Below are 115,343 nucleotides of genomic sequence, written 5' to 3'. Positions count from 1 at the left end.
TCTGCGGCGGCTCATCACGCAGATAAGAAGTGATGATGTTGCTCTCAACGTCCACCGCCTGTCGTGACATACCGGCTGCACTGCTGGTCAGTCCGGCGATCGCGTTCAACAGGAACATCACTAGCACCAATCCCGCCACCACGACAACCGCATACAGCGCGAGCTGTCGGCCGGCTGCACGGGTCATATTGTCGCCCACAGCCTGCGTAAATCCTGAGGGATCTTTGTGCTTCATAGTATGATCTGCATTCCTGATTTATACTCGATCAACGTCAAAGGGCAAGCATACCCCAGGCAGCCAAGATGAGTCGATAGTAATCGACCGGTAATTGAACCGGTTCAGAATTCACAAGAGGACGACAGACTGTGGAAGACGAAATTCAGCAAATGACTGCTATTTACGAGATGATCGTGACATATCTCGTTACTTACAGCTTTCAGATTATCGGCGCCGTCATTGTCCTGCTGATCGGCATCCTTATCGCCCGCAAGGTCAGCAACTTTGTGCTGAAGTTGTGTGAGAGAAAGAAACTGGACATCACTCTCAGCCGATTTGCAGCCAATACTGTCAAGATTCTCATCATCGTGATGGTGGCCGTGATCGCCCTGGGCCAGCTGGGCATCAGCGTGACCCCCATGGTCGCCGCCATCGGTGCCCTGGGTCTGGGCGCCGGCCTCGCCGTGCAAGGCCTGCTGTCCAACTATGGCGCCGGGCTCAATATCATTCTTGCGCGCCCCTTTGTGCTGGGCGATACCATCGAGGTGAATGGCGTTAAAGGTGTGGTCCGCGAGATCCACCTGGCCTACACCCTGCTGGCTGACGAGGACAACGTGCAGATTCTGGTACCCAACCGTCATATCGTCGGCGAAATCATCCACAACTCTCAGGCCGACAGCCTGGTGGAACTGACGGTGGGCATCGCCTATCACTGCCAGCCCGAGCAGGCGATTGAAGTCATTCGCAAAGCACTGTCCTCAGTGCCCGGCATCAGCCACGTACGCCAGCCACTGATTGGCATTCATCAGTTTGGCGACAGCAGCATCGATATTGGCATCCGCCTGTGGGCGCTGACCGAGCGCCTGTATGAGAGTCGCTACAGCACCAACTTGGCGATTCACCGGGCGCTGGCCGAGGCGGGCATTGAAATCCCCTTCCCTCAGCGCGATGTTCGCATAAGCAATAGCGTCGGCACTCCGTCCGGGAAAGATTGACCTGAAACAAAAGCTTCCCTCTTTTGTCCCCAGTTCGACGGCTGGCGGCTGGAGTTTAGGCCAGACAAGCGTACAATAGACACTGAAATACTTCTCAGGACTGATCTCGTGGCAAGGCGGCGACATCACTCCTGTTGTTAAAGGGACAAAAACCATGCGCATTCGAATAGTTTCTGCACTGACGGTGCTGCTGACAGTTGTCAGCCTGACTTTGTTTTCAGTGTCTGATGCTCTGGCCAAAGGCGGCAAAGGCAAGGGTGCTGACAAGAGCAGCAAATCCAGCCAGGTCAGAGGCAAGTCTGGCAAGAGCGACAAATCTGGCAAGAGTGACAAGTCCGGCAAGAGCGACAAGTCCGGCAAGAGCGACAAGTCCGGCAAGAGTGACAAGTCCGGCAAGAGCGACAAGTCCGGCAAGAGCGACAAGTCCGGCAAGAGTGACAAGTCCGGCAAGAGTGACAAGTCCGGCAAGAGTGACAAGTCCGGCAAGAGCGACAAGTCCGGCAAGAGCGGTAAAGGACACCCGGGTTACAATGACGAACCGGTAACTCTCATCGAAGGCAATTGTGCCGTTTACTATGCCGGCCAAACCATCATCGTTGGCAGTATCTGCGTCACATTGGAAGATGGGCAACTGCTGGTTGACTACTTCATGGAGGATGGCTGGACGCTGTCTGAGCCCCACCTCTGGGTAGGCGACACGCTGGCCAGTGCGCCTCGCACAAGAAAGGGCAATCCGATACCCGGCCAGTTCCCGTATAGCGCCGATGTATCTGGAGTGAGTCAGCATACTTTCTCCATTCCAGTCACGGAATTGCACGTCAATGCGGATGATTTCTGTTCCGACAGTGCTGCCCTGCTGGTCGCGGCTCACGGATCTGTCACCAATGGCAGTCAGAATGAGTCAGCCTGGGCAGGCGAGACTCGCTTTACCAAGCGCGGCAACTGGGCAACCTACTTTGGCGTGGCTCCCGATTGCGGCGGCGGCGACGGGGGAGACGACGGCAGTGGCGATGACGACACCACGCCACCAGACGCACTCCCGCAAGGCTGCTATGCCACTGAGGCCTATGTGGCCAGCGCGTCTGCGGGTTTTGGCCTGATCGGTGTGCCTGCCCTAGATATCAACGACGTCAATTCAGCCTATGGCACTGTTGATTTCTTCGATGGTGGCGGCGGAATGCTGTGGTCTGTTACCGCTACGAGCGGATATACTCTGCGAAACATCATGATTTATGCAGGATCTCCAGTGGCGTCAGCCGAGCCGGTCGCAACCTGGTTCAGCGGGAATGGAATAGAAGCCCAATCGGTTCTTGAAGGATTCGCCGCTTATACAGCCGGGGAATCCAACGAGCTGGTCGCAGAAGCGTTGATCTGCGAATCTGACGTCGAGTATGACGGTATCCCTGAGTAATCCTTTACCCGGATTGCCAACCAAAAAAGCCGCCTGATCAGGCGGCTTTTTTGGTTGGAGCAATTTTTTTGAATAGCGCAGCTTTACCTGACCCGCTCCAGTACCTGCACGTCCCCATCAGTGACCTGACGCATAAGATCGGGAGTCTCAAACTCTACCTGACTCACAACCTGTTGGCCCATGGCATTAAGCTGAATATGGTTGTCATCGATCCACTCATAGGGAAAGCTGATGCCGAACTCACGTACGGTCACATCACTCACACTGTAGACCAGCGTCATGGCCTGCCCTTCGAATTCAGCGCGCCAGGCACCCTGAATCAGCACCTGATTGGATAGAGGGGCCTGTGAGGCACAGGCGCCGAGCAGCAGACACAGTGCCGCAACAGTAAGGCTTGAACGGCCTGTCATCGGTTACTCTCCCTTAATGATTGTTCTTGGCGCAGAGTGTAATAAACTATGGCACTTTTCACCATGCCGCAAACGCGTTTCAATCGCATTCCGGATATATTTCAGGAATAGACTCTTATGCAGACACTGACAACAGGCACTTACCGCCACTATAAGGGCCCGCTTTATGATGTAATTGGCGTGGCTCGCCATAGCGAGACCGAAGAGCTACTGGTGGTGTATCGACCGCAATACGGCGAGCGTGGTCTGTGGGTGCGCCCCCTCAGCATGTTCACTGAGCAGGTCACGGTCGATGGCAGGCAGGTGCCGCGTTTTGCGCGGATTGACGACGGGCAATAAAACCCGCCGCCTCTCAGAGCCATTGCTGGCGCAACCCCGCTAGCCACATCACTGATGGCTCAGCCAACCTTGCGCTGAGCTTCTTTGGCAGCAATCTTTTCCTGTCGGCGCCGCCGGATGATGGACGACATGGGCTCGCCGATATGCGTCTCGCCGCGCTCGCGGGCCAACTGAATCTGCCGCTCGCGCTCGGCGTAGCGACGGATCTGTTCCTGGCTGTGACTGTCATAACAATGCGGACAACTGATGCCCGGCCGGAAATGCGTTGACTGCTTTTCTTCTTCCGTGATCGGCATCCGGCAGGCGTGGCACTGGTCATAAGATCCGCGCTCAAGCTGATGATTCACAGTCACGCGGTTATCAAACACAAAGCACTCGCCACGCCACAAGGACTGTTCCTGTGGTACTTCCTCCAGGTATTTCAGGATGCCACCTTCCAGATGGTATACCTCATCAAAACCCTGTTGCTTCAGGTAAGCGGTTGATTTTTCGCAGCGAATACCGCCTGTGCAGAACATGGCGACTTTTTTGTGCTGCCGTGGATTGAGGTTTTGCTCCACGTATTCAGGGAATTCACGAAAGGCATCGGTCTCTGGATTGATGGCGCGCTCGAATGAGCCAATGCGATATTCGTAATCGTTGCGCGTATCGATAACCACCACATCCGGATCGGAGATCAGGGTATTCCAGTCCCGGGGTTTCACATAAGTGCCAACGATATGTCGCGGATCAATATCCTCTACGCCCATGGTAACAATCTCTTTTTTGAGTTTGACCTTGGTGCGGTAAAAGGGATTGTCTTCGGTATAGGATTCTTTCACATCAACACCGGCGAGCCGCTCATCTGAGCGGATCCAATCCAGCACAGCATCGACGCCTTCGCGGGTACCGGCTATCGTGCCGTTGATGCCTTCACGCGCCAGCAACAGCGTGCCCTTCACCTGATTATCCAGCATACAACGGTGTAATGGTGCGCGCAGCGCCTGAAAATCATCCAATGTTGCAAAGCGGTACATGGCCGCTACGACTATAGAGCCTGTCATCTGTGTCCTTCTCCTGTCTGCTCACCGGAACGTAAATCCGGCGCGGAACCAAAAAATCGCGCGCATTCTATAACACTTCCAGCTCATGCTCATTGATTATGCGCAAGAATTCCTGTCCGTACTTGCTCAGTTTGCCCTGCCCCACCCCATTAATGGCCAGCAGTTGCTGCTCATTCAGGGGCCGAAGCTCCACCATATCCTGCAGGGTAGCATCGTGAAAAATCACGTAAGGCGGCACATCATGCTCTTCTGCCAGTTGCTTGCGGCATTGACGTAAAGCCTCCCACAGCCGCCGGTCTTCCGGCAGCATGGCATGTCCGCGATCGCTGCCGCGGCGTGACCGGGCAGACACTTCTTTGATGTCTTCGCGAAGCTGCACCGTTTCCTCGCCGCGCAGTACCGGCCTGGCTTTCTCGGTCAGATACAAACCACCAAAACTGGCATGATCCACCCCCAGATAACCGCGTGCCACCAACTGCCGGAACACCGACTGCCACTGGCTCTTGTCCAGCTCCCGGCCTATGCCAAAGGTGCTGACTCGCTGGTGCCCGTTTGACAGTATGCGCTCACTTTCCAGCCCGCTCAGCACCTCAATCAGATAGGCCACACCGAAGCGCTGACCGGTGCGGTACACACATGACAAGGCCTTCTGCGCCGCTTGCGTGCCATCCCAGGTGGGCGGCGGATTCAGGCAGGTATCGCAATTACCACATTGATCCGGCGCCTGCTCACCAAAATACGCCCGCAGTGCCTGACGGCGGCAACTGGTGATTTCACACAAGCCCAGCATGGCATCCAGGCGGATGCGCTCCAGGCGTTTAAACTGCTCATTGCCCTGCGAGCCATCCATCATCTGCCGCAGCTTTATTACATCCTGCAGACCATAGACCATCCAGGCCGTCGCAGGTTCCCCATCACGACCGGCGCGACCGGTTTCCTGATAATAAGATTCAAGACTGCGCGGCAGATCCAGATGCACAATAAAACGCACATCCGGCTTGTCGATGCCCATGCCAAAGGCAATGGTGGCCACCACAATGACGCCGTCTTCGCGCAGAAAGCGCTGCTGATGACGCAGGCGTTGTTCGGCACTGAGCCCCGCATGATAGGGCAAGGCATCAAAACCCTGCTGCTGCAGCCAATCGGCGGTTTCTTCCGTTTTGCGCCTCGACAGACAATAAATAATGCCGGCGTCGCCACTGTGCTCGCGACGCAGAAAGTCCAGCAATTGTTGGCGGGGACTACGTTTCTGAGTGATGCGGTACTGAATATTAGGGCGATCGAAACCGGTGACAAAGTGCTCCGCGTCATGCAATGCCAGACGTTCGACAATTTCATCACGGGTGGCGGCATCAGCCGTAGCGGTCAGGGCAATGCGCGGCACATGCGGATAGCGTTGCTGTAAAATGGACAAACTCAGGTAATCGGCCCGAAAGTCATGCCCCCACTGCGATACACAGTGCGCTTCATCAATGGCAAACAGAGCAATTGGCAGGGTATCAAACAGCTCCAGCGTCGCCGCCTGACTAAAGCGTTCTGGCGCGATATACAGCAGGTCCAGCCTGCCAGCGCGCAGCTCCGTCATCATCTGCCCGTATTCCGCCGAAGACAGTGAGGAGTTGATAAATCCGGCCCGCACGCCCAGCTCGCGCAGAGCATCCACCTGATCCTGCATCAGGGCGATCAGGGGGGAAATCACAATGCCCACGCCGGGCCGCACAATGGAAGGAATCTGGTAACACAGGGATTTACCGCCGCCGGTGGGCATCAGCACCAGCGCATTCTGGCCACTGACCACGGTATCGACAATATCCGCCTGGGCACCACGGAATTGCTCGTAGCCGAAGACCTCGCGCAACACCCTTTGCGCCTGCTGCAAATCGGGCATGCTCAACGCCCGGCCTGGAGACGCTCCCGGTAGGCCGGTAATCGGGCCCGGAGTTTAGCGGCGTTGTCCGGCCCGATGCGCAGCAATTGCTTGTGCACCGGGCTCATGTCTTCGATGTCTGTATCTGCATACAGATACATCACCGAGGGTTTGATTAGCTGGAAGGGGCCTTCCGGCTGGGGCGCATTCATGATCTGGTCAATCGCTCGCATGAGCACCTGATCAAAATCGTCCTGAAAGCCAATTTCGGCATAAGCCTCCTGAATTAATGGTTTCAGGGCACGATAGATGGGCATGGCCTGCTGTGGATCAATGCCGGTCAGCGTATCAATCAGGGTGTCGTAGCGGCGGTAGTTGGCCGGATCCATCTCGTAGAGATTATCGTCGATGTCACTGACCACAAATGATGAGGGCAACGAGCGCAGCGGATATTCGAGCTGGGGCAGCTCACCCGTCGATGCATTGTGCGCGAATACCACAAACTTGCGAATCAGATCGTCCGGCGCCAACAGACGCATCAGGCTGGCACCCAGCTCAATCTCTGCCAGCCGCGCAAACAGCGCCGCGTCACTCTGGTTCAGGGAGGGCAGCGGTTCGGCCGGAGCTGATTGAGTCTCAACCACTGCTTCAGGTTCAGGCTCTGGAGCCTGAACCTCTGTCAGCTCAATAGCGGGTGCCGGTTCGGTAATAGTTGGCGCAGGCGTAAAAGTCGGTGTGACCGGACGCGGGATGGGCGCCTCCAGCTCAACCGTGCGGGTGGCTTCCGGCGGCTCAAACGTCATCGCCAGATACACCAGGAAAACCACCCCGATCAGGGACAGTACTGCAAAAATTGCCAGAGTTTTATGCGCCATAATGCCGGTTATTCTGTCACAAGGCTGATGACAGGAGCAAGACGGTTAAAACCCAGCTCAGCCATGCTGTTAGCCAGATCTTTGCCCGCCGTGCTCGGGTTGGTCTGCTTATCAATCTGCACCACCACACCATTAACATCAACGTAATAAGTCCAGCGATTGGCAAAACCACGCTCGCCTAACACACCGTAAGCCTGGGTCATGGTTTTTTCAGGGTCAGCCAGCACCGGAAAATCCAGCTCATACTCTTTGGCAAATTCGGTGTTCTTTTCCACGGTATCAACACTGGCCATGAAATAGGCGACATCAAAACTTTTGATCTCATCGCTGCTGTCGCGAATGGCTTTACACTGGATGGTGCAGCCGCCCGTAAAGGCCGCCGGGAAGAAGGCCAGCACCACAGGCTGCTTGCCAACAAACTGCGACAGCGAATAGGTGTTGCCGTCAGAAGCCTGCAAAGTAAAATCAGGCGCCTTGTCACCCACTTCCAGCGCCAGACTCAGCGAGCTGGCAACCAGGGCCATCGCTGTCAGCAACCCACCGATCGTTTTTTTCATTAACGTTTTCATCTTCAGATCTCCTGTACCATTACCAGTCACGCAGGCTTGAACGACGCAGTTCGCGCTGCAACTCCTGCTGTGTACGCTCAATAAACTGTAGTTGATCATTCGTCTGTTCAGCATTCTCAACCGCAAACCCCGGGTTGGCCGCCAGCAACTGCTGCATGTCACGCTGCGTATCACGCAAACTGATACGCACCCGCTCCAGTTGATTACGACGCTGATTCACCGCCGAATGATAATAATCCGGGTTGCTGACCCGCTCGCGCCAGCATACGCGCTGGCTGCCGCCATTACCATCCGATACCATGCGACAGACTGTCTGCATCACGTAACGCGGCACGGCAGAATCAAATGACATGGCACTCTGGTAACTGACATGACGGGCAATTTCAGTATCAGTTGCGGCCAGCACCTGAAGTATAGACCATTGTTGCGATACATTGCCGCGCTCCTGCGCTGCTGCCAGAAGCTGACGATAGGTATCCTGCATATCATAGAGCCGACGGATCAGCGCATCTGAACCGGGTCGATCCAACAGGCTGTAGCGGGACGCCTGCAGTTGCCAGTCGGCATGTTCAAGCAGCGCATCCACATACTCAGTAGAGCCGGGTGAATGCCGACGCGATTGCAGATTAAAACGCAGATGCACAAAATCATCCACACGCGTCCATTGCTGCAAGGCAGCATGTGCATCAATCAATCCCTGGAGAATGGCGATTTGCCGATCGTCGTACAGCCCGTCGTTGATGCGGGAAATCTGCAGCGCCTGCATATACATGTCAGCCGCCTCTTCATATCGCTCGAGTGACAACAGAGTCTGCCCCAGATCTAGCTGCAGCTCTGCAAGGCCCGGATCATAAGGCCCCAATTGATTGATATGCGTCTGAAGTTGCGCACTGAGCGCATCGGCATCGCGCTGCAATTGCTGGCGCTGCTCAATCTGTTGCGGGGTGAGTGCTTGCTGCTGGTCAGAAGACCCCTCTTGCACCGAGGGCGCTTGGTGCGCTGAAGGCTCTTGGTCCGCTGATGGTTCCTCGTACGCTGAAGGCACTTCCTGACCTGTTGTCATTTGCGGAATCGCGAGTTCCTGCCCCGTGACTGGCCCTGCGCAAATCATCAGGCAGCAGACCACCCGGCGCAACGCGCCCCGGACAGCTGACCCAGGTTCAAGGTTCATCACAAAACTCTGCAAACGCGAATAATCATAGGTTCTAAGACCGCCGCGGCGACCGACTCAGTTCAACGTGCCTCAGTATACGCCATTTAGAGTCGACACCGCTGTTGGCTGGCAGTCTGTGGCAATTTATCCCATAATCGGGCACTGAATTTCTTTCGCCCACGGGGGAGCATTAATGAGCAAGGATTATTTGTCTTTCTATATCAATGGCCAATGGGTCAAACCCATCTCGGGTTCGACACTGGATGTGATCAATCCGGCCACTGAAACGGCCTTCACACAAATTTCTCTGGGCTCAGCGGCCGATGTGGATGCTGCCGCCAATGCGGCGCGCGCGGCTTTCGAAAGCTGGTCGCAGACCAGTGTTGAAGAGCGCCTGGCCATTCTTGACAAAATTCTGGCCGGCATCAAAGCACGCTCAGAGGATCTGGCTCAGGCGATTTCGCAGGAAATGGGCGCACCCATCAGTTTTGCCCGCACGGCCCAGGTGGGCACAGGGCTGGCCCACTTCGCCACCGCACGACAGATCCTGGCCAGCTATGAATTCGAAGAAGCCCGCGGCACAACGCAAATTATTAAAGAGCCCATCGGTGTGTGTGGCATGATCACACCCTGGAACTGGCCGCTCAACCAGCTAACCTGCAAGGTAGCACCGGCTTTGGCCACGGGCTGTACCATGGTGTTGAAGCCCAGTGAAGTGGCGCCCATCAGCGCCATGATTCTGGCAGAAATCATCCACGAGGCCGGCGTGCCTGCGGGCGTGTTCAACCTGGTAAACGGTGACGGGCCAAGCGTAGGTGCTGCGATTTCCGCTCATCCGGAAGTCGACATGGTGTCATTCACCGGTTCTACCCGCGCCGGTCGAGAAGTCAGCAAAGCCGCCGCCGACACCATTAAACGCGTTTGTCTGGAGCTGGGCGGCAAATCCGCCAATATCATTCTGGACAGCGCCGACCTGGCGACTGCCATCAAGGGCGGCGTGATGGGCTGTTTTGGCAACTGCGGCCAGTCCTGTAACGCGCCAACCCGTATGCTGGTGCCCCAGTCACGCATGGCAGAAGCTATCGAGATTGCCAGGGCGGTCGCCGCCAAAGCCATGCCCGGCAATCCATCTGATGAAAGCTCACGCATCGGCCCGGTCGTCAATCAGGCGCAGTTCGACAAGATTCAGGGGCTGATTCAGGCCGGTATCGACGAAGGTGCCACGCTGGTCATTGGCGGCACCGGTAAACCGGAAGGCCTGGAGACCGGCTATTTTGTTAAACCCACCGTGTTTGCCAACGTCACCAATGACATGACCATTGCCCGCGAGGAAATCTTTGGCCCGGTGCTGTCCATAATCGGCTACAAAGACGATGAAGAGGCCGTACGCATTGCCAATGACACCGTTTATGGTCTGTCAGGTTATGTGTCCGGCGAACCAGACCACGCTCGCGCCATCGCCCGACGGATGCGCACCGGCATGGTCCACATGAACGGCGCCGGTCCTGACTTTGCGGCACCTTTTGGTGGCTACAAGCAGTCCGGCAATGGCCGCGAATGGGGGGTTGAAGGCTTCCACGATTACCTGGAAATCAAGGCCGTCATGGGTTACAACGCATGAGCATCGCGCTGACTAAACCGTCTATCGACATCGGCATCATCACCCGTGATGCCAAAGCCATGCTGGCGTTTTACCGCGACACGCTGGGCCTGGAATTTGAAGGCACCATTCCCATGCCCGGCGGTGGGGACATGCACCGGCTGAAGGTTGGCGGCAGCGTATTGAAGATCGTTCAGCTCAGCCGGGCTCCGCAGGCCGATGCCGCGCCCGGCGGCATTCCTGCCGCCACAGGTTGTCGTTACTGGACACTGACCGTAGCAGATCTGGAGAAAAGTGTGCAGATTTGCAGCGAAGCCGGTTACAAAGTTGCCGTGCCGCCCAAAGTAATCCGGCCGGGCGTGGCCATTGCCATGATCGAGGACCCGGATGGTAACTGGGTGGAACTGTTGCAGAACGGATAGAAGAGCATTTTGCTGCAACAAACAAAAACCAACAAAGAAGGGAGCCTCGATCAGATGGCTCCCTTTTTTGTATTGTGTAGCTGCTTGCAAGAGGCTGGTTTTACCAGCCACTTGAATTGATCAGTGATCGTGACCACCGTCATGCACATGACCATGCTCGATTTCCTGTTCAGTGGCATCACGCACGCTGACAACTTCCACATCAAAGTGCAGAGTTTTGCCAGCCATCGGGTGATTACCATCCACAGTCACCTGATCACCATTCACTTCAGTCACGACAATGTGCTGCTGCCCCTGCGGCCCCTGTGCAGTGAAACCCATGCCAGGCTCAACCTTCTCAACACCTTTAAACATTTCCAGCGGCAATGTCTGGATCATCTCAGGATTGCTTTCACCATAGGCGTCAGCCGGCTGAATGGTGGTCTTGAACGTCGCGCCGGTCGTTTTGCCTTCCAGCTCTTTTTCAAGACCCGGAATCAGGTTATTGGCACCATGCAGATAATTTAAAGGACCACGCCCTTCCGAGGTATCCATTACTTCACCTGCGTCATTGGTCAGGGTGTAATTGATGCCCACTACTGCATTTTTGCCGATCATTAAACTCATTGCTCATTTCCTGTATTTTTAAATAACTCTGTGCACCGTAACATTTTTGACTACAAATGTCCCGTCCAGGCAAAAATCCCCAACCTAGTCACCAGAACGATTATACTGATCAGCGAAGCGATCCTGCAGTTTACGCATTCCCCCCAGCCAGCGGTCATAATCACCGGTCTTGCGCTGCATGTAGGTCAGCACCTGAGGGTGTGGCAGACACAGGAAGCGCTCTTCTGCCAGGGTTTCTATCACGGTCTGGGCCAGCGCCTCAGGCTCCAGCATGCCATCGACACCTGCAACCCCGCCGCCCCCGGTATTTTCCGTCATTTTGGTGCGCACCGCCTGAGGGCACAGCACCGACACTTTGATCCCCCGGCTGCCGTAGGTGATCGACAACCACTCAGCAAAGCCGATGGCTGCATGTTTGGTCACAGCATAGGGGGCGGATCCGACCTGGCTCAACAGGCCTGCCGCCGAAGCGGTATTCAGCAGGTAGCCCTCACCGCGCTCCAGCATATCGGGCAGCAGAGCCCGGGAGGCGTAGATATGCGCCATCACATTAATATCCCAGATGCGCTGCCAGGCTTCATTGCTGACATTTTCATCACCCGCCGTGAAAATACCGGCATTGGAGCAGAACAGGTCAATCGGACCAAATTTTTCCTTGGTGAGCGCAACCAGCTTTTGAATGTCTGATTCCTGACTGACGTCTGTCACAACACCCAGAGCTTTACTCCGGTCACTGATCTGTGCCACCAACTCGTCGATACCAGCCTGATTGATGTCAGCTACAACTACCGCCGCCGCACCTTCCTGTGCAAAACGCTCACACAACGCCCGCCCGATGCCACTGGCTCCCCCTGTGACCACAATAACCTTGTCTTTAACCTGCATTGCCTTCTCCTTGCCTGATGACTTAATTAGCTGATTATCTTATCGCAGTTAACAGCATATCGGGCGCGCCAACCGATCGGCAAGCAGAAAACCTGCCCGATCTGTGCTAATGTGCACACCATTCAGGTCATCTGAAAAAGTAGGACTCGAAGGGGAGAGCTTAGGTGAGAATTACGTCAAAACCAGTCAATACCAAATTCTATGCATTGCTGAGCACCGCGTGTGCAGCCATGATCGCAACAGCCATGAATCCGGCCTCGGCCCAGAACAGCGCGCCGGCGATCGAAGAGATCCAGGTGATCTCCTCGTCGCGCCGACCGGAGAACCTGAGTACAGTAAACGCCGCCATCGCCACACTGAACGAAGAAGAACTCCGCCTGATTTCTCACACTCACATCCAGGAATCAGCCAACCGGCTGCCCGGCGTTAACCTGCATCGCAACAACGGTCAGGAAAGCCTGACGGCCATCCGTTCACCCGTGCTCAGCGGCGGCGGTGCCTGTGGCGCATTCTTGCTGGCAGAACAGGGTATCCCGCTGCGCTCAGCAGGTTTCTGTAACGTGAACGAGTTGTTTGATTCGCATTCGGAAAACGCCGAGCGAATCGAAGTCGTGCGTGGCCCGGCCAGCGCTTTTTACGGCTCCAATGCCGTGCACGGCATGATTAACGTGGTCCTGCCACGCGCCGGCTCCGCCAACGATCTGACCGTTGAATACGGACCGCGTGGCACCTGGCGCGGTAACGCGCGGGTGAGCACCGGCGAAGAAGGCGGCTTCCGTCAGACACTGCTTTTAAATGGCATTGCTGAAGAAGGTTTCCGTGCCGATAGCTGGTACGACCAGCAAAAAGCCACCTGGCTGTATGAAACAACAACAGACAACGGCACCACCTTTGACGGCGGCATCACCATCGCCAACCTGAACCAGGAAACCGGTGGTTACGTCGTTGGCACCGACGCCTACAAGGACGAGGTGCTGCGCCGCAGCAATCCCAATCCGGAAGCCTATCGCAACAACCGCAGCATGCGTGCCTGGACACGCATCAGCTACACGCTGGACAGCGGCTGGGACGTTCTGCTGACGCCGTATTTTCGCAAGGCCGACCTGGACTTTATCCAGCACTTCCTGCCCGGAACACCGACCGAAGAAAACAAACATGACAGCGCTGGTCTGCAGTTTGCCAGCTACAAGGATCTGGACAATCAGCGCCAACTGGCGGCCGGCCTTGACCTGGAATTTACCAACGGCTCATTGGTGCAAAGCCAGGCCCAGCCCACCAGTGGTTCAGCCTTCCTGGTAGCCACCATTCCGCAGGGCAAACACTATGACTACAGCGTTGATGCTACGCAGATTGCTCCGTTTGTGCAGTACCAGCAAGCGTGGGATAACGGCCTGGATCTGACTCTGGGGCTCCGCTACGAGCGCATCAGCTACGACTATACCAACAACATGATCGATGGTCGTACCCGTGAGGACGGCACGCCCTGCGGCTTTGGCGGATGCCGCTATAACCGCCCCGGCAATCGCCAGGACACCTTCGGCAACTGGGCACCTAAACTCGGCCTGAGATATCAACTTAATGATGATCACAACGTGCAATTCCGTATTTCACGCGGATTCCGGGCACCTCAGTCCACCGAACTCTACCGTCTGCAAAACAACCAGAACGTCGCCGATCTGGATTCAGTAGAAATCGACAGTATCGAACTGGGGTTCGAGGGCGCTCAGGGTGCGCTGTCCTATGAAGCCGTTGTTTATTACATGGACAAAGACAACGAAATCATTACGGACGCCGATCGTATCAACCTGAACAATATGCACACCCGCCACAAGGGAATGGAATTGTCCGGTGCTTACGAGATAAGTGACACCCTGAGACTGAGCGGTGCTTATAATCATGCTCGCCATACCTATGAAAACGATCAGTTCTCAGGCGCGGTGAACCTGAACGGCAACGATGTATCATCGGCTCCGCGCAACTTTGGTACGCTGCAACTGCAGTGGCGTCCGAGCACATCGCTGATGACCGAGCTGCAATGGGTTGCCATGGGTGAGTACTACACCAGCCCGGACAACCTGAACCAGTATGACGGCCACAACATCCTGAACCTGCGCACGCGCTGGGATGCCTCTGAGGATCTGACGGTATCGCTCAACATCCTCAACCTGACCGATCGCAAGTACGCGGAACGAGCCGACTGGGCAACTTTTGGTGGCGATCGCTACTTCCCGGGCGAACCGCTGCGCGCGTTTCTGGCACTGAACTGGCGCTTCAATTAAGGCAGGCTGCATGAGCAAGGGCGAGGGCATTGTCAGACAGCTGGAGCAGTATTTCCGGCTGTCGCCCTCGCCCGGCGGCCTGATCACTCCCCCCGATCCTCAGGATCGTATTATTCGTCCTGACCACCTGAAGCAAGGAGAACGGCGCGCGGCCGTGCTTATCCCGGTATTTACCGATACCGACGGGCGTAATGCCAGAATCATGTTGACCCGGCGAACGGAACATCTGCGCCGCCATGCCGGGCAAATCAGTCTACCCGGAGGTTCTGTCGACCCCGGCGACCGCGACATTATTCATACTGCGCTACGGGAAGCTGAAGAAGAAACCCGCCTGACGCCCGAGTCGGTGACTATTGCCGGCACGCTGCCGGCACTGATCATGCCAACGGCCTATCATGTAACACCCGTTGTTGGAATGATCAGAGATAAGGTCAAGGTCGAACCCTGCCCGAATGAAGTGGCCGAAATATTTTTTGTCCCTGCGGATATTCTGCTGGACCCGTCCCGCTACCAGATAGGTAGCATGACATTCCAGAACAGACAGCGGAAATTTCGGGAGTTGTACTATGAACACTATCGGATTTGGGGCGCCACAGCAGCCATCCTGCACCATCTGGCCGAGCAGTTAACGACGTCTGGCGCTAAAACTCTCTAGCAGCGCATCCCGCTCATCTTTCGTGGTGCCCGCCGCTCGCTCAGAAAGCGGCGCATGACAAACCTGATTTTTACCCGACGCCTTGGCCTGGAGCAGATATTTATCGGCTCGCGCAATAGCCTGGTCGGCTGTCAGATGATCCGCAGGACCACAATAATCGATGCCAATACTCACGCTCAAGTCAACACGCTGACCGTCGGATACCAGCCTGATTGCGGCGATGCCTTCACGCAGCCGCTCACCCAGGACAACGGCCTCACGCAGGCTGGTGCCCGGCAGCACAATCACAAATTCTTCGCCCCCGAACCGGCAGGGCACATCCAATTGACGCAAGGACTTGCGAATGTACGTTCCAGCCGCTCTGAGGACCTGATTGCCGAACTCATGACCGTGTGTGTCATTTAATCGCTTGAAGTTGTCGAAATCAAGAATTGCCAGCGCAAACCCCTGTCCAACACGATGTGCCCGCTCCAGCTCCTGATTGATACTGCGGATCAAGAATCGATAATTGAAAAGTCCCGTCAGCTCATCTGTGATGACCAGTTCAGATAGCGCAGCTACCTTATCGCGCAGCTGCGACAGCTCGTCCAGCCAAAGACACTGGAGCTCTCCGACCGGGCATTGCAAAGTGTTGTCGCGCGGCACGGGCTCAGTCATTCAGGGGGCCACATCCAGTGGAGGGGTATCCACGAACAGTTCATGGAAAAAATTAGCCAGAGACTGCTCGGCACGCCGGTTGGCTGTCTGGTTATAAACAGTCCCAAAATCCGGATTATTGGCTGCCGGATTGGTAAACGCATGTTTGGTGCCTCCGTATACATGCACCTGCCAATCCACGTCCGCCCCGGACATTTCAGTCTCAAAAGCCAGCACCTGATCGGGCGGCACCATCGGGTCGTCATGTCCATGTAATACCAGCACCTTGGACTGAATAACCTGACTCGCCGCATCCCCCTGCCCGAGTAAGCCGTGGACACTGGCCACGCCTTTGACATCAGCGCCCGAGCGGGCCAGTTCAAGCACGGCCATGCCACCGAAACAATATCCCATGGCGGCCAGGTTTTTATCATCCACCTGCGACAGTTTTCGGGCTGCCGCCAGCGCGGCAGCCATGCGGCGCCTCAATAATTGCCGGTCTTCCACAAAGGGCATCATTAACGCAGAGTTACCTTCGGCATCGCCTTCCTTGCCGAATACCCCCTTACCATAAACATCCAGTGCAAAGCCTACATATCCCAACTCAGCCATGCGCTCGGCACCCGCGCAGGCATAAGCACGACGGCCGGTCCAGTCATGGGCAACCAGCACACAGGGGCGCTTTTCCGTGACGTCTTCATCATAGGCTACATAAGCTTCCAGGATCACATCACCATCCTGGTACTCAATATATTCAGTCTTCAACATCAGGATACCCCAATTGTCATTACAACTGTTCCAGAATCTTTTCGGCCGCGCTGACATCAACGCCGGCACCTTGCTCGAGTGCCAGGTACTTGATGACACCATCATCCACGATCATTGCAAAGCGTTGGCTGCGCTTACCCATACCAAAACCACTGGCATCCAGTTCCAGGCCCAATGCCGCCGTAAAGTCTCCGTTTCCATCCGCCAGCATCAATATCTCTTCAGCATTCTGGCTTTTCCCCCAGGCTGACATGACAAATGCGTCGTTAACAGCCATGCAGGCGATGGTGTCCACACCTTTAGCCTTGATTTTATCGGCATTAACAACATAACCCGGCAAATGGGTGACTGTACAACCCGGCGTAAACGCGCCCGGGACAGCGAACAGCACTACCTTTTTGCCAGCGAATATCTCTTCCGTGGTGATATTTTCCGGACCTTCGCTGCCCATGGTTTTAAGTGTGGAGGCTGGAATCTTGTCACCTGTATTGACACTCATAGTACACCTCTGTGTGGATAAATTGATGATCAGTCGCAAAGTCTCGAGTGTAGCAAATTCACTGCAGGGCGGATACTTGCACACCATCGGCGTGTTCAACAATCCAGTCAGCATGCAGACTGACCCGCTCGTAAATGATGCGTGCCCCATACCGCCCCTGACGCTCGGGACCGCCCAGTTCGCCAACGGCCACCCCAAAAAGCACTTGGACATCGTCATCCGGCAGCAACGCCGGACCACCACTATCACCCAAACCGGGAATGCCTTCAAAGGGAACGGCCAGACTGCCGCGCGGCGCCGGGTCATCAAAATCAAAGTGCAGATGTGAGTTGGCGGCTACCACTGAGTTGCGGGCGAAACGCAGCCGTCCGTCACGAAAACGGTCTTCAGAACTACCCATACCCGCTGACCCCCACCCCAGAAAAGTGAGCTGTCGTCCCGCCTCTGATCGGCCGTTGTAGATGACCAGGGGACTCACGCCGGGCGTCGCATGAGACAGCTTCAACAATGCCAGGTCAACCTCACCGGCTGATTGGGTGTCACGGGCAATGCCAGGCCAGCGGGGATGAAAAATCACCTTGACGATCTCATTCGCTGTGCCGGCGATCGCCACCGGATAAGACTGATGTGAGTCCATCGCTTCAGACAGCCCGGTTTCCAGAACACAGTGCGCGGCTGTTAAAGCCCAGCGCTCGGCGATCAGGCTGGCAACGCAGGTATGTCCGTGTTCACTGCGCAACAAGGGAAAAATTGCCGGGTAGTCAGACTCACTGGCGATAAAGCGTCCGTATCCGGTATCATGGCGTACGATTATGGCATTGGCAGGTAAGCTGATCAGAAGCAACAGGTACGCCATCTGCAGAATCACATATTTCAGCCAGGAGTTTGCCATGAATACACCTGAAAAACCTGAACGCGAATACGAACAATCGGGGCTGTACCCCGAAAACGAAAAACCCTTCCGGGTCTGGGCACTACTGGGCTGGCTGGGCGCGGTCGTTGTAACCCTGGCGGCTGCGGCGGCTTTGCTGGACATTATGTTGCTGTGAGCGTGTAGCGCTTGGCGTATCAGTGCTTGTCGCGGCCAGCCCGTCGACCGGGGCGCAGTACCGGCAGTTCGCGTTTTTTGCCCAGTCCCCCAAGTATCTTGACCAGGCGCCAGGCAATAACAATAACGGCGATCACCACAAACACCAGAATACTGATGATAAGCCACTGCTCGTGAGTCCATTCACCGGGACTCAACCAGATATCACTCACATACCCTCCCATCAGAATCAGATAAACCAGGCCGGTCATTATGAGTGAAAGCGCTCCCGATGACCAGCCAACAGCCACACTCAACATTTTTGCTCAAGTGCCGTTATACAGTACAGACACCTTTTTCTACTGTCACGGGATGCTGTTATGAGTACCAGTCAGGCACTTGCTGTCGAACAACATGACAACGATGATGATTTGCCGCGCGATGTCATCAAGCATGTCAGTTTCGCACTGGGCGAGGAAACTTACGCGATTAACGCCGCCACTGTTAACGAGGTGCTGCGTCATACGGAAATTACCCCGGTACCAGGCTCGCCAGCCTTTATTCTGGGCATCATCAACCTGCGTGGCAATGTCGTGACCGTGATTGATGCCCGTCAGGTTTTTGCCCTGCCGCCCCGGGAGCTGTCTTCGCAGTCACGCATAATAGTTGTCGAAGTGGAAGATTTTATTGTCGGAGTGTTGGTAGATCGGGTAGTGGCCGTTGTGGATCTTGAGGAGGCCGCCATTGAAACCGCACCACAGACCGGTCAGGACGCATCCGCCCGATTCATTCATAGTGTTTATAACGAGGAAGACGAGCTGCTGATACTGGTTGATTTCAGCCGGGTGGTGGAGCTGCTGCCCCGCTAACTGCCACCATAACGCATGACTGCGGCCAGTAGGGTTTCGATTTCACGAATCCTCTCATCTGTGTCATCCAGCTCCAGCAGGCGCTGCTTGTCAGAGGCCGGTACCGGCAGTAACTCGGCAAGGCGCCAGGCCAACTGGCGCTTGTCAGTCAGATCCGACTCCATTCCAAGGCCCTCCACCAGAGGATGTGCCATCAGATCCTTCAGCAACTCTGCCAGGTGTTCATGCTCTTCACCCAGTGCAATGGGTGTCTCGCCAAGATAATCGGTCGGCGCCCATTCTACCGAGGCCATCAGCAGTCTGTTTTCTCGCGGCCAGCACTCCTGAACGCGGAACTTCTTGTGACCTTCTACCGTCACGCCCAGAAGGCCATTAGGCAATTGATCCCAGTCCACGATTTTTGCATAGGTGCCGGTACGATGGACCTGTTGAGTGGTGCCGGGACTGGCTGTTTCGCCGCCCTGACTGAGCAGACAGATACCAAACCCGGTGTCAGAGCGCAGACTCTGACTGATCAGGTCCAGGTAGCGCTGCTCGAAAACCTGCAGGGGCAGTCGACCGCCCGGAAACAGAACGGAGCGCAGTGGAAACAGCGCTATCAGCTCCTGTTCAGACACAACCTAGCTCTCCTCTATATTCCCGCCGACTGAGTCACGTTGGGTCAGCGCATCCAGTAATTTCCCATGTATGCCGCCAAAACCACCGTTACTCATCAAAACAATATGGTCTCCGGTACGCGAATAACTCGCCAGATAGTTAACGATGTCATCAACCTGCTTGAATGCCAGGGCGGGAACCGGGCTTTCGGCAATTAAACGATCAACATTCAGGCCGACATCATCGGGCACCATCCAGATGCACAGATCAGCATCGTGACCAGATGCGGCCAAAGTATCCTGATGTACACCCAGTCTCATGGTTGCCGATCGCGGCTCAATGACGGCAATCAGCCGGCTGCCCGGCAGCTCATTCAAGCTGAGCCGCATACCCTCCAGTGTGCTTGCAATGGCTGTAGGATGATGCGCAAAATCATCGTAAACATGAACGCCGTGCACATCTCCCAACAATTCCATACGACGTTTCACGCTACTGAATTGCACCAACGCCTCACAGGCCGTAATGACATCGACCCCTGCATGATGCGCCGCCGCAACCGCAGCAAGCGCATTGCCTGCATTATGGCGTCCGGTTAAAGACCACTCAATGACCGCACGAGTATCGTTTTCCCGGGGGCCCTGTTTGGTGATCTGTACCGATTTACCGGCTGCATCCAGTAACTTCATCTGCCAGGTCACCTTTTCACCCACCGGCTCCGTCTTGTCTGCATCTTCGGTGTATTGCACTGGCGTCCAGCAGCCCTGATCGAGCACCTGAGCCAGTGCAGCATTGTCAGTCGGACAAATAATCAGCCCTTCCGATGGCACCGTACGCACCAGATGATGGAATTGACGCTGGATGGCCGCCAGATCGGGAAAAATATCAGCGTGATCAAACTCCAGGTTGTTCATGATCAGCGTGCGAGGGTGGTAGTGAACAAACTTGGAACGCTTGTCGAAAAAGGCGCTGTCATATTCGTCCGCCTCGACTACAAAAAAATCACTTCGCCCCAGGCGCGCCGATGTCGGGAAATTCTTCAAGACTCCGCCAATCAGGTATCCGGGCTTTAATCCTGCATATTCCAGTATCCAGGCAAGCATGGCACTTGTCGTGGTTTTGCCATGTGTTCCTGCCACAGCCAGCACCCATTTGCCGGGCAGCACATAACGGGAGAGGAACTCCGGCCCGGAGCAATAAGCCAAGCCGCGATTCAACACATACTCAACGGCCTCATTGCCGCGCGACAGGGCGTTGCCAATGACCACCAGGTCAGGGTGGGGTTGCAAATGCCCGGCAGAAAAACCCTCGTTGAGACTGATGCCCTGCTGCTCAAGTTGAGTACTCATTGGTGGATAGACATTGGCATCTGAACCACTGACCTGCATGCCAAGTTCTTTGGCCAGCACCGCCAGGCTACCCATAAACGTGCCGCAAATCCCGAGAATGTGAATACGCATATACTGTTCCTGAAACTGATATGCTTACTTTAGCACTTATGACCGCGAGCCACCGATGATTTCTCTAAGCGACTTTGCCATCACCGTCTATCGGGCATCCGACGTACAGTCGGCGTGCCTGCAATTGCAGGATGATTTTAACGCAGATATTCCCTACCTGTTTTTTCTATGCTGGTATGGAGTCTATAAAGGACAAATCAGCGATGAGTTAGCGGCTGTTAGCGAGCACCATAATCAGTCAATCAGCAGGCAGGTTGTCCAGCCCTTGCGGCAGGCGCGACGCTGGATGAAAATGCACTGGTCAGCACAGTCGCCCCTGCGGGAAAAGATCAAAGCTGCGGAGTTACAGGCGGAGCTGGCCCTGCTGGAGGACTTGCAGCAGATGGCGGCGCCGATCGCGGGCAACGGCCACCCCGGAACAGAAGCCATACGGGCGAATATTCAGCGTTATCTGCAAAGCCTGCCGGTGCTGCCGGATGAACACATCTGGCTGCCGGTTCTCAGAGGCGCGGCTGGTGTGCAGCACCCTGCCAGCGACTGACCAGTCCCGATTCGATATCAAACAGATCCAGCACCCGTCCGACGCTGTGGTTGATGATGTCATCGACAGTTTTTGGCAGCGTGTAGAGCGCCGGCATCGGCGGTGCCACAATGGCCCCCAACTGGCAGGCTTTCAGCAACAACTCACAATGCCCGGCATGCAGTGGGGTTTCCCTGGGCATAAGCACCAGCCTGCGCCGCTCTTTCAACACCACATCAGCAGCCCGGGTCAGCAGATTATCCGCATAGGAATGCACAATGGCCGACAGCGTTTTCATGGAGCATGGCGCAACAATCATACCGTCTGTTTTAAACGAACCGCTGGCTATACTGGCGGCCAGATCCTTGACTGAGTGTACTTCATCCGCCAGTGCCAGCACCTGATCCGTCTGCCACGCAGTCTCCAGGCTGATGTTAAGTCGAGCTGAAGGTGTCATCACCAGATGGGTTGCTATGTCGGGGTCATGCTGCAGGATCTGCAGCATACGAATACCATAAATCAGGCCACTGGCGCCCGACATGCCTATAATCAATCGTCTTTTCTGTCCCACTGTTTCCTGCCTCTGGTTTTGAGCGCTGTTTTCAGATCAGGCGAATGGCTCATTGCCAAGGCCAGCCGCAATTTGTAACATTATGCCTTTACCCGACCCACATTGCATCACACTCAGTTGCCCACAGGTAAAGCATGTCCAAAGCAAATCTGTTCTACGCCCAGTCAGGCGGCGTTACCGCTGTAATCAACGCCAGCGCCTGCGGTGTTATTGAAACCGCCCGGCGCCACAATGATCAGATCGGCACCGTTTATGCAGGCCTGAACGGCATCATCGGAGCACTGCGCGAGGAGCTGATCGACACCGGCAAAGAGTCTGCTGCAACAATCGCCGCCTTGCGTCATACGCCATCGGGAGCGTTTGGATCATGTCGCTATAAATTAAAAAGTCTGGAAGACAATCGCGCTGAGTATCAACGCCTGATGGACGTATTCCGGGCGCACAATATTCGCTACTTTCTGTACAACGGCGGCGGCGACTCGCAGGACACCGCCAACAAGGTGTCGATGCTGAGCCTGAAAGAAGGCTTTCCCATCACCTGTATCGGCATTCCCAAAACCGTGGATAATGACCTGCCTGTTACTGACAACTGCCCGGGCTTTGGCTCAGTTGCCAAATATGTTGCTGTATCGATACGCGAAGCCGGACTTGATGTCGCTTCTATGTGCGAAAGCTCCACCAAAGTCTTCGTAATGGAGGTAATGGGGCGCCACGCCGGCTGGATTGCCGGTGCCGCGGGCCTGGCAGCCGAACAGGAAGGTGACGCACCTCACATTATCCTGTTTCCGGAAATCGCTTTCGATAAACCCGCATTCCTGCGTCGTGTCCGAGACTGCGTGAATCGCTATGGTTTCTGTGCCATCGTGGTTTCAGAAGGAGCTCACTACGCCAATGGTCAGTTCCTGGCAGATGCTGGTGGCAAAGATGCCTTTGGTCATACTCAGCTGGGTGGCGTGGCACCTTTTCTGGCTAATATGATCAAGCAGGAACTCGGTTACAAGTATCATTGGGCGGTCGCCGACTATCTGCAGAGAGCCGCGCGTCACATCGCATCTGCCACCGACGTTGAGCAGGCCTATGCAGTTGGCAAAGCCGCTGTTGAGTTTGCGCTGGCAGGTAAAAATGCCGTCATGCCAACTATCGTCCGCAAGCCAGGCGACAGGTATGAGTGGGAAATAGGCGAGGTGGCACTGGCCGATGTCGCCAATGTAGAGAAACCCATGCCAAGGGAATTTATAACCGAGGATGGCTTTAATATCACCGAACAGGCACGTCAGTACTTCACGCCATTGATCGCCGGCGAAGACTACCCACCTTACAAAAACGGATTACCGCAATATGCCCGCTTGAAGGGTGAACTGGCTGATAAGAAATTACCAGCCTGGGACCAGAGCTGAGCCGATGAGCTGGCGCTGTCAGGGCGCCAGCCTTTCTATCAGCCAGTCACCGTCAGCCTGGCGGATATACAGGAAGCGATCATGTAATCGCCGTGAGCCACCCTGCCAGAATTCAATGCTCTGCGGCGCGACGCGATAACCACCCCAGAACTCCGGCAGGGGAATGTCCTGTCCGGCAAACTTCTCGCTGGCCGATTCATACTGCTGCTCCATCACATCGCGCGATGCCAGTACCCGGCTCTGCGGCGACGCCCAGGCTCCAAGCTGACTTTCTCGGGGGCGGCTGTTGAAATAGGCCCTTGACTCTTCAATCGAGACTTTTTCAGCCACACCCTGAATAATGACCTGACGTTCAATCGTCAGCCAGGGGAAGTGCAGACTGACGGATGAGTTGACAGCAATCTGCTGCGCTTTGCGACTTTCGTAGTTGGTAAAGAACGTAAATCCGCGTTCATCAAAACCTTTCAGCAGAACCACGCGCTGTGACGGCTGGGAAGTTGCCAGCACCATCGCTGTGGGTTCCGGCTGTTCCATTTTTATCGCCTGATCCATCCAGCGGCCGAACTGTTCGATCGGGTCGAGTGCCAGCTCCTCACGATGCAATTGACCGCGCAGATACTCTCGACGAATAGACTGTAAATCCATGATTCACTCTCTGTCTGGCGCCTCAGCGCACAAAACGTCCGTACTCCCAGACCTGCTCCCGGCGGGTGCCCGTCGGGTAGAAAAATGTGCCTGGACCATGTTTCTCATTGGCGTAGAATCGACCCTCGTAGCGCTGGCCATCGGGCCAACGGTACACACCCTGCCCCTGGTACAGGTCGTCGACAAATTCGCCTGTGTAATTCTCCGTGTTTTCTCTGAGCCACAACTCTGTGTGTTTATTGGGGTACCAGTCGTTAACCCCAAAAAAGTACGCGCCACGACCATGGCGCAGATCATCACGCCACTGTCCGATATAGAGACGCGATCGACCATCCCAATAGGTGCCACGTCCCTCACGCGACCCGGCTACCCAGTCACCTTCGTAATAAGCGCGCTCTGAGCGGCTTATCATCTGCTCCAGACGACCAAAACCGTGATAACGACCACTCTGAAAATCACCTTCATAACGATCAGTTCCCAACTCCGTCCTGATTTCCAGAATTCCAAAACCGCTTTCGCAATCACCGTAGACACATGTTCGGCTGATTTCAGTGGCACTTGTCTGCTGAGCCTGCGCCAGTGCCGATACCAGCATCAAGCACACCAGCAGACCAAGCTGCGACACCCCTTCAAAAACCTGTTGTATTCTCATTCATCTTGCTCCCGTCGCTTAAACAGACAACTCACGCAGAACGGCCAGTGGACTGGTTTTAACGACGCGTCGTGTAGCGTTAACACCTAATAAGGAGATGATCACTGTACCTGCAACAGGACCGACAAACCAGACCCAATAGTGCGGTGAGAAGTCCTGCTGAAAAACTTCGGTCTGCAGGTAGTAGAGACTCAGCTCCGCCCCAACGGTGGCGATCACACCTGCCAGCAGGCCTATAAACGCGAATTCTATCCACAGCGAATTCAAAATCAAGCGCCGCCCCGCGCCCAGGGTTCGCAGTATGGCATTCTCGCGAAAACGTTCATCCAGGGTGGCGTTCACACAGGCCAGCAAGACCAGCGCACCCGCCACCAGCACTAACGCCGCGATCAGCTCAATCGCCGAGCTGACCTGTGCAATGATATCCTGAATCTGCTGGATAATGGCATCTACCTCCAACACCACTATCGTCGGGAATTGCCGCAGCAAATCATTCAGCATGAGTTTCTGTTCACCTACCAGCAGCATGGTCGACAGATAAGTTGCGCCTAAATGATCCAGCGTTCCCGGCGAAAAGATAAAAAAGAAGTTCGGTTGCATATTGTCCCAACGGACTGTTCGCAGACTGGTCACCGTGACTGTTACCTGATCTTCGCCGGCGCGAAACACCAGCTCGTCGCCCAGCTCCACACCCAGGCGGCGCGCATAATCATCTTCTACCGACACCTGGCCGGCAACATCACCCTCGCCCCACCAGCTACCGGCAACAATCTGATTGTCCGGAGGCAACAATGAAGTCCAGGTGACCTGACGGTTGATAACCCGCTGACGGCCCTGCTCATCGCCGCCTTCGGCCGCCTCAGCATCAGCGCGATCATCTTGCCCGGCGCTGCGCTCGGTCAGGGTTTGCTGCTCATCATCCTCATCCCAGGGGTTGCGTGGCATTTCTCCATTCACGCTGAGCAAACCGGCAGTCATCATCGGATAAAACGGATTGCTTTGCAGATTGTTCTGCGACATGAAATTCTGCATGCCATCAACCTGGGATGCAGTGATGTTCATCATAAAATGATTGGGCGTATCTTCCGGCAATTGCGCCTGCCAGTCGCGAATCAGATCGGTGCGCAGCAGTGCCAGTGTTAACAGACTCATGATGGTCAGGCAGAACACCAACACCTGCAGTACGCTCTGACGCCGGCGCCGCCGCACAGCAGACATGGCCAGCATCCAGGCGCTGCCGGCCCGCATACCGGCAGCCGAACCACTGCGCAGCAGCAGCCACGACAGCGCACTCAGAACCAGCACAACACCCGCCACACCGGCTACCAGAATACCTGTAATCAAAAGATCCTGGCTGTACCAGATGATCAGCAGCAAGGCACCGCCGATGCCAAACAGATAAGGCAGTCGCGTACTGAGCGGCGCATCCACCAGATCCTTGCGCAGCACTCGCAATGGCGAGGTATGTTTCAGAGCTAATAACGGCGGCATGGCAAAGGCAAACAGACAAACCAGCGCTGTTAGCGCACCAACCCCGTAAGGCATTAGCGAAGGGGTCGGCAGCTGCACAGGAATGACCGAGGCCAGCAGGCGCAGAATCAACTCGTGCACCAGCCAGCCGAACATAGAGCCCATAGCGACCGCAATAAGCAGTAAAAGGGCCAGAATCGTAAAGTAGATGGCAGAGATCTGGTTGGAAGTGCAGCCAAGCGTTTTTAATATCGCCGCATAATCGAAGTGTCGCTCACTATAGCGTCGGGCAGTCAGAGCAATAGCAATGCCAGCCAGAATCACCGCAAACAGACTGCCCAGCATCAGGAAACTCTCGGCGCGACTGAGCGCCTCGGCCACCTCCTGACTTTCATCACGCACATCGCGCAGACGCGACTGACCGTCCGATTCATCACGCAGCCATTGTGCAAAATTATCCAGATCCACCTGGGCGCCTGCAAACAGATAGCGATAGGTGATCCGGCTACCCGGCTGTATGACATTGGTTGCTGCCACATCCTCCAGGTGCATCAGCAGGCGCGGTCCGGCACTTTCCATCATGCCACCCTGCTGTCGGTCAGGCTCCTGCACCAACACCTGGCTAACGGTAAATTCGCCATCGCCAACGTACAGAACATCACCAATTTGTAAGCCCAAAGCCGGCAACACCCGTGATTCAACCCAGACTTCTCCGCGCGCGGGCCCATCGTTGTTAACGTAAGGCACACCAAAAGGCTGGTCAGCCACCTGCAGATCGCCCCGCAATGGATAGCTGTCATTGACGGCTTTCACGGAAACCAGCAGGTTGCTCTGATCAGAGAACACCATGGATGCAAAGGACACAAACTCCGCAGTATCCAAACCACGTTCAGTTGCTTGCTGCAGCCACTCCCGCGGGGGCTGGGTCCGGCTGCTGAGTACGCGATCGGCAGCCAGCATATTGGCAGACTCCTGCAATAAAGCTCCCTGCAGCCGGTCCGTGAAAAGGGCAATACCGGTGACTGATGTGACTGCCATGATCATGGCCAACAGCAACAACTTCAGCTCTCCGCCACGCCAGTCGCGCCACAGCAAACGCAGGGCAATACGCAGCAGTGTATCCGGCTGTAAAGTTTGAGTATTGCTGACAGAGCTCTCAGCCATGACGGCTGTCCTCGGTAATATCGCCGGCAACCAGCCGCACAATCCGACCACACCGTTCTGCCAGACGATCATCGTGCGTCACCAGCACCAGCGTGGTACCAAACTCTGCGTTTAGCGAGAACAGCAGCTCGATGACCCGTGCGCCTGTTGCTGAATCCAGATTACCGGTCGGTTCATCAGCAAACAGGATGCGCGCCTGGGACGCGAAAGCCCGCGCTATCGCCACCCGCTGCTGCTCGCCGCCGGACAATTGATTCGGGTAATGATGCTGACGGGACTCAAGACCCACGCGTTGCAATAGCACGGCTGCTTTGTTGCGGGCATCCCGATCATTTTTGAGTTCAATCGGCAGCATGACGTTTTCCAGCGCAGTCAAACTGGGCAGCAACTGAAATGACTGAAAGACAAAGCCAACACTGCGACCTCGCAGCAGAGCACGCTCTTCCTCATCCATGGCACTGAGGTTGGCACCGTCAAGCATCATATCGCCACTGCTGGCAGTATCCAGACCAGCCATCAAACCCAGCAATGTGGATTTGCCCGACCCGGAGGCACCAACAATGGCAAGGGTTTCGCCGTCTTCAATCGCAATATTGATATCCTTTAGTATGACCAGCTCACCTTCACTGGTCATCACTTTCTTGGCCAGATGGCGGGCTTCAAGTATGGCTGTCATGCGAGGGCGTCTCCTGCCGTCTTTACAAATTATTCCCGATATTACGCTGGTGCGGGGCCTTGTGGTTCATAAAACCGACATTGCGCATCGTTCGTATTCACTTTAACCTTGGCGGTTTGGCACAACATTGATCGATGGAAGCATTGTACCGACTTATGTTAGGCAAATCTTTTAAAGCTGGCACCCTGATACGCGCCCTGCTGATCGGTTTTTGGGTCGTATTGATCGCACCCGGCGCCCTGGCTGATCAAAACAATACACCAGTTATTCTGGTGTTTGGCGACAGTCTGAGCGCCGCCTACCGTATGGAGGAATCCCAGGGCTGGGTGGCGTTGCTGCAGCAACGCCTGCGCGAGCGTGACTATGCTCACCATGTTGTTAACGGCAGCGTCAGCGGCGAAACCACCGGCGGTGGTCTGGCCCGACTGCCCGCCCAACTGGCCGGCAGTGAGCCTGATATTGTAATACTGGAGCTCGGCGGAAATGATGGACTGCGAGGCCTGCCGGTGGCAGCAATACGCAGTAATCTGCAAGAGATGATTGAGCTGAGCCAACAGGCCGGCGCAAGGGTGTTGCTGGTCGGCATCCAGATTCCGCCCAACTACGGGCCACGCTACACAGAGCCTTTTTATGCTCAATATCAGGAGCTGGCCGAGCAGTATGGCACTGAACTGATTCCTTTCCTGCTGGACGGCATTGCTGATCATCCGCAATGGATGCAGGATGACGGCATCCACCCAACTGCCGAAGCCCAGCCCATGATTGTCGACATCGTCTGGCCGGTGCTTGAATCAATGCTCTGAACGGGCCGGTCGTTTGTCCGAAATCAGCATCAACACCACTGCCGCCACCAGATTACAGCAGGCCATGACCAGAAATGCATTATCGTAATTGCCTGCGCGGTCATAATATGCCGCAGCCATAATCGGACCCAGAGCCGTCAGCGCAAACGTAAATGGCATGGCAGTCGCCCGCACCGAACCCAGATAGCGACGGCCGAAGAAGGTTGCCCAGATAACTTCCTGAAGCGGAACCAGTCCGCCCCAGCCAACACCCATTAACAGAAACGCTGCATAGACCAGCAGATCATTTTTTACCTGCACCGCCAGCACAATGATGATCAGTGAAAATCCAGTGATACCGGCACCAATCGCCGCCAGGGGCCTGGCGCTGTAGCGATCAATCAGAATGCCCCAAAACGGTTTGCTGATGAAAGCCGGGATAGATGTCAATGAGATCATGGATGCGGCTACCAGTCGAGAATAACCGGCATCGGTCATAAAAGGCACAGTCTGTAGCAGCATCACCGTTATCGAAATCTGAAACAGACCGAAGGCCACAACCAACGTATAAAAACGCCCGGTTCGCATGGCTTGACGTCGAGTCATGGAAGTCGCGTAATCCATGCGCGCCATGTCGCCCAGTTCAGTGGCCATTTGTTCGGCGCTGCGGCCATCCGGATTCATACCATAATCTTCCGGACTGCGCCGGATCACCAGAGCGGCAGGAAAGATCAGCAAAGCGGCAGCAATTCCCAGCACGTGCCAGGCCTCGCGCCAGCCAAACACATCCACCAGCCAGGTCGTGACCGGCGGCAGCAACACGCCACTCAGGGAAATACCCATGGCCGCCAGCGCCACAGCACGACCACGCTGCACAACAAACCACTTGCCCAGCGTAACGTTAACCACCAGATTGCCGATCATGGCTGAACCAATGGTCAGCGCCACACCGTTGATGATTATCCACTGCGACAATGACTGAACACTGCCCAGTGAAAACAGGGCAACCGACAGAACAATCATGCCTATCAGAATAAAGGGTCTACCGCCAAAGCGATCCACCCCTGCGCCAATAAAAAAGCCAGTGAAAGCTGCCACCATCTGCCCGATCGATCGGGCCGAGGTGAACTCGGCACGCGTCCAGCCAAACTCATCAATCATGGGGGTGGTGAACGGCCCAATGACATAGTTCTGCATGCCGATTGCCACGAACTGAGTGACAAAGGCGGCCAGAATAATCCAGTAGCCGTAATAAAGCGGCGGCTTATCTGGCATGTCGCGTGATTGCCAGATAACGGTCCAATACCGTGTCCATGCCCTGCTCCAGAGACTCAACGATCAATGCATGTCCAATGGACACTTCCTGAATCAGTCCGCCTTCCAACAAGCCGGCAAGGTTATGCAGGTTGAGGTCATGCCCGGCATTAACACCAATACCCGCTTCGCGGGCCGCGCGCGCTGTATCGTGATACTGTTGCAATGTATCAGCCATCCTCTGTTTTGCACCTTGAGCGTGCACCCGGGCATAATGTTCGGTATACAGCTCGATACGGTCAGCACCTGCCGCCTTCACATCACTAACCAGTGCCGGTAGCGGATCCAGAAACAGACTGCTGCGTACCTGCCAGCTTCGCAGTTGTGTGAGCACTTCGCTGAGCAGCTTGCGGTTGCCAGTGACATCCCAGCCGTGATCTGACGTCAACTGCCCGGGTTCATCAGGCACCAGCGTACACTGTGCTGGCCGCAAGTCGTCAATCAGCGCCATAAAGCCATCGGTCGGATAACCCTCGATGTTGAATTCGACACCCGGGTGACCTTTTAAAAGTTCAGCGATATCACGCGCGTCCTGCCGGGTAATGTGGCGCTCATCCGGTCGCGGATGCACCGTAATGCCCTGCACGCCCCGGCCGATGATTTTCTGCACGAAATACAGCAAATCAGGATAGTTGGTGCCACGGGAATTTCGCAGCAAAGCAATCTTGTTTACGTTTACGCTCAGCAGGGTCATGATTCATCCAGCAGAAAATCTGCAACTATTCGGTTAAAAGTATCCGGCTTTTCGGCATGCAGCCAGTGCCCGGTCTGCATGATGGTTTTAATCTGCGCCGCCGGAAACAGGCTCAACACCTCGTCTTTGTGTTGCGGCTGGATATAGTCCGACAGGTCGCCACGCACAAACAGCACAGGTCCGTCAAAAGCGGCATGCGCCTCGGGCCTGGCCCTGAGCGCCGGGTAACATTTTTTCAGAGCCGGCAGATTGATGCGCCACTCGAATCCATCACCCGCACGACGCACCAGATTGCTGAGCAGAAACTGACGGACTATCTCATCATTCACCCACTCGGCCAATTGTTTATCAGCATCCGCCCGGCTCGAAAGGATTTCCAGTTGCAGAGCACACATGCCCTCGAATATCTCGTCGTGTTCGCCTCGCTCACCACCGTACTGAACCGGTGCAATATCAGCCACCACCAGCTTGTCAACGCGCTGCGGCGCAGTGAGCGCCATCTGCATGGCAACCTTGCCACCCATGGAGTGTCCCAGGATATGCGCCTTCTCAATATGGTGCGCATCCATAAAGCGCAGCACATCACCGGACATTTGCGCATAACTCATACTGTCGGCATGCGGCGAGGCGCCATGGTTACGCAAATCCAGTGCGTAGACACTGAAGTGCTCTGCAAACTTTTTGCTGTGCCAGGTCCAGTTAGTCAAACTGCCAAACAAGCCATGCAGAATGATCAGCGGCTTGCCTTCACTTGAATATTGCCGGTAATTCAGCTCCAGGGCGTCAGTCATGACAAATTGTCTTTGATCCAGTTGAGCACCTCATCGTGATGCGTTTTGGTTTTGACTTTATCGATGATGTGACGCAATTTGCCGGCCTTGTCGATGATATAAGTCTGGCGCAGAATACCGTCGTACTCACGACCCATGAATTTCTTGGGTCCCCAGGCTCCATATTTATCAGCCACGGCATGATCCTCATCGGACAAGAGAGTGAAATTCAGCGACTCCTTGTCGATAAACTTCTGCAATCGCGTTACCGGATCCGGTGACACACCCAGCACGACTGTGTCGAGCGCGGCAAGCTCAGCCTGGCTGTCACGCAGCCCGCAAGCCTGTACCGTGCAACCCGGCGTCATGGCCTTTGGATAAAAATACAGCACAACATTATGACTATCTTTAAAATCTTTCAGGGAAACGGCTTCACCCTGCTGATTCAACAGCTTGAAGGCCGGAGCCTGTTTACCAATGCTCGGCAAAGACATAGACTTACTCCTTAAAATTTGTATGCATTATAACGCCGCCGGGGCATGACTGCATTGTGAGCTTACCCTATCGATCCATCGTTGTACTGACCGGTGCAGGCATATCCGCCGAGTCCGGTATCCAGACCTTCCGCTCAGCCGACGGATTGTGGGAAAACCACCGCATTGAAGAAGTCGCCACACCTGAAGGCTTTGCAGCCAACCCGGTACTGGTGCACAACTTCTACAACCAGCGACGCTCACAATTGTTGCAGACGCACATCCGTCCGAATGCGGCCCACACCGCACTGGCGAAACTGGAATACGCCTGCAGTCAGCTCCCGGACCATGAGTTCCTGCTGGTCACCCAGAATGTTGACAATCTTCATGAAAGAGCTGGCAGTGAACGACTGATTCACATGCATGGTGAGCTGTTAAAAGTACGGTGTATGGTATCCGGTCTGATCTTCGAACATCGTGAACCCGTGAATATCGACAGCGAATGCCGCTGCTGCCGCCAGCCTGGCAATCTGCGACCACATATAGTCTGGTTTGGTGAAATGCCTCTGGAAATGAATCTGATTGAAGCCGCGCTGCAACGCTGTGATTTATTGATCGCTGTCGGCACATCCGGCCAGGTCTACCCGGCTGCCGGGTTTTATCAGACCGCTCGTCGGCAGGGTGCACATACAATCGAAATCAACCTGGAAACGACCGGTTCCGAGTTTGACGAACATATTTACGGGCTTGCCAGTACCGTGGTACCAGACTTTGTGGAGCGTCTTCTGGCGATGTGAGGTTTTGTACCCTGGGCCAACAGTCTTACAACAAAACGTTTAAGGACTCAGGAAAATAAGGCCGACCCCGTTCGCTGACGGCCGTCGTTACAATTCTGGCCCGCACATGCTCACGGCCAGTCGCCGAATGCCGGATGCTTTGATTGAATACCAACCGTATGCGTTTCTCCAGAACTGGCTTCGCGGTGACAAAAATGCTATCGCCACTTTTCAGCGGCTGCAGATAGTCAATTTCTGCCCTGACTACAACAACAATGATTCCTTCGCGCGTCAGGGTCGCAAAATCAAGCCCACGGGTTTTCAGGTACTCGTGACGAGCATGCTCCAGGTAATTCTGATACACCGAATTGTTGACCACGCCCTGCATGTCGCACTCATAGTCGCGCACAGACATGGCACATACAAATTCATCATCAGTCGTATTCTCAGTCATTGCCATCGAGGACTCCCCCGCGCTCCAGTGAGTCTTTCAAAGCTGACAGCTGCGACGCATAGTTGCGCCAAACCTGCACCGCCTGCTGGTGAATAGGCGAGCGAACCTGATTGGCACTGGCGGACCGGACGACCCCCTTACTGGCAGCTGTATCAGGCACCGATCCCGACCAGGGCAGGTTCAGCCATTCAAAAAGCATGCTGCTCTGCACCTCAGGATCTGAAACCAATTCATCATAATGAATCTGATATATTCTGTCGGGGTAAAGTGCCACCCAGTGCGCCATGACCCTATCATAAAGCACATAGAAATGAGCTATGTCAGCCAGCCGATAGGACCACGGCGCTGCCGCCGCAAAAATATGCCTGAATGTTCCAAGTCCGGCATCCAGAGGATGCTTTTTGATGTGAATGATCCGGGCATCGGGCAGCGCCGCCAGGATAAGTCCACAGAACAGAAAATTGAAAGGATTTTTGTCGCAGGGATGTCGGCCAGAAGAATCTCTCGACGCCAGTCGCTCGCAATATGACTCGCCTATTGCGACCCAGTCAATTGCAGCTGCTTTTTCCGGCCTGAAATCGAAAGGCAACGGCGTGATTGACTCCCCCATATGCATCTGCATCAATACTTCGAAATCACGCAATTCTCCCAGCGCGGCAACGTGCCCGGAGTTCACCAGTATCCGCTCCAGCAGTGTGGTGCCTGATCTCGGCAGACCGACAATAAAGATCGGGGACTTTCCACCAGGCGGCGACGGAGATGAATCAGCCGCGACATTGCCCCCCAGGCGCATTAATCTCGCCGCGAATACATCCCAGTCATCAGCCTTGTATCGTGCACCGGAAGCTTTCAGTTCGTTTGCTCGTTGCCAACAGCTGAATGCCTCCTCAAATCGTCGCTCCGAATGATGTAGCCGACCCAGAGCCTGCAGGGCATAGATCTTATCCTGTGATGATATAGTCTGCTGGCTGCCAAGAACCGCTTCCAGCTCATCACGGTTTACACGCGTCGCATCAATATCCTGGATCAGATTCAATACCCTGCCGCTGAATTGCGGATCGCGGCGAATTTTCTCCAGACTCTGGAGTGCCTGTTCTGTCATGCCAGAGACAGACAGGGCGAGCCCCTGCATGTAGCGATAGTGCGGGTTTGTTGCATTGCTTTGCAGTAATCGCTCATACAGGCTCAACGCCTGCTCCCAGTCGTCTACCGATACAGCACATGAGGCCAGGATATCAAGCGCCCAGTCATTGCCCGCGTCCGATCTGATACCAGTTCGGACCAGCTCTGAAATCAACCGGTGGTCAGCATACGGCATCAGGCAGCGCGCATATTGTGCTACAGCAAAAAGGTTTTGGGGGGCAAGCTGCCAGGCTTGACGGGCAGCCTCACGAGCTGCTTCGGTACGTCCGGCAAGGCGACAGGCCTCGCTGTACGATAACCAGCCATGCTGAGAATCCGGATATTCGGCCACCAGCCGGCTGCCCTGCTCAAGTGCAAGCGCCAACTGACCCGCGCTCAGCGCCGCATCCAGGTCAGCCAGTTGATTGTTTAATGTACTCATTGCGGGCATTGTCCCATTTTTTCAGCTGATTCACAGTCAAAAAAAAACCAGCCCAAGAGGGCTGGTTCTTTTTTTCCGCTAGCTTCGCGGTTGGATGTGGTCGATCAGAAGCTGAAGCTTACACGACCATAGTAGTAACGACCGCGGGTCTCGTAGGTACGAGGATCAGTATTGTCGTTAAAGCCGGAGTAGGCAAATGGCGGCTGCTCATCTGTCAGGTTCTCAACGCCCAGGGTAAACCGGGTGTTGTAGGACTCCAGGTTATAGGTGGCCTGAACGCTGTGCGTCAGCTGCTTCTTGACCTGATTCTCTTCATCACCTGAGTGGAACCACTTGATCAGAGGCTCAGTCACTTCACCGATGTAACGCGCGGTGTAGTTAGCTGTCCACTGGTTGTAGTTCCAATCGGCAACAAAATTCCAGCGCCACTCGGGGAAGTTACCGTCATGGTTGTCTTCAAAACGACCAGCGTGAGGAATGATGGTGCCATCTGCCAGGCGCTTCTCGTAATCAAGCAGATGAATCACATCCAGACCCAGATCAAAACTACCCCAGTCGCTGGTATCCATTGAGTAACGAGCTGACAGGTCAATACCTGACGCATCGTTACCACCCACGTTGACGTTCAGGTTCGTGATCAATTTTACATCACCCACTGTCGCACCACTGCCGGGACCCCAGCGCTCGACCAGCTCACAGTACTGACCGCTTTGCTGACAGCTATCCAGAATCAACTGTGGCCCAAGAGTAGATACAGCACCATCAATTTCGGTTTCCCAGTAGTCAACTGTAATAGACAGATCCTGCATCCAGCCGGGCTGATAAACAAATCCAGCTGTCAGAATATCCGCCTCTTCAGGCTGCAGGGCCGTGCTGCCACCAGAAAGCGTAGGCAATTGAATCAGACCGGCATTATCGTATCCGCCACTGGGCACACCGTCAGCTACACAGAACTGTGTCGCGTTGCCAGCACAAGGGTCGCTGACTTGAGGGTAACCTGTAGACTGCCCGGCGAACAACTCCGGCACCGATGGTGCACGGAAAGCTTCGGAAACAGTTGCACGCAAGGTCAACTCATCATTGACTGTCCAGCGCATACCCAGCTTGGAATTTGTGGTGCTGCCGAAGGTATTGTAGTCCGAGTAGCGAGACGCCAGGCTTAACTCCAGGCTTTCGATACCGGTTACACCAGCGATCACCGGTATTGCAAATTCCACATAGGCTTCATCAACATTGTAACCACCAGCTGTTGCCAATGAAGAACCCGCCGTGGATACACCCAGCAACTGCAGAGAGTCAGGCTGGGAGAAACCATTAACTTTGCGATGTTCCACGCCAACAGCCATTCCCAGTTCACCCGCTGGCAGGTCCATTATGGGGCCTGACGCGTTGAACTGCACACCGGACATATCATTGCCGCCCAGCGTCATGGACACGTAGTTGCCAGAGATATACTGCAGCATTTCAGGGGTAATCTGTGTATCGGTGCCTGGTTGACCGAAAACATTCAACGGTACACAGCCATCAATGACACCGGCCGCCGTACCATCGGTACTACAGAACAGATTACCGGAGGCGTCCATGAAAGTCGGACCTACGGCTTCGGCGACACGCTCCAGTTGGAAATACCCCAGATCCAGAACGCTTGCATCATTCTCACCATAGAACGCCGATGCGTCCCAGAACCAGTTGCCGACTTCACCAGTCAGCGCCAGGGTCACCTGATGCGTGTTGGTCTCATGCACTTGATCACGACCACCAGTTTCCACCATTCGCCGACGCCAATCGGTCAGAATCATGGTGTCACCGGTAACGCTATGCTTGGGTCCCTGGGTGATGTTGTAGTAGTTCAGATCAGAGTACGGTGCCGCCGTGCCGAAAAATGCCAGAGGCGCCAAAGGCTCAGGCGCGATCAGTCGCTGTGACGCACGATGTGTGAACATCACCTCACCACTGGCCTCAACATTACGGACAGCACCAAAGTCACCCAGCTGGTAGTTGCCAAAGGCGCTGAAACCCCAACGCTCGTTTGGCGTCTGAGTGTAGTTGGCGGGAGCGTAGTTATAAGGGTCAGAAGCACCGCTGTACTGTCTCCAGGCTCCGAACTCCTGGCCGCGCGTATAACGCACGCCATCTCCACCAACTGAAGCGGGGCTTACATGGTTACCCCAGGGCACGGCAGAAGATCCGCCAGGCTCCTGTCCGGTCGGATTCCAGTAAGGATGGTACCAGATCTCTTCCTTAGAGTACTCGCGGTCACCCGCCCAGATCGGCTTCTGCTTGGTGTAGTACCCTGACACTACAAAGCTGCCACGATCGCTGGCAGTACCCAGATTAAAGTCTACTGTGCTCTGACCACCATCGCCTTCGCTGGTAATACCGTTCTGCACATTGAGCGCAGCCCCGTTATAGTCTTTGCGTGTAATGATGTTCACAACACCGGCAACGGCATCAGAACCGTAAACTGATGAGGCGCCATCTTTCAGAACTTCGACACGTTCAATCATGTTTGGCGGGATATTGTTCAAGTCCACAACCGAATTGGCACCCAGGCCAGAGGGAACCACTCGTCGCCCGTTTACCAGCACCAGAGTGCGCTGCGAGCCCAGACCACGCAGTGAGAAATTGACTGCACCGGAGCCACCGTTGTTAACACCGGTATTCACGGCAGCACCTGCAGAGTAGGGCATTCTCTGCAGAATATCACCAAGGCTTACCTGGCTTTGAGTCTCAATCATCGTTCGGTCTATGACACTGACCGGGTTGAACCCTTCCAGGTCAGCACGTCGGATACGGGAACCTGTAATAACCACTTCTTCGATGGTATCAGCTGATTCCTGCGCATAGGTATTGGCTGGCAGCACCACAGCACCACCAAAGCCCAAAACCCCGGCAATAGCCAGAGAGAGCGTTTTCTTCTTCATATTAATCCCCTAATCAGTAGTAGAAACGTCGGTTTCGACTTATAAGATTTTGTCATTACGATATGACGACCTTCGCTTTTTACATCAGCAAAGACATAAAATCAAGCAGTTATACTTGATTCTTGCATCGACTTCGCAAGTTGTACAAAAGTTTCTGGCGCCTCGGATCTACCTTCTTGTTATTTTGATTCATCAACTATCAGTCCTTTTTTGGATTGAAGGTTGAGTTAACGGAGGCAGTTTTAACTGAACAGATTCAGAAAATCAATGAAAATCCGGCGGAATGTTGCAATTCTGTGATAAGAATGTAACAAATAGTGACTTCTTTCACAAACGCGGCAGAAATTATTTGAAATCAAGAAAGTAATGCGCGATGAGAATCGCGACAGCAATATGAAGCGCATTCTTCTAATGAAAGATACTGATAAGCTGGAAGGTAATTCGGGAAGTGGTGCCGACACCAGGAGTCGAACCCGGGACCTACTGATTACAAGTCAGTTGCTCTACCACAGCTGAGCTATGTCGGCGGTACAAATGTGTCTCTGTACAGGGCGCGCATCCTATCAACGAAATAATATTTGATCAACTTTTTTTTCACCTGACAAGACAATTGATCGGTCGACTGTTATCAGCTAAGTTACCGCTTTACCTGCAGGGCTTTGGGATTTCATGACAAGGACAGAAATTCAGGCAATTCGGCAATCTTTACGCCAGCACCAGTCGCAGCTGGCCAGCCAGACCTCCCTGCTGCAAAATCTGTTCTCGGAAGATTCCCGACGCGTGCCAGCAATGACTCTGCACTGTGGTGCACTGCACGTCGACTTCAGCAAAAATCTGTTGGACCCGCCTGCCTTCAAACTGTTGCTGGCACTGGCCGAGCACTCAGGACTCGATGCGCAACGCCAGGCCATGTTTGATGGCGCCCACGTCAACAACACTGAGCACCGACCTGCCCTGCATGTGGCATTGCGGGGACACAAACCCGCCATGAGATCAGAGATAGCTGAACAGGTCTCGGTCGGCCTGGATCGCATGCAGCACTTTGTGCAGCAGGTGCATAGTGGCGAATGGCGGGGAGACACCGGTCAGCCCATCAGGCAGATCATCAATATCGGCATTGGCGGTTCAGATCTGGGTCCATCCATGGCAACGGCGGCGTTACGCGCCTTTCATCATCATGGCATCAAATGTGACTTCGTCTCCAATGTCGACCCGGCACACCTGCAAAGCCATCTTCGCAAAGCCGACGCGGGGACCACACTGTTTATAGTCGCCTCAAAGTCTTTCAGCACCCTCGAGACTCTGCAAAACGCCAGACTGGCCTGCGAGTGGTTCAAACAGCAGGGCGGTCGGGATATCAGCCGCCATTTCGTGGCGGTCAGCAGCAACTCACAGGCCGCACAAGATTTCGGCATCGCTGCCGAGAACGTCTTCCCGATGTGGGATTGGGTAGGAGGGCGTTTCTCACTCTGGTCAGCCATTGGCCTACCCATCGCGCTGGCGACCAGCATGGACGTGTTCAGACAATTGCTGGCGGGCGCCGCACACATGGACAGGCATTTTCTGTCAGCGCCGCTGGCGGGCAATATACCTGTCATTATGGCGCTGCTCAGCGTCTGGTATCGAAACTACTGGGGCTGCGGAAGCCAGGCTGTTCTGCCCTATGCTCAGGATCTGCATCTGTTCCCGGCATTTCTTCAGCAGCTGGACATGGAGAGTCTGGGCAAGTCCACGAATCGCCAAGGTGAGCCGCTGGCCGAGCACAGCGGCGCCGTGATCTGGGGTAGCGCAGGCACCAACGGTCAGCATTCATTCCATCAGCTCCTGCACCAGGGCACGGATCTGATTCCGGCTGACTTTATTGCCATAAAAAAATCTCCCGGCGAGGGCCAGTCGCTTCTTCAGCATCAGCAATTGCTGGCCAACTGCCTGGCGCAGAGCAGAGCCCTGATGCTGGGCAAATCCGAACAACAGGCTTTTGAAGAGCTGCAGAACAGCGGACACGAAGAAGCAGACGCGCGACAGTTGGCCAGACACAAACGGATACCCGGTAATCGCCCCAGCACCGTGCTGCTATTGGACGAGCTGAACCCCTTTAACCTGGGCAGCCTGATCGCGCTCTATGAGCACAAGGTCTTCACACAAGGTGTTCTGTGGAATCTGAACCCCTTTGATCAATGGGGCGTTGAGCTGGGCAAACAATTAAGCACGCCGGTATTTAATGCCTTGAATGACCACAGCATGCCAACCGACGACCTTGACCCATCAACTGCCGCATTGATTCAACTATGCCGCCAACAGGACACGCACAGTGAGTGACTCCGCCGACCTGAACAATAAAATCATCGTTGGTAGTGAGGAATGGTGCGCGCTGCCGGCCCTTGGTATTCCGGCCGTCAAAGCACGGGTTGATTCCGGCGCAAAAACTTCTTCCCTGCACGCCTTCAATATCCGTCCGTTCTCCCGAAGTGGCCAATCCTGGGTCAGTTTTGAAGTACATCCGCTGCAGAACAACCGCCGCACCATTATCCGCTGCGAGGCCGAAGTCATCGACAAGCGTGTTGTGAAAAGTTCCAGCGGCATCGGCGAAAAGCGTTTTGTAGTGCGCACAGAACTGCGCCTGCATGAACAGTCCTGGCCGGTTGAGTTAACACTCACCAATCGCGACTCTATGGGTTACCGCATGTTGCTGGGCCGTCAGGCCATGCACGGCAGGATTCTGGTCGACCCGGCCGCTGGCTTTCTGTGCGGACAGATCAAAGACAAGCAGGTCGACCAGCTTTATCAGGCCCATACCCGCGAGGCATCCGGCCTGCGCATTGGCCTGCTGGCCAGCAATCCGGAACTGCCAAGCAACCAGCGCATCCTGGAAGCCGGCGAAGAACGTGGTCATCGCATCCGTTTTTATGACATTCGCCAGTGTTATATGAAGCTGGACGCTGAACACCCGGAGATTCATTACCGTGGCGGCCGTCTTCTGAACAAACTGGACGCCGTGGTGCCTCGCATCCGACCGGACCTGACTTTTTATGGCTGCGCGCTGGTCAGACAGTTTGAAAGTCTGGGCATTTTCTCTCTGAACAGTGCCGAAGCCATTTCACACTCACGCGACAAACTTTACTCGCTGCAGCACCTGCTACAACAGGGCCTGCCTATTCCTACCACCGGCTTTGCCGACAGTCCCCTGGATACCGACGAGCTGATCGACATGGTGAATGGCGCACCGATGATCGTTAAATTGCTGGAAGGACCCCAGCGCCGCGGTGTGGTGCTGGCCGAGTCTAGGACCGCCGGTGAAAGCCTGATCAATGCCTTTAAGTCGCTACAGGCTAACTTGCTCGTTCAGGAGTACATCAAAGAGGCCGACGGCAAATCGCTGCGACTATTGGTGATTGACGGCAAGGTAGTCTGCGCGGTTGAACGCCAGGGCATCCCCGGACAGTTCCGACATCACAAACAACAAAGCCGATTACTGGCAGCACGCATCAGCGCCGACGAGAGAAAACTGGCCATCAAGGCCGCAAAAAGCATTGGCCTGAAGGTGGCCGGCGTCGATATACTGCGTTCCAGAAAAGGCCCGCTGATCCTGGAAGTGACCAGCTCGCCAGCGCTGGATGATCTGGAAGAAGTATGCGGCAAAGATCTTGCCGGAGCGATGATCAGCGCTATTGAAAAACAACTGGGATGGAAGCGCAAACTGGCAACACCGGTTAATCGTTGAGCTGACATGAGCACATTGCATTACCGAAAAGCCAAACCGGACGATATGGACTGGGCATACCAGTTATTTCGCGCCACCATGAAAGAGTATATCGACCAGACCTGGGGCTGGAATGAACTGTTTCAGCGTCACGGATTTGATGAAAACATCCGCTCATCCGGCCTGATTATTGTGAGCCTGACTGATCGCAGCGTGCAGGGTAACACTCCCCGGGACATCACGCAGCCGATCACACAAATAGGCGCTTACAGCCTGAAACAAAAAACTGACCACTTGCTGCTTGACATGTTACTCGTGGCGCCACAATGGCAGCGCCACGGATATGGCAGTCAAATACTTCAGCACATCCTGCAACAGGGTAAAAGTGACGCGCAGCCAATAAGGCTGAGCGTGCTGCGCAACAATCCTGCCTATCACTTTTATTGCCATCACGGCTTTACAGTCGAGAGCCAGGATGCTTTTCGTTATCGGATGATACTAGAACAGCGCCAATAGCTCAGCAGTCTTCTCTTGCATTAATTGTTGATCAGCGCGCGACTCGACATTCAGTCGCACCACCGGCTCAGTATTGGACATTCGCAGATTAAAACGCCACTGATCAAAGTTCATGCTGAGTCCGTCAGTGTGATCGATGGCAACCGCCTGATCAGCATAGAGTGATTCAACCTTTTCCAACAAAGCGGCGGCATCCTCTACAGTGCGGTTTATCTCACCACTGGCCGGAAAAGCCGCCATGCGTTCGGCGACCAACTCTGACAGAGGTTTGCCGGTCTTTGACATCAATTCTGTTACCAGCAACCAGGGAATCATACCGCTGTCGCAATAAGCAAAATCACGAAAATAATGGTGAGCGCTCATTTCGCCGCCATACACCGCATCTTCCTGGCGCATACGCTCTTTGATAAAGGCGTGACCGGTTTTGCACTGAATCGCGCGACCACCCATGGATTCACAGATAGCCTGTGTATTCCAGGTCAGACGCGGGTCGTGAATGATCGCTGACCCTGGCTGCTTGTGCAGAAAGCTCTGCGCCAGCAAACCGACGATGTAATACCCTTCGATAAAGTCGCCACGCTCATCAAAAAAGAAACACCGGTCAAAATCACCATCCCAGGCGATGCCCAGATCGGCGCCGTGTTCGCGAATGGCCAGCACTGTCGGGGCGCGGTTCTCCTCCAACAAAGGGTTTGGCACACCGTTCGGGAAGTGGCCGTCCGGCTCGTGATGCACACGAACCACCTCAAATGGCAGCTGCTCTGCCAGAGCATCCAGCACCACACCTGCGCCGCCATTGCCCGCATTCACAACCAGCTTTAACGGCTTTAACTCTGACACATCGATATAGGTCAGCAGGTGCTCGATATACGCAGGCCGGGTATTCTCACGGCTGACACTGCCCGGCGTAGCAACAGGTTTAAAGTCACCCGCTTCTGCCAGACGCTTGATGTCGTTCAGACCGGTATCACCACTGATGGGGCGCGACTGCTCGCGCACCAGTTTCATGCCGTTATAGTCCATAGGATTGTGACTGGCGGTCACAACAATGCCACCACCAACCTTCAGGTGCGAAGTTGCAAAGTAGATTTCCTCGGTTCCGCATTGGCCGATATCAATGACATCCACCCCGCCTTCAGTCAAACCTTTGATAAGAGCATCGCACAACGCGCGACTGCTCAGGCGAATGTCATGTCCAACCACCATGGTATCGGCCTGCAAAAATTCCGCCGTTGCACGCCCTATGCGCCAGGCGACGTCTTCATTTAACTGATCGGGCACACGGCCGCGGATATCGTAAGCTTTGAAACAGGTTATCTGCACCTTTCAATTCCTTTTTGTGTCGACTGATTTATTACCCGGCCTTGTAGTAATTCTCATAGCAATGATTAGTGGCTTGCACAAAACCTTCCACGCTGCCGCAATCGAAGCGGCGCCCCTTAAATCGATAACCCAGCACGCGGCCTTCGGCAGCCTGTGTCATCAAGGCGTCAGTAATCTGCAACTCACCGTTGCGACCCGGCGGCGTGCTGCGCAGAATGTCAAAGATATCCGGCGTCAGAATGTAACGACCAATAATCGCCAGGTTGGAAGGCGCATCGGCAGGATCCGGTTTCTCAACCATCTGATTGATGCGGAATACACCCTCAGACTCTTCTTCACCACCAATCACACCATACTTAAAGGTTTCTTCGCGCGGCACCTCTTCTATGGCCACAATACTGCACTTGTGCTGCTCGTAGAGCCTGACCATCTGCAACAGCACCGGGTCAGGTTCGGCCACACAATAGTCGTCAGCCAGGATGACGGCAAACGGCTCATCACCCACCAGCGTCTCGCCGGTCAGAATCGCATGTCCCAGACCTTTCATTTCAATCTGCCGGGTGTATGAGAAGGTGCAGACGTCGATAATGTGCCGGATATCCGCCAGAGCCTTTTCCTTGGATGTTCCGGCAATCTGGTGTTCCAGCTCATAACTGATATCAAAATGGTCCTCGATGGCACGTTTACCGCGACCGGTCACAATGGCCATGCCGGTGATACCAGCCGCCAGCGCCTCTTCAACGCCGTATTGGATTAATGGTTTATTAACCAGTGTCAGCATCTCCTTGGGCATGGCCTTGGTGGCCGGCAGAAATCGCGTGCCGTAACCGGCAGCAGGAAAAAGGCATTTTTTGATCATCAGTTACGTGCTCCTTGTTGTCTTTAGCGAAGACAGCCGCTCAGCTGCGTCCATATACATCATCAAACCGGACGATGTCATCTTCACCCAGATAGCTGCCGGTCTGTACTTCAATTAATTCGACCCACTCGTCCCGGTTATTTTGTAAGCGGTGACGGCTGCCCAGCGGTATGAATGTCGACTCATTGGACCTGAGATCGAATACCCGGTCATCACAGGTTACCGTTGCCACCCCGCTGAGCACCACCCAGTGCTCTGCCCTGTGATGGTGCATTTGCAAAGACAGCGCGGCACCGGGCCGGACGCGTATACGCTTGACCTGAAAACCCTCACCTGTCGCCAGGCTTTCATAGGAGCCCCAGGGACGGAAGACCAGGGTATGCGTGCTGGCTTCGGACCGTTGTTGAGACTCCAGCCACTGCACCACTTTCTTGACGGCCTGGGTATTATCCTTATTGGTCACCAGCACCGCGTCGGCGGTTTCAACGATGACTGCATTATCGATGCCAATTGCTGCCACCAGACGCGAACCGGCGTGAACATAGCTGTCACGAACCTCGTCCAGATAAACATCGCCGCAGACCATATTGTTTTGTGAATCCTTGCCCTGACCGGCCTGCCACAAAGCCGACCACGCGCCCAGATCGCTCCATCCTGCCGCCATTGGCACAACGGCCGCCTGCCGGGTGTGTTCCATAACAGCATAGTCAATTGAGTCTGAAGGTGACTGACTGAACGCTTCCGCATTAACCCGCACAAAGTCACCGTCATGTGCCACGGTGCTGCAGGCCTGCCGGCAAGCCTCGTCAATCTGCGGCGCATAGGTGGCCAGTTCACGCAGCCAGACATCAGCCCGCATCATGAACATGCCGCTATTCCAAAGATAATCACCAGAAGCAAGGTATTGTTCGGCTGTCTGCTGATCCGGCTTCTCAACAAACCGCGCGACCTGCAGCGCATTCCCCTCAACCAGCGCTGCCCCGGCCTGAATATAGCCGTATCCCGTTTCGGCATAGGTCGGCTCGATTCCAAAGGTCACCAGTCGACCTTGTTGAGCCTGCTGCGAAGCGATGGCGACACAGCGCTGAAACTCTGCCGTGTCTGCGATGACATGATCGGCCGGCAAAACCAGCAATACCGGAGTGCCCGTCTCAGCTGTCGATATCTCTGGGGTTTCCCTTGACCGCTCTGCTTGCAATTGCTGCATCTGCATTGCCACCAGTGCCGCCAATGTCAGCGCCGGCGCCGTGTTGCGCCCTGCAGGCTCCAACAGCAATGTCGTCTCTGGGCTGACCTGCCCGCTCAGGGATAACTGACGAATCTGTTCTGCTGCCAAAAACCGATGTTCTTCGTTGCAGATGACGATGGCGGGTGCCAACTCGGGTACCCCCTGAAGACGGGCAAATGTGCTCTGGAACAGGGTTTTACCCTCGTCAAGGCTGGCAATATCGACAAATTGTTTGGGTGTCAGATGTCGGGACAGGGGCCACAGGCGTGTGCCGCTGCCACCCGCCAATATTACGGGGATAATCATGTTGCTTCCTTTACAGTTTTGCGCGGCAAGTCTATCCCAATTGGCGGCGTTTCGTCAGGACAGGGCAAAATATTATCGATTATTTTGCCCTGTCGCGATAATATTGCACGCTTTGCAGCAGACAGGTAACCCTCGCGGCTTATGAATACAGGATTTACGCCCAAAAACGCCTATGAAAAAGACGAGCTGATTGAATGCGGATATGGGCGCATGTTCGGCCCCGGCAACGCGCGCCTGCCCGTCGGCAATATGCTGATGTTGGATCGCATCACCAATATCAACGATCACGGTGGTGAGTACGGAAAAGGTCAAATCATTGCTGAGCTCGACATCCATCCTGATCTGTGGTTTTTTGCTTGCCACTTCCCCGAAGATCCGGTGATGCCGGGCTGCCTCGGGCTGGACGCCATGTGGCAACTGGTGGGCTTTTATCTTGGCTGGCGAGGCAATCTGGGCAAAGGTCGCGCCCTGGGCGCCGGCGAAGTCAAGTTCAGTGGCGAAATTCTGCCCACCGCCAAAAAAGTCACTTATGAGATTTCCCTCAGCCGCATCATCGAGCGTAAACTGGTGATGGGCATTGCAGATGGCACCGTAGCGGTTGACGGCAAAGTCATCTACACCACCAAAAACCTGAAGGTCGGCCTGTTCACGCCTGACGCCAAATTCTGAAACAGAGCTACACAGAGGTACCTATGAGACGCGTTGTTGTCACTGGCATTGGTATTGTTTCCTGCATCGGTAACGACATTCCGACCGTGCTCGAATCATTAAAGGAAGGCCGCAGCGGCATTACCTTCAACCCGGTTTACGAAGAAATGGGGCTGCGGGCGCATATTTCCGGCCGGGTGGATATTAACTTCGAAGAACACATCGACCGCAAAGTGCTGCGATTTATGGGCGATGCGGCCGCGTATGGCTATATCGCCATGGACCAGGCCATCAAAGATGCCGGCCTGAGCGACGATGAAGTCTCCAACGAGCGCACCGGCATTATCATGGGCGCCGGCGGCTCCTCATCGGCCGATCAGGTGGAGGCTGCCGATATTCTGCGCACCAAGGGCTTGCGCAAAATCGGCCCCTATCGCGTGCCTCGCACCATGGGCAGCACAGTATCTGCCTGCCTGGCAACACCGTTCAAAATCAAGGGCGTGAATTACTCCATTTCCTCTGCCTGCGCTACCAGCGCACACTGCATCGGCAACGCGGTTGAACTGATCCAGATGGGCAAGCAAGACATGGTTTTTGCGGGGGGCGGCGAATCAGAACACTGGACGTTGACCAACCTGTTTGACGCCATGGGTGCATTGACCACCACACATAACCATGAACCGACCAAGGCATCACGACCATTTGATGTCAGCCGCGACGGCTTTGTCATCGCGGGCGGTGGCGCGGTTCTGGTCATCGAAGCTCTGGATCACGCCCTGGCCCGCGGTGCTAAAATTTACGCCGAAATTACTGGCTATGGCGCAACTTCTGACGGTTACGACATGGTTGCTCCCTCCGGCGAAGGCGCAGTGCGCTGTATGAAAATGGCTATGGCCACTGCCAACAAACCAGTCGACTATCTGAACACTCACGGCACCAGCACACCGGTGGGCGATGTCACGGAGCTGGGCGGCATCAAGCAGGTATTTACTGATTACTCGCCCATTATTAACTCCACCAAGTCACTGACAGGCCACTCATTGGGTGCAACGGGCGCACAAGAAGCGATTTACAGTTTATTGATGATGCAGCACAACTTTGTCAGCGCCTCAGCCAATATTGAGGAACTTGTGCCGGAAGCCGAAGGTCTGAACATTGCGACTAAACGCATCGACGATGTCACGCTGAACTGCGTCATGTCCAACAGCTTCGGATTCGGTGGTACCAATGCGACTCTCATTTTTGAGCGCTATCAGGCTTAATAGCGGCATGAACCGGGCGCATGCGAGGCGTGCGCCGCTGATCCTGATCGCCGCACTGCTGTGTGCGGCAGTCTCGAGCACCTTACTGCATGCCCAGAGCAGCGTATTTGGTGACACTACTCCGCGCTTTCTGGATGTTGACCAGGCCTTCAGCTTCTATACCAGCCTGGACAGCCAGAACCAGGTCTCAGTGCACTGGACCATCGCTCCCGAATACTATCTGTATGCAGACAAATTCAGCATGCGGGCCATCACGGCAGATGGCAACAGCACCGAACTGCCCCTGCAATTGCCAGAGGGCGTCGAGCACTTCGACGAATTTTTTGGCGAAGTCACGGTTTATTACCATCAATTACGCATTATCCTGCCTGTCAGTGATATAGAAACCCCCTTCACGCTGGAAATCGACTTCCAGGGCTGTGCGGAAGCCGGCCTGTGCTACCCCCCCACTACCCGACAGACGGAAATTTTTCGTTAAGCCGAAAAGATCATAGAAAAGCCATAATTGAGTAGTGAAAATCCAGCGAAAATCTGCGAAAATCTCGATCCTCTGACAAATTTCGCTGGCACAAGCGCTACGGCTGGACTCCGACTATGGCAACAATCCTGGTATTACACGGCCCCAACCTGAACCTGCTGGGAAACCGTGAGCCCGAAGTCTACGGTCATGAAACTCTGGATGACATCAATGCCAGGCTCAGCAGCACCTGCCTGGCTGCAGGCCACCACCTGCTGCACCTGCAAAGCAACGCCGAGTATGAACTGATTGAGCGCATCCACGATGCGCGCCGTGAAGGCATCAACATGATCATTTTCAATCCAGCCGCCTTTACACACACCAGCATCGCGTTGCGAGATGCATTACTGGGCACCAGCATTCCTTTTATCGAAGTACATCTGTCAAACGTCCACAAACGTGAACCCTTCCGGCATAAGTCCTATTTTTCGGATATCGCCCTGGGCACAATTACCGGACTGGGCTCACTAAGTTACGATCTGGCACTGCAGGCCGCGCTGACCAGGCTGACGGATACACATTGAATTCAAACCGATAACAGACACAGATAATAACCAACTACCGGCAAAAGAGATAAGATCATGGATATCAGAAAAGTAAAAAAACTCATCGAACTGCTCGAGTCCTCAGATGTAGCAGAGATCGAAATCAAGGAGGGTGAGGAAGCCGTTCGCATCAGCCGGGCCAGCACTGCTGTCCCGGCACCCGTGCAGTACCAGACAATGCCCGCCCCTGCACCTGCCGCCGCAGCCCCGGCTCCAGCTCCAGCGCCTGCTGCAACGGAGAGCAGTAAAGAGGCCAGCCCGAAAGTTCGCGGCAATGTGGTCAAATCACCCATGGTTGGCACCTTCTACCGTTCACCATCGCCCTCTTCACCACCCTTTGTGGAAGTTGGTAAACAGGTCAAGGCCGGTGATGTAATCTGCATCATCGAAGCCATGAAAATGATGAACCAGATTGAAGCCGATCACGCCGGCGTTATTGAAGCCATTCTGGTACAGGACGGCGAACCCGTTGAATTCGATCAGGCACTGGTCACCATCGTATAAGGGTCTAACAAGATGCTTGATAAAGTTCTCATAGCCAATCGCGGGGAGATCGCACTGCGCATCCTGCGCGCCTGCAAGGAGCTGGGCATTAAGACGGTGGCCGTGCACTCCAGCGCCGACCGCGACCTGATGCACGTGCGACTGGCTGACGAATCAGTTTGCATTGGCCCGGCCAGCGCCGCGCAGAGTTACCTGAATGTACCGGCCATTATTGCCGCCACAGAAGTGACAGACGCCGTCGCCATCCACCCCGGTTATGGTTTCCTGTCTGAAAACGCCGATTTTGCCGAGCAGGTGGAACGCAGCGGATTCACATTTATCGGACCGCGCGCCGAAACCATCCGCCTGATGGGCGACAAAGTGTCAGCCATCGAAGCCATGAAAAAAGCTGGCGTCCCCACTGTTCCCGGCTCCGACGGCCCACTGGATGATGATAACGAACGCACGCTGAGCATTGCCCGGCGTATCGGCTACCCTGTCATCATCAAGGCAGCCGCCGGCGGTGGTGGTCGCGGCATGCGCGTTGTGCACAGCGAAGCATCCCTGCTGAAAGGCATTTACGTCACCAAGTCCGAAGCCAAAGCCGCCTTCGGAAATGACACTGTTTACCTGGAAAAATTTCTGGAAAACCCGCGCCACGTTGAAATTCAGGTGTTGGGTGACGGCCAGGGCAATGCGCTTTACCTGGGTGACCGTGACTGCTCCATGCAACGTCGCCACCAGAAAGTCATTGAAGAGGCTCCTGCGCCAGGCATACCCGACGACGTGCGCCAGCAGGTAGCCGAAACCTGTATCAAAGCCTGCCAGTTGATGAAATATCGCGGCGCCGGCACCCTGGAATTCCTGTATCAGGACGAGCAGTTTTATTTCATTGAGATGAACACGCGTGTGCAGGTGGAGCACCCGGTCACCGAAATGGTCACCGGCGTCGACATCGTTAAAGAGCAGCTAAAAATTGCCAGCGGCATGCCTCTGTCCATTCGCCAGGAAGACGTCAAAATCAGCGGCCACTCGCTGGAGTGCCGGATCAATGCCGAGGATCCCAGTTCATTTATGCCCTGCCCCGGCAAGATCAATCTGTACCATGCACCTGGCGGTCACGGCATACGGGTCGACTCGCACATTTACAGCGGCTACACCGTCCCGCCTTATTATGACTCGCTGATTGGCAAGCTCATCAGTTTTGGCGCCAGCCGGGAAGAAGCCCTGGTGAGAATGCAGAACGCGCTGGATGAAATCCTGATTGATGGCATTCGTACCAATATCGCCTTGCACAAGGACATATTGCGCGACCCTAACTTCCGTAAAGGTGGCGTCAACATTCATTATCTGGAGCACATGCTGAGTGACGCTGCCAAATAAAGGCACGCACACCACGCATGTAATGAGGCCAAGATAATGCCCTGGCAGCAGATAAAAGCCAGAATCACTGACACAGAAGCCCCGCAGATGGAACAACTGTTCCAGTCTCTGGGCGCTGTGTCAGTGTCATTTCTGGACGCCGAAGATGAACCCGTTTTCCAATTAGACCCTGACAGCACACCGCTATGGCAACAGACCCTGCTGAGCGTACTGTTTGAGGCCGATGCTGATCTGGAAGATATTCTCACGACCGTCAAATCAGCCAGCCGTCTTGAAGACCGTGACCTTATTGTTGAGCAAATCGACGATCAGGACTGGGAACGGGCCTGGATGGATGAGTTCAAACCCATACGATTTGGCAGGCGACTGTGGGTCTGCCCCACCTGGTGCCAACCGCAGGATCCCGGGGCCGTCAACATCTTGCTGGATCCAGGTCTGGCCTTCGGTTCCGGCACACATCCGACCACTGCAATGTGCCTGGAATGGCTGGACGGCCTGGACCTGACGGATAAAACTGTCATTGATTACGGCTGCGGCTCCGGCATTCTGGCGATTGCCGCCGTGCTGCTGGGCGCCCGCCAGGTCATTGCCATTGATAATGATCCACAGGCGCTGATTGCCACGGCCAATAATCGCGACGCCAATGGTATTGCCGCCGGCCAGCTGACAGTTCATTTACCGGGGGAACAGCACGCACCGGCCGACATCATGGTCGCCAATATCCTTTCCGGCCCTCTGGTTGAGCTGACCCCGATATTGACCGGCCTGACCAGAACCGGCGGCCAGCTTGCACTGTCGGGCGTGTTGTCAGAACAGACCAATGGCCTGATCGAAGCTTACCGGCAAGGCTTCGATCTGCAGGAGCCCATTGTGCGTGACGAGTGGGTTTGCGTGACCGGTGTGCGCCGGGCGCCAGGAGGCTGACAGACTTATGTGGACACTGATCGAAGCAAAAACACCAGCCGACGAGCTGCCTCACCTTGATGAGCCGCTGCAATTATCAGCCGATGAAAAACCCATCAGAAGCGGGTGGCGGACAACCGGCCTGCTTATTCTGATTCTCGTGTTAGTGACCTCATTGTTCGGCCAGCTATCTTATTTTTATCAACAGCAAATATTAGCTCAGGCCACTTCCCGGGCGATCATGAGTTATGCCTGCGAACTAGTCGGCTGCGCGCTGCCGCCCTTGTCTGACCCCTCCCGGATTCAGGTAACCGAGCTTAAGCTGAATGATCACCCGGACTATCGAAACATCACTGTCCTGACGCTTTCCATGCAAAACCGGGCTGACTTTGCACAGCCGCTGCCCGACATGATTCTGCAGTTCACCAGCCCGCAAGGCGACCCCATCGCTGGCCGACAATTCAGCGCCAGACATTACGTCGCCGACCGAACACCTGACAACCTCATCCTGGGTGCAGGGGAGTTGATATCTGCCGAACTGGCCTTCGCCAGTCCCGGCGACGATGCCATAAACTACCAACTATCACTGATTGAACCGGCAGAATTGCCATGACACTGGCCGCTCTTGCTGACAACGCCCTGCACCGGCCCGCTGAAACGGCGTACAAACGCATTCAGACGGCGGGTTTCCAGCTGGGAAAACATACGCTGCAGTGTCCCATCATGCTGGCACCCATGGTGGGTGTCAGCGATCTGCCATTCCGGGAGATCTGCCTGCAGCAGGGCGCCACTCTCACCATCGCAGAAATGGTCCCGGCAGACTCCAGCGTCTGGAGCAGCGAAAAAAATCGCCTGCGCCTGAAACGCTCTGACAACTGCGGCCCTGAGATCGTGCAGATCGCCGGTTATGATCCACAAATGATGGCCGATGCCGCACGCAAAAATGCCGACATGGGCGCTGAGGTCATCGACATCAACATGGGCTGTCCGGCCAAGAAAGTACTCAAACGCGCATCCGGCTCAGCACTGATGCAGGATCCCGATCTGGTTGAACGCATCCTGTGCGCCGTGGTGGCCGCCGTGGACATCCCGGTGACCCTGAAAACCCGCACCGGCTGGAGCCGTAAAGAACGCAACGGCCCGCTGATTGCGCGCATTGCCGAAGACAGCGGTATTGCCATGCTGAGCATACACGGACGCACCCGAGAGTGCCGCTTTATGGGCGATGCAGAGTACGACACCATTGCCGCTATCAAGCAATCCGTCAGCATTCCGGTGATTGCCAACGGAGATATCAACAGCCCTGAAAAGGCGGCCTATGTGCTGCGTCACACCGGTGCTGATGGCCTGATGATTGGCCGTGCCGCGCAGGGCCAGCCCTGGATATTCAGACAGATTCATCGCTACCTGAACAACGGGGAACTGGAACATAACCCGCCAGCCATCGATATCAGCACGTTGATGCTGGATCACATTCACGCGCTGCTGGCATTTTACGGCGACTTCAAAGGCGCACTCTTTGCCCGCAAGCACATAGATTGGTACAGTAAGGCACTGCCCGGCGGCGCTGAACTCAAAGCGCATTTCATGACCACCCGGGATGCCGTGGAGCAGCGTGACATCCTGTCGGCTTATCATGAAAAATTACGCAACAATTTAATACAGTCAGACGGACCTCTATGAAAAAAGACGAGCTTGCCGAACCCTTCAGTCTGCGCCAGGCCGTCGAGCGTTCCATGGCGGTTTATCTGGGCGATATTGAAGAAGACGACGAAGGCCTGGTCACCAATCTTTATGAGCTGGTGCTCAGCGAAATTGAGCCACCGCTAATCCAGGCCGTTCTGGACCACAATGGCGGCAACCAGAGCCGCACCTCTACCATGCTGGGGCTCAATCGTGGTACTCTACGCAAAAAGATACGCCAGTATGGATTGCGGGTCTGATCCCGCCAATCCAGCATTTCCCACCCGTTTCAAACCTAGAAATTGAGCCTATGTCTACTGAGAATACAGCCGTTATCCGTCGTGCATTAATCAGCGTGTCGGACAAAACCGGTATTGCTGATTTTGCCCGTTCACTTCATCAGGCCGGTGTCGAAATTCTGTCCACCGGCGGCACTTACCGCCTGCTGACAGAGAACAATATTCCCGCCATCGAAATTTCCGATTACACCGGTTTTCCGGAAATGATGGACGGCCGCGTCAAGACATTGCACCCCCGCGTGCATGGCGGCATTCTGGCGCGTCGCGATATTGATGGCAAAGTCATGCAGGAGCACGACATACCTGCCATTGATCTGGTCGTGGTCAACCTGTATCCGTTTGAGGCGACAGTCGCGCGCCCGGATTGCGACCTGCCCATGGCCATTGAGAACATCGACATCGGCGGTCCGACCATGCTGCGCGCAGCGGCCAAAAATCACAATTGGGTGGCTGTGGTGGTTAATCCGTCAGACTACAGCACCGTGATCGAAGAGATGAAAATAAATGCCGGCGGGCTGACAGACAGCACACGCTTCGATCTGGCGGTAAAAACCTTTGAACACACCGCCGCCTACGATGCCGCCATTGCCAACTATCTGGGCAAGCGCGTCACCGGCGGCGAATTCCCGCGCACCTTCAGCAGTCAGTTCGTGCAGAAGCAGGTACTGCGTTACGGCGAAAACCCGCATCAGAATGCGGCGTTTTACGTAGAAAAGGCACCACAGGAAGCCAGTGTCAGCACTGCCGAGCAACTGCAGGGCAAAGAGCTGTCCTACAACAATATCGCCGATACCGATGCGGCACTGGAGTGCGTAAAAAGTTTTGACGACCCAGCCTGCGTGATTGTAAAACACGCCAACCCCTGCGGGGTGGCGGTTGCCGCAGACATAACTGAGGCCTACCAGCTGGCCTTCCGCACCGACCCGACTTCGGCCTTCGGCGGCATCATCGCCTTCAACCGTCCGCTGGATGCGGCAACGGCCAAAGCCATCATTGATCAGCAGTTCAGCGAAGTAATCATCGCACCATCAGTGCACAACGATGCTCTGGATATACTGTCCGCCAAACCCAATGTACGCGTGCTGGCCTGCGGTGAATGGCCGGCCGACCCAGTACCGGCCTGGGACTACAAACGCGTCAATGGCGGCCTGCTGGTGCAGGATCGCGATATCCACAAGATCAGCCGCAGCGACCTGACCGTGGTCAGTAAGCGCCAGCCCAGGGAACAGGAACTGAGTGATCTGATGTTTGCCTGGACGGTAGCACAGTTTGTGAAATCCAATGCCATCGTTTATTGCAAGAACCAGCAGACGATTGGTGTAGGCGCAGGCCAGATGAGCCGCGTTTACAGCGCCAAAATTGCCGGCATCAAAGCCGCCGATGAAGATCTGGTGGTAGAAGGTTCAGTCATGGCATCCGATGCCTTCTTCCCCTTCCGCGATGGTATTGATGCAGCCGCCAAGGCCGGCATCACCGCCGTGATCCAGCCCGGCGGTTCAATGCGCGACGAGGAAGTCATTGCTGCTGCTGACGAAGCAGGTATGGCCATGGTCTTTACCGGCATCCGCCACTTCCGACACTAAGGCAGGGAATCAGCATGAACGTATTGGTATTGGGAAGCGGCGGCCGCGAGCACGCACTGGCGTGGAAACTGGCACAATCTGAGCAGGTTAACACGGTATTTGTTGCGCCCGGCAATGCCGGCACCGCTACTGAAACCGGTGTGCAGAATGTCGACATCGACCCGCTGGATTTCCCGGCACTGGTTGAATTCGCCCGCAACAATCAGGTGGAATTGACCGTAGTGGGCCCGGAAGCGCCGCTGGTCGCCGGTGTGGTGGATTACTTCAGCGAGCAGGGACTGCGCTGTTTTGGGCCTCGCAAAGGGGCTGCACAACTGGAAGGCTCCAAGGCGTTTACCAAGGATTTTCTGGCACGACACAACATTCCTACCGCCTCCTATCAGAACTTTACTGATGCGGATCAGGCCATCGCCTACGTTAAACAACAGGGCACACCCATTGTTATCAAGGCTGACGGTCTGGCCGCCGGCAAAGGCGTCATCATTGCTCAGACGCAGGACGAGGCTGAGGCCACGATCCGCGACATGCTCTCTGGCAACCGCTTCGGCGATGCCGGCAGCCGCGTCGTCATCGAGACTTTCCTGCAGGGCGAAGAAGCCAGCTTTATTGTCATGGTCGATGGCAAAAACATTCTGCCTATGGCGACCTCGCAGGATCACAAGGCCCGCGATGATGGCGACAAAGGCCCCAACACCGGCGGCATGGGTGCCTACTCACCTGCACCGGTGGTGACTCAGGATGTGCACGATCGCATCATGCGCGAAGTGATTGAGCCTACTGTCAAAGGCATGGCCGCCGAAGGCAACCCCTACACCGGCTTCCTGTACGCCGGCCTGATGATTGCGCCCGACGGTGCGGTCAACGTGATCGAATTCAACTGCCGCTTTGGCGATCCGGAAGCCCAACCGGTCATGATGCGCCTGCAGTCTGACCTCACCGCGCTTTGCCAGGCCGCCATCGACGGCGAACTGGACCAATGCTCGGTCAACTGGGATTCTCGTGCCAGTATCGGAGTGGTACTGGCCAGTGGTGGTTATCCTGATGCTTATGCCAAAAATGTCCCGATCAGCGGACTGGATAAGGCAGTAGAAACTGACAGTGCCAAGATTTTCCATGCCGGTACAACGCTGAAAGACGGTCAGGTGGTAACCAGTGGCGGGCGCGTGCTATGTGCTGTGGCGCTGGGCGATACGGTAACTCAGGCACAAAAAGCCGCCTACGCACTGGCAGAAAAAATTCAGTGGGATAAAATCTACTACCGCCGCGACATTGGCCACCGGGCCATTGCCCGCGAGCAGGCAGAATAAACCGCCCACGCAACGAGCAGGAAAGCAGCATGAATCAGCAACATTACAGTCTGGCCGATCGTCTGGTTCTGCAACTGGACCAGGCACTGCACACGCTGGTGCCCGGCAGCAATACCGCTGACCGCCGCTCGCCGGCGCTGCTGGCTGAGGAATCGGATCTGTCCGAGGCTGAGCAAAAACTGGCCGCTGGGCTGATGCGTATTAATCATACCGGCGAAGTGTGCGCACAGGCCCTGTACCAGGGGCAGGCATTGACAGCAAAATTGCCGGATGTGCGCGAGTCCATGAATCACGCGGCGCGAGAAGAGATCGACCACCTGGCCTGGTGCGAAGACCGCCTGCACGCGCTGGATAGCCGTCCCAGTCTGCTGAATCCGGCTTTTTACGCCTTGTCCTTTGGCGTCGGCGCCACCGCCGGCATGATTGGTGACAAGTGGAGTCTTGGATTCGTGGGCGAAACCGAAAAGCAAGTCTGCGAACATCTGGAAGATCACCTGGAGCGCCTGCCCGCTGACGACCACAAAAGCCGCGCCGTGCTCAAGCAGATGGTCATCGACGAGAAAAAACATGGTGACAGCGCCATGGCGGCCGGTGGTGCCGAGCTGCCCCTGCCGGTTAAAGCCGGCATGAAACTCATGGCCGGAGTCATGAAATCACTGACGCGGCGCATCTGAGGCCGCTGCGGTGATTCACCTGCCCCGACTCTTGCGCATTGTATCCGTTGCCGCCAAATATCGCCTGGATCAGATCAGCCCGCAGACCTCGCAATCTTTCGCTCTGCGCTGGGCGATGCGTCTATGGGGGTTACCATGGACCGGCAGCCGGGTGCGCAGCCTGCCGCCACCGCAGCGCTTGAAAGCCGCTCTGGAGGAACTTGGCCCCATCTACATCAAGTTCGGCCAACTACTGTCCACGCGCCGCGACTTCCTGCCCACAGATATCAGTGATGAACTGCAAAGCCTGCAGGACAAAGTGCCCGGCTTCACCAGCCCGACCGTTCATGAGCTGATAGAACAGGCGCTGGAAAGTCCCTGGTCGGGACACTTTGCCAGCGTCGAGACACAGGCTCTGGCTTCAGCCTCCATCGCCCAGGTGCACGCCGCCACACTCCCCGATGGTGAACAGGTCGTTATCAAGGTCCTGCGCCCCGGTATCGAAAACGTTATCCGCCAGGATATCCGTGTTCTCAAGTGGCTGGCCCGGTTTATAGAAAAGTATGTGCCGCAAGGGAAACGGCTGCGTCCAAGAGAAGTGATTGCTGACTACGAACACGTCATTCTTGGAGAACTGAACCTGACTTCAGAAGGTGCCAATACCAGTCTGCTGCGTCGTAATTTCGAAGACTCTCCGCTGCTTTACGTGCCCAAAGTGTATTGGCATGTCAGTCGCGACAATATGCTGGTGACCGAACGCATTCACGGCATTCCGGTATCTGATATTGATCGCTTGAATGCGCATGGTGTAAACCTGAAAAAACTGGCCGAAACAGGCGTCGAGATATTTTTCACGCAAGTCTTCGAGCACAGCTTCTTTCATGCCGATATGCACCCGGGTAATATTTTTGTAGATCCCGCCGATCCGGAGAATCCCCGCTACATCGCCATTGATTGCGCTATCATCGGCTCTCTGAACAGCGACGATCAGCAATACCTGGCTCGCAACCTGTTAGCCATCTTCAAGCGTGATTATCGCAAAGTGGCGGAATTGCATGTGGAATGCGGCTGGGTGCCGCCAGACACCAAAGTGGTGGAATTTGAAGCGGCCATGCGCACCGTCTGCGAACCTATTTTCGAAAAACCACTGAAGGACATTTCCTTTGGTTACCTGCTGGTACAGTTGTTCCGTACCGCAGGACGCTTCGACATGGAAGTACAGCCCTCATTGGTGCTGTTGCAGAAAACCTTGTTGAATGTCGAAGGCCTGGGTCGACAACTGTACCCGGAACTGGATCTGTGGCAGACTGCGCTGCCGTTTCTGGAGCGCTGGAACCGCAAACGCATGCAGCCGTCTTATTTATGGCAGCAACTGAAGAATCATGTGCCCGATTGGGTTGAACAGTTTCCACACCTGCCTCAACTGGTGCTGGACAATCTGAATCAGCACAAACAGATTCAGGCCATTAATGACACGCTGCAGATCAATCTGAGGCAGCAGCGCCAGCGCGCCAAAATACAGCGCCGCCGCGAGCGTCACATGTTTATAGCCGTGCTGATTGTTGCAGCGGGCATGGCAACTTTGTATTTCAGACCATGAAAGAGCATACTGAAGGCGTGAACATTAACTGGCTGGATCAGGTTAAGTGGGATGACAAGGGCCTGGTGGCTGTTGTAGCCCAGGACTTTAAGAGTGGACGCATCCTGATGGTGGCGTGGGCCAATCGCCAGGCACTGTCATTGTCACAGCAGGAAGGACGTGCGATATACTGGTCGCGCTCACGGCAGAAGCTGTGGCGCAAGGGTGAGGAATCCGGCAACGTACAGTTGCTGCATCACATCCAACTGGACTGCGATGGTGATGCTGTCTGCTATCAAGTGGAACAGATTGGCGACGTGGCCTGTCACACTGGCCGCCAGAGCTGCTTCTACCGCCAGTTGACAGCCAGTGACAGCGGCCCGCAGTGGCTGATTTGTGAAGATGTCCTTAAGGACCCCGCACAGATGTACCAGACTAACGCCAAGGAATAAGTGAGCTGGCCCGATGAGCGATGTATTAACTGAATTGGCTGCCATACTGGAGCAGCGAAAGCAGGCTTCTCCGGAATCATCCTATGTAGCCTCGCTGCACAACAGGGGATTAAACAAAATCCTGGAAAAAGTTGGCGAGGAAGCGGTGGAAACCATTCTGGCCGCCCGCGATGTGCAGTCAGGTGGCGACTCGCAGACTCTGGTTAGCGAAACAGCCGATTTGTGGTTTCACAGCCTGGTCATGCTGAGTCATCTTGATATCAGTCACGAGCAGGTATTGGAAGAACTGAGAAAGCGCTTTAACATATCCGGTCTGGCCGAGAAGGCAGCCAGATCTAAACAGTAAATCGAGCTGCAGGTTCACGCTGTCAGCTCAGTCGGAGGAAGTATGGGATTCGGTGGTATCAGTATCTGGCAATTGCTCATTATTGCTCTCATCATCGTGCTGCTGTTTGGCACCAAAAAATTACGCAGCCTGGGCTCGGATCTGGGCGGCGCGCTTAAAGGCTTCAAAAGTGCTATTAAGGACGATGAAGAGGAAGACGCCAAGAAAACGCCCGAGCAGCTCGCGGCAGATCAGGAAGAATCCAGCACCACGGCCAGCGCACGCACTGAAAAGCCGCAGGATAAATAATCTTCGGGCAGCCCAGCCGGGCGGCACCACAGGATCTGAGCGATGTTTGATATTGGGTTTATGGAGCTGCTGCTTATCGGTATCGTGGCACTGTTAGTGCTGGGTCCGGATAAGCTGCCGGGAGCTATTCGTACCGGCGCCCTGTGGATTGGTCGCGCCCGGCGCAGCTTCAACAAGGTCAAATCTGAGATTGAGCAGCAGATAAACGCCGATGATATACGGCGTCAATTGCACAATGAATCCATTATGGCTGACATAGAAAAGGCCAAGAAAAACGCTAACAAACTGCTGGACGAAACCCGCAAGTCGGTTGAAGATATTCCAGCCGTGACCAGCAGTGCTGAGGAAGGTGTACCTACCGAGCCGCCGTCGAAACCAGTCGAAACTGCCAAACCGGGTGATCCTGCAAAGCCGCTCGAGCAAGCTGAGCAAACTGCGACGACCTCCAATACACATACAGGTTCTTCAGACACAAAACCCCCAACGGAATCTGACGAGACCACGAGCTTATCCGGGCAGTCGGCAGACTCAGCCTCCCCTGCCGATACGCCTGAGAAGACTGCACCGGAGAAAGAACCGGTGTACGACTTCTACAACAGCCCACCAACAGGACGGGTCAGCATGCAGGATGGCAAATTCATCCCGGTTGATGACCAAGAAGACGGTGAGAAAAAATGAGCGATACACCGTCCATTGACGAACACAAAGAACTCACGCTGATCGGACATCTGGTTGAGCTGCGCGACCGCATCCTGAAGTGTGTGATAGCGTTACTGGTAGTTTTTCTGGGGCTGATCTATTTTGCCAACGACATCTACGCCTATGTCGCTGCGCCACTGGTCTCGGTGCTACCACCGGACACCAGCATGATCGCCATCGATCCAACATCCCCCTTTTTCACTCCGTTCAAGCTGACATTCTATGCCTCACTGTTTGTGACGGCACCTTTTATCCTTTACCAGCTCTGGGCATTTATCGCTCCCGGCTTATACAAAAACGAAAAATCACTGGCGATACCCCTGTTTATCTCCAGTGTGCTGCTGTTCTACGCGGGCATGGCCTTTGCGTACTTCGTGCTGTTTGGCATCGTCTTCAGCTTTTTTGTATCCGTGGCGCCGGACGGTATCGCCGTTGCGCCGGATATCGCCAGCTACCTGAGCTTCGTCCTGAAGATATTTTTCGCCTTTGGATTCGCCTTCGAGATTCCGATTGCCGTCTTCCTGTTCATCTGGGCAGGCATCCTGGAACCGGAAGATCTGCAGGCCAAACGTCCTTATGTCATCGTTGGCTGCTTTGTTGTTGCCATGCTATTGACTCCACCGGATCCCTTCACCCAGTCTCTGCTGGCCCTTCCCATGTGGTTGTTGTTTGAGCTGGGCATCTATTTCGGCAAGCTCTTCCTGCGCAAAAAAGCCGCCGAGCAAGCCCAGGACTAACGCTGGGGACGGAGGCGGTCTACGTCCCCAGCGTCACGTCCCCAGCGTCAGCGCAGAATAAACGTCACAGGCCCGTCATTCTCCAGCAACACCTTCATGTCCGCCCCAAACTGGCCGGTTGCGGTAGCAGGATGTTCAGCCTTAAGCCAGGTGACAAGTTGATCGTAGAGAGCCTCCGCATCAGCCGGCGGCATCGCGGAAGAGAAAGAAGGACGCAGCCCTTTATCGGTCGAGCCCGCGAGGGTGAACTGCGAGACCAGCATGACCTGCCCATTGACGTCGGCTACGCTGCGGTTCATGCGACCCTCACCATCAGCAAATACCCGGTAGCGAAGCGCCTTGCCAAGCAGCTTCTGGCCAATGGCTAACGTGTCCGCTTTCTCTATGCCCAGCAACACCACCAAGCCCTGACCGATGGCACTATATTCAGCATCATCAATCTTGAGGCTGGCGTGAGTAACACGTTGAATCAAGGCAATCATAACAGGCAACCGTGTAAACACTGGGGACGGAGGCGGTCTACGTCCCCAGTGCTAAATCGTTGGCACAAGGGGTGGGGACGTAGACCGCCTCCGTCCCCAGCGTATTAGCCTCTGGGCACACCGCCGCGGCTGGCGCGCTTGCGATCGCTTTCGGTCAGATGCTTTTTGCGGATGCGGATGCTCTGCGGCGTGATTTCCACCAGCTCATCCTCATCGATGAACTCCATGGCCTGCTCCAGCGAGTGCTTGACCGGTGGCGTCAGAACGATGTTTTCGTCGGTACCAGAGGCACGCACGTTGGTCAGCTGCTTGCCCTTGATCGGGTTAACCACCAGATCGTTGTCGCGGCTGTGCAGGCCGATGATCATACCTTCGTAAACTTCTACGTTCGGATCGATGAACAGGCGACCACGCTCCTGCAGCGCCCACAGGGAGTATCCCAGTGCTTTACCAGTCACCATAGACACCAGCACGCCGTTTTTACGTTTGGCCAGATCACCGGCTTTGGCGGGGCCATAATGATCGAATACGTGATTCATCATGCCGGTACCCGATGTCATGCTCAGGAACTGCGAGCGGAAACCAATAAGACCACGAGTCGGAATGAGGAAGGTCAGCCGCACGCGGCCTTTGCCATCTGGCAGCATATCCTGCATTTCAGCGCGGCGCAGACCCAGCTCTTCGATCACCGAACCCTGGTGTTCATCATCGCAATCAACGACCAGCGTCTCGAAAGGCTCGCTCAACACGCCGTCGATCTCTTTCATGATCACTTCCGGGCGCGATACGGCCAGCTCGAAACCTTCACGGCGCATGGTTTCAATCAGTACCGACAGGTGCAATTCACCACGTCCTGACACTCTATACTTGTCCGGCGAATCACCCTGCTCAACGCGCAACGCCACGTTGTGGATCAACTCGCGATCCAGCCGCTCTTTGATATTACGCGTGGTGACAAACTTGCCCTCTCGACCTGCAAACGGCGAATCGTTTACCTGGAATGTCATGCTGATAGTCGGCTGATCTACCGTCAGCGGCGGCATGGCCTCGACATGATCCGGATCGCAAAGAGTGTCAGAGATATTCAGTTTGTCGATACCCGTGATACAGACAATCTCACCAGCCATCGCTTCCTGAACGTCCACGCGTTCCAGACCCAGGTGATTTTTCACCTGCAGAATCTTGCCTTTGCGCTGATTGCCTTCGCGATCAACAATGACAACCTGCTGGTTGGGCTTGGCAACACCACCGGTGATACGACCAATGCCGATAACGCCCACGTAGCTGTTGTAGTCCAGAGCAGAAACCTGCATTTTGAAAGGTGCTGCCACGTTAACGGGGGGCGGCGGCACGTGTTTGACTACGGTTTCAAACAACGGCGTCATGTCATCCGCCAACTCGTCGGCCTCCAGGCCGGCAATACCGTTCAGGGCCGAGGCATAAACAACCGGAAAGTCCAGCTGCTCATCAGTCGCACCCAGCTTGTCAAACAGATCAAAAACTTCGTTCAGCACCCAGTCAGGACGTGAACCGGGGCGATCCACCTTATTGATGACCACAATCGGATGCAAGCCCTGGGCAAACGCCTTCTGTGTCACAAATCGGGTCTGTGGCATGGGGCCATCGACAGCATCCACCAGCAGCAGCACACTGTCCACCATGGACATGACGCGCTCCACTTCCCCGCCAAAGTCGGCGTGTCCGGGTGTGTCGACAATATTGATGTGATAACCGTTCCAGTTAATGGCAGTGTTTTTTGCCAGGATGGTGATGCCCCGCTCTTTTTCCTGGTCGTTGGAGTCCATGACCCGCTCAACCGCACCGGAGCGCTCGCCCAGGGTGCCGGACTGCTGCAGAAGTTTGTCGACCAGCGTGGTTTTACCGTGGTCAACGTGGGCGATAATGGCGATATTACGGATTTTCTCAATCACTGGGGACACCTGTAAGACATGCATAAAATGGCGGCGAATTGTACACTAACGCGCATGTCAAGGCTATGAATCATGGTCGAAAAACGCCGACATTGTCATATCCGGCATCTTTCAGATGAGAGGCATGTAATCGGCTCATCATGCCCCGATCACAATACAGGGCATATTGTTGCTGTTGATCCAATTCCGAGAACTGAGTACCAAGGCGAAAAAACGGAATATTCAACACCTGCCGTTCAGGCAAACTCAATGGCAGCCGCTCCTGCTCATCAGGGTGACGGATATCAATTACCAGTGCTCCTTCAGGCAATTTCTGCCACTCAGGTGGCTCCACATCGCGCTGGTTGAGCACCTCTACCACCCGGTCAATCATCTGCACTTCAGCATCATCAATAGCTGCCTGCAACACCTGCGCATCCATCTCCCGCTCCTCGTGCTCGATGCGCACACGGCGCGCATGCGTGGTTGGGCGAACCGAGATGACCCCGCAGTATTCCGGCACATTGGCGGAAAACTCTTCCGTACCAATCTGCCGGGCTATATCGATAATCTGCTGCTTGTCCGTCACGATCAGCGGCCTCAGAATCAGCAGATCCGTCGCCTGATCAATAATACTGAGATTAGGCAGCGTCTGACTGGCCACCTGGGCTATGGCTTCGCCGGTCACCAGCGTGCGAACGCGCATACTGCGGGCGATACTGTCCGCCGCACGCATCATCATGCGCTTCAGCACAACTCCCATATGACCACTGTCCACCCGTTCCATGATCTCATTCACAACCGGCTCAAATGGCACGCTGATAAACTTCACGCGGTGTGAGGAGCCAAATTTCATCCACAGATACAGCGCCACCTCTTTAACTGCAATCTCATGTTCGCGCCCACCCAGATTAAAAAAGATAAAATGCGTTTGCAGCCCCCGGCGCATGCACAAATAACTGGCAACTGCCGAATCAAAACCACCAGAAATCAGTGACAGAACCGGTTCCTGTGAACCGATGGGAAACCCGCCGATACCAGGCACCTGCTCCTTAACCACATACAGCGTGTGGTGACGTACCTCAACACGCACCGTAATCTGCGGATTCACCAGATCCACGCCACTGGCCCCGGTGTTTTGCATGAGTACTGCACCAATATGGCGCTCAATATCGCCTGAACTGTATTCATGCTGCCCCTGACGCTTGCAGCGGACCGCAAAAGTGCGCCCGGCCAGCGCCTCTCGATAGTGCACCAGAACCTCGGCAGCCATACCATCCAGATCAGGCAGCGGCATTTTCTCCACCGGCCTGATTACGGAAATTCCCGGGGTATTGCGCAGTACCTCCAGCACCTGGCGCTCAAGCATTCCATCGTTTGGCGGTGTTTCCACTTCCAGAATATCCCAGTCGCCAATCACACTGACTTCGCTGTCCAGCCGCTTCAGAATCACCCTGAGATTGCGTCGCAAAGCCCGGATCAGACGATGCCTGACCGGTTTGCTTTTGATGGTGATCTCCGGAAAAAAGCGTATGACGTATAGCATTAACTACCTCAATTTGGCGGGAAGGCACTAGCTGCGAAAGGCCTTATGCACAATGTTAGTGCATTAAATACATGTAAGCGCTATTATGGTGCGAAAAGAAAGACGGATTTGATTTAACTGCTTGATATACAAGGCCGCGCACCGCGCTCCATTTTGGCACGACTCTTGCTCATCCTAGTGCACTCGGGGTTAATCCGGCGACAGCACCATTATAAGGCCGTTTACCCTGCTTGTTGAGAGCAGAATACTGCAAGCTTACTAACCCGTGTCAGGTCAGGACAAATAATTCCGGGGCCGGCACATAATTCTCGATCACACGGAGGATCAGGAATGTCTGACAAGGCTTTAACATTAATTAAAGATCACAACATCAAATGGGTCGACATGCGCTTCACCGATACCAAGGGCAAGGAGCAACACGTAACCTTCCCGGCCTCCGCGGTCGATGAGAGCTTCATGGACGGAGTGATGTTTGATGGTTCCTCAGTTGCGGGCTGGAAAGGCATCAATGAATCAGACATGATCCTGAAGCCGGACGATTCTACTGCCGTGCTGGATCCGTTCTCTGACGAACCTCAACTGAATCTGCGCTGCGACATCATCGAGCCCCGCACAATGCAGGGCTATAATCGCGACCCGCGTTCAGTTGCCCGTCGTGCAGAAGAGTACCTGAAGTCAACCGGCATTGGTGACAAGGCATTCTTTGGACCGGAGAACGAATTCTTCGTATTCGACGAAATCAAGTGGAATGTTGCAATGGACGGCTCCTTCTTCAAGATTGGCAGCGAAGAAGCCGCCTGGTCAAGCAGCAAGAGCATTGAAGGTGGCAACATGGGTCACCGTCCACGCGTTAAGGGTGGTTACTTCCCCGTCCCTCCTGTTGACTCACTGAGCGACCTGCGTGGCGCCATGTGTGACACAATGGAATCAATGGGCTTGAAAATCGAGCTGCATCACCACGAAGTGGCAAACGCTGGTCAGTGCGAAATCGGTGCTCGCTTCAACACTCTGGTTTACAAAGCAGACGAAGTTCAGATTCTCAAGTATTGCGTACTGAACACAGCTCACGCTTTTGGCAAGACTGCCACATTTATGCCCAAGCCGCTGGTAGGCGATAACGGCTCTGGCATGCATGTTCACATGTCTATCTGGAAAGATGACAAGAACACATTCGCCGGTGACGGATATGCCGGCCTTTCAGAAACTGCCCTTTACTACATTGGCGGTATCATCAAGCATGCCAAGGCACTGAACGCCTTCGGCAACGCATCTACCAACAGCTACAAGCGTCTGGTAAAAGGTTTTGAGGCGCCCACACTGCTGGCTTACTCATCCCGCAACCGTTCAGCATCAATCCGTATTCCATACGTTCTGGGCGGCAACCCCAAGGCTATTCGTATTGAGGTACGTTTCGGTGACAACACTGCTAACCCGTACCTTTACTTCGCGGCCCTGCTGATGGCTGGCCTGGACGGCATCCAGAACAAGATCCACCCTGGCGATCCGGCCAGCAAAGACCTGTACGATCTGGAGCCGGAAGAAGAAGCAGCGATACCGCGTGTCAGCTTCTCTCTGGACGAAGCACTGGATGCACTGGATCAGGACCGCGAGTTCCTGAAAGCTGGCGGCGTATTCTGCGATGACCTTATCGACGGTTACCTTGAATTGAAGCGCCAGGATTGTCAGCGACTGAATATGTCAACTCACCCCGTTGAGTTTGATATGTACTACAGCCTGTAATCTGACTGACATCCCGCCTTTGCAGGTGTGACTCAAGACGCCCGGCTGGATACCCCCGCCGGGCGTTTTTGTTGGAGACTATGAACAACGTGTTAAGCAGCCAAACACTATACAAGAGACTGATGGACAATCTGGCCACCGCTGTTCTGATATGGGACGAAACGCTGCGCCTGTGTTACATCAATCTGGCCGCAGAAAATCTGCTGGCCATCAGTGGTCGGCAATTTGATCAGGCCTTTGTGGGTGACATTCTGCTGAACGCAGAGCAGGACATCGCCGATATCCGTCAGGCCGTCAGTGAAAATCACAGCTTTACCAAACGCAAAACGCAGCTTCACCTGCTGCATGGCAAATCCCTGCAAGTGGACTACACCATTACACCACTGAATGATTTTGACGAGGCGGCAGTGTTGATGGAAGTTCAGAGCATTAATTACGCAGAGCGCATCAGCCGCGACGAGAATCTGATCTCTACGCACGAAACAACACGAGAGCTGATACGTGGTTTGGCACATGAAATCAAGAATCCGCTGGGCGGCATTCGGGGCGCAGCGCAACTGCTGGCCGCTGAGCTGCCCGACAATACAGATCTGACTGACTACACCAATGTCATTATTGAAGAAGCCGACCGCCTACACAAACTTGTCGACAGGCTGGTTGGCTCAAGACGCCCCATGGAATTCAAGGCGATGAATATCCATGAGGTACTGGAGCGTGTTCGTAATCTGGTTGAAGCTGAAGTTCGCGATCGCGACATTGCCATTGAGCGCGACTACGACCCGAGCATCCCGGAATTGCAGGGCGATGCTGAGCAACTGATTCAGGCTGTCTTGAATATTGTGCGCAATGCTGTGCAGGCGCTGGAAAGCCCGCATGTCAGACATCGCTCAGGCCTGATTAACTTGCGCACCCGCATCATGCGCAATGTGACAATTGGCACGGTATATCATCGCCTGGTGATTCGTATCGATATCACAGATAACGGCCCCGGCGTGCCACCGGAGCTGATTGATAACATTTTTTTTCCGATGATCAGTGGTCGTGCCGAAGGTACCGGCCTCGGTTTGTCCATTGCCCACTCCATTATCAATCAGCACAAAGGCATCATCGAGTGCAAAAGCGAGCCGGGCTGTACGCGCTTTGCCATTTATCTGCCAGTTCTACCAAAACAGTCTTTTCCCAATGACATTGGCCGGGGCCAATTTGGCAAATAGCCTTAACGGAGCATTATTGTCATGATTAAACACAACACAGTCTGGGTTCTGGATGACGACAAATCGATTCGCTGGGTGCTGGAGAAATCACTGACCCGCGCCGGTGTCAGCACCCAGACGTTTGATAACGGCGACGACCTGCTGCACAGGCTGGAACGTGATCGACCTGACGCTATCATCAGTGACATCCGCATGCCGGGCATCAATGGTCTAGAGCTGTTATCCACCGTACACGAACGCTTTCCCAGTCTGCCGGTCATTATCATGACGGCCCATTCCGACCTGGACAGCGCGGTTTCTTCTTACAGTCGCGGGGCATTTGAATATCTGCCCAAACCCTTTGATATCGATGAAGCGGTTGCCATGACCCAGCGTGCCCTGGAGCATGCCCGTGAGCAGGATGTTGATCTGCCAACCCCGGTGCTGGAAAACAGCAAAGAAATCATTGGCGAAGCGCCTGCCATGCAGGAAGTCTTTCGCGCCATCGGTCGCCTGTCGCAATCCAATATTACAGTGCTGATCAACGGCGAGTCGGGCACAGGTAAGGAGCTTGTCGCCCACGCTCTGCACAAGCACAGCCCGCGCCGCGACAAACAGTTTATTGCGCTTAACGTTGCCGCCATACCCAAAGACCTGATTGAATCTGAACTGTTTGGTCACGAAAAGGGCTCATTTACAGGAGCCACAACGCACCGCACCGGCCGCTTTGAGCAAGCCAACGGCGGCACCCTCTTCCTGGATGAAATAGGCGATATGCCACCGGACACGCAGACCAGATTGTTGCGGGTATTGTCTGACGGCGAGTTCTACCGGGTCGGCGGTACCACTCCAATCAAAGTGGACGTCCGCATCATTGCCGCCACACACCAGAATCTCGAAAAACTGGTTGCTCAGCACCTGTTCCGGGAAGACCTGTTTCACCGCCTGAACGTAATCCGCATCCATATCCCTCGGCTGAGAGACCGCCGCGAAGACATTCCACGTCTGGCCCGCCATTTCCTCAACCGGGCGGCGGAAGAACTGGAAGCAGAGATCAAGGTTCTGCGACCGGAGACCGAAAAATACATTACCGGCCTCAACTGGCCGGGCAACGTGCGCCAGCTGGAAAACTTCTGCCGCTGGATCACTGTCATGGCTTCCAGTCGTGAAGTCCGCATTGACGATCTGCCCCCCGAACTGCTGGAGCAGCAGGCCCAGAGCAGCAATGCGCAGGACTGGACACAATTGTTGGAAGACTGGGCCAATCAGGAGCTCAACCTGGGCCACAAAGGTATCCTGGAACAGGCTGTGCCCGACTTCGAGCGCACCATGATCCAGGTGGCACTGCGCCATACGCTGGGGCGCCGCCGTGATGCGGCAGAGCTGCTGGGCTGGGGCAGAAATACCCTGACACGCAAAATCAAAGAACTGGGCATCGACGACAACGACGAGGACGATAGCCTGGACGACTGAACTTCGTCACAACCTGCCACACAAGCACAGCGGTGGCAGGTTGAAAAATCCCCCCCACACCCCTATATTTGCCGATCAACGACTGCCCCGCAACTTTCGACAGGCAAATAACAATATGATTGAAATCAGTCACATAACCAGGAAATTTGAGCATTTCACGGCCGTGGACGACCTCAGTTTCACGGTTGCCGAAGGCGAAGTTCTGGGATTTCTGGGCCCGAACGGCGCCGGCAAATCCACCACCATGAAAATTATCACCGGTTTTCTGGCACCCACATCTGGCACCGTCACGATTGATGGTCACGATGTCGCCACCGATCCGCTGGCGGCCAAGCAACTGATCGGCTACCTGCCGGAGGGCGCACCCAGCTACCCGGACATGACCGTGTTGAAGTTTCTGGAATTTATCGCCGAAGTGCGTGGCTTTACCGGAGAAGAACGACTGCGGCGGGTGGAAAAAGTCATTAATGACGTCGACCTGGGCAGCGTCTGCGAGCAGACCATCGACACACTATCCAAAGGCTTCAAGCGCCGCGTGGGTCTGGCTCAGGCCATTCTGCACGACCCCAAGGTCTTGATCCTGGACGAACCCACCGACGGTCTGGATCCCAACCAGAAGCACCATGTGCGGCAACTGATCCGCAATCTGGCCAAAGATAAAATTGTCATTGTTTCCACCCATATACTGGAAGAAGTCAGTGCTGTCTGCACCCGCGCCATTATTATCGCCAACGGGCGCATTGTGGCTGATGGCACACCCGCCGAGCTGGAGGCGCAGGCGCCGGAGAGCAGTCACGTTGAAGTGCAGTCCGCCCCTGGCCGACTGGAGGCCTTCTTCCGCAGCGTGACCGAGCAGGAGGCCCGCGTATGACATCCTTAACTGGCAAAACCGGCATTATTTTCAAACGTGAGCTGGCCGCTTACTTCAGCACACCGCTTGCCTACGTCTTCATTGTGATATTTCTGGTGATGAACGGCATTGCCACCTTCGACCTGGGCGGCTTTTTTATCCGTGGCCAGGCCGACCTGCAGCCATTTTTCAGCTTCCACCCCTGGCTGTATCTGTTCATGATCCCGGCGCTGGCCATGGGACTGTGGGCCGATGAGCGCAAAAGCGGCACCATTGAGCTGCTGATGACACTTCCGATCAATCTGCGCGATGCAGTGCTGGGCAAGTTTCTGGCGGCCTGGATGCTCAGTGGTATCGCCCTACTGTTGACCTTCCCGGTATGGATTACCGTCAATTACCTGGGTGATCCGGATAATGGTGTGATTCTGGCCGCCTACATTGGCAGCTGGCTGATGGCCGGTGGTTTTCTGGCCATTGGTTCCTGCATGTCGGCCATGACCCGCAATGCGGTCATCGCCTTCATTCTGACCGTGGCAATCTGTTTTGCCTTTGTGGCCTCCGGCTCCGCCATCGTGCTCAACGCTTTCTCTGGCTGGGCACCGGATGTGCTGATCAACGCCATTGCCGGCCTGAGCTTCCTGACGCACTTTGATGCGATCAGCAAAGGCGTGCTGGATATCCGCGACATGCTGTTTTTTGCAGCCGTGATTGCCGCCTGGCTGACCGCCTCAGCCATCGTCATCGAAATCAAGAAAGCCAACTAGGAGCAGCCGGCCATGAAGCACAAAGCATTTTATTCGCCCGCCGGCCTGGCAGCCATTGCTGTCGGTCTATTGATTGCCATTGTCCTGATCAGCAACCTGCCGCGCCTGCGTATTGATCTGACCCAGGATAATCTTTACACCCTGGCCGATGCCACACGGGACATCGTCGCCAACCTGGATCGACCTGTCGAACTGACTTTCTTCTATTCTGAAGAAGCCGCCTCTGAAGTGCCACAGGTTCGCACCTATGGCATGCGCGTGCAGGAAATGCTGCGCGAGCTGGTGATTGCCAGCAATGGCAATCTGTCGCTGGAAATCGTCGACCCGGCACCTTTTTCTGCCGAGGAAGACCTGGCGACCGAGTTCGGCATTCAGCCCGTGCCGCTGGCGCAGGGCCGGGAATCTGTCTATTTTGGTGTCGTGGCTGCTGATCCGGCGACTGTAACAGAGGAAGATCGCGGCGTATTCGACACCATTCCGCTGATCCGCCCGGATCAGGAAGAGTTTCTCGAGTACGAGTTTGCCCGCCTGATTACCCGGGTGATCAATCCGGACCCGACTATTGTCGGTGTTATCACCACCCTGGATATCGACGGTGGCTTTAATCCCGCCACCAATCAGGCAACCCGTCCCTGGGCCTTTATGGACACTGTGCGCTATATGTATGACGTGCGCCGCCTGGATGACGACACCGCGCAGATCGACGAAGACATCGATATCCTGCTGGTCGTACACCCGCAGGAATTGCCTGAACAAACCCTGTATGCCATTGATCAGTTTGTGCTGGGCGGCGGCCGAGCTATGGTATTTGTCGATCCCAACTCGGACACCCAGACCCAGATAGCCATGAGTGGCGGTGGTTTTCGTGACACCATGGCCTCTGACATGCCTGATCTGCTTCAGGCCTGGGGCATTGATTACGACCCGACTCAGGTTGTCACCGATCGTGAATTGGCACTCTACGTGACACTACAGCAAGGCCAGCGTCCGGTGGCTCACTATGGCATGCTGGGTATCCAGCGCAGCGGATTTGCCAATGATATCGTCAGTGGCCAACTGGAAGTCATGAACATGTCATCGGTCGGCACGCTACAACCGGCCGAAGGCGCCAGCACCACCTTTGAGCCGCTGATTCAGACCACCAATCAGACCATGCTGATGGGCACCGGCTTTTTCAGTGAAATGGGCGACCCGACACTATTGATCGATGAGTTTGTGTCGGAAGAGCAGGTCCGCACCCTGGCTGCCCGCGTTTCCGGCCGGGCTCGCTCGGCCTTCCCGGACGGTTTGGCGACCGAAGTGACTACAGAGGCATCTGGTGACAATGCTCAGGACAGCAGCGATACAACTGACGCCGAGGCACAGCAAGCCAGCCCGGCCGCTGAGCACCTGAGTGAATCTCTGGGCGATATTGCGGTGATTGTGGTGGCCGATACAGACGTACTGGCTGATCGCATGTGGGCGCAATCACAACAGGTTCTGGGACAGCGCGTCATTAACGCATTCGCCAGCAACGGTGATTTTGTCATCAACGCGCTGGACAACCTGAGCGGCACCACCGCACTGGTCAACATCCGCAGCCGCGGTCGTTACGCGCGCCCCTTCACGCGTGTACTTGCTCTGCAGCGCGAAGCGGATGAGCGCCTGCGTGCCGAAGAAACACGACTGCTACAGCGACTGTCAGAAACTGAGCAGCAATTGACAGCGCTCAACCAGGAAGGTGCCACCAGCATTTCACCGGAGCAGGAAGCGGAAATTGAGCGTTTCCTGCAACTGCAACTGGAAACCCGCCGTGAGCTGCGCGATGTGCAATTCCAGTTGAATCAGGAAATCGACCGACTGGGCACCATCCTCAAAACCATCAATACCTGGTTGATTCCGGTGCTGTTGATTATTGGCGTACTGACCGCCACCCTGATGCGTTCACGACGTCGACGCGCGCTCGGCCGGGCTGCTTAAACAGCAGCCCCGGTAGCCGGGATCGGAACTCCGATCCGGGTAGATAAGCTTAGGTAAGTGGCAGAAAGATACTGACGCACGTCCCTTTGCCGGGCGTGCTGTCAATCAACATGCGGCCTCCGTGAGCCTCGGCAATCAGGTTGCACAGATAAAGGCCCAGACCAAACCCGCCGGTATTGCGTGTGCGCGAGTTGTCGACCCGGTAAAACGGCTCGCTCACATGTTTCAGGTGTTCCGCAGAAATACCCTCACCCTGATCACAGATCTGTAAAACGGCTTCGAATGCGTTAAAGCTGACATTCACCGTGACAGGCCGATTTCGTCCATGTCGGATTGCATTATTCACGATATTGGCAAACAACAGGCGTAAACGCAGTTTATCAATATGCATGGCGCGGTCTTCGTCCGGCAATCGCAGCTCCAGGCCCCCTTCGTAATCCTGATATTGCTGCGCCAGCATCTGGATATAGTCAGCAAAATCCACATCGTCGGTAATCAATGCCGAGTGTTGGGTACTGAGTCTTTCCGCCTCAATCAGATCCGAAATGAGGAGGTCAATCTCATTGATATCATCGCGCAGGGTTTCTTTCAGATCATTATCTTCCATGAACTCAAGCTGAAGCTTGGCGCGTGTAACCGGCGTGCGCAATTCATGACTGATCGCCAACAGGAGCTGACGTTTGGCTTCCAGCATCGACTGCAGGGAATCGGCCATGTGATTGATACTTTCTGTCAGCTCTCCCAACTCGTCACTGCGGGTGACTTCCACGCGGTAGCCCAGGTCTCCCTCGCAGATTTTTTCGGCACCTTGCCTCAACCGTCGCACCGGATCCATCAATCGCTGTACCAGCAGGTAGTTGGACAGCAGGATGAATATGGCAAAGCCCAGCCCGATGTAGACCACTGCGTAGTCGTAATCACTGAGTGACGGTGCCTTTCTGTTCAGAAAATATTCGTATCCGCCGCGTGCCACCCGAATCACCTGCTCACTGCCGACCGCCAGCATTTCCGCTTCTTCGGACAGGGTGCGCACAAAAACCGCAGAGGAAATATCCAGATCCGACTGGTCATCTGACTGCCAGTTGATATAGGGGCTGCGGATAATGATAGTGAGTGACAGGTCTTCGGCGAGCTGCGCCGCCCGCTCCAGGTTTGGTGGAATGCCAATAGCGTCGATGATCAGCCGCACGTTGTCCAGATAAAACACTGGCAGCGGGTTCAGACGCTCACGACGCCAGTTCTCGTCAATCTGGCGCAGGGACAGGGTAATGGTTATCAGGAAGAAAATAACAGTGCCCGAAAAGATCAAAAAGAGCCGGAAATACAACGATCCGGTGATCTTCGGCAGTCTCAGCTTCATTTTAACTGGCCGACAAACGTGTACCCACGCCCCCAGACTGTTTTGATAAAGCGGGGCGTTTTGGAGGTGTCTTTGAGCTTGTGACGCAGACGGCTGACCAGTGTATCCACAGCACGAGAAAACAATTCAGCATCGATACCGCGCAGCCTGTTCATCAATTCATCGCGGGTAAAGGTTTTATTGGGTGACTGCATGAACAGCACCAATAATTCATATTCCATGGTGGTCAGCTCGACCAGTTCGCCATCCAGGTGTACGGTGCGTCTTGAGGTGTCGACCTCCAGTCCTTCAATGGCCGGCAACTCACTACTGGGTCGGGTATCATCGCCGGCACGGCGCAGAATATTGGTAATGCGCGCCACCAGTTCACGTGGCTCAAACGGCTTGGGCAGGTAGTCGTCGGCACCGAGCTCCAGACCGACAATACGATCTGTCACCTCACCGTGAGCCGTCAGCATCATAATCGGCAGATGACCGTAGACGGCGGATTTAGCACGAATTTCCCGGCAGATTTCGAAGCCGTCTTTTTCCGGCAACATGACATCCAGAATCAACAGATCCGGCTTGGATCGCTTCAGGGCCTCAAAGCCTTTGCTCGGGGTATGTGCTACAGTAACCTGCATATCGTAGCGTTCCAGATACTGTGTGAGCAGCTGGCCAAGTTTTTCGTCATCATCAATGATCAGTATCTGTTTCATAGCGCTGAAGTTTACGAATTTGCTCCGGATAAATCAATCAGAGTGGACGAGCTGGCTTATAATAGCAGCTTTAGCTGACAAACCCGATTCTAATCATGATCAATCTGACTAACGCCCGCCTGATGCGGGGCGAACATGTGCTGCTGGAAAGTGCCAGCCTGACCATTCACAAAGGCCAGAAGGCTGGCATCATCGGGCGCAACGGGGCCGGCAAGTCCAGCCTGTTTGCCTGCCTGACTGGTCAGGTAGCGCTGGACGAAGGTGAGCTGCAGATGCCAGAAGGGCTGCGCTGCGCCTGGATGAAACAGGAGACCCTGGGTTCTGATTGCTCCGCACTGGATCATGTCATAGACGGTGACAGTCAGTTTCGGCAGATAGAGCTTGCACTGGAAAAAGCCGAGGCCGACCACGACGGCCATGAAATTGCCCGGCTGCACAATGAGCTGGACAAAATTGACGGCTACAGCGTGCGCGTCCGGGCGGAACAATTGCTGTCCGGCCTGGGTTTCAAAACAGAAGAATTCGACAATCCGGTCGGCTCTTTTTCCGGCGGCTGGCGCATTCGTCTGAACCTGGCCGCCGCACTGATGTCGCCCTCCGATCTGTTGCTGCTGGACGAACCCACCAACCACCTGGATCTGGAAGCCACCATCTGGCTGGAACAGTGGCTGAACCGCTACCCCGGCACATTGCTGTTGATTTCTCACGACCGCAGTTTTCTGGACAAGGTTATCGACCATGTGATCAGCTTTGAGCAGAAAGACCTGTTTATGTATCGCGGCAACTTCAGCGCCTATGAAATACAGCGTGCCGAACGGCTGGCACAGCAACAGGCGGCGCTGGAGAAACAACAGCGACGCAAAGCCGAGATCGAAGATTTTGTGCGACGCTTCCGCGCCAAGGCCAGCAAGGCCAGGCAGGCACAAAGCCGCCTGAAAGAGCTGGCGCGCATGCAGGATATTGCACCTGCACATATTGACTCTCCGTTCCGCTTTGAATTCTTTAAACCATCACAGACAGCCAGCGATCTGCTCAGCATTAAAAAAGCCGTGATCGGTTATGACAACAAACCGCTGGTTAAAAATATCAGCCTGAAGCTCATGGACAACTCCAGCATCGGCCTGCTGGGTTTTAACGGCATGGGCAAGTCCACGCTGCTCAAAACTCTGGCCGGACAACTGCCCTGGCTGGGCGGTGAAATTGTTGCTTCCAAACATCTGAAAGTCGGTTATTTCGCCCAGCATCAGGTGGATGTCATGGACATGCGTGCCAGCCCCATGCAGCTCATTCAGCAGGTTGATGAAAAGGTACGCGAGCAGGAAGTGCGCAATTTTCTGGGTGGTTTTGACTTTCGTGGCGACCGGGTTGTCGAGCCCATCATCAATTTTTCAGGTGGCGAAAAAGCCCGCCTGGCGCTGGCATTGATTGTCTGGCAAAAACCCAATGTGTTGTTGCTGGACGAGCCCACCAATCACCTGGATCTGGAAATGCGACACGCGTTGACAGTCGCTCTGCAGGGTTTTGAGGGCGCCATGGTGCTGGTGTCTCACGACCGGCACCTGATGGCCAACACCGTTGATGAATTTTATACCGTGCACGATGGCCGCTTTGCAGAGTTCAGCGGCGATCTGGATGATTATTCAAACTGGCTGCGTGAGGCGGATAAACAATCTGCGCCACCATCAGGAGCCTCGGCGGGCGCTGACAATAATGCAGGTTCAACACCAGAAAAACCGGCCGCTGACAAAAAAGACGCCAGACGCCAGGCAGCATTGCAGCGCGAGCAGGTCGCACCACTCAAGCGCGAAATCCGCACGCTGGAGAAGACGATCGACAAACTCAGCACTGAATTACAAACGCTGGAAAATCGCCTGGCTGACCCGGATATTTACACAGACTCACGCAAAGACGAACTGGCTGAGTTAATCCGGCAGCAGGGTTATTGCAAAGCCGAACTCAGCCAGGCCGAAGATACCTGGCTGGAGAAAAGCGCCCTGCTGGAACAGTAGCTGATCAATTATCAGCGCTGACTGGCCTGCAGCTCAATCCGGTAGCGCTGACGACGGTTATCACGCATGGTGGACACTTCCACCACGTCGCCTGCCTCGCGATTTTCCAGCACCGTCAGCAAATCATCCTCATTGCGAACCGGCACGCCATCAACCGCAGTAATCACATCGCCCAGAATGATGCCCCGGTTGGTTTCGGTCAGTCCGCGCATACCCTCGCGCTCAGGGCTGGCACCCTCAATCACGTCCAGTACGATCACACCTTCAAGACCCCAGCGCTGCCGATAATAGTCAGCGTACTGCGGCGGGAACAGGCTGATGCCCAGCGTCGGGGTCTGCACCCGCCCATACTGAATGAGCTCCGGCACAATCTTTTTCACGGTGTTCACCGGAATCGCGAATCCGATGCCCGAGCTGGCACCGCTGGGACTGTAAATCGCCGTATTCACGCCAATCAGCTGGCCAATGGAATTCAGCAAGGGGCCACCGGAGTTGCCAGGGTTAATAGCCGCATCCGTCTGAATCACATCGCGAATACGGCGCCGCGTCACACTGTTTATTTCACGCCCCAGCGCACTGACCACACCCACGGTCAAGGTGGTATCCAGACCAAAGGGATTGCCAATGGCAATGACTTTGCGACCCACTTCCAGATCGGATGAATCCCCAAGCTCCACTGGTACCAGGCGATCACGCGGAGCGTCAATCCGCAATACTGCCAAATCCTTATCTGGCTCGACCCCAATCAGTTCTGCCTCCCAGGCACTGCCATCCTGCAAGGTCACGGTGACGCGCGAGGCATTCTGAATCACGTGGAAGTTGGTGACCACATAGCCATCGTTATTCCAGATAAAACCGGAGCCACTGCCCTGGGGAATTTCCTGCGGGTTGAGTGAGAAGAAGGAGCGGCGCACCAGGCGCGAGTTGGTGATGTATACCACCGAGGGGCTGGCCTTTTTAAAGACCTCTATGTTGTTTTCTTCATCGTTGGTGCGGAACGCTGAATAATCAGCGGCGGGCTGTGCCTGCAAAGACACAGCCACCATGAATGCTGCCAGAGTAAGCAGCCATTTATGGCGTCGCTCCATTGTAAATCTCCTGCCAGTTGATCACGCGGTCGTGGCTGCGGAATTGACCAAACTCCACCTGCGCACGCGGATTTTCGTCGTAATCATTATCCTCGTGTGGCCACTTGAAGCGCAAGTACGGCAGGTTCAATGCATCCAGGTCAATTTCAATATCCACCGTACCGCCATTGCCCTCACCTGGCGCCGTCAGAGTAAAGGTAGGATCCGTCGGATTGACTGCGCTCTGCACACCCTGTACCTGTCCCTGATGGAAAGTGCTGGATAATGGGCTGTCAATGCTTGTGTCGCCGTCATCCAGATCGCCTGTGTAGGTCCCGGTCACGAACGACAACTCGGAGGCATTGATGACTGTACAGCTGTCATCAATACTGGCAACGAAACGCCCCTGATCACTATCGTAGTATTCAACCTGGAAGGTGATGGCAAGGTCTTCTGTTTCCGGGCCATAGGCATTGTTGATGATCAGTCGACCGTATCGGAAATTCTGCTCGCCAATCTGGTAAAACTCAGGTGTTGCCTGGGTTATCTCAGCATTGAGATCGCCCGCGTCCAGTGTCACACCATCAGAGTCAGTGGGCACAAACGCTATCACGATATCTTCAAACGGACCGTCGGGCTCAGGCGGCGTGGCTCTGCTGAATATCAGGTCGCCATCAATCGCCAGCTCCCCACCCGTGACATCTCCCCAAAGATTCTGGAAGGTGCCTGGTATGCTTTCATTGACAAGCCTGGATGTCAGGTTGTTGTTATCTGCGCTGGCCACTTCCTCTATCGCACGGAAATTCAGATCACCATAGCTTGCCAGCTTCGCGTACACATCCCGGTAATTGACAGTGGCCTGGCCCTGAACATTTAATGCACGAAGCTCTACCTCAACCTCGAAAGGCTCGTCCATATAGGTAAACACCGAAGGTGGCGCACAGCTCAGGTCAGAGCGAGACAACAACATAGTGCTTGTCACCTGGAAGCGTTCTGGATAGAAGCGTCCGACATTATCAACACGACCATTGATAACGTCTGTGCCCAGGTACGCGACCGGATCCTCATTGCTATCGACCAACTGCGCCTGCATGTCAATGATGCCGACCTCGTTGTAGGTGATATTGCGCATACCGGTACCATTCACGGCATAACTGTCAAAGTCATTGTAGAACAGCGTTTCATTACCCAGCTCACCAATCACACCGCCAAGATTCTCAACCTCATTCTCAATAACACTCAACTTCACTCTATAGTTATCACTCACACCATCGCTGTCATAATAGAAATTCGGCGTCCGCGGGTTATCATGCAAGTCAGCCCCGGCATCTGGCTGACCGTCCTGGTCCAGATCGTCGCCAGCCTGCCACGCCACGGCCGAGACCACGGTGTCAAAGCCTTCGCCGGCATGAACAAAGACATTGCCGTCCTCATCAGTCGCAAAGGAGTCAGCCGGATTGCCCGCCCGATCTGGGAAGTTATTGGCTGGAAAATCATCAGCCCGGTCCAGCCCCTGGTCTCCTGGGAAATCGATTGCAAAACCGAATGGGCGGACAACGAAGTCCTGACTGCTGCCGAGCATAAAGTCACCTGAATTTCCTGGTGGATTTAATGGATCGTCAGGTGTCGGGTTGCCAAAGAAACCAAAGGGAATGTCGAATCGCGCGTGCAGTTGCATCTGACCAACATCAGAGTAATTCAACACCAGCGTCGCACCCGGGGCGCCGCTCGGCTGCGTAACAAAATCAAGCTCAACCTCTGTATAGCTGGATGCGCCTGCCGCCGAGTTGTCATTGACCAGCGCCACCGCTTCACCGTTGACAGTGAATGTTTCCCCACCAAAGCAATCGCCAGGATTCTTGCATTCAGCAGCCAACTGTATTGGCAGTGTTTGTCCGGCATCAAACAGGGGAACACACTGGTACGGGTCGTTATCAGAGCTTCGCACTGCCTGGAGCGTTAACAGTTGCGCCAGCGGTGCGACGTTGGATGGCTTACCTGCAATTTGGGTGGGTATGGTCGCGTTGCTCAATGTCTCATTGTAGAAATAAAGACCGGTCTCGGCGATTTCAAGTGTCGGATCCTCTAGCTCGGAGGCATTGCTCACGGCACCCAGCACATTGATGTTAACTGGCTGAACGGCCCCGGCGGGTACGGTGTAGTTAAGCAACAATGTGACTGACTCTTCGCCCGGCGCAAACGTATAACTCGCCTGACCGTTATCGGACTGGGCAGCCACACTGGTCAATGATCCCGCACCGTTCAATACGCGCGACCAGACACCCTTGGCAGGCGAAGTACTCAAATTAATCGTGTCGCCTTCCGCGGAGATCGGATCATGCGCTGCATCATGAGCGGTGAAAGTGACAGGTGTGCCAACACAGGTCAGCCCGAAGCCGCTGTGAGAAATCGCGTAATGTTCCAGCGATCCTGAACCAGTATATCCGCACTGATCCGTGGCGGTTTCTATGACAACACGATCAACATAGAAGTAGCGGTTAAGCTCGAATCCATTGCTGATGCGGAAGCGTATCTCTGCCGTACTCTCCAGTGTTTGTGCTGGCACAGCATTGCCCAGAATGGTTGTCAGATTATAGGTAGACGACAGCAGGGAAGAATTCTGTTGATTGCTGGTCATGTTGTCCATGGTCACAACCGTGACCCAGTTATCTGCTGACGATCCTCTGGCTTCGACAACAACGGTATCTGAAGCGGCCAGCGCAGTATGCGCATAGCGGTAGGTCAGGGTGACGTCCTCAGAGTTGGGCACTGAATCAATATTGTAGACCCGCGCGACCGACGGATCGATACTGTTATTGGCTGCTGCCACACTTGATGTCATTTGCAGGCGGCCATTCAGTACCTGAATATTACCCGTGCTAACACCCAGTCCACCGCCGACGGTGCCATCCACACCATCCAGCTCTTCCCAGGCACCAGCCCAGTTGCGCGATCCGTCATTATTACTGAATGAGTTGACAAAAAACTCATCTATCCAGGTAATGGGCGTCAACACTGAATTGAATGTGAAGCTGCTGTCCTCACTGCCGATTTCTCTCGCCACGCCATTGGTTACGTCAACATTAACAGTGCCAGGCTGGTCGTAAACCAGTCTCAGCAGGACTGTGCCCTGATCGGCGGCCACAAAGTTATATAACGCCTGACCATTGCCCTGATTGGTCAACACGCCATTGCCGGATTGCAGTTGCCAGGTACCATAGTTGGTGCTGGTGGTGATCCGGACCGTACCGTAGTAGTCCAGATCCCTGTTATGCGTCAGACCTTCATGTTTGCTTATCCGGATGATGCCCGGCTCACAGACCGACCCTCCCTGCTCCTGCTTGATGCTGAAGTGACCGATATAGCCGTCCTCAATAATATGCAGGGCATTCAACCTTCTGTCTCCGGAAACGGGACTGAATTCGCCCAGAGGCTGATCACCAAGGAACAGGTTCTGTGTTTCTCCGTCTGTCAGATTCAATTCTGTTACATCATCCCGGGTAAATATGGTTCCCGTCACGGGATCCAGCCCATCGCCAATTGTTGCCGTGGCGTTGTCTACTGACAGGGCGTAAGTGTCAACAACACCCTCCGGATCTGATGGATCAACTCGTTGATAAATGGCGTCGATGTTGACGTTACCGTTCCCTTCTGTCGCACCAAAGACATCGGGGTCACTACCATCCACATAGATCGCTGCCTGCCCTGCGTTTGGACCACTTCTGTAATAAATAATGATATCTGACGCGGTAAACGCAAGGTTATTGCTTCCCGCCACGCCGCCAGTCGTGGTAGTCAGCAACACACTGCAATCAAGATCGTCGTCATTGCTGGCGCAGTCATCAAGAACATAGGCACCATTGACATTGACAGTGGTATGGTTTGCAAAAACCGTGGAGCCGTCCAGGAATGTACTGGCCGTTCCCACAATCGGATCGTAACGAACCAGATCCCAGGCATCGAAATCCAGATTATTTGAACCAATCGTACTGCTGTCATTGGCCGACAAAACGATCTGGCCGTTCTTGAGCAGGTGTACAGCATTGATATCGTCTATCCGGCCGCTATTTTCGAGACTGTCGTCAAAGAACATGACCGCTTCATCGGTCGAGGGATCATAGATAATGAGATCATGGTTTTCGAAATTATTCAGCCCACCGATGGACGTGCTGTTGCCGGGTGTGGATACGGAGATCAAGAACCTTTCCTGAGAAGCCACCGGGGGACCCACGATTGTCGTGACATCAGTCGCCGCGTTATTACCGGGAACAGTATCAAAGTTACCGGCACCGATCGAAACCTGAGCGGTATTGGTGACATTAAAACCAGCTGCACCAACAACGTCAACATCCAGAATAAGGTTGGTACTGGCATTGGCCGCCAGGCTTCCCGCGAAGGTACATGACAGGGTCGGCGTTATCGTTGCGCAGCTCCAGCCTGTGCCGGCGGCCGCCAGAAAAGTCACTCCAACCGGTTGATTGTCTGTCAGCGTGATAGTCTGTGTTGTGGCATCTGGTCCCAGATTTGTAACGGTCAACTGATATTGTCCGGTGGTATTTGTCTCCAGTGTGCCAAGGACAGTCTTTTGCAAACGCAGATCAGTTTCTATGCCGCGCACCACGGTGACCACTCTGTCAACGTTATTGTTGGCGTCTGTTTTGACATCTATATCATCAACATCGATGGTGTCGCCCTGGGTATCGTTCTTGTTATCAAATTGCGGCGAGCGGTCGCATCCCAACGGATCCGGGATAAAACCATCAGCCTCTGCGCCGCAATTACCACCCGAGTGCAACATTCTGGCGACTACCGGAGCATTGTTATTCAATAGCGGAAACTGAGAAGTTCCGGCAATCACGACGTCGGCTGTGATTGACGGCAGACTGTCACCCGATGGCAGCTCACCTCCTGTGTAAGTGCTGGCGATATCATATTCACAGGTAAATGCGCCGGGACTGAGCGTAACACTGCACGACCAGCCGGTCCCTGAAACATCCCCGGCATTGGCAAAGGTCAGACCGGTGGGCAATCTGACAGCAACAGTGATCAGGCCGGTTGCTTCGCCGCCGGTGCTGGTTCCATTGCCATTGTTGGTAACGTCAATCTGATAGGAGCCTGTGCCGCCAACCTTGAACGTTCCGGACTGCTCTATAAAAACCTCAAGGTCTGCGATCGGGAAGTTGGTGACACTGATGACCTCGGAGAGCAGAAGCACCAGATCCTGGCCAGAGCTGTAACGCGTGGTAATGCGTTCAGCTTCCTGACCGGGCTGGGCAAAGTCTTCCAGCAGGGTATTGCTCAGATAATGGGTATCAACATCCAGTCCCCAGGTTTCACCAATACGGTTCCCGGTTCGGGTACTTTCGTCAGCGTCAACGCCCGGGAAATCTATTTCGTAACCGTCACTGTTCAGACCCGCGGAGTCCTGGAACTCGAAATAAGTTGTCGGGCCGATATCATAAATGGGCCTGACAATGGTGGAGTTGAACTCGGAATTTACCGGATTGAAGCTATTGGGCAAGGCATTGAATGTGACAGCGTTTGGAGCCGACTGAATACTGAGAGACTCATCACCGGTAGAAAGCTGTTCATCACCTTCGATTGTAACGTGTGTCACCTGCCCATTGGGGAGCAGCAAAGCATTATCAAAAGTTGCCATCCGGAAATTTCGCGGCACCAGCGTGAAGGAAGAATACTGAAAAGGTTGAAACCCGTGGAACAGATTGACTACACGCAAATGCTCATTCGGGTGTTCAAATATTACGATGAGCGACCAGCCGCCTGCGCAGGTACCGTTGTTATTCCAGGGCGCCCCCGTTTGCACAGCCAGATCCTTCAGGCGATACGTCCCGTTCCCGGAAACAAGACCGGTGACATCGGCATAGCCCGCAAAAAAATCAACTTCAACCGCAGTCAGGCCTTCTGCCAGAAATACCTCATCGGCAACGACCGAAACCTCATTGCCATCAGGCCCGAAAGACACCTGGGAGTCGGCCTGAGCCGGCGTTCCGCTGCCAGCCCAATACAGATAAGCCGCGGTGATACTTGAGCCCACGGGCAAGGTCAGGTCTGCCGTTGTACCCGTAGCAAAATCCTCCATCGCACAGTCCTGAGCGGGATCAACGGTCAAATTGGTATTGGAGGGCAGTGACCTCAGGGTATTCCCAATAGCTCGATAGCTCATGGCACCGGAAAAAGTTTCGTACAAGACCACAGGCACGTAGCCTTCAGCAATCGGCGCGCCCGCCACCAATGGATTAAAAGCAGCCACCACATGGGCATTCATGGTCGGCTGCAGGAAGGCACCGGATTGATAGGGCTCAACCACTTCCAGCACACTGGCCGCGCTCAACACACCCGCGGAGCCAGCCGTTTTGCCTCCGGTAGGATTAGCCTGATCCTGAGCTTCTCGATATGGCGGATCAAAGGGGTTCTGGGGCACCCGCCCCCCCCAGATACCGGTCAGCGTGGTCGAGGGCTCTGGTGGGCGCCAGAAATAGCTGTCCAGCGAAAAATCTGACCCCCGGTCGTTTGCGGCAACACTGAAGACAAACGCGTTGTTCTGATGCGTTGTAATAGTAGTCGTTGCATTGTGGCGGTCATTGACAACCGGACCGGTATATTTAGAGCTGTTGACCGGACCGGTCTCCGGATTTGGCGATGCCTGGGTGGGTAGTATCTGCTCAACACCCGTAACACTGAGCACACAGATTGCCGGATCACCCACACCACCGCTGAATGAGCCATTGTAGGTACCGGCAGTATTTGGCAGATCGTCATCAAAAATGGCCCATATTTCTGTTGTCACCCCTGGACCCTGGTCGTCGTTTTCCATGCGGATCACGCGGGTCATGTTCACACCGTTAAAGGTGGCTGTGGTGGCCGCACTGGAGTCACCTATCTGCATGGTTGCCATCAGCACCATGCGGGAACGCAAAGCCGCTACGGGATTTTCGTCAGGAATTGCAACTGACGCCGAGGTGCCGGGATTGCTGCACACCGGTCCCTGAAAGATCTGTGGAAAACAGCCGCTGAAAAACAGGTTCGGATCGAAAGCCCCGTTTTCCACAATCGTGTGATCTTCAACATCAAAATTGATGACGGCAGGCGTTGCACTGGTGAATTCCAGTATCACAACACCATTATCGGCGGCAGCGAAGGTATAGTCGGCGACACCTGTATCCGGACCTGACGGCGCATCAAGTGTGCCTTGCGCAGAAGCCGGCGCCAGCCAGTCGCCACGATTGGTGTTATTGGTGATGCGCATGGTGCCGATATAGTCAGTGGCAATCCCCCCGACACTGTCACGCACAGTGAAGGTGATTTCGGTGATCTCACAGGCGTTGGCATTGAGCACATGCGAGATTTCGAATGAGCAGTTTGAAAAAACAATATTCTGATCATACTGATTGGTGGAGTCACCAGGGTCCTGCGTCAACCCATCGCTCACATTGATATTTATGGCACCCAGGTTACTGACCTGCCTGAACCCCAGCACGACTACACCATTATCAGAGGCATCAAAGGCATAAGTCGCGTTACCATCCTCATCCACTGGATCGGTGATGACGCCATTCGATTGTCCAACATCCACCCAGGTGCCAAGACCAGTGCTGGTGCTCAGGTTTATTGTGCCGGTGTAATTGGTCACTGTATTACCCGCGCTATTCACCAGTGTAATGGTGACTTCTTCAATCGAGCAGACATCAGACGCATTGCTGTGGGTGATTCGGAATTGGCAGGCCTGGACCGTCAAATCAGGGTCGTATTGCCCCGAAGGCTGGGCAACATTGGCCGCTACCAGATTGAAATTGACTGTTTCCGCCGTATTGTCCTGGAAATTCAGAACGACTTCACCGGCATCCGCAGCGACAAATGTGTATACGGCGGCGCCGGTGTCAGGTGAGCCCGGCGTCAGTGTGCCCAGCGCGTCAGCTGGCGTGGAGGTCTTGCTCCAGTTTCCTCCGGTAATACCCGCAGTACTGATGTTGACTGTCCCGGTATAACCAGTGACGGTATTCCCGGATGCCGTCACCACCTGGATAGTGACCGGCTCAACAGAGCACACGTCAGCATTACCATCGTGGAAAATCCGGAAAGCGCAGGCTTCCAGCGTCAGCGATATATTGTAATTCTCGGTGATAATAGACCCGGAGGTGACATCAAACTCATAAGTATCAGCAACCGATGTGGAAAAATTCAGGATGGCAACACCGTTATCATTGATATCGAACGTATATTCAGCCGCGCCATCATTGTTAGTCAGATTGTCCAGCGTACCCTGTGCGCCGGCACCCAGGCTGTAGTTACCAATATTGTTATCGTTGCTTATCTGCACCGTACCGTCGTAGTTGAGCAACAGATCATCATTGGAATCCAGAACACTGATGGTGATCGCCGTAAAGGCCGAACAGACACCATTATTGGTGACATGGCTGATTTCGAAGCGGTAAGTGACCAGTTCGACTTCATTCGACACAACTTCGCCATCAAAACCATTCACAGTGAAACTGAGGGTTCTGACACCGGCGGCGCCGGTAATCGACAGGTCTGTAAACGTGGCATTACCACTGGCGTCCGTTGTCGCTGAAAGTGTGCCATTGAGCGTCCCGCCACCAGAGGCCAGCGCCACATTAATCTGCACACCCCCTACCGGACTGCCATCGGCGTCAACATAATTAATAACAGGCTGGTCGTTGAATATGACATCGCTGACGGCGCTGGCCGAAGGCTGAGTGGTAATTGTCAGTTGAGGAGCTGCATACCGGACGATAACAACCCCGCTGCCGCCGTCTGCACCAATGGTATCGTTGTTACCGCCACCACCACCACCGCCGGTGTTGGGCGTGCCCGCTGTTGCCGCTGTGTCGCTGCGGCCACCATCGCCGCCGCCGCCGAGGCCACCCTGACCGGGTGTTGCCAGATTCTGAGCCGCGCCACCGCCACCGCCGCCGGCGTAGTAGGTGTTTGTCCCGCTGATATCGAACTGGAGACCAACCCCGCCGTTCCCGCCGTTTTCGCCATTGGTTCCCGCCAGATCCTGTGCGTTGCCGCCGGCACCACCACCTCCGGTGCCCGCAGCGCCCGCGGGTGAACCCGCGCTGTTACCGCCGCGATTACCGAAGCCACCGGACGCGGAGGCCGGTTGTGTTGCGGCGCCACCTGCCGCGCCGCGCGACCCGCCACCGGACCCCCCGGTATTGCCCGAACCATTACCACCAATACCACCGCCACCACCCAGGGCAGTCAGGCTGCCAAAGGTCGAGTTACCACCCGTCCCGCCTGTCTCATGGCCGGGTCCATCTCCCCCGGCACCACCAGCACCCACGGTAATATTGACTGAGCCAGCAACCGCGAACCCTTCCTCGTATACCAGGCCGCCGGCACCGCCACCACCAGAGCCCGCATTGCTGAATGCCAGAGAAGTACCACCACCGCCGCCGCCAGCGACTACCAGCACGTCAACCTCGTCCACACCCGGCGGCGCTTCAAAGGCACCATCGCCGGTAAACGTGTGGACAATAAAATCCTGCTCAGGGGCGATGTAACGGACGATGACGATGCCGCTGCCACCCGCTGCCCCAGGCGTTCCACCAGATCCTCCTGACGCACCGCCACCACCACCGGTATTGGCCTGTCCGATTGTTGCCGCGGGATCCTGTGCACCCCCACCAGCGCCGCCACCACCGGTACCACCATCTCCACCCAGGCTGCTGCCGCCGCTTCGTTTACCGCCACCACCGCCACCAGCGAACCAGCCGCTGTCTCCGACTCCGGTGCCAAAAACAGCTGAAAAATCACTACCTATACCGCCATCGCCACCCGCGCCATTGGTACCGTTAGCGCCTGCTGCGCCAGCACCGCCACCACCGCCACCTGAACGGTTATTGTTGCCGGTGCTGCCGTTGCCATCACCACCGTCATTGCCCTGGCCGACAGTACCGTTTCCTCCGGGACGAGCAGAGCCCGTTGTTATGCCGCCACCGCCACCACCCGAGCCGCCGTCACCGCCACTGCCAGTACTCTGCGCGCCGCCCTGCCCATAACCGCCGCCCTCAGCGACAATGCTACCAAAGGAGGAGTCGCCGCCATTCTGCCCGTTACCGCTTGGGTCGTTTGTTGTCGTAATGCCATTGCCACCGGCACCACCCGCACCAATAACGACATTGTATGAGGGTTGATTGACTGTCACGCCGGTTTCCCAACGCAATCCGCCCGCACCACCGCCACCACCATAAGTACTGCCGCCGCCGCCACCACCACCGACCACCAGCACATCCAGGCTGGTCAGTCCGGCTGGAGGCGTGAAAGTGCCATTGCTATTGAATACATGAACCGTGTAGGGGCCCTGAGTGCTGATATTGCCGCCACTGCCAATCAGTGGGATGGTGACTTCCTGAACAGTATTACCACCGGTGCCAGTAACCGGCTCCGGTCCGGGATTCTGTGCGCTGGCGAATCCAACAAACAAGATCGCAGGCACTATGGCTCCGCGCCACAACCGTCGATTGTGCCGAGACCACTTGAATCCTGTTTTCTTGTCGCTGCGCTGTCTCAAATCTGACTCGATCCTGATAATTTGCTATGTTATTTTATCCAATCAACACTGTCATTGCTGAAAAGACTCTGCCTGATCTCCTCAAAGCGACCCTAAATGTTCCCTTGATCAACTAACCACCAATTGCAATACTCGCGTCGTCGACACAGAATATCAGTCATACAAACACTCAGCCTGACTGAGTCACAAGTCGAAATAAAATCGTACGGATCACCCGGAGCTTGCCGCATGAACACTGAATACAAGATTGTGCAGTCAACCACGCCGCATTTCGCCAAACCCGCCCAACTCGCCAGGGTTTTGGCCGAGGAAGCCCAGGCCGGCTGGCAACTGGTCGAAAAATTCGACAACTTCAAAATTCGCCTGCAACGCGAAATCTCGCATCGCGAACAGGACAGTGGGCGCAGTATTGACCCGTACCGCTGCCATGTCGGTCCCAGCAACTGGATCACATACAGTGCTGCCGCGCTTGCCACCGCGGCCGTCGTGCTGGTAATACTGCGCGGCGTTGGCGCCATCTGATCAGTCATTGAAGCTGGTGCGGACACGAACTGTACGACTGACATCACCACAAATGCCCGTGCTGGTGATGGTGTAGTAGTTCACTCCATCGACAGTGGCGTCCGTCACGCAGGAAACCTCGGCGCTGCAGGCCGCCAGCCCGTCTGCCTCAAACTCGTAAACTCGAGGCGTTCCAACATTTTCCGGGCAGATAGCCGTGACGTTATATTGTGGAAATTCATCCGGCGGAAACAAGGCATTCATGGCAAACCCGGCGCCGGACTCTGCCGCATAAAAGGCGCGCGTCAGCTGAATCTCTTCCTGAAACTGCTCAGCATTCTGGGATACCAGCAATTGGATGGCCACTGAAATCGATACCATTAATGTGATCACAAATATGGCCGCGGGCAAGCCGATACCGCGCTGACGCCCGACAACCGGCGCCCGGCATGACTGTCTGTATTTCCTGTCAGGGAACATTTCGCATCAAGACCTCATGCTTTAAACGGACCTCATCACCCTGCTCCGTAAAGTTGAATTCCATGGACACAATGGCATTACGACGCAGGGTAGCCGGGATGATGTCATAAGCTGCCAGACTGGCATTATCGATACTCAGGCTGATCAGTTTCCGGTCAGGGGCCGTTGTCGGCAGGCAGGCCGGTGTCGACGGCGTGCATTGTGTGGACTGAAAGCCGTAGTTTTCATACCGGAACAGGCGATTTCCGACCAGGCAAAAACTCACCGGCTGCTCGGCCACGTAAATGCGGGCGACAGGCGATCGGCGCGAAAAACGATGCGATGCGTCCAGGCGAACAGTCACCTTGCCATCGGCACCACCGGTATCTTCAATCTCATCCACCAGCGAACGTGGGCCTGGCGAGCCGCCATCATACAGAGCCTGCGTATTGATCGGGTAGATGACAGCCTGTAATCCGGCGGGTGATGCAGCGGTTAAGACCGGATTGAAGTCAATAACTTCGAACTCGGTACCACCCGGTCCGGTAAAGGGCGGATCCACATAATTAGTGGCGCCGACAAAAGGGATAAATTCCAGGCACTGATCGCCAGCCGGCTGCGCTGCAGTAATGCGGATGCTATTGGGTACGGCATTATGCAACTCCATGGCCAGGCGATCGACCACCACCCGGCCGCTGGTGGCCAGCTTGTTGCGATTGCCGGACGTCGCAAAGCCCTCTACGGCATCGCCTATATAACCTATGATACCGACAGCCAGAATGGATGAGACCAGCAAGGTCGCGACAATTTCTATTATGGTAAAACCGCACTGCCGTTTCATCTCAGAAATTCGCCTTGTAAACACTGAACATCCAGCCACCAGGCTGCTCAACGTGGCTGACCGTAACAGTAATCAGTTTTGCATCCTGCTCATCGGTCAGATCATTTGGTGCTGTCGCAAGATCTTCCTCGATTTCACCAACCCCGAGTCGCAGATAACGGACTTCAACCCGCACCCTGAAATTCTCGTAGCCCAGCCGTTCATTACCCTCAGCATCCTGCAAAGGATCGGCCTGTCCGGCACCTTCATCCAGGCCATGATAATCGTCAACGTCGTCGAAATCAGCACGCCCCGTTTCACCGCCATCCGGCCCGAAATCAATCTCATCTGTGCAGTTGCTGCGGCAGGGTGGAATGCCTCGCGGTGCCGAGTTCTCGTCAAAGCGTCGGGACAGAATCTCGTCCAGGTAACTTTGCGCCAGGGCCACTGCGCGGGTTTCCAGCATGACATCGGAGCTGCGCGAGATGGCGCCGGAAATGGCCGCCGTGACACCGACCAGTGAAATCGCCAGAATGACAATCACCGCGATCAACTCAATCAGGGTAACACCCCGCTGCACGCGCCTATTACTCAATGCAGTCTCCCACATAGGCATAGCCTGCCGCCGACCAGCAGACCGACATGGCAGGATCATTATTGACGCACAAGCGTGCCCCACGTGTAATCCCGACCGGAAAACCGGCAGCGCCAGTGACCCCACCTTCCATTAGATCACCCAAGCTGTCATACCTCAATACAAATGGCGCCACTCCGGATACCACATCGGCGCCGGGCGTTACGCCACAGCCATCAAGCTCATTGACGTCGCCGCTGAAGGATACATTGCGTGAATCGAACTGAGCTGACTGCACCGGGCCTGTGCTGTCCTCGATATTGATGGAGAGTGTGTTGCCGGACGGCGTGATTGTCAGCTCAATGTCGTTGCGACCCAGGGCTTTTTGCTGGGCGGCGCGGGAAAGGGACACGATCTGGTCGCGAGCGATGATGGCATCATAAGTGTCGGAGCGAAGCAACCGGGATAATGTTACAGCAGCGATTATTCCAACCAGAACAATTACGATGACCAGCTCGACAAGGGAGAATCCCGCATTACTATATTTGGTTTCTCTTGACTGCACCAAGGCGTCTCCCGATTTTGCTGCGCTCTCATAGCAAAGGACCTCCCGCGACAATTGTCCTCGGGAGGTCCATTTCAATCATTCTACCTTAGACTAGCCGCCATACATTATGGCAACTGATAGGTGAACGCCGTTTCAGTCACCTCACCGGTGGTCAGGTTTAGCGTCAACAAGGGAATCTGGACTGCTGTTGCTGTTGCAGCTGGCGCGTCGGGGTACTGCCCGATGTAGTAATAGCGACACTCAGTTGCATCTTCATAGTCAGCAGCACCGACAGGAATAGTAACCGCAGCGACCTGCACACCAGCAGCGGCGCCGTCAACGGCAGTAGAAATTGCTGTGGCAGACGCAATATCTGCAAAAGCAACTGTCACAGATGCTGCCAGCGGGCGACCAGATTGCAGTACTCCGTTATAGATCTCGAGGCAAGAATCAGCATCCATGTCTGCACTGACTTCCAGCCCCACGGGATATCCATTCGAGTTCGCAAACAGCGTACCCAGACCAAACCCATCAACATCTTCTGTAACTGACTGACCCTGAGCTACCCAGGTTGCCCGGAACAGAGCCGCACCGGTAGTCAAACCACCTGCCAGACCATCCACGACAGCCTCATGGGCTTCATCAGTCACATCCAGGAAACGCGGCAGTGCGGTTGCAGCCAGAATACCCAGCAGCAGAATCACCACCACCAGTTCGATAATTGTAAAACCTTTTTGTTGCTTGGATTTCATTTGAACATTCACTTGTCTTACTCCTTTCTACAGTGGCTCACTCAGTTGGAGCCGTTAAATACAAACCGTTGATTGTGTCCTGCCTCTTTATTGTCGAGCCTTGGGACATATGCTATCAGCGCTGTATACGCAAGGATACGCATGTCAAGGCTAAGCGACCCCAAATCTTCCATTTTGTCCCGATTTTTACCCCTCCATATTCGGTATTTCCAGAGGTACCGCCTGCCATTCATATGGCACTACGGGCTCCAGAACAATGCCTTCCCAACGCTGGCTGGCATTCTGCACATTTCTGACCCGCAAACGAACGCTGTCTGCCGGCTGCCTGCCACCATTCTGGATCCAGTACAGGTTGCGGGCATCATTAGCCAGATACACCAGCTCCCCGCGACTGCTGTCAAAGTACCAGATGCGCCGGGGCAGCGTTGATTCATCAGGCCCGCCCAATACACCGACGTAGTTTCCCGGTGTGGTCAGCATCAGGTCCATGGGATTCATCCCGTCCAGCACGTCAGTCTGCTGAAACTCACCCGAGGCGATGGTGCGCATCATCTGCAGGTTGGTCGCCGCATTAATCTGGGCCAGAATCGCCAGGAAATTCGCTCGTTCGGCCTCGCCCGGAAAGTCCCGGTAACGGTTAAATGCCGCCGCAAACAAAATGGATGCCGTCAGTATATAAACCATCATCTCGAACATGGAAAAACCGCGCTGACGACGCGGGTAGCGCGGTGGACTTGCTTGCTTGCACCGTTCCAAGTTCGACATTAAGCGATATCCGGCAGTTGTCCGAAGTGGCTGCAGGTTAACAGCCCGAGACACAGTCTTCCATGGCAAGACGTCTTTATCAGCCCCCATTGAGCCGAAACCATCCCGAATTCGTCCCGAAATCTACCCATTTCTGAGGGGAACCTTAACGTGAAGCCGCCGAACTGAGGTCCCATATGGGCAGGAACACACCCAGGGCCAGAATCAGAACCATGCCGGCGATGATCATAATCAAAATAGGCTCAATCGCTTCACCGAGGCGCTTGAGCTCGTACTCGACCTCGGCATCGTAAAAATCCGCTACATCTTCCATCAATTGATCAATGGTGCCGCTTTCTTCACCAACCGCAATCATCTGCAAGACCAGATTAGAGAACATATCGGCGCTGACCGCCGTGTTGTACAGAGATTCGCCGCGTGATATGCCTTCCCGCATTTTCAGGATGCGTTTCGCCACAAAACGGTTGCCCACTGTACTGGCAACCACACCCATGCCATGCACAATGGGCACACCCGCCTTCATCACCATTGAAAAAGTACGTGCGAAGCGTGCCAGGGCAACTTTTTCAACAACACCCCCGGCCAGCGGAATGTGTATTTTTTTTTCGTCCCAGATCAGGCTCCCTGAATCGGAGGATTTCCAGGCTTTAAAACCGAAGAATAATGCAAGTGCCCCTCCGATTAAAAACTGCCACCACTGCACCACAAAATCAGAAACGCCTATCAGGATGCGAGTCTCCAGCGGCAGTTCGGCACCCAACCGGGCAAAAGTATCGGAAAAGGCGGGAATAACGAAGTAAGTGATGACTGCCAGTGCAACTGCAATGGTGATCATAACAAAGCTGGGATAACGTGTGGCGCTTTTCACCTGCTTTTTGGTGTTCTTCTCCAGCTCCAGGTAGCGCACAATCTGCTCAAAAGCCAGATCAAGGCGGCCGGTATTTTCACCTACATCGACCAGTGACAGGAACAGTCTGGAGAATATCTTGGGGTGATGCCCCATCGCTGTCGACAGATTCTGGCCTGACTCCAGGCTGTGCTGGATGTCAATCAATACCTTCTTGAAGCCCGGATTCTTGCTGGAGGCCTGCAGGCCCTTCAGCGCCCGATCCAGTGGCATACCGGCCTTGGTCAGACTCTGCATCTGGCGCGCAAATATGATTTTATCGTTGTCGGTTATCTTGCGCCTTTGTAGCGCCTCATTCAGGCTATCAAATGCGTCAGCATTCAGATCCAGGGATTTTTTCTTGCTCTTACCGCCGCTCTTGCGCATCGGTTCACCCGGCGCCCTGGGCTGGTTTTCTTTCACTTTACCTCGAGCAGCCTTGATATCAATCGGCGTAAAACCCCGCCCCAGCAGCTCGCTGGCAGCCGCATCAAGGTTCACAGCCTCCAGCCCGCCGGACACCATAGATCCCTGGCTATTGCGCGCCCTGTATTGAAAGTAAGCCATTATCTCTCAGTCTCGTCCCACGCCATGAGGTGAGATGCTTCAGTGTCCCCAGCCACATCCGGATCGATGATCGCATCAGCCTCATCACTAATGGATGGCCATGAGGGTGAATTCTGCAGCATCCAGTCTCCGCTCTCATCCAGTTGCTCGGCAACCTTATAGACTTCCTCAAGACTCGTCACGCCGGCAAAGGCATCCAACAGCGCACTGACCACCAGAGGCCGATAACCTTTACTTTGACGGGCTGCTTTTACGAAATCCGAGGAATTCGCGCGACGCAAGGCATCCGCCATCTCATCATTGAGCACCAGTAGCTCAAAGACCCCGACCCGCCCACGATAACCAGTATTGTTGCAACGGTGACAGCCGCTGGCCCGTTTAAGCTGGAACTCGTCCGGCGCCAGTTCTCCGAGCACATGCCGAATCCACTGTATCTCACGTTGCTCGGGCTGATGATCCACGCAGCAATTATCACAAAGCCTCCTGACCAGTCGCTGAGCCAGAACGGCGCGAATGGCTGTCGCCGCCAGAAACCCCTCAGCACCCATATCTACCAGACGCATGGCACTGGATACGGCGTCATTGGTATGCAGTGTTGACAGAACCATATGACCTGTCATGGCGGCACGCAATGCAATCTCAGCGGTTTCTTGATCCCGTATCTCACCCACCAGCAAGATATCAGGATCCTGGCGCAGACTGGCACGCAATACGCGGGCGAACGTCAGACCAATTTTGGGATTGATCTGTACCTGATTGACCCGGCTCAGGCGGTATTCCACCGGATCTTCCACTGTAATGATCTTTTTACCGATTTCGTTGAGTTCCTGCAGAGCTCCATACAAGGTAGTGGTTTTGCCCGATCCGGTCGGGCCGGTAACAAGAATAAGGCCATGTGGCATGTGGATCAGTTTTCGGAACTGTTCCACCATCTGTGGCGACATGCCCACTTCATCCAGCTCAACAGCCCCGTCGGTCTGATCCAGCAGGCGCATGACCACTGATTCACCATATTCGACGGGCATAGTAGACAGTCGCACGTCGATCTTTTTCTCTTTGACTTTCAGACTGAAACGACCATCCTGGGGTAACCGTTTTTCGGAAATATCAAGCCCCGACATTAATTTCAGGCGCAGTACCAGGGCTGGCGCAATGCGACGCTCTTTAACGATTTGTTCCTGTAGCACGCCATCGATCCGCTGGCGAATTCTAAGCACATGCTCGTCGGGTTCTATATGAATATCTGACGCACGGATCTGCACAGCGTCTTCAAAAAGTGACTGTAACAGTTTCACGACCGGTGCATCACTGTCGTCGGCAGCCGGCACCAGCGCGGCCAAATCGAACTGGCCGTCTGTCAGTTCTTCATCCAGTTCCTCGGCAAAACCGGCGATTTCATCTGTTCGCCTGTAAACCAGATCCAGTGTGGCCAGCAATTCGCTTTCCCGCACCACAGCCAGTTCTATGGGTTGCTGCAGTAACCGCTCCAGGGCATCAAAGGCATAAATATCGGTAGGGTCTGCCATTCCAACCAGCAACAGACCGTTTTTCTCAGACAGTGCGATCGCGCGGAAGCGTCTGGCGTGCGTTTCCGACAGGCGCTGAACAATAGCGTTGTCGAACTTGTAGCGACGCAGGTCAACGAAGGGGACATTGAGCTGTTCCGATAAAAAACCCAGAAAACGGTCTTCCTGAACAAACCCAAGGTTTATCAGAGTTCGCCCCAGACGCAAGCCGGTGGATTTTTGCTTTGCCAGCGCCTGCTGAAGCTGATCTTCAGTGATAACACCGTTTTTAACCAGCAAATCACCGATGCGAACTTTCTGTTTGATGGCCATATCAGTCTGGCCTCAGTGCCGCCAATCGCCGTTGGCTGTTCTGACGCAATCCGCTGCTGAGGCTGGCTTGCTGCAAGGCACGCTCATAAGCTACGACCGCGTCAGTAGTGCGCCCCTGAGATTCCAGCGCCACGGCCATGCCATACCACCAACGGCCCACCGTCTGATCTTGCTGCAGCAGTGTTCGATAGGACTGAGCTGCTCGTTCGAACTCCTGACCAGCCAACAAAGCCGTTGCCATAACATCATGGTATTCGGGGTCTGCAGCGGCTGACGGCGGAAACTCATCCAGTAGAAGAATTGCTTCCGCTGCACGGCCTTCATCAATCAACAGCCGCGCTTTGACTTTTTTGAAACCGGCATGATTGGGAGAAATCATCAGTCCCAGCTCTGTGGCCTGCATGGCGCGCACCGGCTCACCCTGTTGGATCAAAAGCTTGGCCAGCATTTCGCGAGATTGATGCGCTGAGGGATTGTTGTAAACAAACTGATCAAGCGTCTGCAAAGCCGTCAGTCGTTGACCATCCGCCCATTCGTTCAGCGCTTTTTGCACTTGTTGCCGGTCCTGTTCGGCCAGACTGAGCGGACGGGAATCCCTGACCAGGCTACTGGCGGACTGCACCGCAAGCTGCGTATCTGACTCGGGAGCAACGACAGCGGCTGTGTCATCTGGCACCGGCGCCAGTCGTGTTACTGCCGTTGGTTCAGAAACTGGATCTGGCAGTTGCTCTGCCTCAGCCCAGTCTCTTTCCTGCCAGCGATTAGCGTTTGCGGCCTGCAGTTGCTGATTCTGTTGCTCAAGCTGCTGCAATCGTTCTTCAAGGGCGCGCAGGGTTTCCTGCTCAGCATCCCGCCCGGAATTGGACTGCACTCCGGCAACTGGGTCCTGAGACTGAAGCGGCGCAGGCACTGACACACTGAAATCTGGCAGCGCACCCGCAGGCGCCTGAACAGATTCCTGCAAATACATGAGCACCAACACAACAGATCCTGAGAGCAATACAGCAAGCACCAGGAACTTGAGCTTGTTACCTGATTTCCGGTTTTTTGATTGTTGATGCTGCTCAGAAGCCGGGATCAGTTTGTCCGGACCAACACCGCCTCCCGGTGCATCGCGACGCCTGGCATCAAGGTCACGCAACATGTCATTTACAAGACTCATTTTCGTCAAGACCGCAGGTAGTAACTAAGAAGGTACAACGCAACTGCACCACCAATGAGAGCGAGACTGACAGTCGCCAGCCGCATCGATTGCGAGTCGCTTTTTACGTATTCAACGCCTTCCGTATCGTCTATGGCTTTTTGCATATGCAACCGGTCGACCATTCGATCACCCCGGCCGTAAGCAACCATCAACGCCTTGTGACACAGAATATTGATGATGCGGGGTATGCCCTGACTGACGGCAAAAAGATCATCCAGCGCTTTGGAGGAAAAAACATCCGGCCCATTATAACCGGCCTTGGCCATGCGATGAGAAACATAACGATGCACGCCGTCTCGATCCAGCGATTCCAGTTTGTAGGAAAAGGTGATGCGCTGCAGCAATTGCCGTAACGATTTTTCCCTGAGCATCTCGTCCAGCTCTGGCTGGGCAAACAGCACCACCTGAAACAGTTTGCTCTTTTCAGTTTCCAGATTAGTCAACAGACGCAGCGCTTCCAGGGTTTTCCTGGGCATGGCGTGAGCTTCGTCAATAAAAAGGATCACCTGACGGTCAGACAAAGCGTGTTCCATCAACACTTTGGATATTCGCTTCAGCAGACTGTGATGACCAATATCGGTATCGACCTCTATACCCAGCTCTTCAGCAAACGCCAGAAACAGCCCCTTGGGGCTGAGCACGGGATTGGCAATGTAGGCTGTTACGTAGCGCTCCGCATCATGTTCCAGCGCATTGAGCACCGTGCGGCACATCATGGTTTTACCGGTACCGACCTCACCGACCACCTTGATAAACCCTTCGCGATTGGCGATCGATACCATCAGCATATTGTATGCCTTATGGTAGCTGGCCATATTCAGAAAGTACTCCGTATTCGGTGTCAACGAAAACGGAAACTCTTTAAGTCCGAAGTGCTCAAGATACATAGTAGTGGCTGACCTTTGTGTCAACGTCCGTTAAACGGGTTGATGTCGCGACCCATGTCACGCAGCCGGTCGCTGCGCTCACGCAACAGTTGCTGCTCTGACTGGGCTCCGCCGATGACCGGCCGCAACAGGATGATGAACTCACTTTTCACTGTGCTGCGTCGACGCTGGTCAAAGGCAGCACCGACCACCGGTACATCATTCAGGCCCGGAATACCGGCAGAATTGTCCACACTGCGCTCGTAAGCCAAACCACCCAGAACCACAATTTTGCCATCCTGCGCCCGGATGACGCTATCGAGCTCCCTCACTGATGTGCGAGCCAGCGGCACTTGCTGACCATCCACAGACTTGTTCTGCTCTGAGACTGTTGTGATGGTCGGGTGTACGTGCAGGGTAATCGTCCCATCAGCACTTATCTGGGGGGTAATGTCCATGGAGATGCCCGAAAAAAACTGCTGCAGACTGCTATTCGAGTTCTCTGTCACAGACGACCCGGTGCTAATTACATTAGATCCCACACTGGTCTGGAAGAATTCCTGATCGCCGTCCTGAAAGACCGCTTTCTGATTATTAAGCACTTTCAGGCTGGGGCTGGACAACACCTGCGTAGTACCTCTGGACTCCAGCAGCCGGAACACAGCGTCAAAATCTGTAAAATTGGTAGCGATACTCAGTGGATTGGAAATACCGTCAATGCCGCTGGACTCTTCGCCAACACCGAATTGGCCCGTTATACGGTTATTGCCCCCGTCGGCTCCACCCGGTCCAAATGTGTCAAAATCAATCGCAGACTGAAAACCTTTGTTGAGGATGACTTCCAGAAACTGCACCTGAATGGTGACTTCGCGACTCAGAATATTTTGAGCTGTTTCAATGTAACTGGCAACGCGCTCCAGTTCCGCTGGCGCCGCCGTCACCATTATCAGACCTACTTGAGGCTGCACAACCACAGAGCGCCCACTTTCGTCCGATGTGGCACTGGCTCTTGGTGCGTTGTTAACCAGTCCTGAGAGCAAACCACTACCAGTATTATTGTTAGCCTGAGTACTCGAGGACGACGACCGTATACCGATCATGGTCTCCAGTGTTGCCTTGATATCACTCCAGAAGTCTGTCTCGGTCTGCGTGGTCACCTGACCACCACCTCCACCGCCGCCAACCGCGGAGCCACCCAGACCACCAATCCCTGACGTGCCAAGACCACCTATACCACCTATACCGCCAACACCGCTGACGCCACCAAATCCGCCACCAACACCTCCGAAGCCGCCACCGACACCGCCTATACCGCCGACGCCACCCACACCTCCGAAGCCGCCACCGGCACCACCCGAGCCACCGGACGATACCTGCACACTGGAGTTACCGGTGCGACTGACATTCAGGTAGTCCACCGTAAAGATGCGTGTCTGCAGTCCAGGCGGCTGAATCCGATAGGTATTACCCTGCCGGTTTATCTGATAGCCGTAAATATCACCCACGGCCTCCATAACTTCGGCAATGGTGACATTGGGCATATTCAGACTGATAGTGCCTTCAATACCGGAGCTCAAAGCGACGCCATATTCGGTCCCAGCCACCAGATTACTGAAAAAGTCCCTGGCGTTTTCTTCGTTCGCAACCACGTTGAATCGTTCACTGACCGGCACCAGCAAGTCATCGTCCATTGACAGACCAGGCAACAGCTCTCGCAATACCTCCGCATCAGGCGCGTCAACAATTGGTTGCTGGTAAGACGCCTCAGCATCCAAGAGCAAGGTCTCCATGCGATCTATGATTGCAACATCAGTCGCGCGTTCGACATCCGATGCAGCGCAGGATACCAACCCCAGACAGGCAAGAAACCATGACCGTCGGGCAGACTGCCTGATAATTGGACATTCTGTGAGGAACCTGAAAATCATTGTAAAGGCTCCCGAACAGGTCTTGAGAACGTCGTCAAAACAAACTCCTGATTCTGGGCGGCTAACACAACTTCTCCGCTTCTGATATCCACTACTCGTGCACCTTCTATTTCATCGCCAATGGTCAGCGTTGTATTGTTGATCACAACAACAGGCTGGCTGCCACCTGTTCTTATAAAGCTGACTACGTAATCGGTCCTGTTAAGGGTCAGACTGGCGCCGCCGACCTCTACCAGATCAGTCACCACAGACAGCGCGCCCGCCACAACCGGCGGCTGCGTCGGGTCACGAAACAATTCGCCATCTATCATCTGGGTACGCTGAGACTGCCCCAATGCTGTACCTGCGACGAAACTCAGCAACAATACTTGCATTGATGTCCGGCTCAGACGATTAAACACCAACAAACCCTTCCTCTGCACTCAAAGTATGCAATCTCAAGGTAACACGCGCATTGGGCCACTCAGTTTGCACAAAACTGATTTCGTCCCAGAAAAAACGCTCATTAAACGACTCAACGCTACGCAGATAATTAATCAAACTCAAAAAATCACCTTCCAGCTCCAAAGCCAGACTATGCTTATAAACCTGTAATTGATCAGCGTTTCTGTTTGCCGTTGTCGGCTCGTCTGACGCCGCCTCAGCCATCATGTCCTCATAGCTGCGCATGGGTTGAGGCATTTGATTTTCAACACGAACCAGCGTAAGACCCGCGCGTTGCTCCAGCATTGACGTCAGCAGCCGGGTCATGGATTGTGGTGTCACCAGGTTACCCGTCAGCTCTTCAATCTGGCGCTGGAGCACAGCCTGATCCCCAATCGCCCGCTCAATGCGCTGGCGAACCGCCCGATTGGGGTCTTCATTACCCGTCGTAATGGCAATCTGCTCACGTTGCTGCATGGCAGTCAGTCGCGCCTGTGCTGCTGTCAATTGTTGCTGTGCGCTTTGTACCGACGCAGAAAGCGGCTCAAACACCAAAATAAAATATAGCCAAAACACCACGCCGACGCAGATAACAGCCAATAACAACTTTTCAGCAGCAGAACGCTCATCAAAACGATTACTGAAATCCCTGAACTGAGTTTTGAGACTCATTGACCAGCCTCCAGAGTAAATTCGTACAATTCCTGTTCGCTCGACTCATCACGCGTGCTGATCAGTCGATTAAAGCGCCGTGTGCTCAACGCACTGCGACCATTACTCAACCGTCCCACATAGTCCGGCAGCATTGCCGGCTGTTGCACCGCACCAGCGATCGTGACCGAATCTGCGTTACCCCGTATGTTGATATTCCTGAGCCAAACACCCGTAAACGAGGCACGCGACAAATCCTTGAAGTGCTCTGAATAGCCAACCAGATTACCCAGCGTGGTACCCTGCATGAATTCGTATAGCTGTCTCGCCTGCGCCAGGCGCAACTCACGGGTTTCCATCTCGCGAACCAGCGCCTGATCAGTAGCTCTGGCCGCCACATCCCGCTCTAATTCTTCAGTCCGCACAGTTTGTACCCGCAGCGCTTCCTGCAAAAGCGCCAGTTCGGTCTGAGCCGACGAGCGTTGCCAGAATTGCACAGCGCTGATTAATGCCCCGGCAACCACAACGACAAGCAGAGCCTGCAGAGCCCTTGCGGCATTCACCAGGTCGCGACTGGGCTGCAGCTCTGGCAAATAAAGATTGACCTGCTGAGTGACATTTGCCATCAGCCCTGCCCCCCGGCATCGCCCGCACGCAGTGCCGCACCAATCACCATCATACCCGCGCCCCTGGTCTCTGCATTAATAAATTCCGGCGCATCCACGTCGTTGTAAAAATCCAGCACACCAACCGGGGAACCCAGCGCATCAGCCATACTGTTCATCATGGATTCGGTGTCCTGGGCGCGCGGGGCAATCATGATCTGAGCGACCGGACTTTGTCCCATCTGGCTTTCCAGGTAATCCAGTGACCGCTGCACCTCAAGTGCCAAGCGATCTCTTAACATGTCCCAATCAGATTCCAGCAGCGCATCCGGCCCCACTGGAGTATTGATCTTGCGCGTCAAGTACAACTGGCCATTACGAGTGACATTCATCACGCTGCCGCTCTGCTTGAGGGAAATAAACGCAAGACCATTGCTATCATCGCCAAACTGAGATGTGATATTACGCATAGCCATCTCTGGAACATCTATACTACCGAGTGTTAATCCAGAGCGATCAACCATATCAATCACCTGTTCCAGTCGACTGCGATCGGAGACCACGGCATAAACCATCTGTTTGCGCCCCTGAAACGCATCGTCAGGCAAGGGAAACACATCAATGGCGGCATTTTCGACTGGCATGTCCAGCAAATCCTTGATTTTCCATTTGATTGCAGCAGCCATTTCTTCTGCAGGCACCTGCGGCGCATCTACAAGGTAAATGCTGTAATCTGACGGCGACAGCAAAAAATTGGTACCAGCCCCTTCCAGGCCGCATTCATCAACCAAATCAGCTAAAACGTCGCGCGCAGCCTTGCCTTCAAACTCACGCCGCACGCATTGCTCAAGAAAGATGTCGTCACGACGACGGGTGACATGGGCCAGAGAGACTCGTGTGTCGTTGACAGATAACCCGACCAGGCCTTCCACACGCTTTTTTCGCCCGAACCATTGCAACACTCACCACACTCCAAATCTGTCATCTGTCATGACGCAACAAGGCCCGGTCCTGCGACCTTTCAACTGCATCGAATTATAAAGATTAACAACCAGGATTCCATAGTAAATCCGATACTTAGAGGGTATATTTGGGGACAAATTTAAGGAGCACGCGCTTTACAATGTTTCACATTGTGCTATACCAGCCTGAAATTCCGCCAAATACCGGAAATATCATTCGATTGGCCGCAAACACCCAATCCAGATTGCATTTGATTGAGCCGCTTGGATTTGATCTGGATGAGAAAAAAGTTCGCCGCGCCGGACTTGACTACCATGAAATGAGTCAAGTCGCCAAATGGACTGACTGGAAGGCATTTGTCGACAAAGTTGACGAAATATCGGCATCTGCAACGATCTACGCATTTACCACCAAGGCCGCTCAGTATTATTGCGATGCGCCGTTTAGAAGCGGTGATATTCTGCTGTTCGGCCCTGAAACGCGCGGCCTGCCAATGGAGATACTGGAATCACTGCCTGACAATCAGAAGCTCCGACTGCCCATGCAGACAAGCAGCCGCAGCCTGAATCTATCAAACACGGTGGCCATCGGACTTTATGAGGCGCTCAGACAGACCGGCTTTACCGGCCTGACCTGAGTGCCGAGCGCAAAGCGCTCATTCGCGCTTTTGCGAAGATCAGCTGGCGGGCTGTTCGGCCTGCTGTTGCTGCTTGGACTGGGCGTAGATAGCGTCAAAGTTGACCGGCGCCAGCATGATGGCCGGGAAGCTGCCACGGGTAACCAGCGCATCAACGGTTTCACGCGCATAAGGGAACAGGATGTTAGGGCAGACTGTTGCCAGAACACGCTCCAGATCAGCTTCGCCGAAGCCGTCGCAGGTGAAAATACCGGCCTGCTGCACTTCAACCAGGAAAGCCACGTTGTCTTCCTGCTTGGCTTCGATGGTCAAACGCAGGATAACATCGTACACACCGTCAGCAATCTTGCTGTTGCTGGTATTCAGATTGAAAGTGATTTTTGGCGCCCACTGACCACGGAAGACGTCCGGCGTCTTGGGTGACTCAAAGGAGCAGTCTTTCAGGTAAATGCGCTGTAATGCAAACATCGGTCCCTGCTGCTGACCGTCTTGCTGAGCCGCCTGTGCATTGCCGTTCTGGTTATTTTCGTTCTCTGCCATGATCTAACGTTCTCTCTTACTGTCTGATTGAATTGAAGATTTAATTAAAATCGCTACTTCTGCACTACCGGCAGATTCTGACCGCGCCACTCCGCCATACCGCCACGTAGCTTGACAACCTGCTCAAATCCGGCATTGGCCAGCAACTTACAACTATCAGAAGAATGCTGTCCGATCTTGCATACCACTATAATGGGGTGGGATTTGAATTTTTCCAGCTCAGCCAGGCGATCTTTCAGCTTGGCTGCCGGAATATGCAGTGAATCAACAATATGACCGGCCTCGTATTCCTTTTTATCACGGATATCGAGCACGACACCATCTTTTCGGTTGATCAGCATGACCGCTTCCTGAGTGCCAACCGCGCGGCTGCCGGTTTTGCTGCGATGCAGCAGCAGCGCCGCCAACAGCGCCACCCACAGACCCGTCAGAATCCAGTGATTGCCCACAAACTCGATAAATTGTGCCATATGATGTGCCCTGCGCTGCTGCGGTCTTGCTGTTTCAAGGCTGCGAAGTATACACGCGCCGTCCCGCTATTGGTACTATAGGCCTTTTTTCAGGCCAGACCTCTCAGGATCCGATACCATGACCAATACCAGCAAACGCCCAACCACCCTGTTATTGATACTGGATGGCTGGGGTTACCGGGAAGAAACGGACTCCAACGCCATCGCCGCGGCACACACCCCGAACTGGGATCGCATGTGGGAGTCCTGTCCGCATACCCTGATCACCACCTCAGGTATTGCGGTCGGTTTGCCGGAAGGTCAAATGGGCAACTCCGAAGTCGGTCACATGAATCTTGGCGCCGGGCGCATTGTGTATCAAAGTCTGACCATGATCGACAAGGCTATTGCCGATGGTGATTTCTTCAACAATGCCGCTCTGACGGATGCCGCCGAAAAAGCCTCTACCGCCGATAAAGCGCTGCATATCATGGGCCTGCTTTCTCCGGGCGGCATTCACAGCCACGAAGATCATATTCTGGCGATGATTGAACTGGCTCGCCAGAAGGGTGTGAAGCGGATTTATGTGCACGCGTTCCTGGACGGTCGCGACATGCCACCGCGCAGCGCCATGCCCTCCCTGCAGAAGACCGACAGTGTGCTGCGCGAAGCCGGGCTGGGCCGCATTGTGTCGGTCATCGGTCGCTACTACGCGATGGACCGCGACAAGCGCTGGGATCGCATGCAGGCCGCGTATGATCTGATTCTGGCGGGCAAGGCGCTTTATCAGGCCGGATCGGTTGAAGAAGCATTGAATGCGGCCTACTCGCGTGGCGAAGACGATGAGTTTGTCAAAGCCACCGCTGTGGCCGCGCCGGGCGAAGCGCCGGTGTCCATCAATGATGGTGATGCGGTGGTATTTATGAACTTTCGCGCCGACCGCGCCCGCCAGCTCACCAATGCCTTTGTGGATCCCGCGTTTGACGGCTTTAATACGGACAATCGCCCCAGACTCAGCACCTTTGTCATGCTCACCGAGTATTCTGCTGACCTCGCTAAACTGGCTGCCGTGGCCTACCCGCCGCAGGCCATGACCAACAGCCTGGGCGAGTACCTGGCCAAACACGATCACACGCAACTGCGCATCGCCGAGACCGAGAAATACGCTCATGTGACCTTCTTTTTCAGCGGCGGCCGGGAAGAACCCTTTACCGGCGAAGATCGCGTGCTGATTCCCTCACCGCAGGTGGCCACCTATGATGAGAAACCGGAAATGAGCGCACCGGAAGTGACGGACAAGCTGGACGAGGCTATCCGCTCCGGACGTTATGACGCCATTATCTGCAACTACGCCAACGGCGATATGGTGGGGCATACCGGCAGTTTTGAGGCGGCGGTAAAGGCCGTCGAAACCCTGGATATCTGCCTGGGACGACTGGAGGCGGCCATCCGCGAGTCAGGCGGTCAAATGCTGATCACCGCTGACCACGGCAATGTGGAACAGATGCAGGATCCGGAATCGGGGCAAGCGCTTACTTCGCATACCAGCGGCCCGGTGCCGCTGGTTTATGTGGGACCGCGCCCCTGGCACTTCTCCACAGAGGGTGCCTTGTCCGACATCGCACCGACCATGCTGCGCCTGATGGATCTGGACGTCCCGGCCGAGATGACCGGCCATGTATTAATGGCACCATGATTGGTCGCCGGCAGTCAGCTTACCCGTTCGCCCCGCGATCAGGCCTTGCCATGATCTGCGGCGCAGTGCCACGGATACTGGCCTGCCTGGCTCTGAGCGCGCTCATACTGCCGGTTCAGGCGCAAACCGGCAACAGCGATGTTGATGCCGCCGAAGCTCGGCTCAGCCGTGTCGAAACCGCCATCAATCAAATCAACGGCTGGCTGACTGAGTCTCGCCGACAGCGCTCAGCCGAAGAACAAACCCTGCACCAGCTCAGCGCTGACATAACCGACATCGCTCAGGCGATGAACGACAACCAGTTGAGGGTTGCTGAGCTGGACACCAGCCTGGCCGGGCTGCAGCAACAGCGCGAACGACTGCAGCGGCAGAGCGCCAGTCAGCGTGCAGAAATGGCCGGCATCATCCGGGCGACCTATCTGGCCGGCAATCACAGCCAGCTCAAATTACTTCTGAACCAGCAGGACCCGGCCCGCGCCCAACGCATGCTGGTGTATTTTGAAGCACTGAATGCTGACCGGCTGACACAGCTAGAACAATGGCAGGCGCTGGTCCACGAACTTGACCAGAATGCCAGCGACATCGCCGGCACGCGCGACTCACTGACTCTGCGCAATGCAGAGCTCCAGCAACAGCGTGTCGAGCTGCAGGATAAGCTGCAGCAGCGCCGCAATCTGATTGCCGAACTGGATGCCCGCATCGCCGAGCGCGGCGAGGAATTGCAGCAACTGGAGCAGGACCGTCAGGATCTGCAGGCACTCATCGAAGAAATCAATCGCATCATCGAGGACATTCCTGACCCGGATGAACTGATGCCCTTTGAAGGGTCGCGCAGCCTGATGCCCTGGCCCATGCAGGGCGAGTTGGCGGCCCGCTTTGGTGACCGTTACGGTGGCGGCAATCTGCGGCGCCAGGGCATTATTATTGCGGCCCGGCCAGACACCCCGGTACGTGCCGTGCACCCCGGCCGCGTGGTCTTTGCCGACTGGATGCGCGGATCCGGCAACCTGGTGGTTATCGACCACGGCAATACTTATCTGACACTGTATGCGCATTTGCAGAGCCTGGACAAGCAGCAGGGCGACTGGGTGAATCGCAGCGAACCGGTCGGATTCAGCGGCAGTGATGCCGGCAATGGCGAGCCGGGACTGTATTTTGAATTACGACGTAACAGTCAGCCACTCAATCCGGTCGATTGGCTGGAGTGAACTACGCTAAACTGTGGCAAGCAGCCGCAAAAACCGAATGAAGTCTGGAGATGGCATGAAATCAATAAGCAGCGCGCGTCTGAACAGAGCGATCCGCATTATCAGCACCACACTGGCCGGTGCCTTGACAGCCGCCTGCCTGAGTCTGTCGGCTCACGCACAGCCAGAAGATGCACCGCGCCCCCTGCCTATCGACGAGGTGCGCCTGTTCGCCGAGGCGCTGGAAGCCATCCGCACGGCCTACGTGCAGGATATTGACGATAAGTCCCTGATTGATCTCGCCATTCGCGGCATGTTGGCCGGCTTGGATCCTCACTCGGCCTACCTGAGCGCCGATGACTACGATTCGCTGCAGGAGAATACCGAAGGGCAGTTTGGCGGCCTGGGCATCGAGGTAGGCGAAGAGAACGGTTACATCAAAGTCATTACCCCGCTGGATGACTCCCCCGCCGCCCGCGCCGGCGTGCTGCCCGGCGATCTGATCATTGAAATCAATGGCCGCCCGGTACGCGAAATGATCGTTAATGATGCTGTTGAACTGCTGCGCGGCGAACCCGGCTCCACCGTTGATCTGACCCTGATGCGGGAGAACGAGACCGAACCGCTGGACCTGACCCTGACCCGTGAAATCATTGCCGTACAGAGTGTCCGTCACCGCATGCTGGAGCCCGGCTACGTCTACCTGCGTATCGCCCAGTTCCGCGTCAATACCGGCTCAGAAGTTGTCCGCACGCTGCAGGAAATCCATCAACAAAGCGAAGAGCCGCTGCGCGGCATGGTACTGGATCTGCGCAACAATCCCGGCGGTGTGCTGCAGGCCTCAGTTCAGGTTGCCGACGCATTTCTGACTGAGGGTCGCATTGTGTATACAGAAGGCCGTTTTGATGAGTCCGACGAAGAATTCTACGCCGATGAAATCGATCCCAGCCTGGGTGTGCCGCTGGTGGTGCTGATCAACACCGGCACCGCCTCTGCCGCCGAGATTGTCGCCGGGGCTCTGCAGGATCAGGGTCGCGCGGTGATCATGGGTACACGCAGCTTCGGCAAGGGGTCGGTACAATCAGTGCTGCCCTTGAATAATGAGCGCGCCCTGAAACTGACCACCTCCCTATACTTTACCCCCTCTGGCCGATCCATTCAGGCGTCAGGCATTGTGCCGGATATTGCCGTGGACGAAGCCCTGGTAACCCGCAATCTGAATCGCCGTGGCGTGTATTCTGAGCGCGATCTGGATGGCCATCTGCCTGGCAGCGAGGACGACACACGCGCCGGCCCACGCCCGGTCACCTCATCAGAACAGGTCGTTGTCAGCGACTACCAGTTGAATGAGGCGCTGACACTGCTGAAAGGCTGGCACATTATGCAGAGTGGCCGCCAGCGTCTCAGCGCTGACGCACAGTGACTGAAAAAGTGCGGCTGTTGATTGCGCTTGTCTTGCTGCTGCCATGGCCTGCTCATGCGGACGCGCCACTGATTGGCCCCAATCCGGCCATGCTGGTGATTATCATTGATGACATCGGTAATAATCTCGAGGCCGGTATGCGCACTGTGCAGCTGCCAGGCGAGGTCACCCTGGCCGTATTGCCTTTTACGCCGCACGGTAAACGCCTGGCCGAGGCAGGCCATGAAGCCGGCAAAGAAATCATGCTGCATGCGCCCATGAGCAACCTGTCAGGCATGGACCTTGGACCGGACGGGCTGACTCTGGACCTGGACCAGGAAACGCTGACTAGCCGACTGCGCAAAGCCATCGATGACATACCGCATGTTCGTGGCATCAACAATCATACCGGCAGCGAACTCACGGCGGCCTCCGAACCCATGCAGTGGGTAATGAGTGAACTGAAATTGCAGGATCTGTATTTTGTCGACAGCATGACCACCAGCGCCAGCGTGGCCGGTAAAACAGCTCAGGAAAATGCCATTCCCAATCTAAGGCGCCATGTCTTCCTTGATAATGTTCGAGAACCTGAAGCGATTGATCAGGCCTTTCAGCAGGCTGTATCGCTGGCTCAGCGACAAGGGTTTGCAGTGGCGATTGGCCACCCTTATGCAGAAACGCTGGACTATCTGGAGCAGGCCCTGCCGGGCTTGCAGGAGAGCGGCATCAGGCTGGTTTCGGTATCCAGGCTGCTTTAGAGGCGCATTTCAATGCCGTGATCGGCCATGTATTGCTTGGCCTGCGGAATTGAAAACTCTCCAAAGTGAAAGATACTGGCGGCAAGCACGGCATCGGCACCGCCTTTCTGCACACCGTCTACCAGATGCTGCAGGTTGCCCACTCCACCGGAGGCGATAATCGGCACATCAACCGCATCGCTGACAGCCCGGTTCAACTGCAGATCAAAACCGATTTTGGTGCCATCACGATCCATGCTGGTCAGCAGGATTTCACCGGCACCATAGTCAACCATGCGCTTCACCCAGCTCACCACTTCCAGACCGGTCGGTTTGCGACCACCATGCGTGAAGATTTCCCAACGATCCGGCTCACCGGACTCGCTCACTTTTTTGGCATCCACGGCCACAACAATACATTGGGAACCGAATTTTTCAGCCGCTTCACGCACAAACTCAGGATTGTGCACAGCCGCTGTATTGATGGACACTTTATCCGCACCGGCGTTCAGCATGGTACGGATATCCTGCAAGGTCCGGATGCCACCACCGACTGTCAGCGGAATAAACACCTGACTGGCGATATCACTGACGGTATGCACGGTGGTTTCGCGCCCTTCACTGGAGGCGGTAATATCCAGAAAGGTAATTTCATCGGCACCGGCATCGCTGTAACGCTTTGAGATCTCAACAGGATCTCCGGCATCGCGGATGTCTTCGAATTTGACGCCCTTGACCACTCGCCCTTTATCGCAGTCCAGGCAGGGAATAATGCGTTTTGCCAGTGCCATACAATTACTCTCTGAAAAAATGATCCGCTGCTGAGTGATTAGTATCGGTCGCAGTATGCCTGCGCCGCCGCCAGATCCAGCGCACCTTCATAAATTGCGCGCCCGGTAATGGCACCCATGATGCCGCCGCCGGTTTCTGTGTCGGCCACTTTCAGCAGCTCTACAATATCTTCCATGCGGCTGACGCCGCCGGAGGCAATAACCGGGATACTGGATGAGCTGGCCAGACGGACGGTCGCCTCAATATTGACGCCCTGCATCATGCCGTCGCGCGCGATATCGGTGTAGATAATGGAATCCACGCCATCATCGGCAAATTGCTGTGCCAGGTCGACCACATTAACATCTGACACTTCAGCCCAGCCATGCGTCGCCACCCAGCCATCTTTGGCATCCAGCCCCACAATAATGTGGCCCGGGAAAGCCTTGCAGGCTTCAGCTACAAAAGGCGGATGCTTGACGGCCTGAGTGCCGATGATGACGTACTGCACGCCGGCGTTCAGATAAGACTCGATGGTCGCCAGGTCCCTGATGCCACCACCAATCTGCAGCGGCAGATCCGGGTGTGCGGCAGCAATTTCCTTGACGATACCGCCATTAACCGGCTCGCCGGCAAAAGCACCGTTCAGATCAACAAGATGCAGGCGGCGTGCGCCTTGCTCTTTCCAGTGAGTGGCGGTCTGCACCGGGTCGTCCGAGAAAACGGTTGAGTCTTCCATGCGACCCTGGCGTAAGCGGACACACTGCCCATCCTTCAAGTCAATTGCGGGTATAACCAGCATTAAATATCACCATTCCAATTCAAAAAATTATTCAGCAGTTGCAGTCCGCTGTGCTGACTTTTCTCCGGGTGAAACTGCACAGCAAACAGTGAGTCCTGATACAGGGCTGCTGCAAACTCATGACCATATTCTGTGACACCTGCGACCTGATCGTGCGTGGCAGGCTTCACATAGTAGCTGTGCACAAAATAGAAACGGCTGCCGTTGTCGATGCCTGCCCACAGCGGATGCCCTACAGTCTGATGCACACGATTCCAGCCCATGTGTGGCACTTTAAGCCGTTGACCGTCACTGTCACGCAGCACACTTTCGCCGCCAAACCGGGTCACCACACCTGGCAGGATCCCCAGGCAAGGCACATTGCCATTTTCATCACTGCTGTCCATCAGGGCCTGCATGCCCACACAGATTGACAGCAGCGGTTTGCGCTGCGCCAACGCCTGTTTAACGATGTCATCCACACCCAGACGGCGAATCTCCGCCATACAATCACGGATGGCACCCACGCCAGGAAAAATGATGCGATCAGCGGCCAGGATATCGGCCGCGTTGCTGGTTACGTCGACACGGACCTGGCTACTGAGGCTTTCCACAGCTTTGGCAACAGAATGCAGATTGCCCATTCCGTAGTCGATGACGGCGACTTTGTTCATGGTAAACGGTTCCGGCAAATTAGCTTATCGCGACTGCTACAGATCAGAGGCAGCCTTTGGTGGATGGCACGACGTCCGCGCTGCGCGGGTCGATTTCCATGGCCATACGCAGAGCGCGGCCGAAGGCCTTGAACACGGTTTCAATCTGGTGGTGGGTATTCATGCCGCGCAGATTATCGACGTGCAGCGTAACCAGTGCGTGGTTCACAAACCCCTGGAAGAACTCGTAAAAAAGGTCGACATCAAAGCCACCGACCGAGGCGCGGGTAAACGGCACATGAAACTCCAGGCCAGGCCGGCCCGAGAAGTCGATGACAACGCGCGACAAAGCTTCGTCCAGTGGCACGTAAGCGTGACCATAACGACGGATGCCCTTGCGATCCAGCGCCTTGTTAAAGGCCATGCCCAGGGTAATGCCCAGATCTTCAACGGTATGGTGGGCATCGATTTCCAGATCGCCCACCGCATGAATATCCATATCAATCAGCCCGTGGCGCGCAATCTGATCCAGCATGTGGTCCAGAAACGGCAGACCGGTCTGGCACTTCAGCTCGCCGGTTCCATCAAGGTTCACGGACGCCCGGATCTGGGTTTCCTTGGTATTGCGCTCTACGCTGGCCTGGCGGCCGGCAGAAGATGGTGATGACATTAGATATTCCTGATAAGTCAGATTAGCGTGGGCATTATACGCCGGGGGACGGAGGCGGTCTAGGTGGCGCGGGGGACGGAGGCGGTCTACGTCCCCACGCTTGGGGACGTAGACCGCCTCCGTCCCCCGCGCCATATTGGATTCTTCCACCTCATGCTGCTAGAGTAAATAAGAATGAATATCACCAAGCCGCTGCAGCGGCCTTTTACTTTGCGGCTGGCCTTGCTGGCTGGGGTGCTGGTACCTGTTGTTCTGGTTGTGGCGCTGGCCGGCTCGTGGTCGCTCCGACTGCTGGAGCAGCAGGTCAATCAGCGCATGCAGGAAGATATCGAGCTGATTGCGCATGCTATTCGCTTGCCGCTCAGCCACGCCATGGAGCGCGATCGCAGCGGATCGATCAATCAGGCGCTGAACTCGGCGTTTAACATTGACGTGGTTTACGGCGCCTATGTGTATGATGCCAATGGCGAAGAAATTGCCCGCAGTGGACGCCGGGCGGCGCGCGTGGAAAATGAGCTGGCCGCCACGCTGGCTGCGTCGGGCGATCAGCTTGGCGAGTTCTCGCAGGCTGGCGATGAAGAGATTTTCTCCTATTTCGTGCCACTGACGGATACCGGTGGGCGTATTACTGGCTTGCTGCAGCTCACCCGCCGGGGCAGTGACTTCAGTGATTATATTGCCATGGTCCGACAAACCGCCTGGCTGGCACTTGGCGCCCTTTGTCTGCTGCTGATTGTGCTGGTCATCGCCGGTCACCATTTTGCGCTTGGCAGGCCGGTCAGGCGCATGCTCGATGGCATGGCGCGAATCAGAGACAGCAGCAATCATGCCCGGCTGAGTGCCGATGGCCCGCAGGAAATCAGGGAACTGTCCCAGGGCATCAATAATATGCTGGATCGCATTGATCGCTCTGAAAAACTGGCCACCATTGGCCGCCTGGCTGCGGGTGTCGCCCATGAACTGGGTAGCCCACTGGCCACCTTAGATGGCAAGGCGCAGCAGGCTCTGCGGGATACGCCGGCTGATTCGCGAACATCACGGCTGCTCAGGCAGATACGCGAACAGAGCCAACGCATGACAGTCATCATCCGGCAGTTGCTTGACTACGGAAGAGACAATCCCCTGCACCGCGCCAAACTGGATCTCGAATCGCTGCTGGAGCAGGCCAGCGAGCGTGCTCTTGCCGAGCTCAACCCCGAGTCACGCAAAGACGTTACGCTGGATATCAACGGTCCCTCGCTGCGCATTGATGTTGATCCGCTGCGCTTTGACCAGGCACTGACCAACCTGATCGCCAATGCCCTGCACGCCTGTCGCAAACGGGTAGCGATCAGTTGGGCGAGCACTACCCATCAGGGTGATTCAGGCACTCAGATCATAATAGAAGATGACGGTCAGGGCGTTGACCCGACGGAACAGGCGCACTTGTTTGATCCGTTCTACACCACCAAACCGGTCGGGCAGGGCACCGGATTAGGCCTGGCAGTCGCGCGGGCAGCCATTGCCGATCATGGCGGCACACTGGAACTTGCCAGCAGCTCTGCGGAAGGAACCTGCTTTGTAATATTTCTGCCTGAGGAGCGCCCGGCATGACAGCCTTGCAAAAAGACCAACAGGACAGCATTCTTGTTGTTGAGGATGATACGGCGCTACGCGAGCTGCTGGTTGATGAATTGACTGATGCGGGTTACCGGGTGCAGTCCTGCGATACGGTTCAGAGCGCTATCAAAATTTTGCAACAGGCATCCATCCGGCTGATCATCAGCGATCTGCGCCTTCCCGGACAATCAGGCCTCGAACTGCTCAGCTTTATTCGCCAAAGAGATCAGGCCCCTCCCGGCTTCATCATGATTACCGCTTTCGGCACCGTCGAACAGGCCGTCGACGCACTTAAACAGGGGGCCGATGACTTCCTCACCAAACCCATCAAGCTGGATCATCTGCGCATCAGTGCCGAGCGGGTGATTCAACACCGCCGCTTGCAGGACGAGCTGGCCCAGTACAAAGCCATCATGGGCGATCATGAGTTTCATGGCATGCTGGGGCGCAGCCCGGTGATGCAATCACTGTTTAACAGTATCCGCATGGTGGCACGGGCCGAGGGTCCGGTGCTGATCACGGGCGAAAGCGGCACCGGCAAAGAGCTGGTGGCCCGCGCCCTGCATCAGGAAAGCGCCCGCAAAAAAAGCCCGTTTGTGGCCGTCAATTGTGCTGGCCTGCCCCCGGAGTTGCTGGAAAGTGAGCTGTTCGGCCATACCGCCAACGCCTTCACTGGCGCCGGCAAAACACGCGCCGGCCTGTTTGCCGAAGCTCACAACGGCAGCCTTTTGCTGGATGAAATTGGCGAAATGCCTCTGGAAATGCAGGCCAAACTACTGCGCATTTTGCAGGACGGACGCATCCGTCCGGTCGGCGCTGACCAGGAGACGCAGTTAAATGTGCGCATCCTGGCGGCCACCAACCGCAACCTGGAAGAAGACGTGCGTCAGGGCAGCTTCCGCGAAGATCTGTATTTTCGTCTGCAAACTTTCACTATTG

General features: G+C 55.1%; 108 protein-coding genes, 1 tRNA gene and 2 pseudogenes (2 of these 111 only partly in view). 51 read left to right on the top strand and 60 right to left on the bottom strand.

What is annotated here, in order from left to right; translation table 11 throughout:
* On the bottom strand, positions 1-235 hold the beginning of the coding sequence (locus tag PS2015_RS02785) for a peptide ABC transporter substrate-binding protein (RefSeq protein WP_058020756.1). 1,487 nt of this gene lie to the left of the window's left edge; 235 of the gene's 1,722 nt are visible here — the first part of the coding sequence; the start codon lies at positions 233-235; its stop codon lies off the left edge, out of view.
* A 131-nt stretch (positions 236-366) separates the two neighbouring features.
* On the opposite strand from PS2015_RS02785, the gene PS2015_RS02780 reads away from it, so the two are divergent.
* Together PS2015_RS02780 and PS2015_RS15735 are read left to right on the top strand one after the other, a co-directional pair.
* The gene (locus PS2015_RS02780) at positions 367-1,212 is read left to right on the top strand and encodes a mechanosensitive ion channel family protein (protein ID WP_237113361.1); all 846 of its coding nucleotides are present in this window, start codon (positions 367-369) and stop codon (positions 1,210-1,212) included.
* A gap of 154 nt (positions 1,213-1,366) precedes the next feature.
* Positions 1,367-2,623, top strand: coding sequence for a hypothetical protein (locus PS2015_RS15735; protein WP_058020754.1), 1,257 nt, complete (start codon positions 1,367-1,369; stop codon positions 2,621-2,623).
* Positions 2,624-2,706: 83 nt separating this feature from the next.
* Here the strand turns inward: PS2015_RS15735 and PS2015_RS02770 are convergent, their stop codons facing one another.
* Entirely contained in the window at positions 2,707-3,033 is a 327-nt protein-coding gene (locus tag PS2015_RS02770; RefSeq protein WP_058020753.1) for a hypothetical protein, read from the bottom strand.
* Between the two features lie 117 nt (positions 3,034-3,150).
* Between PS2015_RS02770 and PS2015_RS02765 the strand changes: the two genes are divergently transcribed.
* Positions 3,151-3,372 carry a DUF1653 domain-containing protein gene (locus tag PS2015_RS02765; RefSeq protein WP_058020751.1) on the top strand — a complete coding sequence of 74 codons (222 nt, stop codon included), beginning with the start codon at positions 3,151-3,153 and terminating at the stop codon, positions 3,370-3,372.
* A gap of 59 nt (positions 3,373-3,431) precedes the next feature.
* Here PS2015_RS02765 and trhO read toward each other — a convergent pair whose 3' ends face one another.
* From trhO to PS2015_RS02740, 5 genes are all read right to left on the bottom strand, one after another.
* A complete protein-coding gene (gene trhO, locus PS2015_RS02760) occupies positions 3,432-4,415 on the bottom strand; it encodes an oxygen-dependent tRNA uridine(34) hydroxylase TrhO (protein ID WP_058020750.1) in 984 nt (327 codons plus the stop codon).
* 67 nt (positions 4,416-4,482) lie between these two features.
* On the bottom strand, positions 4,483-6,303 hold the full coding sequence (gene recQ, locus PS2015_RS02755; protein WP_058020748.1) for a DNA helicase RecQ: 1,821 nt from the start codon (positions 6,301-6,303) through the stop codon (positions 4,483-4,485).
* A gap of 2 nt (positions 6,304-6,305) precedes the next feature.
* Positions 6,306-7,157 (bottom strand): DUF3014 domain-containing protein, encoded by an 852-nt coding sequence (locus PS2015_RS02750; RefSeq protein WP_058020746.1) that lies wholly within the window; start codon positions 7,155-7,157, stop codon positions 6,306-6,308.
* An 8-nt stretch (positions 7,158-7,165) separates the two neighbouring features.
* The gene (locus tag PS2015_RS02745) at positions 7,166-7,726 is read right to left on the bottom strand and encodes a peroxiredoxin (protein ID WP_058020745.1); all 561 of its coding nucleotides are present in this window, start codon (positions 7,724-7,726) and stop codon (positions 7,166-7,168) included.
* A gap of 19 nt (positions 7,727-7,745) precedes the next feature.
* A complete protein-coding gene (locus PS2015_RS02740; protein WP_169792263.1) occupies positions 7,746-8,708 on the bottom strand; it encodes a tetratricopeptide repeat protein in 963 nt (320 codons plus the stop codon).
* Between the two features lie 364 nt (positions 8,709-9,072).
* Between PS2015_RS02740 and PS2015_RS02735 the strand changes: the two genes are divergently transcribed.
* Both PS2015_RS02735 and PS2015_RS02730 read left to right on the top strand, forming a co-directional pair.
* Complete coding sequence (locus PS2015_RS02735) at positions 9,073-10,500, top strand: aldehyde dehydrogenase family protein (protein WP_058020741.1); 1,428 nt, start codon at positions 9,073-9,075, stop codon at positions 10,498-10,500.
* A complete protein-coding gene (locus tag PS2015_RS02730) occupies positions 10,497-10,901 on the top strand; it encodes a VOC family protein (RefSeq protein ID WP_058020739.1) in 405 nt (134 codons plus the stop codon). The genes PS2015_RS02735 and PS2015_RS02730 overlap by 4 nt, the downstream gene beginning before the upstream one ends.
* 120 nt (positions 10,902-11,021) lie before the next feature.
* On the opposite strand, the gene PS2015_RS02725 is transcribed toward PS2015_RS02730, so the two are convergent.
* Both PS2015_RS02725 and PS2015_RS02720 read right to left on the bottom strand, forming a co-directional pair.
* Positions 11,022-11,507 carry an FKBP-type peptidyl-prolyl cis-trans isomerase gene (locus PS2015_RS02725; RefSeq protein WP_058020738.1) on the bottom strand — a complete coding sequence of 162 codons (486 nt, stop codon included), beginning with the start codon at positions 11,505-11,507 and terminating at the stop codon, positions 11,022-11,024.
* An 84-nt stretch (positions 11,508-11,591) separates the two neighbouring features.
* Positions 11,592-12,392: an SDR family oxidoreductase gene (locus PS2015_RS02720; protein ID WP_058020736.1), complete on the bottom strand. Its 801-nt coding sequence runs from the start codon at positions 12,390-12,392 to the stop codon at positions 11,592-11,594.
* A gap of 164 nt (positions 12,393-12,556) precedes the next feature.
* Between PS2015_RS02720 and PS2015_RS02715 the strand changes: the two genes are divergently transcribed.
* Positions 12,557-14,671 carry a TonB-dependent receptor gene (locus PS2015_RS02715; RefSeq protein ID WP_058020735.1) on the top strand — a complete coding sequence of 705 codons (2,115 nt, stop codon included), beginning with the start codon at positions 12,557-12,559 and terminating at the stop codon, positions 14,669-14,671.
* A gap of 10 nt (positions 14,672-14,681) precedes the next feature.
* Positions 14,682-15,326, top strand: coding sequence for a CoA pyrophosphatase (locus PS2015_RS02710; RefSeq protein ID WP_058020733.1), 645 nt, complete (start codon positions 14,682-14,684; stop codon positions 15,324-15,326).
* Here PS2015_RS02710 and PS2015_RS02705 read toward each other — a convergent pair.
* Genes PS2015_RS02705 through PS2015_RS02690 form a run of 4 tightly spaced genes read right to left on the bottom strand, consistent with a single transcriptional unit; the run spans position 15,297 to position 18,121 of the window.
* The gene (locus tag PS2015_RS02705; protein ID WP_058020731.1) at positions 15,297-15,983 is read right to left on the bottom strand and encodes a GGDEF domain-containing protein; all 687 of its coding nucleotides are present in this window, start codon (positions 15,981-15,983) and stop codon (positions 15,297-15,299) included. The genes PS2015_RS02710 and PS2015_RS02705 overlap by 30 nt on opposite strands.
* The gene (locus PS2015_RS02700) at positions 15,984-16,730 is read right to left on the bottom strand and encodes a dienelactone hydrolase family protein (protein ID WP_211271214.1); all 747 of its coding nucleotides are present in this window, start codon (positions 16,728-16,730) and stop codon (positions 15,984-15,986) included. It abuts the gene before it with no gap.
* 19 nt (positions 16,731-16,749) lie between these two features.
* Positions 16,750-17,229, bottom strand: a complete 480-nt coding sequence (locus PS2015_RS02695; RefSeq protein WP_058020729.1) for a peroxiredoxin — start codon at positions 17,227-17,229, stop codon at positions 16,750-16,752.
* Positions 17,230-17,287: 58 nt separating this feature from the next.
* A complete protein-coding gene (locus tag PS2015_RS02690; RefSeq protein WP_058020728.1) occupies positions 17,288-18,121 on the bottom strand; it encodes a S1 family peptidase in 834 nt (277 codons plus the stop codon).
* On the opposite strand from PS2015_RS02690, the gene PS2015_RS15700 reads away from it, so the two are divergent.
* Positions 18,120-18,278, top strand: a complete 159-nt coding sequence (locus PS2015_RS15700; protein ID WP_169792262.1) for a hypothetical protein — start codon at positions 18,120-18,122, stop codon at positions 18,276-18,278. The two genes, PS2015_RS02690 and PS2015_RS15700, sit on opposite strands and share 2 nt — an antisense overlap.
* 19 nt (positions 18,279-18,297) lie before the next feature.
* On the opposite strand, the gene PS2015_RS15695 is transcribed toward PS2015_RS15700, so the two are convergent.
* A complete protein-coding gene (locus PS2015_RS15695) occupies positions 18,298-18,576 on the bottom strand; it encodes a hypothetical protein (protein WP_169792261.1) in 279 nt (92 codons plus the stop codon).
* Positions 18,577-18,636: 60 nt separating this feature from the next.
* On the opposite strand from PS2015_RS15695, the gene PS2015_RS02680 reads away from it, so the two are divergent.
* Positions 18,637-19,125 carry a chemotaxis protein CheW gene (locus PS2015_RS02680; protein WP_058020724.1) on the top strand — a complete coding sequence of 163 codons (489 nt, stop codon included), beginning with the start codon at positions 18,637-18,639 and terminating at the stop codon, positions 19,123-19,125.
* On the opposite strand, the gene PS2015_RS02675 is transcribed toward PS2015_RS02680, so the two are convergent.
* Positions 19,122-19,742, bottom strand: coding sequence for an LON peptidase substrate-binding domain-containing protein (locus PS2015_RS02675; protein ID WP_058020722.1), 621 nt, complete (start codon positions 19,740-19,742; stop codon positions 19,122-19,124). The two genes, PS2015_RS02680 and PS2015_RS02675, sit on opposite strands and share 4 nt — an antisense overlap.
* Before the next feature lie 3 nt (positions 19,743-19,745).
* Positions 19,746-21,179 carry a UDP-N-acetylmuramate:L-alanyl-gamma-D-glutamyl-meso-diaminopimelate ligase gene (gene mpl, locus PS2015_RS02670; protein ID WP_058020720.1) on the bottom strand — a complete coding sequence of 478 codons (1,434 nt, stop codon included), beginning with the start codon at positions 21,177-21,179 and terminating at the stop codon, positions 19,746-19,748.
* A 55-nt stretch (positions 21,180-21,234) separates the two neighbouring features.
* On the opposite strand from mpl, the gene PS2015_RS02665 reads away from it, so the two are divergent.
* On the top strand, positions 21,235-21,720 hold the full coding sequence (locus tag PS2015_RS02665; protein WP_058020719.1) for a TIGR02444 family protein: 486 nt from the start codon (positions 21,235-21,237) through the stop codon (positions 21,718-21,720).
* On the opposite strand, the gene PS2015_RS02660 is transcribed toward PS2015_RS02665, so the two are convergent.
* Complete coding sequence (locus PS2015_RS02660; protein WP_257721208.1) at positions 21,680-22,270, bottom strand: UbiX family flavin prenyltransferase; 591 nt, start codon at positions 22,268-22,270, stop codon at positions 21,680-21,682. The two genes, PS2015_RS02665 and PS2015_RS02660, sit on opposite strands and share 41 nt — an antisense overlap.
* 134 nt (positions 22,271-22,404) lie before the next feature.
* On the opposite strand from PS2015_RS02660, the gene PS2015_RS02655 reads away from it, so the two are divergent.
* Positions 22,405-23,667 carry a 6-phosphofructokinase gene (locus PS2015_RS02655; protein ID WP_058020715.1) on the top strand — a complete coding sequence of 421 codons (1,263 nt, stop codon included), beginning with the start codon at positions 22,405-22,407 and terminating at the stop codon, positions 23,665-23,667.
* A gap of 18 nt (positions 23,668-23,685) precedes the next feature.
* On the opposite strand, the gene pdxH is transcribed toward PS2015_RS02655, so the two are convergent.
* From pdxH to PS2015_RS02635, 4 genes are read right to left on the bottom strand one after another with little or no spacing between them, the layout of a single operon-like run.
* Positions 23,686-24,312 carry a pyridoxamine 5'-phosphate oxidase gene (pdxH, locus tag PS2015_RS02650; RefSeq protein WP_058020714.1) on the bottom strand — a complete coding sequence of 209 codons (627 nt, stop codon included), beginning with the start codon at positions 24,310-24,312 and terminating at the stop codon, positions 23,686-23,688.
* Positions 24,313-24,334: 22 nt separating this feature from the next.
* Positions 24,335-24,964, bottom strand: a complete 630-nt coding sequence (locus PS2015_RS02645; protein ID WP_058020712.1) for an MORN repeat-containing protein — start codon at positions 24,962-24,964, stop codon at positions 24,335-24,337.
* Between the two features lie 18 nt (positions 24,965-24,982).
* Positions 24,983-27,598 carry an ABC transporter permease gene (locus PS2015_RS02640; RefSeq protein ID WP_058020710.1) on the bottom strand — a complete coding sequence of 872 codons (2,616 nt, stop codon included), beginning with the start codon at positions 27,596-27,598 and terminating at the stop codon, positions 24,983-24,985.
* Positions 27,591-28,274, bottom strand: a complete 684-nt coding sequence (locus PS2015_RS02635) for an ABC transporter ATP-binding protein (RefSeq protein ID WP_058020708.1) — start codon at positions 28,272-28,274, stop codon at positions 27,591-27,593. Before PS2015_RS02635 ends, PS2015_RS02640 begins: the two co-directional genes overlap by 8 nt.
* A 155-nt stretch (positions 28,275-28,429) precedes the next feature.
* On the opposite strand from PS2015_RS02635, the gene PS2015_RS02630 reads away from it, so the two are divergent.
* Positions 28,430-29,077: an arylesterase gene (locus tag PS2015_RS02630; protein WP_082627924.1), complete on the top strand. Its 648-nt coding sequence runs from the start codon at positions 28,430-28,432 to the stop codon at positions 29,075-29,077.
* On the opposite strand, the gene PS2015_RS02625 is transcribed toward PS2015_RS02630, so the two are convergent.
* From PS2015_RS02625 to bcp, 4 genes are read right to left on the bottom strand one after another with little or no spacing between them, the layout of a single operon-like run.
* Positions 29,066-30,331: an MFS transporter gene (locus tag PS2015_RS02625; protein ID WP_058020707.1), complete on the bottom strand. Its 1,266-nt coding sequence runs from the start codon at positions 30,329-30,331 to the stop codon at positions 29,066-29,068. The two genes, PS2015_RS02630 and PS2015_RS02625, sit on opposite strands and share 12 nt — an antisense overlap.
* The gene (locus tag PS2015_RS02620) at positions 30,321-31,064 is read right to left on the bottom strand and encodes a pyridoxine 5'-phosphate synthase (RefSeq protein WP_058020705.1); all 744 of its coding nucleotides are present in this window, start codon (positions 31,062-31,064) and stop codon (positions 30,321-30,323) included. The genes PS2015_RS02625 and PS2015_RS02620 overlap by 11 nt, the downstream gene beginning before the upstream one ends.
* A complete protein-coding gene (locus tag PS2015_RS02615; RefSeq protein WP_058020703.1) occupies positions 31,061-31,855 on the bottom strand; it encodes an alpha/beta fold hydrolase in 795 nt (264 codons plus the stop codon). The genes PS2015_RS02620 and PS2015_RS02615 overlap by 4 nt, the downstream gene beginning before the upstream one ends.
* Positions 31,852-32,328: a thioredoxin-dependent thiol peroxidase gene (bcp, locus tag PS2015_RS02610; RefSeq protein ID WP_058020702.1), complete on the bottom strand. Its 477-nt coding sequence runs from the start codon at positions 32,326-32,328 to the stop codon at positions 31,852-31,854. The genes PS2015_RS02615 and bcp overlap by 4 nt, the downstream gene beginning before the upstream one ends.
* A 56-nt stretch (positions 32,329-32,384) precedes the next feature.
* On the opposite strand from bcp, the gene cobB reads away from it, so the two are divergent.
* A complete protein-coding gene (cobB, locus tag PS2015_RS02605; RefSeq protein WP_237113360.1) occupies positions 32,385-33,104 on the top strand; it encodes a Sir2 family NAD+-dependent deacetylase in 720 nt (239 codons plus the stop codon).
* Between the two features lie 25 nt (positions 33,105-33,129).
* On the opposite strand, the gene PS2015_RS02600 is transcribed toward cobB, so the two are convergent.
* The 4 genes from PS2015_RS02600 to PS2015_RS02585 all read right to left on the bottom strand — a co-directional run bounded on the left by PS2015_RS02600 (position 33,130) and on the right by PS2015_RS02585 (position 38,552).
* A complete protein-coding gene (locus PS2015_RS02600) occupies positions 33,130-33,537 on the bottom strand; it encodes an acyl-CoA thioesterase (protein ID WP_058023105.1) in 408 nt (135 codons plus the stop codon).
* Complete coding sequence (locus PS2015_RS02595; RefSeq protein WP_058020699.1) at positions 33,530-35,101, bottom strand: tetratricopeptide repeat-containing sulfotransferase family protein; 1,572 nt, start codon at positions 35,099-35,101, stop codon at positions 33,530-33,532. Before PS2015_RS02595 ends, PS2015_RS02600 begins: the two co-directional genes overlap by 8 nt.
* Before the next feature lie 104 nt (positions 35,102-35,205).
* Entirely contained in the window at positions 35,206-38,025 is a 2,820-nt protein-coding gene (locus tag PS2015_RS02590) for a TonB-dependent receptor domain-containing protein (protein ID WP_058020698.1), read from the bottom strand.
* A 449-nt stretch (positions 38,026-38,474) separates the two neighbouring features.
* Positions 38,475-38,552: transfer RNA gene (locus tag PS2015_RS02585), tRNA-Thr, on the bottom strand.
* Positions 38,553-38,694: 142 nt separating this feature from the next.
* On the opposite strand from PS2015_RS02585, the gene pgi reads away from it, so the two are divergent.
* The 4 genes and pseudogenes from pgi (at position 38,695) to PS2015_RS02570 (ending at position 42,241) form a co-directional block, all read left to right on the top strand.
* Complete coding sequence (pgi, locus tag PS2015_RS02580) at positions 38,695-40,344, top strand: glucose-6-phosphate isomerase (protein ID WP_058020697.1); 1,650 nt, start codon at positions 38,695-38,697, stop codon at positions 40,342-40,344.
* Positions 40,337-40,756 (top strand): annotated as a pseudogene (locus PS2015_RS15935) (ATP-dependent zinc protease family protein); the annotation flags it as partial. The gene pgi and the pseudogene PS2015_RS15935, both read left to right, overlap by 8 nt.
* A gap of 81 nt (positions 40,757-40,837) precedes the next feature.
* Positions 40,838-41,746, top strand: coding sequence for a RimK family alpha-L-glutamate ligase (locus PS2015_RS15930; RefSeq protein WP_335338265.1), 909 nt, complete (start codon positions 40,838-40,840; stop codon positions 41,744-41,746).
* Between the two features lie 6 nt (positions 41,747-41,752).
* On the top strand, positions 41,753-42,241 hold the full coding sequence (locus PS2015_RS02570; protein ID WP_058020696.1) for a GNAT family N-acetyltransferase: 489 nt from the start codon (positions 41,753-41,755) through the stop codon (positions 42,239-42,241).
* On the opposite strand, the gene PS2015_RS02565 is transcribed toward PS2015_RS02570, so the two are convergent.
* Genes PS2015_RS02565 through PS2015_RS02555 form a run of 3 tightly spaced genes read right to left on the bottom strand, consistent with a single transcriptional unit; the run spans position 42,224 to position 45,957 of the window.
* Positions 42,224-43,564 (bottom strand): phosphohexomutase domain-containing protein, encoded by a 1,341-nt coding sequence (locus PS2015_RS02565; RefSeq protein ID WP_058020695.1) that lies wholly within the window; start codon positions 43,562-43,564, stop codon positions 42,224-42,226. The two genes, PS2015_RS02570 and PS2015_RS02565, sit on opposite strands and share 18 nt — an antisense overlap.
* A 31-nt stretch (positions 43,565-43,595) precedes the next feature.
* Entirely contained in the window at positions 43,596-44,423 is an 828-nt protein-coding gene (galU, locus tag PS2015_RS02560; RefSeq protein ID WP_058020694.1) for a UTP--glucose-1-phosphate uridylyltransferase GalU, read from the bottom strand.
* Between the two features lie 40 nt (positions 44,424-44,463).
* A complete protein-coding gene (locus tag PS2015_RS02555; RefSeq protein ID WP_058020693.1) occupies positions 44,464-45,957 on the bottom strand; it encodes a mannose-1-phosphate guanylyltransferase/mannose-6-phosphate isomerase in 1,494 nt (497 codons plus the stop codon).
* Between the two features lie 141 nt (positions 45,958-46,098).
* On the opposite strand from PS2015_RS02555, the gene fabA reads away from it, so the two are divergent.
* The 19 genes from fabA to tatC all read left to right on the top strand — a co-directional run bounded on the left by fabA (position 46,099) and on the right by tatC (position 61,324).
* A complete protein-coding gene (gene fabA, locus PS2015_RS02550; protein WP_058020692.1) occupies positions 46,099-46,626 on the top strand; it encodes a bifunctional 3-hydroxydecanoyl-ACP dehydratase/trans-2-decenoyl-ACP isomerase in 528 nt (175 codons plus the stop codon).
* Between the two features lie 23 nt (positions 46,627-46,649).
* The gene (gene fabB, locus PS2015_RS02545) at positions 46,650-47,867 is read left to right on the top strand and encodes a beta-ketoacyl-ACP synthase I (RefSeq protein WP_058020691.1); all 1,218 of its coding nucleotides are present in this window, start codon (positions 46,650-46,652) and stop codon (positions 47,865-47,867) included.
* Positions 47,833-48,345, top strand: a complete 513-nt coding sequence (locus tag PS2015_RS02540) for a protein-disulfide reductase DsbD domain-containing protein (RefSeq protein WP_082627922.1) — start codon at positions 47,833-47,835, stop codon at positions 48,343-48,345. Before fabB ends, PS2015_RS02540 begins: the two co-directional genes overlap by 35 nt.
* 116 nt (positions 48,346-48,461) lie before the next feature.
* Positions 48,462-48,908: a type II 3-dehydroquinate dehydratase gene (gene aroQ, locus PS2015_RS02535; protein ID WP_058020689.1), complete on the top strand. Its 447-nt coding sequence runs from the start codon at positions 48,462-48,464 to the stop codon at positions 48,906-48,908.
* A gap of 57 nt (positions 48,909-48,965) precedes the next feature.
* A complete protein-coding gene (gene accB, locus PS2015_RS02530; RefSeq protein ID WP_058020688.1) occupies positions 48,966-49,433 on the top strand; it encodes an acetyl-CoA carboxylase biotin carboxyl carrier protein in 468 nt (155 codons plus the stop codon).
* A 12-nt stretch (positions 49,434-49,445) separates the two neighbouring features.
* The gene (gene accC / locus PS2015_RS02525) at positions 49,446-50,795 is read left to right on the top strand and encodes an acetyl-CoA carboxylase biotin carboxylase subunit (protein WP_058020687.1); all 1,350 of its coding nucleotides are present in this window, start codon (positions 49,446-49,448) and stop codon (positions 50,793-50,795) included.
* Between the two features lie 36 nt (positions 50,796-50,831).
* Entirely contained in the window at positions 50,832-51,719 is an 888-nt protein-coding gene (prmA, locus tag PS2015_RS02520) for a 50S ribosomal protein L11 methyltransferase (RefSeq protein ID WP_058020686.1), read from the top strand.
* 7 nt (positions 51,720-51,726) lie between these two features.
* Positions 51,727-52,311, top strand: a complete 585-nt coding sequence (locus tag PS2015_RS02515; protein ID WP_058020685.1) for a DUF3426 domain-containing protein — start codon at positions 51,727-51,729, stop codon at positions 52,309-52,311.
* On the top strand, positions 52,308-53,381 hold the full coding sequence (gene dusB, locus PS2015_RS02510; protein WP_082627921.1) for a tRNA dihydrouridine synthase DusB: 1,074 nt from the start codon (positions 52,308-52,310) through the stop codon (positions 53,379-53,381). The genes PS2015_RS02515 and dusB overlap by 4 nt, the downstream gene beginning before the upstream one ends.
* Positions 53,378-53,641 carry a helix-turn-helix domain-containing protein gene (locus PS2015_RS02505; protein WP_058020684.1) on the top strand — a complete coding sequence of 88 codons (264 nt, stop codon included), beginning with the start codon at positions 53,378-53,380 and terminating at the stop codon, positions 53,639-53,641. The genes dusB and PS2015_RS02505 overlap by 4 nt, the downstream gene beginning before the upstream one ends.
* Before the next feature lie 50 nt (positions 53,642-53,691).
* A complete protein-coding gene (gene purH, locus PS2015_RS02500; RefSeq protein WP_058020683.1) occupies positions 53,692-55,263 on the top strand; it encodes a bifunctional phosphoribosylaminoimidazolecarboxamide formyltransferase/IMP cyclohydrolase in 1,572 nt (523 codons plus the stop codon).
* A gap of 14 nt (positions 55,264-55,277) precedes the next feature.
* Entirely contained in the window at positions 55,278-56,570 is a 1,293-nt protein-coding gene (purD, locus tag PS2015_RS02495) for a phosphoribosylamine--glycine ligase (protein ID WP_058020682.1), read from the top strand.
* A gap of 29 nt (positions 56,571-56,599) precedes the next feature.
* Positions 56,600-57,244: a 2-polyprenyl-3-methyl-6-methoxy-1,4-benzoquinone monooxygenase gene (coq7, locus tag PS2015_RS02490; RefSeq protein WP_058020681.1), complete on the top strand. Its 645-nt coding sequence runs from the start codon at positions 56,600-56,602 to the stop codon at positions 57,242-57,244.
* 10 nt (positions 57,245-57,254) lie between these two features.
* Positions 57,255-58,823 (top strand): ubiquinone biosynthesis regulatory protein kinase UbiB, encoded by a 1,569-nt coding sequence (gene ubiB, locus PS2015_RS02485; protein ID WP_058020680.1) that lies wholly within the window; start codon positions 57,255-57,257, stop codon positions 58,821-58,823.
* The gene (hisI, locus tag PS2015_RS02480; RefSeq protein ID WP_058020679.1) at positions 58,820-59,254 is read left to right on the top strand and encodes a phosphoribosyl-AMP cyclohydrolase; all 435 of its coding nucleotides are present in this window, start codon (positions 58,820-58,822) and stop codon (positions 59,252-59,254) included. The genes ubiB and hisI overlap by 4 nt, the downstream gene beginning before the upstream one ends.
* A gap of 13 nt (positions 59,255-59,267) precedes the next feature.
* Entirely contained in the window at positions 59,268-59,600 is a 333-nt protein-coding gene (locus PS2015_RS02475) for a phosphoribosyl-ATP diphosphatase (protein WP_058020678.1), read from the top strand.
* Between the two features lie 42 nt (positions 59,601-59,642).
* A complete protein-coding gene (gene tatA / locus PS2015_RS02470; RefSeq protein WP_058020677.1) occupies positions 59,643-59,888 on the top strand; it encodes a twin-arginine translocase TatA/TatE family subunit in 246 nt (81 codons plus the stop codon).
* 42 nt (positions 59,889-59,930) lie between these two features.
* The gene (tatB, locus tag PS2015_RS16005) at positions 59,931-60,566 is read left to right on the top strand and encodes a Sec-independent protein translocase protein TatB (protein WP_082627920.1); all 636 of its coding nucleotides are present in this window, start codon (positions 59,931-59,933) and stop codon (positions 60,564-60,566) included.
* On the top strand, positions 60,563-61,324 hold the full coding sequence (tatC, locus tag PS2015_RS02460) for a twin-arginine translocase subunit TatC (protein ID WP_058020676.1): 762 nt from the start codon (positions 60,563-60,565) through the stop codon (positions 61,322-61,324). The genes tatB and tatC overlap by 4 nt, the downstream gene beginning before the upstream one ends.
* A 47-nt stretch (positions 61,325-61,371) precedes the next feature.
* Here the strand turns inward: tatC and dtd are convergent, their stop codons facing one another.
* The 3 genes from dtd to thiI all read right to left on the bottom strand — a co-directional run bounded on the left by dtd (position 61,372) and on the right by thiI (position 65,262).
* Positions 61,372-61,806, bottom strand: coding sequence for a D-aminoacyl-tRNA deacylase (gene dtd, locus PS2015_RS02455; RefSeq protein WP_058020675.1), 435 nt, complete (start codon positions 61,804-61,806; stop codon positions 61,372-61,374).
* A gap of 104 nt (positions 61,807-61,910) precedes the next feature.
* The gene (gene typA, locus PS2015_RS02450) at positions 61,911-63,737 is read right to left on the bottom strand and encodes a translational GTPase TypA (RefSeq protein ID WP_058020674.1); all 1,827 of its coding nucleotides are present in this window, start codon (positions 63,735-63,737) and stop codon (positions 61,911-61,913) included.
* Positions 63,738-63,807: 70 nt separating this feature from the next.
* Positions 63,808-65,262 (bottom strand): tRNA uracil 4-sulfurtransferase ThiI, encoded by a 1,455-nt coding sequence (thiI, locus tag PS2015_RS02445; protein WP_058020673.1) that lies wholly within the window; start codon positions 65,260-65,262, stop codon positions 63,808-63,810.
* A gap of 330 nt (positions 65,263-65,592) precedes the next feature.
* On the opposite strand from thiI, the gene glnA reads away from it, so the two are divergent.
* The 6 genes and pseudogenes from glnA to PS2015_RS02415 all read left to right on the top strand — a co-directional run bounded on the left by glnA (position 65,593) and on the right by PS2015_RS02415 (position 73,241).
* Complete coding sequence (gene glnA / locus PS2015_RS02440; RefSeq protein ID WP_058020672.1) at positions 65,593-67,002, top strand: type I glutamate--ammonia ligase; 1,410 nt, start codon at positions 65,593-65,595, stop codon at positions 67,000-67,002.
* Positions 67,003-67,082: 80 nt separating this feature from the next.
* A complete protein-coding gene (gene glnL / locus PS2015_RS02435; RefSeq protein ID WP_058020671.1) occupies positions 67,083-68,216 on the top strand; it encodes a nitrogen regulation protein NR(II) in 1,134 nt (377 codons plus the stop codon).
* A 21-nt stretch (positions 68,217-68,237) separates the two neighbouring features.
* On the top strand, positions 68,238-69,668 hold the full coding sequence (gene glnG, locus PS2015_RS02430; RefSeq protein WP_058020670.1) for a nitrogen regulation protein NR(I): 1,431 nt from the start codon (positions 68,238-68,240) through the stop codon (positions 69,666-69,668).
* Between the two features lie 115 nt (positions 69,669-69,783).
* Positions 69,784-70,449 (top strand): annotated as a pseudogene (locus tag PS2015_RS02425) (ABC transporter ATP-binding protein); the annotation flags it as partial.
* Between the two features lie 86 nt (positions 70,450-70,535).
* Complete coding sequence (locus PS2015_RS02420) at positions 70,536-71,282, top strand: ABC transporter permease subunit (RefSeq protein ID WP_058020669.1); 747 nt, start codon at positions 70,536-70,538, stop codon at positions 71,280-71,282.
* A 12-nt stretch (positions 71,283-71,294) separates the two neighbouring features.
* The gene (locus PS2015_RS02415) at positions 71,295-73,241 is read left to right on the top strand and encodes a GldG family protein (RefSeq protein WP_058020668.1); all 1,947 of its coding nucleotides are present in this window, start codon (positions 71,295-71,297) and stop codon (positions 73,239-73,241) included.
* Between the two features lie 49 nt (positions 73,242-73,290).
* Here PS2015_RS02415 and PS2015_RS02410 read toward each other — a convergent pair whose 3' ends face one another.
* Both PS2015_RS02410 and PS2015_RS02405 read right to left on the bottom strand, forming a co-directional pair.
* Positions 73,291-74,601 carry a sensor histidine kinase gene (locus PS2015_RS02410; RefSeq protein ID WP_058020667.1) on the bottom strand — a complete coding sequence of 437 codons (1,311 nt, stop codon included), beginning with the start codon at positions 74,599-74,601 and terminating at the stop codon, positions 73,291-73,293.
* A complete protein-coding gene (locus tag PS2015_RS02405; RefSeq protein WP_058020666.1) occupies positions 74,598-75,299 on the bottom strand; it encodes a response regulator transcription factor in 702 nt (233 codons plus the stop codon). Before PS2015_RS02405 ends, PS2015_RS02410 begins: the two co-directional genes overlap by 4 nt.
* Before the next feature lie 95 nt (positions 75,300-75,394).
* Here PS2015_RS02405 and PS2015_RS02400 point away from each other — a divergent pair, with 95 nt between their 5' ends.
* A complete protein-coding gene (locus PS2015_RS02400) occupies positions 75,395-77,308 on the top strand; it encodes an ATP-binding cassette domain-containing protein (protein WP_058020665.1) in 1,914 nt (637 codons plus the stop codon).
* An 11-nt stretch (positions 77,309-77,319) separates the two neighbouring features.
* On the opposite strand, the gene PS2015_RS02395 is transcribed toward PS2015_RS02400, so the two are convergent.
* Together PS2015_RS02395 and PS2015_RS02390 are read right to left on the bottom strand one after the other, a co-directional pair.
* The gene (locus PS2015_RS02395) at positions 77,320-78,396 is read right to left on the bottom strand and encodes a S1C family serine protease (RefSeq protein ID WP_058020664.1); all 1,077 of its coding nucleotides are present in this window, start codon (positions 78,394-78,396) and stop codon (positions 77,320-77,322) included.
* Positions 78,380-88,858, bottom strand: a complete 10,479-nt coding sequence (locus tag PS2015_RS02390) for a glycine-rich domain-containing protein (RefSeq protein ID WP_156412635.1) — start codon at positions 88,856-88,858, stop codon at positions 78,380-78,382. The genes PS2015_RS02395 and PS2015_RS02390 overlap by 17 nt, the downstream gene beginning before the upstream one ends.
* 303 nt (positions 88,859-89,161) lie before the next feature.
* Between PS2015_RS02390 and PS2015_RS02385 the strand changes: the two genes are divergently transcribed.
* Complete coding sequence (locus PS2015_RS02385; protein WP_058020662.1) at positions 89,162-89,455, top strand: hypothetical protein; 294 nt, start codon at positions 89,162-89,164, stop codon at positions 89,453-89,455.
* Here PS2015_RS02385 and PS2015_RS02380 read toward each other — a convergent pair whose 3' ends face one another.
* The 15 genes from PS2015_RS02380 to PS2015_RS02310 all read right to left on the bottom strand — a co-directional run bounded on the left by PS2015_RS02380 (position 89,456) and on the right by PS2015_RS02310 (position 103,281).
* Complete coding sequence (locus PS2015_RS02380; protein WP_058020661.1) at positions 89,456-89,914, bottom strand: hypothetical protein; 459 nt, start codon at positions 89,912-89,914, stop codon at positions 89,456-89,458.
* Positions 89,904-90,734, bottom strand: coding sequence for a PulJ/GspJ family protein (locus tag PS2015_RS02375; RefSeq protein WP_058020660.1), 831 nt, complete (start codon positions 90,732-90,734; stop codon positions 89,904-89,906). Before PS2015_RS02375 ends, PS2015_RS02380 begins: the two co-directional genes overlap by 11 nt.
* Before the next feature lies 1 nt (position 90,735).
* Positions 90,736-91,308, bottom strand: coding sequence for a type IV pilus modification PilV family protein (locus tag PS2015_RS02370; RefSeq protein ID WP_169792260.1), 573 nt, complete (start codon positions 91,306-91,308; stop codon positions 90,736-90,738).
* Entirely contained in the window at positions 91,301-91,852 is a 552-nt protein-coding gene (locus PS2015_RS02365; RefSeq protein ID WP_058020658.1) for a prepilin-type N-terminal cleavage/methylation domain-containing protein, read from the bottom strand. The genes PS2015_RS02370 and PS2015_RS02365 overlap by 8 nt, the downstream gene beginning before the upstream one ends.
* A gap of 107 nt (positions 91,853-91,959) precedes the next feature.
* Positions 91,960-92,586, bottom strand: coding sequence for a type II secretion system protein (locus PS2015_RS15905; protein WP_058020657.1), 627 nt, complete (start codon positions 92,584-92,586; stop codon positions 91,960-91,962).
* Between the two features lie 186 nt (positions 92,587-92,772).
* Entirely contained in the window at positions 92,773-93,351 is a 579-nt protein-coding gene (locus tag PS2015_RS02355; RefSeq protein WP_058020656.1) for a type II secretion system protein, read from the bottom strand.
* Positions 93,352-93,496: 145 nt separating this feature from the next.
* Positions 93,497-94,804: a type II secretion system F family protein gene (locus PS2015_RS02350; protein ID WP_058020655.1), complete on the bottom strand. Its 1,308-nt coding sequence runs from the start codon at positions 94,802-94,804 to the stop codon at positions 93,497-93,499.
* The gene (locus PS2015_RS02345; RefSeq protein ID WP_082627912.1) at positions 94,804-96,642 is read right to left on the bottom strand and encodes a GspE/PulE family protein; all 1,839 of its coding nucleotides are present in this window, start codon (positions 96,640-96,642) and stop codon (positions 94,804-94,806) included. Before PS2015_RS02345 ends, PS2015_RS02350 begins: the two co-directional genes overlap by 1 nt.
* A 1-nt stretch (position 96,643) precedes the next feature.
* The gene (locus PS2015_RS02340) at positions 96,644-97,804 is read right to left on the bottom strand and encodes a tetratricopeptide repeat protein (protein WP_058020654.1); all 1,161 of its coding nucleotides are present in this window, start codon (positions 97,802-97,804) and stop codon (positions 96,644-96,646) included.
* Positions 97,805-97,809: 5 nt separating this feature from the next.
* Positions 97,810-98,733: an ExeA family protein gene (locus tag PS2015_RS02335; protein WP_058020653.1), complete on the bottom strand. Its 924-nt coding sequence runs from the start codon at positions 98,731-98,733 to the stop codon at positions 97,810-97,812.
* Positions 98,734-98,753: 20 nt separating this feature from the next.
* On the bottom strand, positions 98,754-100,640 hold the full coding sequence (locus PS2015_RS02330; protein ID WP_058020652.1) for a secretin GspD/PilQ domain-containing protein: 1,887 nt from the start codon (positions 100,638-100,640) through the stop codon (positions 98,754-98,756).
* Positions 100,637-101,014, bottom strand: a complete 378-nt coding sequence (locus tag PS2015_RS02325) for a hypothetical protein (protein WP_156412634.1) — start codon at positions 101,012-101,014, stop codon at positions 100,637-100,639. Before PS2015_RS02325 ends, PS2015_RS02330 begins: the two co-directional genes overlap by 4 nt.
* 19 nt (positions 101,015-101,033) lie before the next feature.
* Positions 101,034-101,735, bottom strand: a complete 702-nt coding sequence (locus tag PS2015_RS02320) for a type II secretion system protein GspM (RefSeq protein ID WP_058020650.1) — start codon at positions 101,733-101,735, stop codon at positions 101,034-101,036.
* Entirely contained in the window at positions 101,732-102,340 is a 609-nt protein-coding gene (locus PS2015_RS02315) for a hypothetical protein (protein WP_058020649.1), read from the bottom strand. The genes PS2015_RS02320 and PS2015_RS02315 overlap by 4 nt, the downstream gene beginning before the upstream one ends.
* Positions 102,340-103,281, bottom strand: a complete 942-nt coding sequence (locus PS2015_RS02310; RefSeq protein ID WP_156412633.1) for a type IV pilus biogenesis protein PilM — start codon at positions 103,279-103,281, stop codon at positions 102,340-102,342. Before PS2015_RS02310 ends, PS2015_RS02315 begins: the two co-directional genes overlap by 1 nt.
* 161 nt (positions 103,282-103,442) lie before the next feature.
* On the opposite strand from PS2015_RS02310, the gene PS2015_RS02305 reads away from it, so the two are divergent.
* Positions 103,443-103,919 carry a tRNA (cytidine(34)-2'-O)-methyltransferase gene (locus PS2015_RS02305; protein WP_058020647.1) on the top strand — a complete coding sequence of 159 codons (477 nt, stop codon included), beginning with the start codon at positions 103,443-103,445 and terminating at the stop codon, positions 103,917-103,919.
* A 39-nt stretch (positions 103,920-103,958) separates the two neighbouring features.
* Here PS2015_RS02305 and secB read toward each other — a convergent pair whose 3' ends face one another.
* Both secB and PS2015_RS02295 read right to left on the bottom strand, forming a co-directional pair.
* Positions 103,959-104,459, bottom strand: a complete 501-nt coding sequence (gene secB, locus PS2015_RS02300; protein WP_058020646.1) for a protein-export chaperone SecB — start codon at positions 104,457-104,459, stop codon at positions 103,959-103,961.
* Between the two features lie 53 nt (positions 104,460-104,512).
* Positions 104,513-104,929: a rhodanese-like domain-containing protein gene (locus PS2015_RS02295; protein ID WP_058020645.1), complete on the bottom strand. Its 417-nt coding sequence runs from the start codon at positions 104,927-104,929 to the stop codon at positions 104,513-104,515.
* Positions 104,930-105,047: 118 nt separating this feature from the next.
* On the opposite strand from PS2015_RS02295, the gene gpmI reads away from it, so the two are divergent.
* Genes gpmI through PS2015_RS02275 form a run of 4 tightly spaced genes read left to right on the top strand, consistent with a single transcriptional unit; the run spans position 105,048 to position 109,951 of the window.
* On the top strand, positions 105,048-106,604 hold the full coding sequence (gene gpmI / locus PS2015_RS02290) for a 2,3-bisphosphoglycerate-independent phosphoglycerate mutase (RefSeq protein WP_058020644.1): 1,557 nt from the start codon (positions 105,048-105,050) through the stop codon (positions 106,602-106,604).
* A 50-nt stretch (positions 106,605-106,654) separates the two neighbouring features.
* The gene (locus PS2015_RS02285) at positions 106,655-107,812 is read left to right on the top strand and encodes a murein hydrolase activator EnvC family protein (RefSeq protein WP_169792259.1); all 1,158 of its coding nucleotides are present in this window, start codon (positions 106,655-106,657) and stop codon (positions 107,810-107,812) included.
* 55 nt (positions 107,813-107,867) lie between these two features.
* Complete coding sequence (locus PS2015_RS02280) at positions 107,868-109,214, top strand: S41 family peptidase (RefSeq protein WP_082627911.1); 1,347 nt, start codon at positions 107,868-107,870, stop codon at positions 109,212-109,214.
* Positions 109,211-109,951 carry a divergent polysaccharide deacetylase family protein gene (locus PS2015_RS02275; RefSeq protein ID WP_058020642.1) on the top strand — a complete coding sequence of 247 codons (741 nt, stop codon included), beginning with the start codon at positions 109,211-109,213 and terminating at the stop codon, positions 109,949-109,951. Before PS2015_RS02280 ends, PS2015_RS02275 begins: the two co-directional genes overlap by 4 nt.
* Here PS2015_RS02275 and hisF read toward each other — a convergent pair.
* The 4 genes from hisF to hisB are packed head-to-tail and all read right to left on the bottom strand — an operon-like array spanning position 109,948 to position 112,805.
* On the bottom strand, positions 109,948-110,721 hold the full coding sequence (gene hisF / locus PS2015_RS02270) for an imidazole glycerol phosphate synthase subunit HisF (protein ID WP_058020641.1): 774 nt from the start codon (positions 110,719-110,721) through the stop codon (positions 109,948-109,950). The two genes, PS2015_RS02275 and hisF, sit on opposite strands and share 4 nt — an antisense overlap.
* Positions 110,722-110,759: 38 nt before the next feature.
* On the bottom strand, positions 110,760-111,503 hold the full coding sequence (hisA, locus tag PS2015_RS02265; protein WP_058020640.1) for a 1-(5-phosphoribosyl)-5-[(5-phosphoribosylamino)methylideneamino]imidazole-4-carboxamide isomerase: 744 nt from the start codon (positions 111,501-111,503) through the stop codon (positions 110,760-110,762).
* Entirely contained in the window at positions 111,503-112,156 is a 654-nt protein-coding gene (hisH, locus tag PS2015_RS02260; protein WP_058020639.1) for an imidazole glycerol phosphate synthase subunit HisH, read from the bottom strand. The genes hisA and hisH overlap by 1 nt, the downstream gene beginning before the upstream one ends.
* 43 nt (positions 112,157-112,199) lie before the next feature.
* Positions 112,200-112,805: an imidazoleglycerol-phosphate dehydratase HisB gene (gene hisB, locus PS2015_RS02255; protein WP_058020638.1), complete on the bottom strand. Its 606-nt coding sequence runs from the start codon at positions 112,803-112,805 to the stop codon at positions 112,200-112,202.
* 174 nt (positions 112,806-112,979) lie between these two features.
* Here hisB and PS2015_RS02250 point away from each other — a divergent pair, with 174 nt between their 5' ends.
* Entirely contained in the window at positions 112,980-114,398 is a 1,419-nt protein-coding gene (locus PS2015_RS02250; protein WP_058020637.1) for a sensor histidine kinase, read from the top strand.
* Positions 114,395-115,343, top strand: partial view of a sigma-54-dependent transcriptional regulator gene (locus tag PS2015_RS02245; RefSeq protein WP_058020636.1) — the 5' portion only. Its footprint extends 455 nt past the window's final position; 949 of the gene's 1,404 nt are visible here — the first part of the coding sequence; it begins with the start codon at positions 114,395-114,397; its stop codon lies off the right edge, out of view. Before PS2015_RS02250 ends, PS2015_RS02245 begins: the two co-directional genes overlap by 4 nt.

This window comes from Pseudohongiella spirulinae, from assembly GCF_001444425.1.
In the GTDB taxonomy this organism is placed as follows: Bacteria; Pseudomonadota; Gammaproteobacteria; order Pseudomonadales; family Pseudohongiellaceae; genus Pseudohongiella; species Pseudohongiella spirulinae.
Note: the sequence above shows the minus strand (reverse complement) of the source record. Positions and strands in the feature narration are given on the sequence as shown.

Coding starts and splice junctions, on each gene's coding strand:
- PS2015_RS15735 (WP_058020754.1), top strand. CDS start 1,367: ATGCGCATTCGAATAGTTTCTGCACTGACGGTGCTGCTGACAGTTGTC.
- PS2015_RS02770 (WP_058020753.1), bottom strand. CDS start 3,033: ATGACAGGCCGTTCAAGCCTTACTGTTGCGGCACTGTGTCTGCTGCTC.
- PS2015_RS02765 (WP_058020751.1), top strand. CDS start 3,151: ATGCAGACACTGACAACAGGCACTTACCGCCACTATAAGGGCCCGCTT.
- trhO (WP_058020750.1), bottom strand. CDS start 4,415: ATGACAGGCTCTATAGTCGTAGCGGCCATGTACCGCTTTGCAACATTG.
- recQ (WP_058020748.1), bottom strand. CDS start 6,303: ATGCCCGATTTGCAGCAGGCGCAAAGGGTGTTGCGCGAGGTCTTCGGC.
- PS2015_RS02750 (WP_058020746.1), bottom strand. CDS start 7,157: ATGGCGCATAAAACTCTGGCAATTTTTGCAGTACTGTCCCTGATCGGG.
- PS2015_RS02745 (WP_058020745.1), bottom strand. CDS start 7,726: ATGAAAACGTTAATGAAAAAAACGATCGGTGGGTTGCTGACAGCGATG.
- PS2015_RS02735 (WP_058020741.1), top strand. CDS start 9,073: ATGAGCAAGGATTATTTGTCTTTCTATATCAATGGCCAATGGGTCAAA.
- PS2015_RS02730 (WP_058020739.1), top strand. CDS start 10,497: ATGAGCATCGCGCTGACTAAACCGTCTATCGACATCGGCATCATCACC.
- PS2015_RS02725 (WP_058020738.1), bottom strand. CDS start 11,507: ATGAGTTTAATGATCGGCAAAAATGCAGTAGTGGGCATCAATTACACC.
- PS2015_RS02720 (WP_058020736.1), bottom strand. CDS start 12,392: ATGCAGGTTAAAGACAAGGTTATTGTGGTCACAGGGGGAGCCAGTGGC.
- PS2015_RS02710 (WP_058020733.1), top strand. CDS start 14,682: ATGAGCAAGGGCGAGGGCATTGTCAGACAGCTGGAGCAGTATTTCCGG.
- PS2015_RS02705 (WP_058020731.1), bottom strand. CDS start 15,983: ATGACTGAGCCCGTGCCGCGCGACAACACTTTGCAATGCCCGGTCGGA.
- PS2015_RS02700 (WP_211271214.1), bottom strand. CDS start 16,730: ATGTTGAAGACTGAATATATTGAGTACCAGGATGGTGATGTGATCCTG.
- PS2015_RS02695 (WP_058020729.1), bottom strand. CDS start 17,229: ATGAGTGTCAATACAGGTGACAAGATTCCAGCCTCCACACTTAAAACC.
- PS2015_RS15700 (WP_169792262.1), top strand. CDS start 18,120: ATGAATACACCTGAAAAACCTGAACGCGAATACGAACAATCGGGGCTG.
- PS2015_RS02690 (WP_058020728.1), bottom strand. CDS start 18,121: ATGGCAAACTCCTGGCTGAAATATGTGATTCTGCAGATGGCGTACCTG.
- PS2015_RS15695 (WP_169792261.1), bottom strand. CDS start 18,576: ATGTTGAGTGTGGCTGTTGGCTGGTCATCGGGAGCGCTTTCACTCATA.
- PS2015_RS02680 (WP_058020724.1), top strand. CDS start 18,637: ATGAGTACCAGTCAGGCACTTGCTGTCGAACAACATGACAACGATGAT.
- mpl (WP_058020720.1), bottom strand. CDS start 21,179: ATGCGTATTCACATTCTCGGGATTTGCGGCACGTTTATGGGTAGCCTG.
- PS2015_RS02665 (WP_058020719.1), top strand. CDS start 21,235: ATGATTTCTCTAAGCGACTTTGCCATCACCGTCTATCGGGCATCCGAC.
- PS2015_RS02655 (WP_058020715.1), top strand. CDS start 22,405: ATGTCCAAAGCAAATCTGTTCTACGCCCAGTCAGGCGGCGTTACCGCT.
- pdxH (WP_058020714.1), bottom strand. CDS start 24,312: ATGGATTTACAGTCTATTCGTCGAGAGTATCTGCGCGGTCAATTGCAT.
- PS2015_RS02645 (WP_058020712.1), bottom strand. CDS start 24,964: ATGAGAATACAACAGGTTTTTGAAGGGGTGTCGCAGCTTGGTCTGCTG.
- PS2015_RS02640 (WP_058020710.1), bottom strand. CDS start 27,598: ATGGCTGAGAGCTCTGTCAGCAATACTCAAACTTTACAGCCGGATACA.
- PS2015_RS02635 (WP_058020708.1), bottom strand. CDS start 28,274: ATGACAGCCATACTTGAAGCCCGCCATCTGGCCAAGAAAGTGATGACC.
- PS2015_RS02630 (WP_082627924.1), top strand. CDS start 28,430: ATGTTAGGCAAATCTTTTAAAGCTGGCACCCTGATACGCGCCCTGCTG.
- PS2015_RS02625 (WP_058020707.1), bottom strand. CDS start 30,331: ATGCCAGATAAGCCGCCGCTTTATTACGGCTACTGGATTATTCTGGCC.
- PS2015_RS02620 (WP_058020705.1), bottom strand. CDS start 31,064: ATGACCCTGCTGAGCGTAAACGTAAACAAGATTGCTTTGCTGCGAAAT.
- PS2015_RS02615 (WP_058020703.1), bottom strand. CDS start 31,855: ATGACTGACGCCCTGGAGCTGAATTACCGGCAATATTCAAGTGAAGGC.
- bcp (WP_058020702.1), bottom strand. CDS start 32,328: ATGTCTTTGCCGAGCATTGGTAAACAGGCTCCGGCCTTCAAGCTGTTG.
- PS2015_RS02600 (WP_058023105.1), bottom strand. CDS start 33,537: ATGACTGAGAATACGACTGATGATGAATTTGTATGTGCCATGTCTGTG.
- PS2015_RS02595 (WP_058020699.1), bottom strand. CDS start 35,101: ATGAGTACATTAAACAATCAACTGGCTGACCTGGATGCGGCGCTGAGC.
- PS2015_RS02590 (WP_058020698.1), bottom strand. CDS start 38,025: ATGAAGAAGAAAACGCTCTCTCTGGCTATTGCCGGGGTTTTGGGCTTT.
- pgi (WP_058020697.1), top strand. CDS start 38,695: ATGACAAGGACAGAAATTCAGGCAATTCGGCAATCTTTACGCCAGCAC.
- PS2015_RS02570 (WP_058020696.1), top strand. CDS start 41,753: ATGAGCACATTGCATTACCGAAAAGCCAAACCGGACGATATGGACTGG.
- galU (WP_058020694.1), bottom strand. CDS start 44,423: ATGATCAAAAAATGCCTTTTTCCTGCTGCCGGTTACGGCACGCGATTT.
- PS2015_RS02555 (WP_058020693.1), bottom strand. CDS start 45,957: ATGATTATCCCCGTAATATTGGCGGGTGGCAGCGGCACACGCCTGTGG.
- fabA (WP_058020692.1), top strand. CDS start 46,099: ATGAATACAGGATTTACGCCCAAAAACGCCTATGAAAAAGACGAGCTG.
- fabB (WP_058020691.1), top strand. CDS start 46,650: ATGAGACGCGTTGTTGTCACTGGCATTGGTATTGTTTCCTGCATCGGT.
- PS2015_RS02540 (WP_082627922.1), top strand. CDS start 47,833: ATGCGACTCTCATTTTTGAGCGCTATCAGGCTTAATAGCGGCATGAAC.
- aroQ (WP_058020689.1), top strand. CDS start 48,462: ATGGCAACAATCCTGGTATTACACGGCCCCAACCTGAACCTGCTGGGA.
- accB (WP_058020688.1), top strand. CDS start 48,966: ATGGATATCAGAAAAGTAAAAAAACTCATCGAACTGCTCGAGTCCTCA.
- accC (WP_058020687.1), top strand. CDS start 49,446: ATGCTTGATAAAGTTCTCATAGCCAATCGCGGGGAGATCGCACTGCGC.
- prmA (WP_058020686.1), top strand. CDS start 50,832: ATGCCCTGGCAGCAGATAAAAGCCAGAATCACTGACACAGAAGCCCCG.
- PS2015_RS02515 (WP_058020685.1), top strand. CDS start 51,727: ATGTGGACACTGATCGAAGCAAAAACACCAGCCGACGAGCTGCCTCAC.
- dusB (WP_082627921.1), top strand. CDS start 52,308: ATGACACTGGCCGCTCTTGCTGACAACGCCCTGCACCGGCCCGCTGAA.
- PS2015_RS02505 (WP_058020684.1), top strand. CDS start 53,378: ATGAAAAAAGACGAGCTTGCCGAACCCTTCAGTCTGCGCCAGGCCGTC.
- purH (WP_058020683.1), top strand. CDS start 53,692: ATGTCTACTGAGAATACAGCCGTTATCCGTCGTGCATTAATCAGCGTG.
- purD (WP_058020682.1), top strand. CDS start 55,278: ATGAACGTATTGGTATTGGGAAGCGGCGGCCGCGAGCACGCACTGGCG.
- coq7 (WP_058020681.1), top strand. CDS start 56,600: ATGAATCAGCAACATTACAGTCTGGCCGATCGTCTGGTTCTGCAACTG.
- hisI (WP_058020679.1), top strand. CDS start 58,820: ATGAAAGAGCATACTGAAGGCGTGAACATTAACTGGCTGGATCAGGTT.
- PS2015_RS02475 (WP_058020678.1), top strand. CDS start 59,268: ATGAGCGATGTATTAACTGAATTGGCTGCCATACTGGAGCAGCGAAAG.
- tatA (WP_058020677.1), top strand. CDS start 59,643: ATGGGATTCGGTGGTATCAGTATCTGGCAATTGCTCATTATTGCTCTC.
- tatB (WP_082627920.1), top strand. CDS start 59,931: ATGTTTGATATTGGGTTTATGGAGCTGCTGCTTATCGGTATCGTGGCA.
- tatC (WP_058020676.1), top strand. CDS start 60,563: ATGAGCGATACACCGTCCATTGACGAACACAAAGAACTCACGCTGATC.
- dtd (WP_058020675.1), bottom strand. CDS start 61,806: ATGATTGCCTTGATTCAACGTGTTACTCACGCCAGCCTCAAGATTGAT.
- thiI (WP_058020673.1), bottom strand. CDS start 65,262: ATGCTATACGTCATACGCTTTTTTCCGGAGATCACCATCAAAAGCAAA.
- glnA (WP_058020672.1), top strand. CDS start 65,593: ATGTCTGACAAGGCTTTAACATTAATTAAAGATCACAACATCAAATGG.
- glnL (WP_058020671.1), top strand. CDS start 67,083: ATGAACAACGTGTTAAGCAGCCAAACACTATACAAGAGACTGATGGAC.
- glnG (WP_058020670.1), top strand. CDS start 68,238: ATGATTAAACACAACACAGTCTGGGTTCTGGATGACGACAAATCGATT.
- PS2015_RS02420 (WP_058020669.1), top strand. CDS start 70,536: ATGACATCCTTAACTGGCAAAACCGGCATTATTTTCAAACGTGAGCTG.
- PS2015_RS02415 (WP_058020668.1), top strand. CDS start 71,295: ATGAAGCACAAAGCATTTTATTCGCCCGCCGGCCTGGCAGCCATTGCT.
- PS2015_RS02410 (WP_058020667.1), bottom strand. CDS start 74,601: ATGAAGCTGAGACTGCCGAAGATCACCGGATCGTTGTATTTCCGGCTC.
- PS2015_RS02405 (WP_058020666.1), bottom strand. CDS start 75,299: ATGAAACAGATACTGATCATTGATGATGACGAAAAACTTGGCCAGCTG.
- PS2015_RS02400 (WP_058020665.1), top strand. CDS start 75,395: ATGATCAATCTGACTAACGCCCGCCTGATGCGGGGCGAACATGTGCTG.
- PS2015_RS02395 (WP_058020664.1), bottom strand. CDS start 78,396: ATGGAGCGACGCCATAAATGGCTGCTTACTCTGGCAGCATTCATGGTG.
- PS2015_RS02385 (WP_058020662.1), top strand. CDS start 89,162: ATGAACACTGAATACAAGATTGTGCAGTCAACCACGCCGCATTTCGCC.
- PS2015_RS02380 (WP_058020661.1), bottom strand. CDS start 89,914: ATGTTCCCTGACAGGAAATACAGACAGTCATGCCGGGCGCCGGTTGTC.
- PS2015_RS02375 (WP_058020660.1), bottom strand. CDS start 90,734: ATGAAACGGCAGTGCGGTTTTACCATAATAGAAATTGTCGCGACCTTG.
- PS2015_RS15905 (WP_058020657.1), bottom strand. CDS start 92,586: ATGAAATCCAAGCAACAAAAAGGTTTTACAATTATCGAACTGGTGGTG.
- PS2015_RS02355 (WP_058020656.1), bottom strand. CDS start 93,351: ATGTCGAACTTGGAACGGTGCAAGCAAGCAAGTCCACCGCGCTACCCG.
- PS2015_RS02350 (WP_058020655.1), bottom strand. CDS start 94,804: ATGGCTTACTTTCAATACAGGGCGCGCAATAGCCAGGGATCTATGGTG.
- PS2015_RS02345 (WP_082627912.1), bottom strand. CDS start 96,642: ATGGCCATCAAACAGAAAGTTCGCATCGGTGATTTGCTGGTTAAAAAC.
- PS2015_RS02340 (WP_058020654.1), bottom strand. CDS start 97,804: ATGAGTCTTGTAAATGACATGTTGCGTGACCTTGATGCCAGGCGTCGC.
- PS2015_RS02335 (WP_058020653.1), bottom strand. CDS start 98,733: ATGTATCTTGAGCACTTCGGACTTAAAGAGTTTCCGTTTTCGTTGACA.
- PS2015_RS02330 (WP_058020652.1), bottom strand. CDS start 100,640: ATGATTTTCAGGTTCCTCACAGAATGTCCAATTATCAGGCAGTCTGCC.
- PS2015_RS02325 (WP_156412634.1), bottom strand. CDS start 101,014: ATGCAAGTATTGTTGCTGAGTTTCGTCGCAGGTACAGCATTGGGGCAG.
- PS2015_RS02320 (WP_058020650.1), bottom strand. CDS start 101,735: ATGAGTCTCAAAACTCAGTTCAGGGATTTCAGTAATCGTTTTGATGAG.
- PS2015_RS02315 (WP_058020649.1), bottom strand. CDS start 102,340: ATGGCAAATGTCACTCAGCAGGTCAATCTTTATTTGCCAGAGCTGCAG.
- PS2015_RS02305 (WP_058020647.1), top strand. CDS start 103,443: ATGTTTCACATTGTGCTATACCAGCCTGAAATTCCGCCAAATACCGGA.
- secB (WP_058020646.1), bottom strand. CDS start 104,459: ATGGCAGAGAACGAAAATAACCAGAACGGCAATGCACAGGCGGCTCAG.
- PS2015_RS02295 (WP_058020645.1), bottom strand. CDS start 104,929: ATGGCACAATTTATCGAGTTTGTGGGCAATCACTGGATTCTGACGGGT.
- gpmI (WP_058020644.1), top strand. CDS start 105,048: ATGACCAATACCAGCAAACGCCCAACCACCCTGTTATTGATACTGGAT.
- PS2015_RS02285 (WP_169792259.1), top strand. CDS start 106,655: ATGATCTGCGGCGCAGTGCCACGGATACTGGCCTGCCTGGCTCTGAGC.
- PS2015_RS02280 (WP_082627911.1), top strand. CDS start 107,868: ATGAAATCAATAAGCAGCGCGCGTCTGAACAGAGCGATCCGCATTATC.
- hisF (WP_058020641.1), bottom strand. CDS start 110,721: ATGGCACTGGCAAAACGCATTATTCCCTGCCTGGACTGCGATAAAGGG.
- hisA (WP_058020640.1), bottom strand. CDS start 111,503: ATGCTGGTTATACCCGCAATTGACTTGAAGGATGGGCAGTGTGTCCGC.
- hisH (WP_058020639.1), bottom strand. CDS start 112,156: ATGAACAAAGTCGCCGTCATCGACTACGGAATGGGCAATCTGCATTCT.
- hisB (WP_058020638.1), bottom strand. CDS start 112,805: ATGTCATCACCATCTTCTGCCGGCCGCCAGGCCAGCGTAGAGCGCAAT.
- PS2015_RS02250 (WP_058020637.1), top strand. CDS start 112,980: ATGAATATCACCAAGCCGCTGCAGCGGCCTTTTACTTTGCGGCTGGCC.